90 protein-coding genes, 1 tRNA gene, 1 riboswitch and 1 other annotated feature are annotated in these 94,595 nt (G+C 38.3%); of the genes, 27 read left to right on the top strand and 64 right to left on the bottom strand.

Annotated elements, in window-relative coordinates:
• Positions 1–20: 20 nt before the first annotated feature.
• A complete protein-coding gene (gene acsA, locus BKO01S_RS17950) occupies positions 21–1,739 on the bottom strand; it encodes an acetate--CoA ligase (protein ID WP_066057371.1) in 1,719 nt (572 codons plus the stop codon).
• A gap of 207 nt (positions 1,740–1,946) precedes the next feature.
• Here acsA and BKO01S_RS17955 point away from each other — a divergent pair, with 207 nt between their 5' ends.
• The 3 genes from BKO01S_RS17955 to BKO01S_RS17965 are packed head-to-tail and all read left to right on the top strand — an operon-like array spanning position 1,947 to position 4,437.
• Positions 1,947–2,579 carry a GNAT family N-acetyltransferase gene (locus tag BKO01S_RS17955; RefSeq protein ID WP_066057378.1) on the top strand — a complete coding sequence of 211 codons (633 nt, stop codon included), beginning with the start codon at positions 1,947–1,949 and terminating at the stop codon, positions 2,577–2,579.
• Between the two features lie 35 nt (positions 2,580–2,614).
• Positions 2,615–3,262 (top strand): acetoin utilization AcuB family protein, encoded by a 648-nt coding sequence (locus BKO01S_RS17960; RefSeq protein ID WP_066057383.1) that lies wholly within the window; start codon positions 2,615–2,617, stop codon positions 3,260–3,262.
• The gene (locus BKO01S_RS17965) at positions 3,259–4,437 is read left to right on the top strand and encodes an acetoin utilization protein AcuC (protein ID WP_066057391.1); all 1,179 of its coding nucleotides are present in this window, start codon (positions 3,259–3,261) and stop codon (positions 4,435–4,437) included. Before BKO01S_RS17960 ends, BKO01S_RS17965 begins: the two co-directional genes overlap by 4 nt.
• A gap of 23 nt (positions 4,438–4,460) precedes the next feature.
• Here BKO01S_RS17965 and motS read toward each other — a convergent pair whose 3' ends face one another.
• The 4 genes from motS to BKO01S_RS17985 form a co-directional block, all read right to left on the bottom strand.
• On the bottom strand, positions 4,461–5,183 hold the full coding sequence (motS, locus tag BKO01S_RS17970) for a flagellar motor protein MotS (protein ID WP_066057396.1): 723 nt from the start codon (positions 5,181–5,183) through the stop codon (positions 4,461–4,463).
• Entirely contained in the window at positions 5,170–5,988 is an 819-nt protein-coding gene (motP, locus tag BKO01S_RS17975) for a flagellar motor protein MotP (protein ID WP_066057403.1), read from the bottom strand. Before motP ends, motS begins: the two co-directional genes overlap by 14 nt.
• A 60-nt stretch (positions 5,989–6,048) precedes the next feature.
• Positions 6,049–7,047 (bottom strand): catabolite control protein A, encoded by a 999-nt coding sequence (gene ccpA / locus BKO01S_RS17980; protein ID WP_066057406.1) that lies wholly within the window; start codon positions 7,045–7,047, stop codon positions 6,049–6,051.
• A gap of 237 nt (positions 7,048–7,284) precedes the next feature.
• Positions 7,285–8,361 (bottom strand): bifunctional 3-deoxy-7-phosphoheptulonate synthase/chorismate mutase, encoded by a 1,077-nt coding sequence (locus tag BKO01S_RS17985; RefSeq protein WP_066057639.1) that lies wholly within the window; start codon positions 8,359–8,361, stop codon positions 7,285–7,287.
• 243 nt (positions 8,362–8,604) lie between these two features.
• On the opposite strand from BKO01S_RS17985, the gene pilM reads away from it, so the two are divergent.
• Entirely contained in the window at positions 8,605–10,770 is a 2,166-nt protein-coding gene (gene pilM / locus BKO01S_RS17990) for a pilus assembly protein PilM (protein ID WP_066057642.1), read from the top strand.
• An 18-nt stretch (positions 10,771–10,788) separates the two neighbouring features.
• Here the strand turns inward: pilM and ytxJ are convergent, their stop codons facing one another.
• The 3 genes from ytxJ to BKO01S_RS18005 form a co-directional block, all read right to left on the bottom strand.
• The gene (ytxJ, locus tag BKO01S_RS17995) at positions 10,789–11,115 is read right to left on the bottom strand and encodes a bacillithiol system redox-active protein YtxJ (RefSeq protein ID WP_066057408.1); all 327 of its coding nucleotides are present in this window, start codon (positions 11,113–11,115) and stop codon (positions 10,789–10,791) included.
• Between the two features lie 108 nt (positions 11,116–11,223).
• Positions 11,224–11,694, bottom strand: coding sequence for a YtxH domain-containing protein (locus tag BKO01S_RS18000; protein ID WP_066057412.1), 471 nt, complete (start codon positions 11,692–11,694; stop codon positions 11,224–11,226).
• 14 nt (positions 11,695–11,708) lie between these two features.
• A complete protein-coding gene (locus BKO01S_RS18005; protein WP_066057415.1) occupies positions 11,709–12,179 on the bottom strand; it encodes a DUF948 domain-containing protein in 471 nt (156 codons plus the stop codon).
• A 194-nt stretch (positions 12,180–12,373) separates the two neighbouring features.
• Between BKO01S_RS18005 and BKO01S_RS18010 the strand changes: the two genes are divergently transcribed.
• Positions 12,374–13,489: an aminopeptidase gene (locus tag BKO01S_RS18010; protein ID WP_066057645.1), complete on the top strand. Its 1,116-nt coding sequence runs from the start codon at positions 12,374–12,376 to the stop codon at positions 13,487–13,489.
• A gap of 34 nt (positions 13,490–13,523) precedes the next feature.
• Here the strand turns inward: BKO01S_RS18010 and murC are convergent, their stop codons facing one another.
• From murC to BKO01S_RS18045, 7 genes are all read right to left on the bottom strand, one after another.
• Positions 13,524–14,819 (bottom strand): UDP-N-acetylmuramate--L-alanine ligase, encoded by a 1,296-nt coding sequence (gene murC / locus BKO01S_RS18015; RefSeq protein ID WP_066057421.1) that lies wholly within the window; start codon positions 14,817–14,819, stop codon positions 13,524–13,526.
• A 237-nt stretch (positions 14,820–15,056) separates the two neighbouring features.
• A complete protein-coding gene (locus tag BKO01S_RS18020) occupies positions 15,057–17,516 on the bottom strand; it encodes a DNA translocase FtsK (protein WP_084362142.1) in 2,460 nt (819 codons plus the stop codon).
• 237 nt (positions 17,517–17,753) lie between these two features.
• Positions 17,754–18,563 carry a DUF1444 domain-containing protein gene (locus BKO01S_RS18025; protein WP_066057430.1) on the bottom strand — a complete coding sequence of 270 codons (810 nt, stop codon included), beginning with the start codon at positions 18,561–18,563 and terminating at the stop codon, positions 17,754–17,756.
• 87 nt (positions 18,564–18,650) lie between these two features.
• Positions 18,651–18,962 (bottom strand): thioredoxin family protein, encoded by a 312-nt coding sequence (locus BKO01S_RS18030; protein ID WP_066057433.1) that lies wholly within the window; start codon positions 18,960–18,962, stop codon positions 18,651–18,653.
• Positions 18,963–19,081: 119 nt separating this feature from the next.
• Positions 19,082–19,600 (bottom strand): hypothetical protein, encoded by a 519-nt coding sequence (locus BKO01S_RS18035; protein WP_066057436.1) that lies wholly within the window; start codon positions 19,598–19,600, stop codon positions 19,082–19,084.
• Between the two features lie 82 nt (positions 19,601–19,682).
• Positions 19,683–20,207 (bottom strand): DUF84 family protein, encoded by a 525-nt coding sequence (locus BKO01S_RS18040; RefSeq protein WP_066057439.1) that lies wholly within the window; start codon positions 20,205–20,207, stop codon positions 19,683–19,685.
• Between the two features lie 59 nt (positions 20,208–20,266).
• Positions 20,267–21,340, bottom strand: a complete 1,074-nt coding sequence (locus tag BKO01S_RS18045) for a M42 family metallopeptidase (RefSeq protein ID WP_066057442.1) — start codon at positions 21,338–21,340, stop codon at positions 20,267–20,269.
• A gap of 163 nt (positions 21,341–21,503) precedes the next feature.
• Between BKO01S_RS18045 and BKO01S_RS18050 the strand changes: the two genes are divergently transcribed.
• A complete protein-coding gene (locus BKO01S_RS18050; RefSeq protein WP_066057445.1) occupies positions 21,504–21,815 on the top strand; it encodes a PepSY domain-containing protein in 312 nt (103 codons plus the stop codon).
• Between the two features lie 29 nt (positions 21,816–21,844).
• On the opposite strand, the gene BKO01S_RS18055 is transcribed toward BKO01S_RS18050, so the two are convergent.
• The 3 genes from BKO01S_RS18055 to trmB all read right to left on the bottom strand — a co-directional run bounded on the left by BKO01S_RS18055 (position 21,845) and on the right by trmB (position 24,326).
• On the bottom strand, positions 21,845–22,687 hold the full coding sequence (locus BKO01S_RS18055; RefSeq protein ID WP_066057447.1) for a YtnP family quorum-quenching lactonase: 843 nt from the start codon (positions 22,685–22,687) through the stop codon (positions 21,845–21,847).
• A 94-nt stretch (positions 22,688–22,781) separates the two neighbouring features.
• Positions 22,782–23,591, bottom strand: a complete 810-nt coding sequence (gene speD, locus BKO01S_RS18060; RefSeq protein WP_066057450.1) for an adenosylmethionine decarboxylase — start codon at positions 23,589–23,591, stop codon at positions 22,782–22,784.
• 90 nt (positions 23,592–23,681) lie between these two features.
• Complete coding sequence (trmB, locus tag BKO01S_RS18065; RefSeq protein WP_066057453.1) at positions 23,682–24,326, bottom strand: tRNA (guanosine(46)-N7)-methyltransferase TrmB; 645 nt, start codon at positions 24,324–24,326, stop codon at positions 23,682–23,684.
• Positions 24,327–24,503: 177 nt separating this feature from the next.
• Between trmB and BKO01S_RS18070 the strand changes: the two genes are divergently transcribed.
• A complete protein-coding gene (locus BKO01S_RS18070; RefSeq protein WP_066057648.1) occupies positions 24,504–24,782 on the top strand; it encodes a YtzH-like family protein in 279 nt (92 codons plus the stop codon).
• Here BKO01S_RS18070 and BKO01S_RS18075 read toward each other — a convergent pair.
• The 5 genes from BKO01S_RS18075 to thpR form a co-directional block, all read right to left on the bottom strand.
• Entirely contained in the window at positions 24,770–25,555 is a 786-nt protein-coding gene (locus BKO01S_RS18075) for a phosphotransferase family protein (protein ID WP_066057456.1), read from the bottom strand. The two genes, BKO01S_RS18070 and BKO01S_RS18075, sit on opposite strands and share 13 nt — an antisense overlap.
• Before the next feature lie 192 nt (positions 25,556–25,747).
• Positions 25,748–27,886 carry a type I pullulanase gene (gene pulA, locus BKO01S_RS18080; protein ID WP_066057458.1) on the bottom strand — a complete coding sequence of 713 codons (2,139 nt, stop codon included), beginning with the start codon at positions 27,884–27,886 and terminating at the stop codon, positions 25,748–25,750.
• Positions 27,883–28,851: a diacylglycerol/lipid kinase family protein gene (locus BKO01S_RS18085; RefSeq protein WP_066057461.1), complete on the bottom strand. Its 969-nt coding sequence runs from the start codon at positions 28,849–28,851 to the stop codon at positions 27,883–27,885. Before BKO01S_RS18085 ends, pulA begins: the two co-directional genes overlap by 4 nt.
• A gap of 20 nt (positions 28,852–28,871) precedes the next feature.
• Complete coding sequence (locus BKO01S_RS18090) at positions 28,872–29,852, bottom strand: NERD domain-containing protein (RefSeq protein ID WP_066057464.1); 981 nt, start codon at positions 29,850–29,852, stop codon at positions 28,872–28,874.
• Positions 29,853–29,882: 30 nt separating this feature from the next.
• Positions 29,883–30,446, bottom strand: coding sequence for an RNA 2',3'-cyclic phosphodiesterase (gene thpR, locus BKO01S_RS18095; protein ID WP_066057467.1), 564 nt, complete (start codon positions 30,444–30,446; stop codon positions 29,883–29,885).
• 196 nt (positions 30,447–30,642) lie between these two features.
• On the opposite strand from thpR, the gene cysK reads away from it, so the two are divergent.
• The gene (cysK, locus tag BKO01S_RS18100; RefSeq protein WP_066057470.1) at positions 30,643–31,569 is read left to right on the top strand and encodes a cysteine synthase A; all 927 of its coding nucleotides are present in this window, start codon (positions 30,643–30,645) and stop codon (positions 31,567–31,569) included.
• Positions 31,570–31,611: 42 nt separating this feature from the next.
• Here cysK and dat read toward each other — a convergent pair whose 3' ends face one another.
• From dat to BKO01S_RS18125, 5 genes are all read right to left on the bottom strand, one after another.
• The gene (gene dat / locus BKO01S_RS18105; RefSeq protein WP_066057473.1) at positions 31,612–32,466 is read right to left on the bottom strand and encodes a D-amino-acid transaminase; all 855 of its coding nucleotides are present in this window, start codon (positions 32,464–32,466) and stop codon (positions 31,612–31,614) included.
• Positions 32,467–32,490: 24 nt separating this feature from the next.
• Positions 32,491–33,903 (bottom strand): dipeptidase PepV, encoded by a 1,413-nt coding sequence (pepV, locus tag BKO01S_RS18110; protein WP_066057477.1) that lies wholly within the window; start codon positions 33,901–33,903, stop codon positions 32,491–32,493.
• An 11-nt stretch (positions 33,904–33,914) separates the two neighbouring features.
• Positions 33,915–35,087 carry an ABC transporter permease gene (locus BKO01S_RS18115; protein ID WP_066057480.1) on the bottom strand — a complete coding sequence of 391 codons (1,173 nt, stop codon included), beginning with the start codon at positions 35,085–35,087 and terminating at the stop codon, positions 33,915–33,917.
• Complete coding sequence (locus BKO01S_RS18120) at positions 35,084–35,794, bottom strand: ABC transporter ATP-binding protein (protein WP_066057483.1); 711 nt, start codon at positions 35,792–35,794, stop codon at positions 35,084–35,086. The genes BKO01S_RS18115 and BKO01S_RS18120 overlap by 4 nt, the downstream gene beginning before the upstream one ends.
• A gap of 116 nt (positions 35,795–35,910) precedes the next feature.
• Positions 35,911–37,179 carry a M48 family metallopeptidase gene (locus tag BKO01S_RS18125; RefSeq protein ID WP_066057486.1) on the bottom strand — a complete coding sequence of 423 codons (1,269 nt, stop codon included), beginning with the start codon at positions 37,177–37,179 and terminating at the stop codon, positions 35,911–35,913.
• A 351-nt stretch (positions 37,180–37,530) separates the two neighbouring features.
• Here BKO01S_RS18125 and BKO01S_RS18130 point away from each other — a divergent pair, with 351 nt between their 5' ends.
• A complete protein-coding gene (locus tag BKO01S_RS18130; RefSeq protein ID WP_066057490.1) occupies positions 37,531–37,752 on the top strand; it encodes a DeoR family transcriptional regulator in 222 nt (73 codons plus the stop codon).
• 40 nt (positions 37,753–37,792) lie between these two features.
• Here the strand turns inward: BKO01S_RS18130 and BKO01S_RS18135 are convergent, their stop codons facing one another.
• Positions 37,793–38,512 carry a pseudouridine synthase gene (locus BKO01S_RS18135; protein WP_066057494.1) on the bottom strand — a complete coding sequence of 240 codons (720 nt, stop codon included), beginning with the start codon at positions 38,510–38,512 and terminating at the stop codon, positions 37,793–37,795.
• Between the two features lie 22 nt (positions 38,513–38,534).
• Positions 38,535–40,151, bottom strand: a complete 1,617-nt coding sequence (locus BKO01S_RS18140) for a putative polysaccharide biosynthesis protein (RefSeq protein ID WP_066057497.1) — start codon at positions 40,149–40,151, stop codon at positions 38,535–38,537.
• A gap of 201 nt (positions 40,152–40,352) precedes the next feature.
• On the opposite strand from BKO01S_RS18140, the gene BKO01S_RS18145 reads away from it, so the two are divergent.
• Positions 40,353–41,624, top strand: coding sequence for a BaiN/RdsA family NAD(P)/FAD-dependent oxidoreductase (locus BKO01S_RS18145; protein ID WP_066057651.1), 1,272 nt, complete (start codon positions 40,353–40,355; stop codon positions 41,622–41,624).
• A 12-nt stretch (positions 41,625–41,636) separates the two neighbouring features.
• On the opposite strand, the gene BKO01S_RS18150 is transcribed toward BKO01S_RS18145, so the two are convergent.
• From BKO01S_RS18150 to BKO01S_RS18195, 10 genes are all read right to left on the bottom strand, one after another.
• Positions 41,637–41,819 carry a sporulation protein Cse60 gene (locus BKO01S_RS18150; protein ID WP_066057499.1) on the bottom strand — a complete coding sequence of 61 codons (183 nt, stop codon included), beginning with the start codon at positions 41,817–41,819 and terminating at the stop codon, positions 41,637–41,639.
• Positions 41,820–41,910: 91 nt separating this feature from the next.
• Complete coding sequence (locus tag BKO01S_RS18155) at positions 41,911–42,210, bottom strand: rhodanese-like domain-containing protein (protein WP_066057501.1); 300 nt, start codon at positions 42,208–42,210, stop codon at positions 41,911–41,913.
• 114 nt (positions 42,211–42,324) lie between these two features.
• Positions 42,325–44,739, bottom strand: coding sequence for a leucine--tRNA ligase (gene leuS, locus BKO01S_RS18160; RefSeq protein WP_066057504.1), 2,415 nt, complete (start codon positions 44,737–44,739; stop codon positions 42,325–42,327).
• Positions 44,740–44,791: 52 nt separating this feature from the next.
• Positions 44,792–45,010, bottom strand: a binding site (T-box leader).
• A 95-nt stretch (positions 45,011–45,105) separates the two neighbouring features.
• Positions 45,106–45,882 (bottom strand): 3-hydroxybutyrate dehydrogenase, encoded by a 777-nt coding sequence (locus tag BKO01S_RS18165; protein WP_066057505.1) that lies wholly within the window; start codon positions 45,880–45,882, stop codon positions 45,106–45,108.
• A 13-nt stretch (positions 45,883–45,895) separates the two neighbouring features.
• The gene (locus BKO01S_RS18170) at positions 45,896–47,215 is read right to left on the bottom strand and encodes a GntP family permease (RefSeq protein ID WP_066057508.1); all 1,320 of its coding nucleotides are present in this window, start codon (positions 47,213–47,215) and stop codon (positions 45,896–45,898) included.
• Positions 47,216–47,504: 289 nt separating this feature from the next.
• Positions 47,505–48,866 (bottom strand): sigma-54 interaction domain-containing protein, encoded by a 1,362-nt coding sequence (locus tag BKO01S_RS18175; RefSeq protein WP_066057511.1) that lies wholly within the window; start codon positions 48,864–48,866, stop codon positions 47,505–47,507.
• Positions 48,867–48,973: 107 nt separating this feature from the next.
• Entirely contained in the window at positions 48,974–49,693 is a 720-nt protein-coding gene (locus BKO01S_RS18180; protein WP_066057514.1) for a toast rack family protein, read from the bottom strand.
• A gap of 145 nt (positions 49,694–49,838) precedes the next feature.
• On the bottom strand, positions 49,839–51,026 hold the full coding sequence (locus BKO01S_RS18185) for an MDR family MFS transporter (protein WP_066057521.1): 1,188 nt from the start codon (positions 51,024–51,026) through the stop codon (positions 49,839–49,841).
• A gap of 171 nt (positions 51,027–51,197) precedes the next feature.
• Entirely contained in the window at positions 51,198–51,377 is a 180-nt protein-coding gene (locus tag BKO01S_RS18190) for a glycogen biosynthesis protein GlgD (protein ID WP_066057524.1), read from the bottom strand.
• Between the two features lie 10 nt (positions 51,378–51,387).
• Positions 51,388–51,651: a YtzC family protein gene (locus BKO01S_RS18195; protein WP_066057527.1), complete on the bottom strand. Its 264-nt coding sequence runs from the start codon at positions 51,649–51,651 to the stop codon at positions 51,388–51,390.
• A 179-nt stretch (positions 51,652–51,830) separates the two neighbouring features.
• On the opposite strand from BKO01S_RS18195, the gene mnmL reads away from it, so the two are divergent.
• Together mnmL and mnmM are read left to right on the top strand one after the other, a co-directional pair.
• Positions 51,831–52,793 (top strand): tRNA modification radical SAM protein MnmL/YtqA, encoded by a 963-nt coding sequence (gene mnmL / locus BKO01S_RS18200; RefSeq protein ID WP_066057530.1) that lies wholly within the window; start codon positions 51,831–51,833, stop codon positions 52,791–52,793.
• Positions 52,790–53,362, top strand: a complete 573-nt coding sequence (gene mnmM, locus BKO01S_RS18205) for a tRNA 5-(aminomethyl)-2-thiouridylate-methyltransferase MnmM (protein ID WP_066057533.1) — start codon at positions 52,790–52,792, stop codon at positions 53,360–53,362. Before mnmL ends, mnmM begins: the two co-directional genes overlap by 4 nt.
• Positions 53,363–53,385: 23 nt before the next feature.
• Here mnmM and tbcS read toward each other — a convergent pair whose 3' ends face one another.
• Positions 53,386–54,477, bottom strand: a complete 1,092-nt coding sequence (gene tbcS, locus BKO01S_RS18210; RefSeq protein ID WP_066057536.1) for a tetraprenyl-beta-curcumene synthase — start codon at positions 54,475–54,477, stop codon at positions 53,386–53,388.
• Positions 54,478–54,491: 14 nt separating this feature from the next.
• Positions 54,492–55,295 (bottom strand): alpha/beta hydrolase, encoded by an 804-nt coding sequence (locus BKO01S_RS18215; protein WP_066057538.1) that lies wholly within the window; start codon positions 55,293–55,295, stop codon positions 54,492–54,494.
• An 85-nt stretch (positions 55,296–55,380) separates the two neighbouring features.
• Between BKO01S_RS18215 and BKO01S_RS18220 the strand changes: the two genes are divergently transcribed.
• Complete coding sequence (locus BKO01S_RS18220) at positions 55,381–55,893, top strand: gamma carbonic anhydrase (protein WP_066057541.1); 513 nt, start codon at positions 55,381–55,383, stop codon at positions 55,891–55,893.
• Positions 55,894–55,983: 90 nt separating this feature from the next.
• Positions 55,984–56,850, top strand: a complete 867-nt coding sequence (locus tag BKO01S_RS18225; RefSeq protein WP_066057544.1) for a C39 family peptidase — start codon at positions 55,984–55,986, stop codon at positions 56,848–56,850.
• Here the strand turns inward: BKO01S_RS18225 and asnB are convergent, their stop codons facing one another.
• Entirely contained in the window at positions 56,851–58,746 is a 1,896-nt protein-coding gene (asnB, locus tag BKO01S_RS18230) for an asparagine synthase (glutamine-hydrolyzing) (RefSeq protein ID WP_066057547.1), read from the bottom strand.
• Between the two features lie 238 nt (positions 58,747–58,984).
• On the bottom strand, positions 58,985–60,187 hold the full coding sequence (gene metK, locus BKO01S_RS18235; protein ID WP_066057550.1) for a methionine adenosyltransferase: 1,203 nt from the start codon (positions 60,185–60,187) through the stop codon (positions 58,985–58,987).
• A 227-nt stretch (positions 60,188–60,414) separates the two neighbouring features.
• Positions 60,415–60,553: riboswitch (SAM riboswitch) on the bottom strand.
• Between the two features lie 311 nt (positions 60,554–60,864).
• On the opposite strand from metK, the gene pckA reads away from it, so the two are divergent.
• On the top strand, positions 60,865–62,451 hold the full coding sequence (gene pckA / locus BKO01S_RS18240) for a phosphoenolpyruvate carboxykinase (ATP) (RefSeq protein WP_066057553.1): 1,587 nt from the start codon (positions 60,865–60,867) through the stop codon (positions 62,449–62,451).
• Positions 62,452–62,488: 37 nt separating this feature from the next.
• Here the strand turns inward: pckA and BKO01S_RS18245 are convergent, their stop codons facing one another.
• Complete coding sequence (locus tag BKO01S_RS18245) at positions 62,489–62,731, bottom strand: DUF2584 domain-containing protein (protein WP_066057556.1); 243 nt, start codon at positions 62,729–62,731, stop codon at positions 62,489–62,491.
• 36 nt (positions 62,732–62,767) lie between these two features.
• Positions 62,768–63,544 carry an alpha/beta hydrolase family protein gene (locus BKO01S_RS18250; RefSeq protein ID WP_066057560.1) on the bottom strand — a complete coding sequence of 259 codons (777 nt, stop codon included), beginning with the start codon at positions 63,542–63,544 and terminating at the stop codon, positions 62,768–62,770.
• Positions 63,545–63,676: 132 nt separating this feature from the next.
• Between BKO01S_RS18250 and BKO01S_RS18255 the strand changes: the two genes are divergently transcribed.
• From BKO01S_RS18255 to BKO01S_RS18265, 3 genes are read left to right on the top strand one after another with little or no spacing between them, the layout of a single operon-like run.
• Positions 63,677–64,672, top strand: coding sequence for an ABC transporter substrate-binding protein (locus BKO01S_RS18255; RefSeq protein ID WP_066057564.1), 996 nt, complete (start codon positions 63,677–63,679; stop codon positions 64,670–64,672).
• 26 nt (positions 64,673–64,698) lie between these two features.
• Positions 64,699–65,463 carry an ABC transporter ATP-binding protein gene (locus BKO01S_RS18260; RefSeq protein ID WP_066057567.1) on the top strand — a complete coding sequence of 255 codons (765 nt, stop codon included), beginning with the start codon at positions 64,699–64,701 and terminating at the stop codon, positions 65,461–65,463.
• On the top strand, positions 65,456–66,262 hold the full coding sequence (locus BKO01S_RS18265; protein WP_066057569.1) for an ABC transporter permease: 807 nt from the start codon (positions 65,456–65,458) through the stop codon (positions 66,260–66,262). Before BKO01S_RS18260 ends, BKO01S_RS18265 begins: the two co-directional genes overlap by 8 nt.
• A gap of 29 nt (positions 66,263–66,291) precedes the next feature.
• Here the strand turns inward: BKO01S_RS18265 and ytkD are convergent, their stop codons facing one another.
• Complete coding sequence (gene ytkD, locus BKO01S_RS18270) at positions 66,292–66,762, bottom strand: RNA deprotection pyrophosphohydrolase (protein ID WP_066057572.1); 471 nt, start codon at positions 66,760–66,762, stop codon at positions 66,292–66,294.
• Between the two features lie 98 nt (positions 66,763–66,860).
• Between ytkD and BKO01S_RS18275 the strand changes: the two genes are divergently transcribed.
• Positions 66,861–67,715, top strand: coding sequence for a DUF6612 family protein (locus tag BKO01S_RS18275; protein ID WP_066057574.1), 855 nt, complete (start codon positions 66,861–66,863; stop codon positions 67,713–67,715).
• Between the two features lie 22 nt (positions 67,716–67,737).
• Here BKO01S_RS18275 and BKO01S_RS18280 read toward each other — a convergent pair whose 3' ends face one another.
• The gene (locus BKO01S_RS18280) at positions 67,738–68,067 is read right to left on the bottom strand and encodes a hydrolase (RefSeq protein ID WP_066057575.1); all 330 of its coding nucleotides are present in this window, start codon (positions 68,065–68,067) and stop codon (positions 67,738–67,740) included.
• A 165-nt stretch (positions 68,068–68,232) separates the two neighbouring features.
• Between BKO01S_RS18280 and BKO01S_RS18285 the strand changes: the two genes are divergently transcribed.
• On the top strand, positions 68,233–68,490 hold the full coding sequence (locus BKO01S_RS18285) for a DUF6154 family protein (RefSeq protein WP_066057578.1): 258 nt from the start codon (positions 68,233–68,235) through the stop codon (positions 68,488–68,490).
• A gap of 68 nt (positions 68,491–68,558) precedes the next feature.
• Here BKO01S_RS18285 and BKO01S_RS18290 read toward each other — a convergent pair whose 3' ends face one another.
• Entirely contained in the window at positions 68,559–69,560 is a 1,002-nt protein-coding gene (locus BKO01S_RS18290; RefSeq protein ID WP_232311276.1) for a methyl-accepting chemotaxis protein, read from the bottom strand.
• 173 nt (positions 69,561–69,733) lie between these two features.
• Complete coding sequence (locus BKO01S_RS18295; protein WP_066057581.1) at positions 69,734–70,180, bottom strand: Dps family protein; 447 nt, start codon at positions 70,178–70,180, stop codon at positions 69,734–69,736.
• A 147-nt stretch (positions 70,181–70,327) separates the two neighbouring features.
• Between BKO01S_RS18295 and ytzI the strand changes: the two genes are divergently transcribed.
• Together ytzI and cls are read left to right on the top strand one after the other, a co-directional pair.
• A complete protein-coding gene (gene ytzI, locus BKO01S_RS24030) occupies positions 70,328–70,486 on the top strand; it encodes a YtzI protein (protein ID WP_084362141.1) in 159 nt (52 codons plus the stop codon).
• Positions 70,487–70,496: 10 nt separating this feature from the next.
• Positions 70,497–71,945: a cardiolipin synthase gene (gene cls / locus BKO01S_RS18300; protein ID WP_066057658.1), complete on the top strand. Its 1,449-nt coding sequence runs from the start codon at positions 70,497–70,499 to the stop codon at positions 71,943–71,945.
• 31 nt (positions 71,946–71,976) lie between these two features.
• Here cls and BKO01S_RS18305 read toward each other — a convergent pair whose 3' ends face one another.
• Positions 71,977–72,450, bottom strand: a complete 474-nt coding sequence (locus BKO01S_RS18305) for an S-ribosylhomocysteine lyase (protein WP_066057584.1) — start codon at positions 72,448–72,450, stop codon at positions 71,977–71,979.
• 148 nt (positions 72,451–72,598) lie between these two features.
• Here BKO01S_RS18305 and yidD point away from each other — a divergent pair, with 148 nt between their 5' ends.
• Positions 72,599–72,832: a membrane protein insertion efficiency factor YidD gene (gene yidD / locus BKO01S_RS18310; RefSeq protein WP_066057587.1), complete on the top strand. Its 234-nt coding sequence runs from the start codon at positions 72,599–72,601 to the stop codon at positions 72,830–72,832.
• Here yidD and BKO01S_RS18315 read toward each other — a convergent pair.
• Positions 72,829–73,395, bottom strand: a complete 567-nt coding sequence (locus BKO01S_RS18315; RefSeq protein WP_066057590.1) for a beta-class carbonic anhydrase — start codon at positions 73,393–73,395, stop codon at positions 72,829–72,831. The genes yidD and BKO01S_RS18315 overlap by 4 nt on opposite strands.
• 218 nt (positions 73,396–73,613) lie before the next feature.
• Here BKO01S_RS18315 and BKO01S_RS18320 point away from each other — a divergent pair, with 218 nt between their 5' ends.
• The 3 genes from BKO01S_RS18320 (at position 73,614) to BKO01S_RS18330 (ending at position 77,240) form a co-directional block, all read left to right on the top strand.
• Positions 73,614–74,627 carry a metal ABC transporter solute-binding protein, Zn/Mn family gene (locus BKO01S_RS18320; RefSeq protein ID WP_066057593.1) on the top strand — a complete coding sequence of 338 codons (1,014 nt, stop codon included), beginning with the start codon at positions 73,614–73,616 and terminating at the stop codon, positions 74,625–74,627.
• 168 nt (positions 74,628–74,795) lie between these two features.
• Positions 74,796–76,157, top strand: coding sequence for a cytochrome ubiquinol oxidase subunit I (locus tag BKO01S_RS18325; protein ID WP_066057595.1), 1,362 nt, complete (start codon positions 74,796–74,798; stop codon positions 76,155–76,157).
• Positions 76,158–76,190: 33 nt separating this feature from the next.
• A complete protein-coding gene (locus tag BKO01S_RS18330) occupies positions 76,191–77,240 on the top strand; it encodes a cytochrome d ubiquinol oxidase subunit II (protein WP_066057598.1) in 1,050 nt (349 codons plus the stop codon).
• Between the two features lie 58 nt (positions 77,241–77,298).
• On the opposite strand, the gene menC is transcribed toward BKO01S_RS18330, so the two are convergent.
• The 6 genes from menC to BKO01S_RS18360 form a co-directional block, all read right to left on the bottom strand.
• A complete protein-coding gene (menC, locus tag BKO01S_RS18335) occupies positions 77,299–78,408 on the bottom strand; it encodes an o-succinylbenzoate synthase (protein ID WP_066057601.1) in 1,110 nt (369 codons plus the stop codon).
• Positions 78,398–79,867, bottom strand: coding sequence for an o-succinylbenzoate--CoA ligase (locus tag BKO01S_RS18340; RefSeq protein ID WP_066057604.1), 1,470 nt, complete (start codon positions 79,865–79,867; stop codon positions 78,398–78,400). The genes menC and BKO01S_RS18340 overlap by 11 nt, the downstream gene beginning before the upstream one ends.
• 108 nt (positions 79,868–79,975) lie before the next feature.
• Positions 79,976–80,794: a 1,4-dihydroxy-2-naphthoyl-CoA synthase gene (gene menB / locus BKO01S_RS18345; RefSeq protein WP_066057607.1), complete on the bottom strand. Its 819-nt coding sequence runs from the start codon at positions 80,792–80,794 to the stop codon at positions 79,976–79,978.
• A complete protein-coding gene (gene menH, locus BKO01S_RS18350) occupies positions 80,791–81,630 on the bottom strand; it encodes a 2-succinyl-6-hydroxy-2,4-cyclohexadiene-1-carboxylate synthase (protein ID WP_066057610.1) in 840 nt (279 codons plus the stop codon). The genes menB and menH overlap by 4 nt, the downstream gene beginning before the upstream one ends.
• Entirely contained in the window at positions 81,630–83,381 is a 1,752-nt protein-coding gene (menD, locus tag BKO01S_RS18355) for a 2-succinyl-5-enolpyruvyl-6-hydroxy-3-cyclohexene-1-carboxylic-acid synthase (RefSeq protein ID WP_066057613.1), read from the bottom strand. The genes menH and menD overlap by 1 nt, the downstream gene beginning before the upstream one ends.
• A 2-nt stretch (positions 83,382–83,383) precedes the next feature.
• Positions 83,384–84,784, bottom strand: a complete 1,401-nt coding sequence (locus BKO01S_RS18360) for an isochorismate synthase (RefSeq protein WP_066057616.1) — start codon at positions 84,782–84,784, stop codon at positions 83,384–83,386.
• Positions 84,785–85,104: 320 nt separating this feature from the next.
• Here BKO01S_RS18360 and BKO01S_RS18365 point away from each other — a divergent pair, with 320 nt between their 5' ends.
• A complete protein-coding gene (locus BKO01S_RS18365; protein WP_066057619.1) occupies positions 85,105–86,043 on the top strand; it encodes a 1,4-dihydroxy-2-naphthoate polyprenyltransferase in 939 nt (312 codons plus the stop codon).
• A 40-nt stretch (positions 86,044–86,083) separates the two neighbouring features.
• Here the strand turns inward: BKO01S_RS18365 and BKO01S_RS18370 are convergent, their stop codons facing one another.
• The 6 genes from BKO01S_RS18370 to BKO01S_RS18395 form a co-directional block, all read right to left on the bottom strand.
• Entirely contained in the window at positions 86,084–88,495 is a 2,412-nt protein-coding gene (locus tag BKO01S_RS18370) for a glycogen/starch/alpha-glucan phosphorylase (RefSeq protein WP_066057623.1), read from the bottom strand.
• Positions 88,485–89,936 carry a glycogen synthase GlgA gene (glgA, locus tag BKO01S_RS18375; RefSeq protein ID WP_066057626.1) on the bottom strand — a complete coding sequence of 484 codons (1,452 nt, stop codon included), beginning with the start codon at positions 89,934–89,936 and terminating at the stop codon, positions 88,485–88,487. Before glgA ends, BKO01S_RS18370 begins: the two co-directional genes overlap by 11 nt.
• Positions 89,933–90,952 (bottom strand): GlgC family sugar phosphate nucleotidyltransferase, encoded by a 1,020-nt coding sequence (locus BKO01S_RS18380; RefSeq protein WP_066057629.1) that lies wholly within the window; start codon positions 90,950–90,952, stop codon positions 89,933–89,935. The genes glgA and BKO01S_RS18380 overlap by 4 nt, the downstream gene beginning before the upstream one ends.
• 39 nt (positions 90,953–90,991) lie before the next feature.
• Positions 90,992–92,134, bottom strand: a complete 1,143-nt coding sequence (locus BKO01S_RS18385) for a glucose-1-phosphate adenylyltransferase (protein WP_066057632.1) — start codon at positions 92,132–92,134, stop codon at positions 90,992–90,994.
• Positions 92,082–94,019: a 1,4-alpha-glucan branching protein GlgB gene (gene glgB / locus BKO01S_RS18390; RefSeq protein ID WP_066057635.1), complete on the bottom strand. Its 1,938-nt coding sequence runs from the start codon at positions 94,017–94,019 to the stop codon at positions 92,082–92,084. The genes BKO01S_RS18385 and glgB overlap by 53 nt, the downstream gene beginning before the upstream one ends.
• A gap of 499 nt (positions 94,020–94,518) precedes the next feature.
• Positions 94,519–94,590: transfer RNA gene (locus BKO01S_RS18395), tRNA-Glu, on the bottom strand.
• Positions 94,591–94,595 lie beyond the last annotated feature (5 nt).

The raw sequence follows: 94,595 nt of genomic DNA on the forward strand, positions 1-94,595 counted from the left end.
TAGAGGATTGCTTTTTTCATTTAATCTTCCATTGTGGAAAGATCACCTGTTGGTAAATCTAATTCCCACGCTTTTAAGACACGGCGCATAATTTTCCCACTTCTAGTTTTCGGAAGCTTATCTCGGAATTCAATTTCTCTAGGTGCAGCATGAGCTGCTAACCCTTTTTTCACAAATTGACGGATATCCTCTTTTAACTCTTCCGTCACTTCGTATCCATCTCTTAAAGCGACGAATGCCTTAATGATTTCCCCTCTTACTGGGTCTGGTTTACCAATAACCCCAGCTTCAGCCACAGCTGGATGTTCGACCAGTTTGCTCTCTACTTCAAAAGGTCCCACTCGTTCACCGGAAGTCATGATCACATCGTCGATTCTACCTTGGAACCAGAAATAACCATCCTCATCCATATAAGCAGAGTCTCCAGAAACATACCAACCACCAGGCATAAAATAAGACTCGTATTTCTGCTCATTTTTCCAAATGGTGTGCATCATGGATGGCCAGCCTTTTTGAATGGCTAGGTTCCCCATTCTGTATGGAGGAAGCTCATTTCCTTGATCATCCACAATAGCCGCCTTTACCCCTGGGATTGGTTTTCCCATAGAGCCTGGCTTAATCTCCATACATGGGTAATTACAAATTAATTGTGCACCCGTCTCTGTCATCCACCACGTATCATGGATTCTCAGCTGGAATACCTTCATTCCCCAACGAACGACCTCTGGGTTTAATGGCTCACCCACACTTAAAATATGCCTTAGGCTATTTAAGTCAAAGCGCTTCACAGCCTCATCCCCAGCACCCATTAGCATTCTGAAGGCTGTTGGAGCACTATACCAAACACTAACCCCATATTCTTCAATCATCTTGTACCATGTTTCTGGATTGAAGCGGCCACCTACAACGACATTTGATGTCCCAGTTAGCCACGGTCCAAAAATACCATAGGAAGTTCCGGTTACCCAGCCTGGGTCAGCAGTACACCAGTACACATCATCATCCTTTAGGTCTAATACCCACTTTGCCGTTTGATAATGTTGAATCATTGCATTATGTACATGCAAGACACCCTTTGGTTTCCCTGTCGAACCAGAAGTATAGTGGAGAATTAGACCGTCCCTGCGGTCTACCCATTCAATGTCTAGCTTTCTGCTTGACTCTTCAAATCTCTTTTGAAAGTCAATATACTTTCCTTCTTCTTTAATATTTTCCCCCACTAAGAAAATCGTTTGTAGAGCAGGAAGTTCATCTACTGGGACTCTCTCGAGAAGCTCTGGAGTCGTTACGAGCACCTTTGCCCCGCTGTCTTCCAACCGATCTCTAACGGCACCTTCCATAAATGCTTCAAATAATGGTCCAACAATGGCCCCTAGTTTGATCGCACCTAACAGAGCAAAATACAATTCTGGTGATCTTGGCATAAAGATGAAGACGCGATCCCCTTTTTCCACATCTCCAAATGTTTTTAATGCATTACCAGCTTTGTTTGAGAATTCCTTCATTTCTTTAAATGTGTACTTTTCATTACGATCCGCATCTCGATAGTATAAAGCAATCTTGTTTTTACGGTAGGATTCTGCATGTCGGTCAATTGCTTCATACGCTAGGTTCACTCGACCTGTTTCAGCCCATGAAAAACTTTTTTCCACTTCACTCCAGTCGAATGACTCGTACATTTGATCATAGTTTCCTAGATTAAATTCCCCTTTAACTACTGATAGCGCTTCCACTTTCATCAAACCGTATCCCCCTTTGTTCATGCTATTGTTATTATATAACAGAAATATCCTTTTCTCAATTTTTAAAATATTTGTTCAGTAAAATATTTATGTCACATAATCTATCTAAATTAAACAGAAAATTTAGTGAAAGCGCTTAAAACGACTCATTTTCATGTATAATATGGATTACAAACGGTACGATTTTCATTGGGTGGTGTATGGATGGAACATATTAAAATATATAATGCAAAAAAATTAAAAACTCCCTATGGGGATTTGCTTATAGAGGGTCCCATATCTCCTGAAGCTTTAGCAGGTTATGAGTTTCATAGTGACTTAGTTGCCTTTCGTCCCCCAGTGCAACAGCATAAAGCTCTAATTGAAATTGCGGCCCTTCCTGAAGGAAGAATTATTGTAGCGAGGGACCGAAATACCATTGTCGGTTATGTTACATATTTATATCCTGATCCTTTGGAGCGCTGGTCTGAGGGAAAAATGGAGGACTTGATAGAATTAGGAGCCATTGAAGTGATTCCTAAATACAGAGGTTGTAGTGTAGGGAAGAATTTGCTTATCGTCTCCATGATGGATGATGCTATGGAGGATTTTATCACTATTACAACGGAATATTACTGGCATTGGGACCTGAAAGGAACTGGATTAAATGTTTGGGAATATCGCAAAATCATGGAGAAAATGATGAATGCCGGTGGCTTAGAATATTTTGCAACGGATGACCCAGAAATTAGCTCCCATCCAGCCAATTGTCTTATGGCTAAGATCGGAAAACGTGTTTCTAATGAATCTATCGAAAAATTTGATCGACTAAGATTCATGAATCGTTTCATGTACTAACTCTTTTTTATTCTAAGAAAAGGGGAGAAAATAGTATGATAGTCGAAGAGATTATGAAATCTGACGTCTCAACCTTAACCTCTGACAACACGATAGAAGACGCCATTCAATTAATGAAAACAAAACGGATCAGACATCTTCCAGTAATAGATAAAAGCCATCATATCATCGGATTAGTGACGGATCGCGATATTAAGGATGCAACACCTTCCATTTTTTATGCTACTGGTCAAAGGGATATTCTCCAGAAATCTGTAAAAGAAATTATGAGAACCAATATAATCACGGGACACCCTTTAGATTTTGTTGAAGAAATTTCAGCTGTTTTTTATGAACACCATATAAGCTGTCTTCCAATCGTTAACGATCAAAAGCTTGTTGGAATCGTAACAGAAACAGACCTATTGCATACGCTAGTTCAATTAACCGGAGCCCATCAACCTGGTTCTCAAATAGAGGTAAAGGTTCCAAATCGAGCCGGAATGCTTTGTGAAGTTACTGCGGTTATAAGTAAGCGAAAAGCAAATCTATTGAGTGTATTAGTCTATCCAGACAAAAAGGATGAAAACTACAAAATTTTAGTTTTGAGAGTTCAAACGATGAATCCGGTTACTCTCATTGATGAATTAAAAAAAGCAGGATATACGGTCCTATGGCCAAATCTCCCGGGGATTACGACATGATCCATGATTCTGTTTTTATCTTTTCTGAAGAACAACTAAAATATAAATTTAACTCCCATCATCCTTTTAATCAACTTCGCTTAAAAATCACCCTAGATCTATTAAAACAACTGAATGCGATTGATAATCATCAAATGGTTCATCCTAGGAAAGCTACCGATGAAGAATTACAGCTCATCCATGACCCTAGTTATATTAATGCAGTAAAGCTTGCTGGTCTAGGCCAATTATCAGCTGAGAAAGCAGAGAGTTATGGTCTTGGGACAGATGATACCCCGATCTTTCCCAATATGCACGATGCAAGCGCCTGGCTGGTTGGGGGAACATTAACCGCCGTTGACTATGTCATGACCGGTAAAGCCAAACACGCGCTGAACCTTGGAGGAGGTTTACATCACGGTTTTAAAGGGAAGGCTTCTGGATTTTGTATTTATAATGATAGTTCAGTAGCAATAAAGTATCTTCAGGAAAAATACCATGCAAGAGTTCTTTATGTGGACACAGATGCTCACCATGGTGATGGAGTACAATGGTCCTTTTATGATGATCCTGATGTTTGTACATTGTCTATACATGAAACAGGGAGGTATTTATTCCCTGGTACAGGTAATGTGAATGAAAGGGGGCAAGGGAAAGGCTATGGGTATTCCTTCAATATCCCTGTTGATGCCTTTACGGAGGATGAATCGTGGCTAGAGGCATATACAACCTCCATAAGTGAAGTTGCCGCTTTTTTCAAACCAGATGTGATTGTAACCCAGAATGGTGCTGATTCTCATTATTTGGATCCATTAACTCATTTATCAGCTACTATGAACATCTATCGAGAGATTCCTAAAGTTGCCCACCGTATCGCCCATCAATATTGTGAGGGGAGATGGATTGCCGTTGGAGGTGGTGGCTATGATATTTGGAGGGTTGTTCCACGAGCTTGGTCATTACTTTGGCTTGAAATGACAAATAACTTAGCTCCTTTGAAGCACCCCTTGCCTACGGAATGGATTCAAGCTTGGCAGCCAAAAGCCTCTGTCCTACTACCAGATCAATGGGTTGATCCAAGCGATTTATATCCACCCATTCCTCGAAAAGCTGAAATTACTGAAAAAAATGCACAGACAGTTGAAAAAGCATTATATCCAATCCGTAACAATAGAAAGAGAATAGAAAAAGGCTGAAACCATTCAGCTTCAGCCTTTTCTCACTTGTCCATCATTTCATTTGCATTGTATTTAGGATCAGAGATGACAATCTCAACCCGCCTATTTTTTTGCCAATTTGCCTCACTATTGTTAGGAACAATGGGTCTCGTCTCACCATAACCAACAGCAATAAATCTAGTTGAATCAAGAGAAAAGTTCTCAATTAAATATCTGATGACTGATCCAGCTCTAGCTGCAGAAAGCTCCCAGTTTGATGGATATCGTTCGGTTGTAATTGGTCGATTATCTGTATGCCCTTCAACCTTAACAAGATTCGGCATCCCTCCTAGCAACACACCCACTTTATCCAAAAAGGCATTTGATTCATTTAGAATCTCTGCTTCTCCTGATTGAAACAGTGCTTGTTCTTGAAGAACTAATACGACACCTCTCTCTGTTCGGTTTGCAACGATAATATTGTTTAATCCATTATCATCCAAGTACGCTTGAACTTCTTCTAAAAGCTTATCGAGACTTTGATCGTTATTCTCTTCTTGTTCCGATTCACCCTGTCCTTCAAGCGGTACAATAGAAGGATAAAAATCTAAGAATTGCTTATCCCTCATTGAGTCTGCTAGTGCTTGGAATTTAATGAGGTCAATTTGTGACATTGAAAATAAAAGAATAAAAAAGACGAGCACAAGGGTCACTAAATCAGAAAAGGTTACCATCCAACGTGGTGCCCCTTTAGGAGCCTGTCGATGTTTTCTAGTAAACTTCATCGTTTAAAGCCTCTCTAGTTACCTCTTTTTCCTTAGCCTCACGTTCTTCCTCAGAAAGAAATGCACTTAACTTCTCTTCAAGAAGCTTCGGATTTTGACCTGATTGTACGCCGATAACCCCTTCAACAATGATCTGTTTAAGAAAAGTCTCTTTTTCTGTCTTTAATTCTAATTTTGCTGCTATAGGGATAAAAACTAAATTGGCAAGCAACGAACCATACAAGGTCGTTAATAAAGCGATTGCCATATTAGGTCCTAGCGTCGATGGGTCATTTAAATTTTTGAGCATGAGCACAAGACCAATCAGTGTTCCAATCATCCCCCAAGCTGGTGCATAATCACCGGCTTTTTCAAGGATTGCTCTTCCCTTCCTATGTCTTTCTTCCATTGCTGCAATTTCAGCTAATAAAATATCTTGAATGACATCAGGATCCGTTCCATCAATGGCCAATAACATCCCTTTTCGTAAAAAACGATCTTCTACTTGATCAATCTCCATCTCGAGTGAAAGTAGCCCTTCTCTTCTTGCCTTGCCCGATAAATGAACAAAGGTATCAATCAAATCTTGAAGCTTCCTTTCGTCGGAAGAAAAAGACTGTCTCATGACTTTTACCATTTGCTTTATATCCTTTAAAGAAAAGCTGACAAGTAAGCCTGAAAGAAGTCCACCTATAACGATAAGCAATGATGCAGGGTCAACAAAAGATAATAATCCAGTCATTCCCCCGTTGTATACAATTCCAAAAAACAGCATAATTACACCTATCGTTAAACCGATAGGTGTTAGAACATCAAGCTTTTTCATAGATTCTCTCCCAACTATCATAAACAAATTTGTCCACTACCTTACTTATCGACAAACTGTTTACTTTGTTGAGCTTCTTAGCTCAATTCGGTGCGGAAGTACTACTGTATGTTCTGAGACTTTTTCCTTATTCATGAATTTTGTTAATAAACGCATCGCAACAGCTCCAATATCATAAAGAGGCTGGATAACCGTTGTTAGTTGTGGTCTTACCATAAGAGATATTCTCGTATTGTCAGAGCTAATCACTTCAAAATCCTCTGGAACATGATAGCCCTTGTCTTGTGCTCCATGAACAACTCCAACTGCCATTTCATCAGATCCTACATAGATTGCTGTTGGTTTTTCAGGAAGTTCAAGTAACTTTTCGAAAGCTTCAATACCAGAATCATACGTATAATCGCCCTCAACAATAAGGTCTTCCTCAACTGAAATTCCAGCTGCCTCTAACGCCTTCTTGTAACCTACCAACTTCTTCTCTTTATTAATTGGTTCATGGAAAGGCCCAATAACCATCGCAATTCTTGTATGTCCTTTTTCAATAAAGGTATTTACAGCATCAAAGGTTGCCTGCTCGTAGTCAATATTAACAGACGGTACTTGTTCAGAATCTTCAAGAGATCCAGCAAGAACAATAGGAGCTGGAGATCGTTTAAATTCTGCCACATGTTCCTCAGAGATATTACCACCCATGAAAACAATTCCATCTACTTGCTTACCAAGCATCGTATTTAATAAGTGTAACTCCTTGTCCTTGTTTTGGTCTGAGTTACTTAAAATGATGTTGTACTTGTACATCGTCGCAATATCTTCAATTCCACGTGCAAGCTCTGCAAAAAATGGACTTGAAATATCAGGTATAATCACTCCAACTGTTGTTGTTTTTTTACTAGCTAATCCTCTAGCTACAGCATTTGGACGGTAACCTAATCTTTCAATTACCTCTAAAACCTTTTTTCTTGTTGCCGGTTTAACATTTGGATTACCATTCACAACACGTGACACGGTAGCCATTGAAACATTTGCTTCACGTGCTACATCATAAATTGTTATGTTCACAATATCGACTCCTTCTTTAAACGCGCTTCGTTTAAGTTTATTTTACTGCAAGTCTGTCATTTTTAACCATTATATAAAAATCGAAACTTGTCTATTTATGTATAAATATCATACTTCACATAGTGGAATGTCGCAATGTAAAGGCTATCTTTTTAACAAAAAAAACAATTTTACGGTGGAAAACGCAAAAAAACCGACTATGATAAGCTCTCATAAGTCGGTTTCTGTGTTTTTTTATTAGACACGCACTAAATTAGAAGCTTGAATTTCTTTGTAGAAAGCATTAAATTGATCAATGTTCATTTGTTGAGCAGAGTCAGACAATGCCACTGCTGGATCTGGATGAACTTCAGCCATTACTCCATCAGCACCTACTGCAAGGGCTGCCTTTGCCATTGGAAGAAGTAGATCTCTACGACCAGTTGAATGTGTAACATCAACAAGAACCGGAAGATGTGTTTCTTGCTTTAAAATTGGAACAGCTGATATGTCTAGTGTATTTCTTGTTGCTCTTTCATACGTACGGATACCGCGCTCACAAAGGATAATTTGTCCATTGCCTTGAGACATAATGTATTCAGCTGCATTGATGAATTCTTCGATGGTTGCAGAAAGTCCACGCTTTAATAGAACCGGCTTATTCACAGCACCTGCTGCTTTTAAAAGCTCAAAATTCTGCATGTTACGAGCACCAATTTGGATCACATCAATATAGTCAACAGCTTTCTCAATGTCAGCTGGGCTTACGATTTCACTAATGACAGCTAGATCGTACTCGTCAGCTACTCGCTTTAAAATCTTAAGTCCTTCCACACCAAGTCCTTGGAAATCATAAGGAGAAGTTCTAGGCTTGTATGCTCCTCCACGCATAAATTTCAAACCTTTTTCTTTAATAGAGGCAGCAACAGCGGCAACCTGCTCATATGACTCAACCGCACATGGACCGAAAATTAATTGAGGGATCCCATGTCCAACCTTTTCGCCTTTGACTTCAACAACTGTATCTTCAGCCTTTTTCTTACGAGAAACAAGCAATGCTTTGCTATGATCATCTTTTTGAAGCTCTAATCCCGCTTTAAAGATTTCTTTAAAGATATGTTCAATCGTAGAGTTTTCGAAAGGTCCATCGTTGTTTTCTTTAATGATATCAAGCATACTTCTCTCACGAACTGGATCGTAACGGAAGACACCTTGTGTTTCCTTCACACGCCCGATTTCTTGAACAAGTCTAGCTCTTTCATTAATTAACTTTAAAAGCTCAACGTTTAACTCGTCAACACGGTCTCTAAGCTGATCTAACTCAACATTACTCATCATTTCTCGCCCCTTTGAATAGTAAATTTCATTAACATGGCTTTATTACTTGCGAAAAGAAAGCCTAATAAGGATTGTTCTTTATCCGCTTCATAAAGTATGTTACATTTCTATATAAGTTAGAGTTATTATATATGAAATTTTTCCATATGTCACGCAATTTTCTTTAATAATTAAACGCTTTTAAGTATTAAAGTGATTTTTTATTATATGAACCTATGGTAGAAGGTGTGATTCTTGTCAATGAATAATAAATTGTTTGCTCTAGATATAGGTACTCGCTCGTGTGTGGGCATTATCCTTGAAGAAACAAATGATCAATATCATGTTGTTGATATGTTGTCTATCGAACACTCTGAGCGAGCTATGCTAGATGGCCAAATCCATGATGTGATGGCTGTATCAAAGCTTATTACCCAAATAAAAGAAGAACTTGAGATCAACCATGGTCCTCTTCATAAGGTATGTGTTGCTGCTGCGGGAAGGGCTTTACGAACGGAGCGGTCGAAGGTATCACTTCCCATAAACGGGAAACCAATTATGCAGAAACAGGACATTTTACATCTTGAGCTTTTAGCTGTGCAACATGCCCAAGCAGCTGTTGCAGAAAAATACAAGGAAGAGAAAAGTCATTACTATTATTGCGTAGGATATTCTGTCCTTTATTATCGTTTAGATGGTGAAGAAATCGGAAGCCTGATTGATCAACAAGGAGACGAGGCATCAGTAGAAATTATCGCCACCTTTTTACCAAAGGTTGTGGTTGAGTCCTTATTAGCTGCCTTGACGCGCTCAGGTTTAGAAATGGAGGCATTAACACTTGAACCAATAGCAGCTATTAATGTTCTCATTCCCCCCTCCATGAGACGATTAAATGTAGCCTTAGTAGATATTGGTGCAGGGACGTCGGATATTGCCTTAACTGATTTAGGAACAGTCATTGCCTACGGAATGGTTCCTATCGCAGGAGATGAAATTACGGAAGCAATAAGTGATCAATTTTTACTAGATTTCCCTTTAGCTGAAATAGCTAAAAGACAATTAAATACCCAAGATTCAATAACTGTTACTGACATTCTTGGATTTGAGACTGAGGTTTCAAAGGCTGAGGCAATTGAACAAATTTCATATGCCATTGATCGGCTAGCTTTATCCATTTGTGAAGAGGTACTTCAACTTAACAACAATAAACCTCCAAAAGCAGTTATGCTGGTTGGTGGTGGTAGCTTAACACCTGAGTTATCAAAGAAAATTGCTGAGAAACTTCAGCTTCCTGCAAACAGAGTAGCTATTAGAGGAATTGATGCCATCTCTTCCTTAACTGTCTCTGACAAAATCACAAAGGGACCAGAGCTTGTCACTCCAATTGGCATTGCCTTAGCTGCCAAACAATCCCCGGTCCAATATAGAACGGTCTATGTAAACGAACAACCTGTTAGGTTATTCGAGGTAAAAACGTTAACCGTTGGAGATTGCTTGTTAGCTGCTGGAATTAAAATGAATAAATTATACGGTCGACCGGGACTAGCCATGATCGTTTCTCTAAACGAAAAGAATATAACTATTCCTGGTCAATATGGTGCCCCTCCAACATTACTGAAAAACGGAGAATGCTGTTCTCTAGATGATCCCATTGAAAATGGAGATACCCTTTTTGTTGAAAAAGGGCAGGATGGAGATCCTACCATACTATCAATTGGACAATTACTTGATGATATTCCAATGAAGGAAGTAGAGATTAATAGGAACACCTATCAAATTGAACCCTCATTTATCTGTAATGGCGAAACTGTCAATACAAATTATATTCTTAAAGACCGGGATGCCATCGTGTTTCATTTTCCAAAGACAATTGAAGATCTCTTCTATAATCTAAATCTGACAAATCTTCTAGAAGATCTTCATCCATTTCATTTAATCCTTAATGGAAAGGATACGTTTTATCCATCCTTCTCAGGGAAGCTATACCGAAACGGTGTGGAATCAAAACTTCAAAGCAGCTTTGAAAATCGCGATAAAATTACCGTACAAAAAAGGGGTACGATTACTGTACAAGATCTAGCTGATCTAAATCAATATATCCTTAATCAGACAATACCTGTTACATTCAACGATAAAGAAATACTCTTAAAAAAAGACATTACGATCATAACCCGAGGAGATACAATATTAAGTGAGGATTGTACCATTCATGATGGTGATTCCTTAAGCATCACTCATCAAAGGTTACAGCCATTTATTTTTCAAGATATTTTTAAAGAGGTTGATATCCACCTTCCAAAAGATACGAATGGATCATTCATCCTTTTGAAGAACAACGAAGAAACAACCTTCTATGATCCTCTTGAACCCTTTGACTCAATAAAGATCATTTTTCCAACTCAAAAAGGAAGTCAGGAAATCAAATGATTCCTGGCTTCCTTTTTTTTATAATTCGTTTTCTTGGGAAACAGTGGCTAACGCTTTACTTGTAATCTTCCAGTGAGATGCATGCCAAGCAACGTCCCCTCTTACAAAAAGAATGGCTTGTGGTGACTCATGTTTAATGTGAAAGCGTTCTGCAATATAATTAGAAAGCTCTCTTGATGTTTGAACAATCAAATAATAGCTCTTAACACTTGACTTACTAGTAAATTCTTCGTATTCCTCATAAGCAGCTTGACTGATCGGACAAGTATTCGAATGCTTTAAGAGATAAAAGTTTTCCTTATCCACAAGAGCATCAAATTGCTCCTTCGTCTGAATTTGTTCCATTTTTTCCCCTCCTAAGATATGTATAAGGTTATTTTACACAAATTGTAATAAAAAACGCAGTGTAGATATAATATCATTACCCTGCGTTTTTGAACATTTATCTGCTTGTTATTGATTGAATTGTGATTCCGTTTCATCAAAAGCTCTTTTTGTTTCCTCGAGCTTTCTTTGAAGATCCTTATCATCACTTAAAACTGGAGAAAACTCGTCCTCATACACTAGATTTGCTGTCGACTCATCTTCCGTCTTAACAGGTTTAATTGCTTTCACCTTACTCATGACTTCATTGGATTGTTTGAAGACAACTTGTCCAATTGAAGAAGTCTTCCCTTTAGCAACCTCTGCTAATTCTGCGCTCTTCCCTTTTGCTACATCATACAGCTGACTAGTTTTCCCTTTTAAATGGTCAGCCTGTGTGTTTAATTCCGTTCTCATTTCTCTACCAGACTTTGGCGCGAGGAATAGTGCAGTTGCTGCTCCAACTAGCCCACCGATGATAGCACCAAATAAAAATTCCTTCGACCCAGATGTTTCATTTTCTATTTGTCGATTGTCCTTTTCAGTATCGTGATTCACCATATCATATTCCTCCTCTAATAATAACTTCTTTCTCTTCCCTTCTCACTAAGACCTTTTTCAACAATCACCTTTTCTTTTTTCCTATGTGCCCATCGATCCTTCATTTCAAGAAAGACATTTCCCCATTGGATCACTTGACTAACCTTGTCTTTATTCTGATCAACAGCGTCGTTTACAGAATTTGTGATTGTTTGAAGAGAAGCATTAAACTTTTGAATGGTCCCTCCTACATCTTTAACGGAATCCACTACACTTCCTAAGCTTTCTGATTTCTTTTGAATATCTTCTGCTAGGGCATTCGTTTTCTTCAATAAGTCTGTCGTTTCCCTAGTTACCCCATCAAGCTGACGTTCTAAACCATTTAATGTTTTTGAAATACTATCCAATGTTCCTTGAAGAGACTGTAACGCTTTGGATAGAAAGATGACTAAAATAAGAAAGGCAACTGCCGCAATCCCTGCACTTACATAAAGTATCCACTCCACAATATCTTACACCTCCATTGACGCTTACATTTCATTACTTACCCTACTAAGAATGCGTTAAACGTCAATCTTAATAAATCAATACTAAAATTTTACCATAAATAAAACAAAATTGTTATAAGTGCGCCAACTTTCACCCTTTAGGTTACAATAATAAAGGTGTAAAAAGTTTGTTAAAAGGAAGGGAAAAAAAGATGAAAGATTCACGTATTGAGCTTTTAGCCAAAAATCTTATTAATTACTCAGTTAAGCTGCAACCAGGCGAAAGGGTACTAATTGAAAATTTCGGTTTACAAAGAGAATTAGTAACCGCATTAGTTAAGGAAGCCTATGCAGCAGGAGGGCATCCTTTCGTACTCCTTAAAGATCAGCAAGTGGACCGTGCCTTGCTACTAGGTGCACAGGAAGATCAATTTAACTTAATCGCAGATTTTGAAGCGAACGTTATGAGTCAAATGGATGCATACATAGGATTACGTTCCGGCGACAATATCAATGAGCATGCAGATGTACCTGATGAGAAAATGAAAATTCACGGATCAACAATCGGGAAGAAAGTACACCGTGATATTCGTGTGCCTAAAACAAAGTGGGTTGTCCTGCGTTATCCAAATTCTTCAATGGCTCAACTTGCAAAAATGAGCACAGAAGGCTTTGAAGATTTCTATTTTAATGTTTGTAATTTAGATTACGGAAAAATGGATCAGGCCATGGATGCTCTTGTAGAGTTAATGAATAAAACTGACAAGGTAAGAATCACTGGACCTGGAACGGATTTAACGTTCTCTATTAAAGATATACCGGCTATTAAGTGTTCGGGACAAATGAATATTCCTGATGGAGAGGTATATACTGCACCAGTTCGTGATTCTGTCAATGGAGTGATTACTTACAACACTCCTTCTCCATATCAAGGATTTACATTTGAAAATGTAAAACTTACTTTTAAAGATGGGAAGATTATTGAGGCCACAGCTAATGATACAGAGCGAATTAATAAAATATTTGATACAGATGAAGGTGCTCGCTTTGTTGGGGAATTTGCCATTGGTGTAAATCCCTATATACTACACCCGATGCAGGATATTTTATTTGATGAAAAAATTGATGGCAGCTTCCACTTTACACCTGGTCAGTGTTATGATGATGCATTTAATGGAAACCATTCGAACATTCACTGGGATATGGTTAATATTCAACGTAGTGACTACGGTGGAGGAGAAATGTACTTCGATGATGTATTAGTGAGAAAGGATGGGCGCTTCGTAATCAAAGACCTTGAAGTATTAAATCCTGAGAATTTAAAGTAAGCAAAAAGATGCAGCTAAAATAGCTGCATCTTTTTTATAATTGACGTTCGTAAGCTTCTTGAAACTTTTGAATATCTCCAGCACCCATAAATAAAATGACACTGTTTTTATGTTGTTTTAAAGTTTCTGTAGTTTCTTCATTGATAATTTCTGCGGAATCGATTTTACTACGTAAGTCCTCTATGGACAACTTTCCGTAGTTTTCTCGAGCCGAACCAAAAATATCACATAAATATACTTTATCTGCCAATTGAAGACTATCAGCAAATTCCTCTAAAAAGGTTTGTGTTCTTGTAAATGTATGTGGCTGAAACACAGCAACGATTTCTCGATCTGGATATTTCTGTCTTGCTGCATCCACTGTTGCCTTAATCTCAGTTGGATGATGGGCATAATCATCTATCAACACCTGAGAGCCAACATGCTTTTCTGTAAATCTTCTCTTAACGCCTGTAAAGCTTAGAAGCTGTTCCTTTACCTTGTCAGCTGATAGCTCTTCATAGTGACAAATGGCAATAACTGCAAGTGCATTTAACACATTATGATCACCAAAGGTTGGCACTTGGAATGTATCATAGAAGGTGTTTCTAACAAATACATCGAAGGTCGTTCCTTCAGTAGTTTTTACCACATTCCTAGCCTGGAAATCATTTTCTTCGTCAAAGCCATAAAAAACAACAGGTACTTTTGCTTGGATTTTTTGAAGCTGTTCATCATCGCCACAAGCAAATATCCCTTTTTTTACCTGCCATGCCATCTCTTGAAAAGCTGAAAATACATCATCAATATTGGCAAAATAGTCAGGGTGATCAAAATCAATATTCGTCATAATTGCATAATCTGGAAAATAAGAAAGGAAATGTCTTCTGTATTCACAGGCTTCAAATACAAAATACTCCGCATCTCTTTCTCCCTTACCAGTACCGTCCCCGATTAAAAAGGCAGTCGGTTTTGCGCCTCTCATGACATGCGAAAGGAGCCCGGTTGTAGATGTCTTCCCGTGGGCACCAGTCACAGCAACGCTAGTGAAGTTCTGCATAAAATCACCTAAGAAACGGTGATATCGAACGACAGGTAAGCCTAGTTTTATCGCTTCTTGAATTTCTTCATGTTCATCTGTATAGGCATTTCCAGCTATAACTGTTAATCCAGGTACAATATTTTCTTTTTGGAAAGGCAGGATCTTTATTCCTAATTGTTCAAGAGCTGTCTGAGTAAAGAAACGCTTCTCTACATCGGAACCCTGAACCTCAAAATTCATATCATGAAGAATTTGTGCCAGTGCACTCATTCCAGATCCTTTTATACCTACAAAATGGTAAATTGTCATATAAAGAACCTCCAACCATCTTCTAACTGTATCACAGTATATGACATTTTATTTTATTTGCTCATTTATGCAGTTGGTACTGCTTTTTTTTGCAAACAGTGAACTCAATTTTATCATATTGTGACATTATATCATTTTTTATTTATAAAAACTATGGAACGTTTGGTCATAATACCTTTTCTATCTATGCCTATTTTACTACATAGTTTATGAGAAAAAGCCTAAAAATAACCATCATTACATTTCTTGAATACTTTGGAGATCATTCTCACCAATTAATACATCCCGCGGTTTACTTCCACGATTTTCAGAAATATACCCGTTTTTCTCCATCATATCAATTAATCTAGCTGCTCGATTATATCCAATCTTAAATCTTCTTTGAAGGCTCGAGGTCGAAGCGGACCCTTGGTCAACGACAAATTCACAAGCTTCAAAAAACAGTTCATCCTCTTCTTCACTAACAGAAGCCCTTTTTAAAAGCTCTTCTTGATGAAACAGGTAGTTTGGACTTTGTTCTCTCCGTACATGAGCAACCACCGAGTCAATTTCTTCGTCCGAAACAAATGTACCTTGTAGACGGACAGGCTTTGAGGATCCATTTTCTAAAAATAGCATGTCTCCACGGCCTAGTAGACGCTCTGCTCCTGCTATATCTATAATGGTACGAGAATCAATTTGACTTGAAACAGAAAACGCAATGCGGGTAGGAACATTTGCTTTAATTAAACCAGTAATGACATCAACAGACGGCCGTTGTGTGGCAATAATTAAATGTATTCCACATGCTCTTGCCTTTTGAGCAATACGACATATTGCCTCCTCTACATCTGCTGGGGCCATCATCATTAAATCTGCTAATTCATCTATAATAATTACAACAAAAGGTAACTTATCCGCATGTTGATTATGCTGTTCACACTGCTCGTTAAAACGATTGATTTCCCGAACACCCGTATGCGCAAATAATTCGTATCGTCTTTCCATTTCTTCCACAGCCCACTTTAGGGCAGCTGTTGCTGCTTTCACATCAGTAATTACAGGGCTTACAAGATGTGGTATTTGATTATAAGGAGCTAGTTCCACCATCTTCGGATCAATTAATAGCAGCTTCAATTCATCGGGCCTTGCTTTATAGAGAAGGCTGACTAGTATGGTATTGATGCACACACTTTTCCCCGATCCAGTAGCTCCTGCAATCAAGCCATGCGGCATTTTACGCAAATCTGTTACGATTGGCTTTCCGGAAATATCTAGTCCGAGTACAGCAGTTAACGGTGACTTCGATTGAAGAAACTCTGAACTGTTAATTATCTCTGATAGTAAGACTGGTCTGCTTAATTCATTAGGTACCTCAATCCCGATCGTGTGCTTCCCAGGAATCGGTGCTTCAATCCGAATATCTTTTGCGGCTAGACTTAATTTTATATCATCTGCTAGATTTGTGATTTTGTTTACCTTTACACCTGGCTCTGGTTGCACTTCAAATCTCGTCACAGATGGACCTTGCGTGACATTCACCACACTTGCTCGAACATTAAAACTTTCTAACGTGTCATTAAGAAGTCTTTCTCGTTCTTCAAGCCACTCTCCGCTTGTATCATAGATAACTGGAGGGGAAAGGAGATTCAGTTCTGGGAATACGTAATACGGATTTTCCTCATCCACAACTGTATCTACTTCAAAGTCGTTAGAAAGTAGCACATCTTCTTCCGTTTCTTCTTTAGCAGGCAGTTGTATGGGTGGCACAACAGGGTTATCAGTCATTACCTGCTTCTTCTGATTCTCTAATTTGCGCCGATCTTCCTGTAACATTAATACATTAAAAGGCAAATGCTTTCGTTTGGGTGCAGGTTCAACAGGGGTTTCTTCCTCTTCATTACTATCTAACTCTTCCTGCTCAATCTTCTGTTGTGGATTTGCTTCAATGGTATGCCCCTCTACCTGAACAAGCTCCTGTTCATTTACGTCCGTCTCTTCTGTTTGAATAATCTGTTCCGCTACTGGTTTCTCTACTTCCTCTATAACGCTCTCTACCGCTGCTGCTACCTCTAATTCCGCAGTAAGTTCCATCGGAATATGCTCTTTCAAGTCTATCTCTTGTAATGACTCCAACTGATCGGTAGGAGCCTGTGTAGGTTCTGCTACTGTATCTGTAAAGAATGTTTCATTTTCAGCATTCATACTAGTTAATTCAATCGGATCCGTCTCTATGACCACTTTCTCTGGAACTATCGTGACTTGTTCCTGTGTCTCCCTAGTTTCCGGTTGAATAGGAATGTCCGAAGTACGTTCTATGTAATCTTTCTTTATAAACGAATTAAGCTCGTATTCTACCGGCCTCTCTTCCTGATGACTCCCCCTTTTCGTAAATCCATAAACAGGAGAAGGAATTTCTGTTGGTCGAAATGGTCTTTTGGATACTTCTCTAGTCTTTGTTTCACTTTTTGGAGTCGGACTCACCGTGCTTTTAGTGATTGGGCTTACTCTTGGTTTTGAATAAACCGTTTCACTTTTTCTTTTTGTTTCTGTGCGTTGGCGGGAAGAGATTCTTTCTTCTCTGCTTTTTCTAGGTGTTTGCTGTCTCTCTGTTTCGTCTGGTATTAAAGGAAACTTAAATTTGCCTGTCGGATACTGGTACACGATTCTAACATCAATATCCTTCTGTTCTTTTTTTGTTTCTTTATAAGGCTCCATCTTTTGTTCAAATATTTCTTCTTGTTCATTGTCATTTATCTTACTAAACAATTTCTTAAACCAATTCAAACCTAATCACTCTTTCTTCATTCTCATCATGTCTTCTTATTTTATCACTGAATACAATAATTTCGACAAGAAATAAAAGATTACTAGTAATATTATAATTTTGAATCTTTTGACCTAACATGTTAAATAACAGTCATTAGGAAAAATAAAAGGACCATCATTGGCCCTTTAGTTTGGTTTTTTGCTTTTGTTCTTGCCTAAAATAAAAATAGGTTCTAATTCTCCATTTTCATACAAAAAGGACAAAGCCGTTATTGGAACTCGCCCACTTGCAAAGAAACTCATGGTCATTTGTGCCAAAATATCATAACCCGTCTCGTTTTGAATATCTGCAATAATTAACACATCCTGATGCGGAACCGCCACAGCCATATCACCAGTTATTTTTGAATGCATTTCCTTTAAAAATGATTCGTTTAAAACACGGCTAGCATCGTAACCATCGTTTGTATTTAGAAAATAAAAAACATTTCCTGCAACAGTATCACTTTTCATTGTAGTTTTTAGGCTTCTTACATTGAAAAGGGCAACTTCACGAATATATTCTCTCGTCCAATTTTCCTTTGTCATTAATGCGTCATCTATTATTCGGTACGCATTTCCTAAGTCTAACGCATAATAAACTCTAGTTTCAGCAGTATGATCATCATACACTAAAGGAATTTCTTCACGCGATACAACAGGAGTGGATGTAGAACGGATGACAGGGAAAATTTTCGTCTTTTCTCCTTCTTGAGTCGTTTTCTCATCCATTGCCTTAAGACCTTCCTCGACATAGTAGACGACTTCATCGATCGCTTTTTCCTTGTCTACTTCCCATTTTGCTATAATTCTAGGCAATTCAACGGAAATCCCTCTTCCACTATCCTTGCTTTCTATACGGAGTTGATCCGTTTTCCGATCATAGGTTATCGTACGGCTATCATTTTGAAGGCGTTTTTCCAGCTCATTCTTCATTTTTTTACTGTCCATTTTCATCTATACTTACCTCCTCATTGGAGCATTCTGCTTTTATTTTACATGAAATAACCCCCAATCTAAGGAGAATTGGGAGCTATGTGGTTATTATAGTTCTTTGATAAATTGTTCGATTTCTTCTTGTGTTTTTCGATCTTTGCTAACAAAACGGCCAAGCTCTTTTCCTTCCGCAAACGCAATAAAGCTTGGAATACCAAACACATCTAAGCTAATACACAGGTCAATAAACTGATCACGATCTACGTATATGAAGTTGTATTCGTTGTACTTCTCTTCAATTTCCGGCAAGATTGGTTCAATTATACGACAGTCAGGACACCAATTTGCTGAAAACATAAATATATGTTTCCCATTATTTTTCATTGAATCAAACTGTTCTACACTCTCAAGCATTTTCATATGATTACCTCCTATTACAGTTTATACATTCCTTAATTAGTTATACAGACTACCATATTCTAAAACATTACAGCCTCACTGAAAAGAAATTAGACCTCAAATAAAAAAAGCGAAGGAAATTATCCTGCGCTTTCTATCAACTTTATGGAGTTAACAATATCAATCATCATATCTGCTTCACTGCTTAGTGACCTTGTTTTTGTTTCTGTTGTTATCTTCATCCCACCGACACCAATTGTTAGCTCATTCATGTTGTCTTCGAGCTCTCTTACTAGTAAAAAGCCGTATTTCCCATCATGTTTTATCACTTTATCGGTATCAAACTTCTCTTGATCCACTGTGGATTGGTAAACAACTTTGCTATCTTGACCTTCTATTGGGTTATAAAATAAAATGTATGTTTTTGAACCATTCTTCAAAATAATATTATTGGGAGATTCTTCTTCTACTTCAAAACCAAAAGGTAAATAATACTCAATTTCTTCCGTTTTATTATTTGGTTTTTTAGCCTTTTCTTTAAAAGCGTTCTCCACAACCTCTACTGTTTCTGTTTCCTCTTCGTCAAAGGATGCAGAACATCCACTAAGGTAAAATAGAGCAGCTATACAGAGGAAAGTTGCCTGTATATACTTTCTCATACTTTCTTCCTCCCTACATAGGAACTATTGTCTTCTTTTCTATCATACCCGTCTCCCTATCCGATGACAAGCCTTCCAATTGTTACAATTGTGTTTCTAAACGGTTTATGTACTCATATTGGCCAACTAGTAATGTGCTAACGTGTAGAAACATCTCTTGCCTTGGAATGAGTCCATTTGTAAAAATACCTATTGCTCCTTCTTTGCTTCGAATATTTGTTTTGTTCATGAAATCATCCATAATTGGCCCTAATTCTCCCCCTACTAAAAGCCTATGTTCAACTTCTTTAGGTAATAAGATTCTAGCTCCTCCACTGATGATCGGAGGTTTACCGGTTTGAATTAATGCTCCCCAATTACATAGCATGATTCCAAATTTCGTTTGCTGTACTCCTCCTTCAAGTCCAATCCCTACCTCGGCCCCACATTTTTCAAGGGCTGCTTGTGCACGATTGATCGCGCCTTGTATGGTCTCTTCATCTGAAAATGGCTGTTCACTTACTCCAGATGGAACATCAACTGCCTCAATTCTGGCCTCATACCTCTTAAAAGCCTCTTCAACCGCTCTTACTTTTGTTTGGTTTTTTGAACCTACTGCCACACGCATATAACTACACCTCTATTTCAAAATAAAAGGAGGTTACCAGTGGTTACCTCCTCATGTTTTTAACTATTTTGTCTAATCGTATCTACTGTAGTCTTGTCACAAGCTTTAACGAGGTTGATGATAAGCTCTTTTGCAGCAGCATAATCGTCAATGTGAACAATGGAAGCAGCAGTATGAATGTATCGAGAGCAAATACCTACAACAGCACTTGGGACCCCTTCATTTGAAGTATGCACTCGCCCAGCATCTGTCCCTCCAGGGGAGACAAAGTATTGATATGATATATTATGCGTTTCAGCTGTATCTAGAACAAACTCTCTCATTCCTCGATGCGTGACCATTGATCCATCTAGAATTCTAAGTAACGCTCCTTTTCCTAGTTGCCCAAATTCATTTTTATCACCAGCGGCATCATTTGCAGGACTTGCATCAAGCGCAAAGAAGATATCTGGTTTAATTAAAGTTGCTGCTGTTTGCGCTCCTCTTAATCCAACCTCTTCCTGAACTGTTGCCCCAGAATATAAGGTATTTGGTAACTTCTCACCTTGAACTTCTTCTAACAATTCAATAGCTAGACCACATCCGTAACGGTTATCCCAAGCTTTAGCCAATATTTTTTTCGCATTTGCCATTGGTGTAAACGGACAGATTGGCACAATTTGCTGCCCAGGCTTAATTCCTAATTCCTTTGCATGGTCCCTGCTGTCAGCCCCAATATCAATTAACATATTACTAATTTCCATCGGCTTACTTCGCATACTTTCATCTAACAGATGCGGAGGAATAGAGGCAATCACCCCAATAATGGGTCCATTATTTGTCATAACCTGAACACGCTGAGCTAGTAGGACCTGGCTCCACCAGCCACCTAATGGTTGAAAACGAATCATTCCGTTATCTGTTATTGCTGTTACCATAAATCCTACCTCATCCATATGTCCCGCAACCATGACACGTGGTCCGTTCGTATCACCATGCTTAACTCCAAAGATACCTCCCAAATTATCTTGAATGATCTCATCCGAATACTGAGTTAATTGTTCACGCATAAACTTTCTAACTAGGTGCTCATTTCCAGATGCCCCTTGAAGTTCCGTTAATGTTTTGAATAGTTGTAATGTCTTCGAATTCATGTATAATGGCCTCCTATTATTCACATGACTCTGTTTATGTACATTCTTTATTTTACTTAACTTTCCGACGTGTTACCACTTTATTGATTGCCACTCTTAATTATGTATGTAAAATTTGATATGATGGAAAGAGGATTTGTTCGTATGAAAAAGGAGGGGCTATATGAACTGGAAATCATTTTTTACTGGCATATCTGTTGGATTAATTTCAGGCTATCTTGCAAGCGAGTGGGTCTCCCAAAAGGGAAAAGTATCCCCAGAAAAAGCCCTTACACACGCAAAAGTAAAATTTAAAGAACGAGGTCCCATTAGTGGCTCTTGGATTCAAATGACAACTGAGCCATATGAAAAGAACAACATAACCTATGAAGTGTATAAAGGTGGAGTATCAAGAACTGTAGATGATACGTTAGAGCAGTTTGAATTTATTTCTGATGCAAAAACGGGAAGTATTCTAGAAGTATATCCACTCTAAAAAAAGCTGCCTAACTTAGGCAGCTCTCTTTATTTATTATCCCTCTTTACTGATTCCACAATCTCATAATTTTGATTCCATTTTACTGCCCGATAAAAAGCATCATGATAAAAGGAAAACCAAGCATTTTTATCCATACCAAATCGGAGCCATTTTTGTTTCGCTTCTATTGAATTCATAGGATAGTCATCATAAGCCATGACCCAGAGTGGGTTTTGATGTGCATGTGTCGGCATAATATCTGCCATATGAATGATCGCTTCATTGTCATCCTCAATGATCAGAATGGAATGTCCATCACTATGTCCACCCGTATGAACCATTTTTATTTTCCCATTGACCCACTCGTGATCAAATGGCACAACCTGTGCTTCAATGGCTTTCCAATTTTCCTTCCAGTATGTATTTTGTGATCGAATATTAGGTTCTCTCATTTCATTCCATTCTATTTTTGAAACAATAATCTTTGCATTAGGAAATGTAGATACATATTGGTTATTCTTTAATTCTGTTAACCCACAAGCATGATCAAAATGCATATGAGTCATTAAAACGTAATCAATATCTTTTTTTGTTAATCCTAGTACGTCTAAGGATTCGGTAAGGGCTGATTCCTCTGTTACGCCAAAATTCTTTTTCTGTTTTTCAGTCAGCTTGCCTTTCCCAATACCTGTCTCAACCAAAAAGTTTTTCCCATCCTGCTGGATTAAAATAGGGTCCGTTCTAAGCTCTATTTGATTTTTGTCATTATGAGGGTATTTCCTTGACCAAAGTGCTTTTGGAACGACACCAAACATCGCCCCACCATCTAAGTGAGTAACTCCACCTTGTAACCAAGTAAGCTTTACATGTTTTAACTGTAACGTTTCCACTTTATCCCTCCTTCGTCTTATACTATGTATTGTACCATTCCTTCCTTTTTTAGGAATTAAAAAGGAGTCTATTAAGAGAATAGACTCACTTGGCTTACTGGAAGAAATTTTTCCCATAAAATATTTCATCCATTTCACTTGTTAAGCTTTCTGTAATTTCTTTCTGCTCTAACTCAGTTAAAGTATCCTTTGTGTACCCAAACAAATAATTATTTAAATCAAAATTTTTCAGTTTGCACTTCGTATGAAAGATATTTTCTTGATACACATTCACATCAATCATATGATATTGATCGTTTATTTCATCCGGAATAAAATTTTGAATCGATGTAATATCATGATCGATAAACAATTTGTGACCATATTTATCCCTCGTAAACCCACGAACCTTGTAGTCAATGGTCATAATATCTGTATCAAATGAATGGATTAAGTAATGTAATGCCTTTAGTGGTGAAATCTCCCCACAGGTAGAGACATCAATGTCAGCACGAAACGTACTAATCCCTTCATAAGGGTGGAACTCTGGGTACGTATGAACCGTAATATGACTCTTATCCAATTGCATAACCACTGAATCTGGAAGAGGGCCTGGGGACTCGTCATATGTAGATTCAGTTGGCACCTCAACAACTGGTCCTTCAGAAACGAGAATTGTCACACTAGCTCCTTGCGGGACATAATCCTGCTGAGCAATATTTAACACATGAGCACCAATAATATCTGAAACATTTTTTAAAATTTTTGTTAACCGATCGGCATTATATTGTTCATCAATATAGTCTAAATAAGCTTCCCGCTCTTCCCTTGTTTTGGTGTAACAAATATCATACATATTAAAGCTCAGTGATTTGGTTAAGTTATTGAAGCCATGCAACTCAATTCGCTGTTCTGGAGTGAGCATTCCTTCTTCCCCCTTCACAATAATATCCGTAAATATTATTAACTTACCCAACTCCTTACAAAAAAAACAGCCCTACGTTAGTAAGACTGCTCATTTTTTCTGAAATTGAACTTCACAACGATAGATACGGAAGCCTTTGGAAGAAAATTTCTCTTCGTATTCTGTCATTATGTTGCCCTCGTATGAACTATTATGAAGGTCTAAGCTCAAATACTTTAAAAGCATTCCATATTCCGAAAAGCTCCTAAGAGAGAACTCAAACAATGCTTGATTATCCGTTTTAAAGTGAATCTCTCCATTATCCACAAGAATATTTTCATAAATGGAAAGGAAAGTTTTGTACGTTAGTCTTCTTTTCTCATGGCGAGATTTTGGCCAAGGATCAGAGAAATTCAAATATACCTGATTCACATCGCCCTTTGCAAAATAATTCTGAAGTTCAACAGCATTTACATTCATTAAACGTAAATTAGGAAGATCTTCTTCAATTAGTCGGTCTAGAGCAATGACAATAACACTCTTGTATACCTCAATACCAATATAATTAATATGTGGATTTGCTTTAGCCATTTCAGTAATAAAACGACCTTTACCCGTTCCAATTTCGATATGAATAGGCTGGTCATTTCCGAACACTTCGTTCCATTTTCCTCTGTAGCTTTCTGGATCCGCTACAACATATTGCGGATAGGATTCTAGCCTATCCTTTGCCCAAGGCTTATTTCTTAAACGCATGTTGACACCCCTAAAATAATCTATCGTTCAAACCATATCATGAGAGGAAAAGAGTTGCAACCAAAACTAATCCTTTGTCTACTTATTAATTTACGTATAAATAAAAAAAGGAATTCACAACCTAAGTGTGAAATTCCTTTTTCCGTATTTAAAGCAACCTTGAAAGGGTGTGTTCAAATGCCTTTAGAACAAAAGGATCAAATGAACTTAATAAAAGATATATTAACGAATCACAGTACTGATTGTTGTGGTTCCGTATCTGAATGCGAACAATTGGAACGATTAGTAAAATCACTGATGGTTAACACTGAACTCGATCATAATGTAAAAAATGTACTGGAAGAAGTTTATAGCTATTCTCAGCACGGTGCAAATTCAAGTGAGCTAGATGAGCATATCGAGTCCCACCAAGAGCAACTTGGACAGTGGGTATCGGAAATCGATCAGTTTTCTTGAGCCACCAGAGTGGATAAGTACTTTATCCAATGGTTCATCTCTTCAAATCTATCCTTATTTTTATGCCATTGAATGGAGGAAATGGTTTGGGCAATCGTATACCATTTCATTCGTAGCATTAGTTCGTCAGTGAGTTCGATTTCATACATGTCTAACCAGTCCACCCATTTATCATGTGGGAGATACCAGTACAGCATCATACCTAAGTCTATAGCAGGGTCGGCAATCATTGCACCATCCCAATCAATGAGATACAACTGGTTGCTTTCCGTAAGCAACCAGTTGTTGTGATTGACATCGCAATGACAAACAACCTTCTCCTCATATTGAATATTATCGAGCTCCTGATGTAAAAACAAAAGAGCCTCGCCAATAGCAGCATGAGATTTCACATCATCATCTAACTCCTGCGCTAAAATGGACAAAAGATGAACAGGCTCTAATGGAGTTTTCCCCATCCTTTTTAGCATACCGAGCAATGCCTCTGACTTGTGGATCTTTTTTAGAAGCTTTGCCACTCGATTCGTATTCATATCTTGTGGCTTTAGCTCTCTTCCCTTTAACCATTGCTGAGCGGTAATGACATCCCCGTTTTCGAGCCTTTTCGTCCAAATAAGCTTTGGAACAATTCCTTCTGCTGATAATACGGCAAGAAATGGAGAGGAATTTCGTTTAAGAAAGAGCCTCTGATCATCATGCTGTGCAATAAACGCTTCTCCCGTCGCTCCTCCTGCAGGAACGATTTCCCACTCTTGTCCAAATAAGTGTTCCAAAATTGTTCACCTTCATTTTAACTGCGTCATTAGTTTCTATTATAAGTAGCTTTACCATATTAAGTAATCCATGTTCATACACGAGTCTCTTACAAGTAAAAAAGACAGCTATTGTAAATTAAATCGCCAATAGCCATCTTTATAGATTTTATCTCCTACAGTATTCTTCGTCAAGAGAGACATCATACTTTTCTACTTCACTAGTACATAAACACTAAGAGGAGAAAGACATATTTCATTTTCGGATATTCGATACATCCCATTCATATCTACCCTATTTTGATCGGTGATTACTTGCCAATCAACATTTGGCAACGCGACGGTACGTTCTGTCTTAAGAGGATTGAATAGAACGATGATATCATTCCACATTCCATAATTCCTAACATCTTTGAGTGTGTACCCAACAACAGGCTTTTCCAATGGTAAGAAAGACATATGCTTATTAATCAAGTCTGAGGAAGGAAAACGAAAGGCTTGATGTGATTTCCTTAGTTTGATTAATCCCTTGATAAACTCTATATGGTCTTTATTTTCATACACTCGATCCCAATCCACTTGATTAATATCATCGGGTGAACGGTAACTATTTCCATTCCCCTTTTTTGTGCGAAAAAATTCTTGCCCACAATGTAAGAAAGGAATTCCTTGAGATAAGAGGACTAATGCTGTTGCTAGTCTCTGTTGCTTCTTCCTAGTCTCTTCGGACTCCTCTTTTTCACATATAAGCAGTTTATCCCAAAAGGTATGGTTATCATGTGATTCAATGTAGTTTACCGATTGAATGGGCTCTTGAAATAAACCCTTTTCCTTCAACCCTACACTGCCTGCTAAAATCTTCTTCGTTGCCTCGAAGTATCTTTCATTTCCTAGTGCGTAGCCTTTATCGTGTATATTGAACGTGTTACCCTTTACGGTGTCTCTAAAGAAATCATTGAATTGGCCGATTCTTGGAAGTTTTTTCTGATTGCGAATGCTTGCCTTTGTTTCGATGGCGATGGGAGTATTTAAATCCCACCCCTCACCAATCATAATGGTGGAAGGGTCCAATAAATCTAGAGATTTTCGTATCTCGTTCATTGTTTCTATATCCAATATCCCCATCAAATCAAAGCGAAATCCGTCTATTCCATATTCTTTCTTCCAAAAAAGGACAGATTCTATAATAAACTTCCTCACCATTTTACGTTCAGAGGCAATATCATTTCCTACTCCCGTTCCATTGGAGGGCATTCCATTTTGATCATGTCGAAAAAAGTATCCTGGTACTATTTTTTCAAAGGAAGATTCTTCTCTAATGTATACATGATTGTATACAACATCTAAAATGACTCGAAGTCCTTCACTATGAACAGCACCTATTAACTCCTTTAATTCATTGATTCTGGAATAAGGGTTCGAGCAATTAGATGAATAACTTCCCTCCGGAGCATTAAAGTGAATGGGGTTGTATCCCCAATTATAATCCTTCTTATCTCCAAGCTCATCTACACCAGCAAAATCATTGAGTGGAAGCAGTTCGATGTGAGTTACTCCTAAATCCTTTATATAGCTTAAGCCTGTTAACTGTCCATGACTACTGTACGTATCCCTTTCAGTCACACCTAGATACAATCCCTTACCTGAAACTCCACTATTTGGGTGGATGGTTAAGTCTCTTATATGTGCTTCATAAATAATCGCGTCAGTAGGAGCATTAAATCCTGTTAGCGGTTTACCTACCACAGGGGTACGATTTAGGTCTACGATGACTCCTTTTTCCCCATTGGCTGTCACAGCAACTACGTAAGGGTCTACGGCCTCCCTCCATTGTAGATTTACGCAAACAAGATAAGTATAGTGGTATCCTTCTAAGTCTCCCTCTACGGTTGTTGTCCATACCCCTTTTTCCATGCGATTCATTTCATAATGAAGATCTTCCTCGCCAGACGTGCGATCAAGTTTCAGCTGACCTTGTGTTGCTGTAGGTGCCCAAAGAGTGAAGATGGTCCGTTCTGGTGAGTATTGGACTCCTAGAGACCCATCAAAGTAAAATTCATCATCAAACTGAGGCGTTCGAATAACTGCTCCGATTTGGAGATCTGTTTCCCCTCCATATTCATCAACTACATGATAAGTTAATCCGATTTCTGGTTCCTTATCGATATGACAAATATATTTTACCGACTCATGTAATTGCATTTTCTCCATAATAGCTAACTTCTCAGTTTTATCTCCTTGCTTGAGTGAAAACTCCTTTGATTCACCATTATGATAAGCCATAGGTAACAAAATAGTAATTATGTTGACATCATCTAAATAGGCATAAAAAAGTCTCTCAATAATAATCATGCATTTTTCAGCTCCTTCTGCCCCCTATCCTTCTTTATTCCCCTTGTGATCATTGGCAACACCTGCTGACAAGCCTGAATTTGCAAGGGTGTCTCAGCAAAATAATCACCATCAGCATGCGCCATCATCGGGGTAGAAGAATATATTAGAATTTCTCGGCCAGTTAACATTCTTACTTCTTTGAAGGCGACATGACCACCCCAAAAAACGCTCACAAACACAGAAAGCATTTTTAGCCTTGATAAACGATGTACAATAATAATATTTAACAAGCCATCATCGGTTTTGGCATTCGGAGCAATTTTCATTCCTCCACCATAGAACGGTTGATTGGCCACTGTCACAAACCAGGTGTCAGGGAATTCATGTGTAATCCCATCCACAGTAAGTTGAACATCTGTCGTCTGATAAAAAAGGATTTCCTTAATAAGCAAGTACACGTATACTAGGCCGCCAAGGGAGAGTTGATTAAGCCATTTTTTCAAAGCGGATTGATTGGCGAGCTTAGAAATTAAGCCATCAAGACCTGCTCCCATGTTATTAATGAAGTACAGATCATTCTTACTGTCGACGGCTATTCTACCAAGGTCGGTAAACTTAGGTTCGTGCTTTCTCTGCCTTAACAATACAGATAATGCATGAAGAGGATTTCTAGGTATTTGAAACCCTCTTGCAAAATCATTCCCAGAACCAGCAGGGATAAATCCAACTTTGATATTTGTCATTGAAATGACCCCATTAACTACCTCATTTAAGGTACCATCTCCTCCAACAACTGTAATCAATACCTCTCCTTCTTGCTTAGCTAAATGCCGAGCTATTTCAGCTCCGTTTCCTTTGTAAGCGGTCAAAAAACCTTCATAGGGGATTTTTTGTCTTTGTAATTCTTTTTCTACCTTGGCCCACACTTTTAGACTATATCCATTTTTAGCATTTGGATTAATAATAAAGTATAATTTCCCCATTTTTCTCATCCCATACGTGTCTAGTATTCTTTTTCTTCTTGATCACCTTTATTTAAAACATCCCATTCTAGTCGGCGCATACTTGTTGTTTGACTAAACTGAAGAAGCATTTGAGCTGCTTTAAGCTGTGCATGCTTTAGTGGAGATTTATTATTACGCATCGAGTAAAACCACTCTTCGTAGTTTCTTTTTTCAATTAGCTGCAAACCATATGGTGGAAAGGAATAATCAATATAGCCATTTCTACTTAATACTACTTTATGAATCGGTAACTCTATTTCATACAACTCAAAAATTTTCTTTACAACTTTTTCTGTTCGATTAAGCCCAATAAGGGGATTTAACACCTTTTGTTCTTGATCCTGATGACGCTTTACCCAAAACCTATCTTTCGTCCCTTGGAATACCGCGTGGTCTTCTTCCTCTAAGAAGCTTATACACCACACCTCAGTTGGTGTGATTAAAATAGTCTCTACTTCTACTGGAGCTTTTTTCAAAAGAAAGATTGGCTCGTACATCACCAGGGTTGTATCGGGAAAGCGTTGCAAAAAATATTTTAGTCTTTCATCATATACATATTTCTTACTAATATTTGATTGTTCTAACAAGGTTGTACTCGCCCATTTCATTTGAAAACGAAATAGTTGATCGAGAAATTGATGCTTAAGCTCAATCTCAGTAGCTGGATTTAATGTAAAGGAAGGGGAAAAGGAAAGACCAGAAGACTCTGGAACCTCTAGTTGATTCTCCTTCTCCTCCACTTCCTCCTTGTTTCTATCTCTTTTAAAAAGTCCCTTCATCCGATCAACCAGGGGCGGTTTATCTTCTTCTAGCCAATTATTTGATGGTGGTTGAATGCTCTCAATGACAGAATCTGACTCCCAAAGCATATAGATTTTTTCCCATTGCTGCTTTTTCAACCTTACATACCTAGTTGGATATTCGTAAATATTTTGTTCATAACGTGAAACATAATCTTGCAATTTAATTAATTGTCCCATACGGAAACTACCTTCCTATAAACAGTTGATCTATAACTTAAAAGAATGAACAACCTCGTATTTTGGCTCTTTATCAAGATGTGTCTGATACAACACGATTTCTTCCCCTTCAAACGAGATTGCATTACCATCAAAAGGATTCTTTTGATGTAACAATTGATGCGCAAACGGAGCTTCCCCCTTCCATTTTCTGGCTACTGTTACATGTGGATGAAACGGTCTCTTTTCAAGAGTAAAACCAGCTTGCTCACAAGCTTGAAACACCTTATTCCTTATTTCATAAAGACGGGTTTGTTCCACTAAACGCAGCCAAAATATCCTTGGGGATTCCTTTTTTCCAAATGTATCTAATCCTTCAAGACTTAGAGGAAAGGAGACTTCCTCCTTGAGAGCATCGGAAACATAATGTACCGACTTTTCTAACATCCCTGTTTCTGCATTTCCTAAAAAGGCTAGGGTAATATGATAATCCTCAGGATGAACCCATTTCTGAAAGCGAAAGTCCTTTTGAAGTGGGAGTAGTTTTCTATGTACATGGCTCTTTGTATCACTTGGTAATTTTACTGCATAAAAAAAATGTGTTTTTTTATCCATTATTATTTTTCAAACCTTTCAAGCTTTCTTTTATTTTAACAGACATTGGTACTTAACCGTATTTATGAACCGGATATGTTTGAATAGAATATACCTCTTAAGGTAAGATAGGATTATTCTTTATATGTTACATTTCCCACTTTTAAGTAAAAATTTCGAAACAAAAGGAAAAAATTGTAGTTAGGAGAATATTTTGATGAAGGTTGTCCAGAATATCGCTGAATTAATCGGGGAAACCCCTTTACTTAAATTAAACCGTTTGGCACCTAAAACGGGTGCTTCCGTCTATTTAAAACTTGAATTTTTTAATCCTAGTAAAAGCGTCAAGGATCGCGCTGCGTTTAACATGATTGATTCCGCTGAAAAGAACGGATTATTAAAGAAGGGTGCTACTATTATTGAGCCGACAAGTGGCAACACAGGAATTGGACTAGCAATGAATGCCGCAGCAAGAGGGTACCGTTCGATTTTAGTCATGCCAGATACTATGACAAAGGAACGAATCAATCTATTAAAGGCATACGGGGCTGAGGTTGTTTTAACACCTGGTGATGAAAAAATGCCTGGATCCATAAAAAAGGCACAGGAGCTGGCAAAAGAAATACCTAATAGTTATTTACCTATGCAATTTGAAAATGAAGCAAACCCAGATGCGCACAGACACTCTACTGCTCTAGAAATTGTTGCTGCTATGAATGAATTAGGAAAACCACTTTCGGCTTTTGTAGCTACAGCTGGAACAGGAGGAACGATAACGGGAACAGGTGAAGTGTTAAAAGAGCATTATTCACATTTACAAGTTCATGTTGTAGAACCTGCAGGCTCACCGGTACTTTCTGGGGGCGAACCTGGTAAGCATAAACTCGTAGGAACGAGTCCAGGATTTATTCCTGACATACTTAACCAAGATGTATACGACCATATTCATAAGATCACTGATGAGGATGCATACACAATCACCCGGAGATTGGCTAGTGAAGAAGGAATATTAGTTGGACCATCCTCTGGTGCCGCCTGTTTTGCTGCCATTGAAGTTGCTAAAACCCTAGGACCTGATGACATTGTCGTGTGTATTGCATGTGACACAGGGGAAAGATATCTTTCTAGTGACTTGTTCTCATAAAAATTTATTAAGAAGGCTGCCCTAGAGGACAGCCTTTTTTCGTTACAAAAGTGTTCCGCATTCCTTTTCTATTTCGTCCTTGATCAACTGCTGAAGCTTTTTCGTTACAGCCCCAGGAATTCCTGCAGAGATTTTTTTCTCCTCTACTTCTACAATTGGTGTTACCTCAACCGTAGTTCCTGACAAAAATACTTCATCTGCAAGTAAAAGTTCTTCAAGGGTGAATTCTTTTTCTTCAAAAGGGATCTGATTTTGTTCACATACTTGCTTCACTTTTTGCCTTGTGATTCCATTTAAAATCAAGTTGTTTGCTGGATGAGTGATTACTGTACCATTTTTCACAATTGATACATTGGATGAACTGCCTTCTGTTACAATCTCCCCTCGATGTTGAATGGCCTCAAAGCAACCAGCTTCGACTGCTTTTTGCTTTGCAAGAAGATTCCCTAGTAAGTTCAGACTCTTTATATCACATCGTAGCCAACGAATATCTTCAATAAATATTGTCTTTACCCCTTCTTCCATACTTCCCACTGGACGATCAACGTTTCTCGTATAAGCAACGAAAGTCGGGGTTACATTGGAAGGAAAGGCATGATTACGTGGAGATGCACCCCTAGTAAATTGCATATAAACAATTCCATTCGTCAGTTCATTTTTCTCAATAAGACGGTTTAGCTTTTCTTCCAATTCAGACGTACCGTAGGGTATTTGGATGCTTATCTTTTCCGCACTTTCCTTCAATCGATGTAAGTGCTCCTTTGCCGTAAACATTTTTCCATTATATACACGTATTACTTCATAGACACCATCGCCAAACTGGTAGCCACGATCCTCTATATCGACACTTGCAAGGGCACGCTCTACTATCTCTCCATCAACAATAACGTAATCCATTCCAACACTCCCTTTGACCTTTATTTATTTAGCTAGTTCATAAATCGCCTGAGCATATATCGCTGTAGCCTTGAATAAATCCTCTACAACCATATACTCATCCTTCTGGTGAGCCACATCCGGTCGACCAGGAAATAACGGGCCAAAGGCAACCCCTGATTTCAATGAACGTGCATAGGTTCCCCCACCAATAGCCATCAGCTCCGCCTTCTCACCCGTTTGTTCCTCATATACCTTTTTCAACGTTTGAATGAGAAAATCCTTTTCATCAACGTGATGGGGTTTCGAGTCTGATAAATTTTGAACCTCGAATCCATTTTCATGTAAAACAGGGGCCAGTTTTTTCTGAATTTGGTCAAGAGTAGCTGTGACTGGGTAACGAAGATTGATTCCTAACATTCCACCAGTTCCTTTTGTAAAGGAAAGTTTTCCAACGTTCAACGTAATATCCCCTGAAATATCGTCTGTATAAGCAATTCCCAACTGTTTTCCACGACTATCATTGTAAAAATATGTTTGAATAAAGGAGAAATACTGTTTCGCCTCACCACTTAGCTGTAATTTATTTAGAAAAGCTGCAAGTAGTATACCGGCATTTTTTCCAAGATCAGGTTCCATTCCATGCACGGATACTCCTTCTAGCTCTAAAACGAGTTCTCCTTTATCAACAAAGTATTTTCCTTTTAGCTGTTGCTCATCAAGAAAGGTTTGAAACTCTTGGATAATATGTGTTTCTTCTTGATTCGTATGTAAGGCAACCTTGGCGAAGTCAGGAACCATATTATAGCGCCTGCCTGCTTGAAACGATAGAATGGTGGTTCCACTATGATCCTCAGTTTGGCTACTCTTTTGAACAATATCAAAATCTGAGATTCCTTTTTCAGCAAATATAATCGGGAAATCTGCATCTGGTGCAAACCCAAAAGTTGGCATTTCTTCATGTTCAAAATAATGATCCACACAACGCCAGTTACTTTCTTCATCCGTTCCGATAATCATTCGCACTCTTTTGGAAAGAGGTAATTGAAGTTCTTTTACAATTTTCATCGCGTAATAAGCTGCCATGGTTGGCCCCTTATCATCAATAGCACCACGAGCATATATGTTCCCGTCACGAATTTCTGCTGCATACGGGTCACTTGCCCATCCATCACCTTCAGGAACAACGTCAACATGACAAAGAATTCCAACGCTCTCCGTTCCTTCTCCGAATTCTACATGCCCAGCAAGATTGCCAACGTTCTTGGTAGAAAATCCGTCTACCTTTCCAAGCTGAAGCATGTGGTCCAGTGCATCCTTTACCCCTTGTCCTAATGGTGCATCATCAGTAGCATTTTCTTCATCTAGCACGCTTTTGATTTGTAATAGCTTTCTGGTATCCTCTATTAATGATTCCTTTCTTTTCTCCACTTCCAAAACCCAATTTATATTAGTCACGAATAATCCTCCTAAAAATCCCAATCTACTTGACTTAAATAATATATCCCAGTGCTTGAAAAAACAACCGTAATGACAACTGCTATAAGGAACAAACTATTTACTGCTTTCCGTTTCCCTTCGTAATACCCTGGATGTTCTTTATACTTCCCAACGAGTGGATGAGAAGCAGTAATTTTTTCCCAACAGGCATCAAGATACCAACGAATGATAAATAGAAAAGCAACAAAAAATAGGCCGACTAGCCAGATCGTTGGTGATACAATCATCGCTGATATGGTTACTCCGATAAATTGAAAATACGAAAGAACATACGAGAAATTTCGTAGAAACACCTTCAAGAACAACTCGATAAATGCATGGCTCGCCGTCCTCTTTTTAAATAGTCTTTTAGAATGGCGAAACAATAACGGGTTCTTCCGAATAACAGGAGTTGTTTTTTCAATTGAAAAAGAAAATTGATAAATAAGGCCAATGTATCTTAGCCTCTCTTCTCTTTCAGTTATGAGTTCTTCATCAAAACGATTTATTCTACGAAGCTTATTAATCGATAAATACATCCCCAAAAAACCAGGAACCCAAACGATAAACCATAGAAATGTCGCATAGTTTGTAACAGCCCAAATAACTAATTGTGTGATCCAACTACCTATCACAAACACAAAAAATAAGAATAGAAGTCCTATGTATTTTTGCTTAATCCTACTCAACTGCTGTTTTCCATACATCAGTAATATCTTAAAGTGTAATAGGTAGAAAAAATACACTAAGATATTCTCTAGCTTCAGTTCAAAATGGACAATTAAAAAAGGGAGTAACACACAGAGTAACAGAAGCAAAGAGACCGTTTGAGTGATAACGGTTAAAAAATAGCTCCATATCTTCATTCGTAAAAAGAGGTGCTTATTTTTTATTAAAAATACTTTATCAGCCTCTTCTATAAATGTTCGATAATTTCCGAACCAAGTGAAAACATAACCAACCAAAAAAACGAGTTCAACAGGAATAGGTACAATCCAATTTGGAACTTCCATCCACCAGGAACGATACATACCAACACCAATCGCTATCGATGGAAGGATTATATAAAGAAGGATGGTCCAATCGGCTACACTTTTTATAACCCCATATTGAAACTTCCATTCCCTTAAGATTCTTGTAGAAAATAGCGAAAACCCATTCATTCCAATTGCCCCTCAGCGATAAAATGAAAGCAATCAAATAATGAACCAGTAGGAAGCTTACAAATCTGCCTTATTTCCTCAAGTGTACCGTATGCTGCTATTCGACCCTTGTTCACCAATAAAAAGCGGTCACAAACCTTTTCAGCTGTATCAAGTACATGCGTCGACATGAGAATTCCTGCTCCCTTAGAGCGTTCTTCCTCGATTGATGTGAGAAATAATTTCATAGCCATCGGATCTAATCCTATAAAAGGCTCATCTATAATATAGATTTGAGGATTGGTAACTAAAGCCAAAATTAACATTGCTTTTTGCTGCATCCCTTTTGAGAATGTTGCGGGTAAGGTATGTGCCACTTCAACTAGTTTATATTGTTCAAGCAACCGTTCAGCTTGTTGTTGATAGCGTGTTTGATCTAACCCCTCGACCGCTGCAATAAAATCCATATGTTCCCACAAAGTTAATTCATCATAAAAAATCGGTCTTTCTGGTAAATAGGAGTAGCGGCTGCCTTCTGGAAACTCAATCGTTCCATCCATATTTTTCATTAAACCCAAAATCGATTTAATCGTGGTGCTTTTTCCTGCACCATTTGGGCCAATAAGACCAATCAATTCTCCACTATTCAAGGAAAAGTGAATATCCTCAATAATTGAAGACCTTATTTCGTATTGTGCTTGATTTATATTAACTCTAAGTAATTCCATCATCCACCTCCTATACTTGAGTACGGTAGATTATTGGAAAAAGTTTCAAAATAATAAGAATGTATTTATTTAAAGAAAAATGCTGTCCCTTTGAACTGGACAGCATTTTTTTAAGATTACGGATTAAGGAGCTCCTGTAGTTCATCATATTCATATTCCAATGCATAATCATAGGCCGTATAGCCAGAGGCATCCTCGTAATTTGGATCTGCCCCGTATTGTAATAAGAGCTTCACCATTTCAACATTCTCATTATAGGTAGCATCTATAAGCGGAGTCGAATCGTACGTATCTACTGTATTAGGGTCCGCTCCGCTTTCTAGTAATAGAGCAGCTGCATCAAGCTGACCCGAATATACTGCCCAATGGAGAGCAGATGATCCCTCACTATCTACCTCATTCACGTCGGCACCATCATCTAAAAGAGTAGATATCGCTTCCGTATCATTTTCACTTGCGGCCTCCATTAAGGGTGTCGTGCCCTCGATTTCAAAAGCTTCCGAGAAGACATTGAACTTCTCTAATGCCTTGTAAGTCATATACACGCCGCCAGCAAATACAAGAGATAGCAATAGGGCTACGATTACTCCAATTACGATTCCTCTTTTCGGCTCTCTTAACGTCTCCACTTCTGTTTCAGAAAAGAATTTTTCCACTTCATAGATTCTTTTTGGCAAATGGGGATGTGTAGACAGCTTTTCATTTAACCAAACAAAGAAGCCTGCTTCAGATTCAATTTGTCTCATATATGACTCTTTGTTGACCTTTTTATAAAGCTCTTTCCCGATTGCTAAAATGGTCAGAGCATTTTTGGATGCTGCGAGTGAACCTGAGTAATAGGTTGCGTAACGGTCACATGTGTATTCACAAGCTCGTAAATACGCATCACCTAAAAAAGGTACCCACATGGCTGGTAATAGAAGAAAATTCACCGTTACATGCTTCCTTTTTAAATGGGCAAATTCATGTGCAAGAACAAATAGTACTTCCTCTTCTGCATCTCTTTCGATTAGTTCAAATATCTCTGAATAAAGAACCACCATATTTCTTCCGAAAAATCTTGTGGCAAATGCATTTAATGTTCCTTGAGACTCAATCACATACATTTGAGGAATCTTTTCTAGCCCCATTTGTGCGCCCATTTCTTGCGCCTTTTGAAAGAGCATGGGAAACTGTTCTTCACTTATTCGAACTCCATTTCTCCTAATACCTCCGATCATCAAACCATGGAAAAATATTGATAAAAGAACCATAATTATAATAATTCCAATACCTAGTATTGAGAAAACTAAAAATAGATAGGTTAAAATACTAAAAATTAAAACAAGTGCAAAATAGATATTCTCTTTGCGATGGACAAGCTGAGAGGGCAAATAAGTATTCATCATGTGTCATTCCTTTCAAATTATTATTGTCCTATTTTTGCAAAAATCAAATTTTATTATCATAACTGGTATGACTTTAGCCATAGAATGTAACAGCAGCAAGAAAAAGGAGGGGTATCTTAAAGAAAAGATTACCATTTTATTAAATTATTGTGTAAAAGTAGAAATTATCTGTAAATAAGAGTACAATAATCTACAAGAAAAGACATGATCATTTAGTCAGCTTTTCATCACTATGTAAAGGGGTTGTCTAGGGAAAAGAAGCTTACATACATTTGGAGAGTCATCTTCAAGAAGTCGTCCGTTGTAGCTATTTGCCAAAGGTTTGAAAAAAGGATAGGGAGTGGTTTTTTGAAACCTTCGACTAACCGGATGTTAAACCGTATCAAATCCATCTACATGTTTATTAATAACCATGGAATTGTCACGACGCAAGAGCTTGTGGAGGAATTTGGTATCACTCCTCGAACGATCCAGAGAGATCTAAATGTTTTAGCTTACAATGACCTAGTCGAAAGTCCAAGTCGTGGAAAATGGACAACAACCGAAAAAAAGGTAAAAATATCATCTTAAATGACGGTTCGCCCTTTCCTAATCGAAAGGGCGAATTCTTTTATTTCACTTCATAATTAATTAACTCTTCTAATTCTTCATCCGTTAACTCTCGATATTCCCCTAACTCTAAAGTCTCATCAAGCTTTAGAGGACCCATTGACAATCTTTTTAAGTAGACTACTCTTTTTCCTACTGCTTCAAACATTCGTTTTACTTGATGAAATTTCCCTTCCGTAATCGTTAACTCAATGTCCGATGTCATTCCCGATTTTAAAATCGTTAAATGTGCTGGCTTCGTCAGATACCCATCATCAAGTGTGACTCCCTTTTGAAAAGCTTCCCCATCGTCACTAGTGACCATTCCTTCAATAACAGCAAAGTAGGTTTTCGGCACGTGTTTCTTTGGGGATAACAAACGATGCGATAACTGTCCATCGTTTGTTATCAACAAGAGTCCTTCTGTATCCTTATCTAGTCGCCCTACTGGAAACGGCTCAAACACTTGATCTTCGTATTCAAGTAAATCGATTACAGTCTCATCGTGGTTATCCTCCGTTGCTGATATAACCCCAGGAGGTTTGTTCATCATTAAATAAACAAACTCCTTGTATTCGACCACTTCCCCATTTAACGTAACAACATCCTTGTCTGGGTCAATATGTTGCTTTGAATCTTTTATTACTTTTTCGTTCACGATGACTGCGCCGTCTTTTAATAATTTTTTTACATCTTTTCTACTTCCATAGCCTAAATTGGCTAGCATTTTATCAATACGCAATTGTTTCCCTCCCAATGGAGTCTTACCCTCTTAGTTTGACCTTCTTCATCATTCTTTCCACACGTTCGCCAAATAAAAAGTAAATAAGGCGAGTTTTGAAGCTTAAATATACATAGATTCCTGCACCAGCTGCCGCTGATAAGAGAATAATAATAATGGACTCTATTTCTGTTTTAGGTGATAAAAACATTGTTGACAAATAATATACCAAAGCTGCAACGATTAACATGAGAACATTAAATATGACAATTAGCAATCCTCTTCGAAGAACGAGTCGGAAACGATATCCTGAGAATATTTTAATAACGACAAAATTAATCCCAATCGCTACACCGTAACCTAGTGCTGTTGCATAAATGGCCCCATCTGTTTCAAACCATTTGATAAATGGAATATTTAAAGATAGCTTAACCAAAATACCAACAAGAAGACTTAAAATGGTGAACTTTTGCTGGTCAATTCCTTGTAATATCGCTGCTGTTACTGAGTAAAGAGCAAATAAGACTGCAACAGGTGCATATAACCGCAGGATTTCTGTTCCTGAAGCATTAGGTCCATAGAAAACCGTATAAGCCGGCTCAGCCAGTAATGATAATCCAAGTGCAGCCGGTAAGGTGATAAACATCAATACCTGGAAAGTTTGGTTTAGCTGCTTATTAACCGCTTTTTGGTCTTTTGCAATAAAGGCTTGAGTTATGCTAGGAACTAACGTTAACGAAAAAGCGGTTGCCAACGAGACAGGAATGATGACTAGCTTATGTGTATAAAAACTTAATTTAGCTAGTTCATGTTCAGATATACTTGCAAGCCCTATAGAATCCATTGCTCGGTTGAAGGTTAATGTATCAACCCATTGGAATAAGGGATTGGCAATACCTACGAGAACAAAAGGGATAGAGTAAACAAGGATCTCCTTGTACATATCCTTTAGTGAAACTTGAATGGTCCCCTTATCTTGTTGTAACAACTCATCAAGGTGAGGCTTTCTCTTATACCAATACCAAAAGAGGACAAATAAACTCCCCAAACCTCCAACGAAGGCCGAAAACGTAGCGATACTTATTGCTGTAACGATGTCACCGTTCATAACGTTAAGGACGATAAAAGCACCCGCTAATAGAAATACGATTCGAACAATTTGTTCTACCACTTGTGAAACAGCCGACGGTCCCATTGATTGATGCCCTTGAAAAAACCCACGAATTAAACTCATAAATGGAATAATAATAAGAGCAAAACTCACTGCTCGAATGACAGTAACAATTTCGCTTGGATTCGTTTGTTTCTCATTATCAGCGATGATAATATCTGCAACGAAAGGAGCTGTTAGATAAAGAATAAGGAATGCTGTAAATCCCGTTCCTAGCATCACTAGAATCCCTGATTTAAATAGCCTTCTACCTACCGCATATTCTTCCATAGCATTATATTTAGAAATAAACTTAGCTACAGCTAGAGGTACTCCAGCCGTTGCTAAACTAATAAATATCGTATAAGGAACATAGGAATATTGGTAAAGTACAGCTCCTGCAGGTCCTACAATTCTTGTAAATGGAATAACATAAAAAAGCCCTAATATTTTCGAAATAAAAGTACCTAAAGTTAAAATAAATGTTCCTCGAAGTAACTTAGATTGCATGTGATCCCTTCCTATGTAGAAATGCCAAAATGGTTTCAAACGCCAAATACATATTTTATCATAAAGTTTGAAAAAAACTGTGATTTTTGTGTGAACCTAATTTGAGTGTACACAACTCCTTGCTTTGATGCTACTTTTTGTGGAAAAGTTTTCTTTCTATACAAGCTGCCTTATAATGGTGAATGAAAGTTGGTGATAGATATGAATTATGACGTAATTGTCATCGGTGGAGGGCCTTCTGGGTTAATGGCTTCCATTGCTGCAGGTGAAAAAGGGGCAAAGGTGCTTTTAATTGATAAAGGAGACAAGCTTGGGCGTAAGCTTGCCATATCTGGTGGTGGTCGTTGCAATGTAACGAATCGACTTCCAGTAGATGAGATTATTAAGCATATCCCTGGTAATGGTCGATTTTTATATAGTGCTTTTTCTATATTTAGTAACGAGGATATTATTTCCTTTTTTGAAAAGCTTGGGATTCAATTAAAAGAGGAAGACCACGGGCGGATGTTTCCAGTTTCAGATAAGGCACAGTCTGTCGTTGATGCATTGATCAGAAGGATGAAAGAGCTAAAGGTTGATATGCTAACAAATTCTCCAGTAGAAACAGTCGATTATGAAAATGGTAAAGCTGTTGCTGTACGATTAAAAAACAAAGAGAAATACTCTGCCTCTGCAGTCATTTTAGCAGTCGGTGGAAAGTCTGTTCCTCATACAGGTTCAACTGGAGACGGGTATGCTTGGGCTGAAAAGGCAGGACACACAATCACTGACCTATTTCCAACGGAAGTGCCTATTACCTCGAATGAAGCTTTTATTCAATCAAAGGAGCTGCAAGGATTATCACTGCGTGGAATTGGCTTAAGTGTGTTAAATCCAAAGGGCAAACCACTCATTACTCATGAGATGGATATGATTTTTACCCACTTTGGTATTAGTGGCCCGGCAGTGCTTCGTTGCAGTCAGTATGTGGTGAAGGCAATGAAAAAGTGGGATCTAAAAGAAGTAACTATGAGTATTGATGCCCTCCCAGATAAAAAAGAGGAACCATTATTCCAAGAAATTGTTGCGATAGTGAAAGCAGATCCAAAGAAAAGTGTAAAAAACATCCTTAAAGGCTATTTACCCGAACGTTATTTATTGTTTTTATTAGAGGTTTCTGACATTGATGCAAATGAGCAGGGCGGAGTCATCTCGCATGAAAAGCTTCGTAACTTTGTAAAAGCGTGTAAACAATTCCAATTCAAGGTAAATGGAACGCTTTCCCTAGAAAAGGCCTTTGTAACAGGCGGTGGAGTGTCTGTGAAGGAGGTAGAACCGCAAACTATGGCATCCAAGTTTGTTGAAGGACTGTATTTTTGTGGAGAAATTCTAGATATCCATGGATATACAGGTGGATATAATATTACTTCTGCCCTTGTGACCGGACGTTTAGCTGGGGTGAATAGTGCTGAATATGCTTTAAGTCAAGCCTGAGGATTTTCTTCCTCAGGCTTTATATATAATCATAGCTGTAAAACAATAGATTTGCTCGTCTACGTCTTCCGGTAAAGCAGCAATATTATATTTAATATCAACCAGCTTTTGCTCATCCACTTTTTCTAGAAAACGATTCATCTTCTTTTCAAGGTCTTTTTCATGCTCCTCATCAAAAAGCTTTACTTGAATCATTGAACCTCACTCCTTTTTATTAAGGAGTATTAACAAAATTCAGACATTTTAAAAGCATGAAAAAAGCCTAGTTTCCTAGGCCTCAACTACCTTATTCTACTTTTCCATTCCACGCGAGCATGCCACCGACCATGTTCACTACATTGTAGCCGTGATCATGCAGGAAATAACATACATTTTCACTTCTGCCCCCTGAGCGACAAATGAATATGTATTCTGTATCTTGATCCAATTCGTCTAAACGCATAGGAACTTCGCCCATTTTAATATGCTTCGCACCCGGAATCATTCCAGCAGCTACCTCTTCATCTTCACGAACATCGATCAGATTTAATTTTTCCCCTTGCTCTATCTTTTCCTGTAACTCTGCAGTTGTAATTTCCTTTACCATCCATCATTACCCCTTTTATTTTTTCTTCTATCGTACACGACTTGCATAGTATATTTCAATCTTTCCAGCTTAGAAAAAGAGCTCCCTACCAACACTGGGAGCTCTTCTACCAACTTAATTCGCAACAATATTAACTAATTTTCCAGGAACAGCAATCACTTTACGTACTGTTTTTCCATCAATTTGCTCTTTAACAGTTGAATCATCCATCGCGATTTGCTCAAGTGCTTCCTTGTTTGCATCAGAAGGCACCATAAGCTTAGCTTTCACCTTACCGTTAATTTGAACAACAATTTCCACTTCATCGTCAACTAGCTTCGCTTCATCAAATGCTGGCCATGCTTCGTAAGAAACTCCTTCACTGTGACCTAATTTTGACCAAAGCTCTTCTGCGATATGTGGACAAATAGGAGCAAGCAATTTCACAAAGCCCTCCACATAATCTTTCGGAATCACTGGTGTTTTATAAGCTTCGTTAATGAATACCATTAATTGTGAAATAGCTGTATTAAAGCGCAGACCTTCAAAGTCCTCTGTCACCTTTTTCACTGTTTGGTGATAGATCTTTTCAAGACTTGAGGAATCAACAGATTGTACCTTCTCTGCTAATTCACCATTTTCATCTACCAACAAGCGCCAAATACGATCTAAGAAACGGCGCGAACCGTCTAATCCTTGTGTCGACCATGCGATAGAAGCTTCTAGAGGTCCCATGAACATTTCGTATAGACGAAGAGTGTCAGCCCCATGTGTACCAACGATTTCGTCAGGGTTTACAACATTCCCCTTTGATTTACTCATCTTTTCATTGTTTTCACCAAGAATCATTCCTTGGTTAAATAACTTCTGGAAAGGCTCCTTCGTGCTAACCACTCCGATATCATACAAGAACTTGTGCCAGAAACGTGCGTATAGTAAGTGAAGAACCGCATGCTCTGCCCCACCAATATAAATATCCACCGGAAGCCACTCTTTTAATTTTTCTGGGTCCGCTAACGCTTGATCATTCTTCGGATCAATGTAACGTAAGTAATACCAGCAGCTACCTGCCCATTGAGGCATTGTATTTGTTTCACGACGTCCCTTTTTCCCTGTTACAGGGTCGACAACATTCACCCAGTCTTCGATGTTCGCAAGTGGTGATTCACCTGTTCCAGAAGGTCGAATTTCGGTTGTCTTTGGCAACACCAATGGAAGCTCTGAATCCGGAACAGCTGTCATTGTGCCATCTTCCCAATGAATCACTGGAATTGGCTCTCCCCAATAGCGTTGACGGCTAAATAACCAATCACGTAAACGATACGTAACCTTTTTCGTGCCGATTTCTTTTTCTTCTAACCACGCAATCATACGAGAGATAGCTTCTTCCTTGTTCATTCCATTTAAGAAATCAGAATTTACGTGTTCTCCATCACCTGTGTATGCTTCCTTCGAAACATCCCCACCAGCCACTACTTCAATGATTGGTAAGTCAAATTGTTTTGCAAATTCATAATCTCTTTCATCATGACCAGGTACCGCCATAATTGCTCCCGTACCATAGCTCACTAGCACATAATCAGCGATCCAAATTGGCATTTTTGAGCCATTGACCGGATTAATCGCATAAGCACCCGTAAAGACACCGGTTTTATCTTTCGCTAAGTCCGTTCGCTCTAAATCACTTTTGCTCTTGACTTTGTCGATATACGATTGAACCGCATCACGCTGTTCAGCAGTCGTAATTTTATCAACCAATGCATGTTCAGGTGCTAAAACCGCATACGTAGCTCCGAATAATGTATCAGGTCTAGTTGTGAAAACAGTAAACTGACCGTCGTTACCTTCAATGTTAAAAGTAATCTCGGCTCCTTCAGAACGACCAATCCAGTTACGTTGCATATCTTTTAAGCTCTCTGGCCAGTCAAGCTCTTCTAAATCCTCTAATAAACGATCGGCATACGCTGTAATTTTTAGTACCCACTGCTTCATCGGACGACGTTCAACCGGATGGCCTCCACGCTCACTTTTTCCATCAATAACTTCCTCGTTTGATAAAACTGTTCCCAGTGCCGGGCACCAGTTTACCGCTACTTCGTCAATATAGGCTAGGCCTTTTTCAAACAATTTCAAGAAAATCCACTGTGTCCATTTATAATAACCAGGGTCCGTTGTGTTAACCTCACGATCCCAATCGTACGAGAATCCTAGCGCCTTAATTTGTCTTTTAAATGTGGCAATATTAAGTGCAGTAAATTCTGCGGGGTCATTTCCTGTATCCAACGCATATTGCTCAGCTGGAAGACCAAACGCGTCCCATCCCATAGGGTGTAACACATTATAGCCTTGCGCACGCTTCATACGTGATAAAATATCTGTTGCTGTATAACCTTCTGGATGGCCAACATGCAATCCCGCTCCTGAAGGATACGGAAACATATCTAACGCATAAAATTTGCGTTTACCCTTTTCTTCACTCGTTTGGAATGTCTTATTAGTATCCCAGTAGCTCTGCCACTTTTTTTCAATTTCTTGATGATTAAAACTCACCTTTAATTCCTCCTAGATATACTTGTTAAACGCAAAAAATCCCGTCCCTATAAAAAGGGACGAGAGGATATGTAGAATCTCCCGCGGTACCACCCACATTAGTGCACAAGTCACTCGCTTCATTATCCTTAACGCGGAATACGGCAAGCATTACTTTTCTTTCACACTTGCGACTCAAAGGCGAGTTCATGGACACCTGGTTGACTTTCACCATCCGTCAACTCTCTACTTTCAGGTATTTCTCACTACTACTCCTTATCATGGTCACCACATATTTAAGTATGATGCTATTGTAGTGTATTTTTTAGCTCGATGCAAGTTGTGTTTTGTAGCATATGAAGATAAGGAGTAGAGTGTGTTTATTTTTTATTGAACCGTATAGCCTGCGTCAATAACAACCGATTGACCAGTAACCCCTTTTGCCGATTCACTTGCCAGAAAAATAGCATAACTCGCAATCTCGTCAACAGCTAACAAGCGTTTCTGTGGGACGAGTGGGTAGACAACATCCTCGAGTACTCTTTCTAACTCCACCCCTCGCGTTTTGGCAAGATCTGCTAGCTGGTTACGTACCAGTGGCGTGTCTACATAACCAGGGCAGAGAGCGTTCACTGTAATCCCATAGGTCGCTGCTTCGAGGGCTGTCACTTTCGTTAGCCCAATCACCCCATGCTTCGCACTATTATAAGCGGCTTTACCAGCAAAACCAACTAACCCATTGATAGATGCCATATTAATGATTCTCCCGAAGCCTTGCCTTTTCATATGTGGCAACACATGCTTTGTTAACATAAATGGTGCCGTTAACATGACTTTTATCAAAAGCTCAAACCTTTCTGTTGGAAAATCCTCAATATATGATACATGTTGAAGTCCTGCATTATTGATTAACACATCAATTGATCCTAAATGAGAAATCACATGGTTAATGGCTGCAATAATATCTTCTTCCTTCGTTACATCGCATTTGATTCCTATTGCCTCATACCCTAGTCCTCTAATCTCCTTGGCTGAAGCGACAACCGCCTCTTCATTGACATCCGTTAATACAATCTTTGCCCCTTGCTCAGCAAACTTTCTACTAATCTCATACCCTATCCCCTGTGCTGCCCCCGTCACAAAAACAATCGATTGGTCCTTCATAAGAAACTCCTTTCTAGATTCCTACACCTAAAGAGAACAAAATAATCGCCAGAATAACACCTAGAGTAGGTACTATGACGGTTACTGCACCAACTGGATTGTATGCATCTTTATGACTTTCCCCACAAATGGCCCGAACCGTTGTGACCACATATCCGTTATGAGGAAGAGAGTCCAATGCTCCAGATGAAATGGCTACGACACGGTGGAGCGCTTCTGGATTGACTCCCATATCCATGTAATGAGGGGCTAGTAATGGCAAAGCAATCGCTTGACCACCCGAGGCAGAACCTGTCATACCAGCAATTACACTAACCGCAATCGCACCGCCAATTAGAGGGCTTCCTGGAATGCTCGTCATAAAGTCAACAGCCACTCCAAATGCTGGAACTGCCTTCGCTACCCCACCAAATCCAACAACAGCAGCTGTATTTCCTATCGCAATTAACGCTCCAAGAGTCCCTTCTGAAACAGCACTCCAGAAGTTTTTAAAATAGTTACGGTTAAGTGCATAAGTCGCGATAACACCGCCCAAAAGAGCAATAATAAGGGCCGATTGCTTTAAGGAATCATGAAAAATAAAAGAAATCACAAGAACCACGATTAATGGCAAAATACCCATCACAGGATTCGGTAGCTCTCTTTCCTCATTAACTGGGTCTCCATCCCTATCTACAAAGCGCTCCCCTTTTTCTACCGCTTTTGTAATCATGCGCTTTAGCCACCAATAACCAAAAATCATCATAAATACTGCAACTATTAAGCTAACTTCCCAGCCAGCATAAGGAGAAGTATTTAAATAATCGATCGGAATCCAGTTTTGAATTTCAGGTGAGCCAGCAGAGGTCATCGTAAAGGTAACCGAACCGAAGGCTAATGCTGCCGGTATAAAACGTCTTGGCAAGTTGGCTTGTTTAAACAGACTAAGTGCCATCGGATAGACAGAAAAAGCCACCACGAACAAACTTACTCCACCATACGTTAACACCGCACAAGCAGCAACAATGGCCAGAATAGCGTATTTCATCCCAAGTTTTTCAACAATTAATCTAGAAACCGAATCAGCTGCACCACTATCCTCCATTACTTTTCCAAAGATAGCACCTAAAAGGAACATTAAGTACCAAGATGTAACAAAGCTTGAAAAACCGGACATATAGTTACCAACAAGGTTCGCTTCCCCTTCGGCTACAAGTTGTGGAAACAAAGGCATTCCATTTAGAACAGCAACAAATAGTGCTGATAATGGCCCTGCGACAAGTAAATTCATACCTCGCATCGTTAAGAAAATTAATAAGACCAAACCCCCAATTAAACCAATCATACTTAGCATCTTATTTCCCCCTTTGTTGTTGTAAAATGCAAACGGTTACATTTTCCTTTTCCTACCTCCCTTCACTATTATTTATGCAAGGATCGTGCCAAACTGTTAATCCTAATGTGATGTGAGTTTTGTGACTATTTATTGAACATTTATTCCGAATTTCCGGACTAATATTCTATTAAAACTCAACGATCATAGAATAGATTTTAAAAAAACCAGGTCTTTTAACTGAATTCCTTTTATAAAACCATAGACAGAAAGAAGTCCAGAAATCTGGAACACATTCCGGATATCTGGACTATTCAATCCCATATTTTTTTAATTTATCATACATAGTTGATTTACTAATCCCTAGTGCCTTAGCCGCCAAAAGCTTATCATGATTATACTTCACTAAGCTTTGCTGTAGAACCCTTCGTTCGGTTTCGTCCATTATTTCCTTTAGCTTCCTTTTTCCAAGTGGATAAACAGATGCGTCATGAATATAATCCGGTAAAGACTCCAATGTAATAGTTTCACCATTCGATAAGTGAATGGCGGCCTCGATTACATTTTCTAACTCACGGATATTTCCTGGCCAGCTGTAGGTTTGAAGCAATTCAGAGACATCTTCACTCACCCCGTGTATTCTTTTTCCACTTTTTCTTGTAATCTTATTAATAAAGTAATCTAGTAAGATAGGAATATCTTCCATTCGCTCACGTAATGAGGGGACTTGAAAGGGAACAACATTAATTCGATAAAAAAGATCCTCCCGAAATCGTTTTTCCTCCATCATCTTTTCTAACGGACGGTTAGTCGCTGCAATAATTCGAACATCTACGTTCATTGGCTTTAGAGCCCCAACACTTTCAACCTCTCCTTCCTGGAGTACACGTAGCAATTTCACCTGCATGTTTAATGGCATATCCCCCACTTCATCTAAAAAGAGAGTTCCCCCATCCGCTAGTTGAAACTTTCCTTTTTTACCTCCTTTTTTCGCCCCAGTAAATGCACCCTCCTCATAGCCAAAAAGTTCAGATTCTAAAAGATGCTCTGGAATGGCAGCACAGTTGATCTTAACAAATGGCTGATGGCTACGATTGCTTAGCTGATGGATACTGTGTGCAAAAAGCTCCTTTCCGGTACCGCTTTCTCCTCGAATCAGTATAGATATATCACTCGCAGCAATCATCTTGACCTTTTCTTTTAAGCTGACAATTTGCTTGGAAGTCCCTAGAATATCCTCTAATGAGTATTTCACACCTCGATCAAGGTCTTGTATGTAACTTTGCATCTTTGATAGCAAGCTCTTTACATGAGAGTTCATTTTCATCCATTCTTGTGTATCTCGAAAGAAAACGGTTCCAAAAGCCCCGATGACTTCCCCATTAGAAAATATAGGGATACGATTAGCAATCATATAATTGCCCTTAATATACTGGAGATCCGCAATTTCTTCCTTTCCAGTGCTCGCTACAATATGCATTCTCGAATTTTCAATTACCTTTGATACGTGAACCCCAATTACTTCATCTCTGTTCACCTCAAGAAACTCACAATAATTTTTATTTATATAAGTGATTAAGCCTTCCCTATCAACAACAACTAGCCACTCAAATGCATTTTCAACAATTGTTTCAATCGTATCCACCGAAAGCTTTGACAAGGCATGAATCATTAGATGGCTCCTTTGCTTTTTCTTTCATTATCATATTTTTCAGACAATGGTGTAAAGCAGAAAAAAACTGATCAATTCTCTCGATCAGTTCCCCCACCTAAGATTGACTACTCCTCTTTAATCTCAAACTCGCCAATTCCAAGATCCGCATTCACCGTTATGGTGACATCACTTTTGCCAAACTTGTCATTCACGTAGACTCCATCTCCCTCTGACGATAAACCTTCCACCGATCTTACTCCTAAACCTTTTTCCGAAATAACCTTTACCCCAACATTTTTTGGTAATATCAATGTTGTTACTCCTACTCCCATGTCCATATTTACATCAAAACTTTTCTTCCAGTCTCCACTTAAATCAACAGTAAGGTCCCCAACACCGGCGTTAATTTGAAGGTCTTCAAGCTTCAAACCTGTTAAATTCAAAGTACTAGTGGAAGCACCAGAGTTTACAATTAATCCAATGGGAACATCATTCGTTACCTGAAGATTCCATTCATTTTTGAGTCCACCTTTATTTACATTGATATCTTCACTCTTTGACTGGTCAATAGCTATTTTCCCTGTATCTCCGGTTAATTTGTAGGATACCTCAGGCTCTAAATCTTTATTGTTGTACTTCGCCTCTCCAATTACCCAATCCTTCGAGCCTTGTTCCAATGTTAATTCTCCCGCTCCCATATTTACCTCGAGCTCTAACTCTTCGGCTTTATCCTTTTCAACCAATAGAGTTTTTTCATAAGCATCTTTCCCAACTGTAAAAATATTACACCCTGCAAGCATAAGCGCTCCCGTAGCTACCACAACTCCATATATTAATTTCTTCATTTTTCTTCCTCCTTGTGTTCTATACCTTGATTATAGAAGGACTTGAAAAAAATGTAGCGAGGCGCAAGCTTTAACTTCTCCTCGGACTTAAGGCTTAGAGTCATCTGAGCTAATAAAAAACTAGCTCCGTTTATGAGCTAGTTCCTTACGCTTGTTTATATTGTAGCTTCGTAGTTCGAAGATTTCGGTCATAGATGGATGTGGTTACAATAGAGATAACAAAAAGAATAATTAAAATTAACAACATCAGCTGATGGCCATAAACATCTACAAGGACTCCTCCGAGAAGAGGACCAATCATTCTGCCACCCGTTGCGGTGCTATTGACGATACCCTGATAAAACCCTTCTTTCCCCTTCGGTGCTAATCTGTCGGCAATGGTCGGCACCGCTGGCCAAACAAGCATTTCACCTACTGTTAAAATAACCATTGCTGTAAGAAAACCAGAAAATTCACCTGCTACAGAAGCAACCGCAAATGACACGATAAAGATAAAGATGCCAGTGATAATTTGCCCTTTGATTCGATGAACAAATGGTTTAAGCATTTTATTTATTATAGGCTGAGCAACAACAATCAAAGCTCCATTAATGGTCCATAATAAACTGTATTGCTTAAGTGAGATCCCTAGCTCCTGTGTATGCGAAGCAATCGTAGACTGCCACTGCACATAACCAACCCAGCACAACAAATATCCGATACATAAAATCAATAACGCATATAGCTTTGTATGACTTTTCACTGTAGTAGATTGTTCCAAAATATTGGTTTGCTTCCCACTGCTACTTAATTGGATTCCACGGTATCCAAACAGCGCTATACATAAAAAGAGGATATACATAAGCGTATTGGCAACAAAAATCAGCTGAAATGAATATGAGGCAACAAGACCACCTAGTGCTGCACCAATAGCAACCCCTAAATTTTGGGCAACATAAATAGCATTAAATGCACTTCTTCCGCCTTCTTTCCATACCGTTCCTGCCATTGCATACATAGAAGGAAAAACAATTCCCGAACCAAAACCAATGATCGTTAAAAAAACAACGTACATAGGCCACCCGTGCCAAAATGTAAGACCGAGTAGTGCAGCAACAGTAATTCCGATTCCAAGCAAAATGGCTTTATAACCACCAATTTTATCAAATAAAGCTCCGCCAAATAAATTTCCCGCCACACTTGCACCAGCGTTCAACATAAGAACAAAGCCAGCCACAGTTAGTGATTTTCCTAAATGCTCATGGATATAAATCGTGTTTAAAGGCCATAAAAAAGAAGAGCCAGTTACATTCACCGCCATCCCTATAATTAGTAACCATAGAGCTCTAGGCACGAAAAACGCCCCTTTTCTTTGTTAGATATATTTACAATTTCGGGTCTCAAAATAAATTGTAGTTGGTCACTTTCGAAACATCAACTATTTTCTACCGTCATAATGAGAGTAAAAATATTCAATCAATTTAACATAAAAAGAGCCCCACATTTGTGGGACTCTTTCTTATTATTAGGAGCTTTGTTCAGGTTCTGGATGGAACTTAGATTTCACAGGCTGTCCGCCTCTGTTTTCATACTTCTTTTTGGATGCTTTGACCTGATCGAAATCAGATCCAAGCTCCACGTCTTGATTATTAATTCCATTTCTTGTTTTTTGCTCAGGGTTGTTTTGTTTTGAACGCTTTTTCATCCTTCTCCCCCTATCGATCAAGTAGCGTCATTTGGTTTTGGAGTTGTTGAATTTGTAGTCTCATTCGGTGTAAATCTTCTCGTTGTACCTCATTTGCACTTAATGCCATTTTGGCGACATCATTGTATGCATCTTCTAGCTCTCTCATAGCAATATCTAGGTTCTCATCATTAAAATGATCCTGCCTACTGCTTATGTTAAACTGTGTCTCGGCATTTCGTAATACCGCATTACATCTCTCAAAGAGGTTAATCATGGATTGATGAGTTGCCATTTCTTAAAGCCCCCCTATTCTTGCTTACAAGAAGCAATATGCTTCATAAGTAGTTTGTACAAGTACCCTTCATCTTACAACTTGTCTATAGTGGCATAACTCACCAATATTTATGCGGTTGGTTGTGTATCCTTTTTCTGATAAAATGAGGATACTTTGATTGTAAGGAGATTACGAAGTTGAGTAAGTTAAACCCTTTTTTGTATGCATCAGATAATAAGCGTTATCATACATGGAATTACCACTTAAGACATATATTTGGTCATAAAGTGTTTAAAGTAGCGCTTGATGGCGGCTTTGATTGTCCGAACCGAGACGGTACCGTTGCTTATGGTGGGTGTACCTTTTGTAGTGCCGCAGGCTCAGGAGATTTCGCGGGAAATAGAGTAGATGATTTAACGACTCAGTTTGAAGAAATAAAAGAAAAAATGCACTCGAAGTGGAAGGATGGAAAGTATATGGCTTATTTTCAAGCCTATACGAACACACATGGGCCCATTGAAGAGTTAAAAGAAAAATTCGAAAGCGTACTCTCACAAGAAGGGGTTGTAGGGATTTCTATCGCTACAAGACCAGATTGTCTTCCAGATGATGTGGTTGAATACCTAGCGGAACTGAATAAGAGAACCTATTTATGGGTGGAGCTTGGTCTTCAAACGGTTCATGAACGAACAGCCTTGCTTATTAACAGAGCTCATGATTTTCAATGTTATGTAGAAGGAGTAAACAAGCTCCGTAAGCATAATATTCGAATTTGCTCACATATTATTAATGGATTGCCACTTGAGTCCCATGACATGATGATGACAACCGCAAAAGAAGTGGCAAAGCTAGACGTTCAGGGAATTAAGATTCATCTATTACACCTATTAAAGGGAACACCTATGGTGAAGCAATATGAGAAGGGCAAATTAGAGTTTCTTTCTTTTGAAAACTACGTAAGCTTAGTATGTGACCAATTAGAAATTCTACCACCCGAAATGATTGTCCACCGAATTACGGGTGATGGGCCGATTGATTTAATGATTGGACCGATGTGGAGCGTCAATAAATGGGAAGTGTTAAATGCAATAGACGCTGAATTAAAAAGAAGGGATAGCTGGCAAGGAAAGTTCTACCGTGTGGAGGCAAACAGTTTATGAAGTTAGATCGAATTTTGCCTTTTGCAAGAACTTTGCTTGAGAAGGCCTTTATCCCAGGTACAATAGCAGTTGATGCGACTCTAGGCAATGGGCATGATACGTATTTTTTAGCAAAACTCGCAAGCGTCGATGGTCATGTGTACGGTTTTGATATTCAAAAAGAGGCCATTCAAACGACAAAAGAGCGATTGGATGCAGATAATCTTTCAGACCGCGTGACCCTTATCCATGACGGACATGAGAAGGTAAAAGAGCATATTCCTGAATCAGTAAAAGGAAAGATAACAGCTGCTATTTTTAACCTTGGGTATCTTCCGGGTGGAGACAAGAGCATTGTCACAAAAGCTGAAACGACTATTTCCGCGATTGAGCAGCTTTTAGACCTATTAGCAGTGGAAGGAATAATTGTCCTTGTTATTTATCACGGTCACGACGAAGGAGCTATTGAACGTGATGAACTTTTACAATATGTAAAAGAATTAGACCAACAAAAGGCACATGTCCTTCGCTATCAGTTTGAAAATCAGAAAAATAATGCTCCATTCATCATTGCTATCGAAAAACGATAGAAAAAACAGTCTGAAATTTCTTTTCAGACTGTTTTACTGCGAGTTCGAAATATATTCCATTTTTGAACAGAGCGGTATAGACGACCATTAATATAGAAAAATAAACCAATTGGACCTGAATTCCATATCATCGTTCGTGAGAGTTTTCTTACTCCTCTTTGATTACGTACTTTATCGTCGGATAAATAAATACCTAATAAGCCTCGATTAATCAACTGATGAAATCTTTTATACGGTAGTTTTTCTATATGGCGATCCGCTTCATTTACAAAATGATTTAGTCGTTCAAATAGCGCTTTTTCGTCTTTATAGTAAAAACAAAAATTTAGATCTCCACCATGAAGATCCTCTTCCTGATCAATAAAATAATCCAGAAGGATGTGTAAGCCTTGCACATAAGGAAAATAACCTTCCCGAATGCTTTGAGCATGATGATGAGTAAATCCCTCGCTCATCGCAAATGAAACCAGGCAGAAGATTCCTAATGTGGAACCCGAGCAGGCTGAGAATTCAAACCACTCCATATCAGGTATAGTGCTTCTATGCTTACCAAACCAATTTTTGAGTCGGGGGATTCGCTCTTCCTTTTGAACATGCTTATGTATTTGTAAATCGCAATAATAGCGGCATAACTCAAGCAAATGTTCTCGGATCATTTCGTAATTATCTATCCTGCCAAGAACATCCTGACAGGTTGCTACAAGATCATATAAATACCCGCCATCATCCTGGTCTTCTCGGTGCTGATAATAATTCTTTTGCTCTTTACCAACGGTGAGAGCATGATCCATTGATTCATGTAACATGGCAAAATCAGCGGGATCAAGAGAGGTACTTCGATCACACAAATTATCTAAATAATCACTAATTGTCTGATAGGCAACGATAAATCGAATCGCTTCCTCATAGTGGTCCATACCCATTAAAGCAAGAATTCCTCCGCCTTCACAATGAAACGTTTTGTGTTCAATACTCGCTAATGCTTGTTTGCGAAGCTCTAGATTCGGTATTTCTTCCGCTCGTGCCTTCCAACCCCGCAGTTCTCTATGAACCGCTGGTAGAACCTTTCTATACACTTCTGCCATTAAGCTGATCGGCATCGTTGGAACACTCATTCATTTCACCTCACTCACACGATATATCCAAGTCCTCTTAACTGACCTTCAACAAAATCCTGTACATATAAAAATACTTCTTCTCTTTCTGGTTCATTAAACACTTCATGGTAACATTTTGGCCATTCTTTAAAGCGTTTTTCGGATAAAGGAACAGAGTTGAACCAATTTCTCACCTTCTCCTTATCTACGACCCTGTCATCTCCACCTTGAACGACCAATAACGGTGTGTCTTGGGTTCTTTTAATCATCGCAAATGCATTCTTCATGGCTTCTTCTAGCTCACGATACCAGCGTACAGATACCTTCTTTACATATAAAGTGTCTTTACGATCCAACTCTCTTACATCTTCATTTCTTGTCACCATGTCCAAAGAAATTCCTGAGGATACGCGTAAGGCTGGAAACACTTTATTTAAAATAATTGTCGCGGCATGTAAGATTGGAGAAGGCTTGTTAACAAGACCTAAGCAAGGTGACGAAAGAATCACACCTGCCACATTTAATCGTTCCTTTTGAAGAAGCCTTATTGTAATTAGCCCACCCATGCTATGACCAATTAAAAATACAGGCAAGTCAAATTGATAGGATGCATCGATCCACTTTTTCACTTCATTCACATACTCTTCAAATGAATCGATATGCCCTCTACTTGACCTTGTCGTTAATCCATGGCCGGGCAAATCACCCATGACGACATGAAATCCAGCATTCCTCCACTGCTCAATGAGCCAACCGTATCTTCGATGGTGCTCCATTGCCCCATGTACGATAACAATAACTGCCCTAGCATTCCCTTCTGCTTCCCATTTCCACATATGTATTGCCCCTTCGAAAAAAGTATAAGAAAAATTTCTGTAAATTCGTTATAGTAAATATATGATTACATAAAGGAGGATGTCTATGATTTATCCTTACCATGATAAAACCCCAAAAATTGCAGAGAGTGCGTACCTTGCTGAATATACAACAGTTACTGGGGATGTTGTAATTGGTGACCAAACTAGTATATGGTTCGGCACGGTTATCCGCGGCGATGTTGCCCCAACGATTATTGGGGATCGCGTGAACATTCAGGATAACTCTATTTTACACCAAAGTCCAAATAATCCGCTCATAATTGAAGATGAGGTAACCATTGGCCACCAAGTTATTTTGCATAGTTGTACCATAAGAAAGAAAGCGTTAGTTGGAATGGGTTCTATTATACTAGATCAGGCAGAAATTGGCGAAGGTGCTTTCATTGGAGCTGGAAGTTTAGTGCCTCAAGGAAAGAAAATTCCACCGAACACACTTGCATTTGGTCGCCCTGCCAAAGTAATTCGTGAGTTAACTGAGGAAGACATAAAGGATCGTGACAGAATCATGAACCAATACGTAGAAAAAGGACAATACTACAAATCGATACAAAAATAAGAATTTTTAAAACTAGTATCTTGAAGCTAGAGGAAAAATGCCGATATAACTAAAAAGAATGCATAACGAATTGTTTATCGGTGGTGTCATATGACTACATTATTCATATTAATAGGGGTATTAATCATCCTTCTATTTGTTTTTACAAGTCTAATAAAAAAGACCGTTTCTCTCAAAACATCTTTTTCTATTATTGCAATAGTACTGTTAGGTTTATTAATTATTTTTATGACACAAACAACTCATATCGCTGAGGCTGTTGGTCGAATGAAGACCTGGGCGCAAGCCCCTTTAAGGTCGACAAACACTTTCATTGAGGATAGTTTTGACCTAACGATTATTCCGCTAGAACAAACAGTCCTCTTAGATGCACCAGTGATTAATCAACTCCCTGAGCTTCCTCGAGGGTGTGAAGTAACGAGCTTGGCAATGCTATTACAATACGCAAATGTTTCAGTAGATAAAATGACACTTGCAACAGATATTAGAAAAGACACTACACCATACAAGGTCACTGATGGTAAAATTCACTTTGGTCACCCTAATAACGGATTTGTTGGGAGCATGTATACAAAAGAACAACCTGGTTTAGGTGTCTACCATAAACCCATTAAAGAACTGGCTGAAAAATATTTACCTGGACAAATAAAAGACTTAACTGGAACACCATTTAATGAATTAAAAATCCACCTTTCTGACAAACGCCCTGTCTGGGTGATTACCAACACATCATTTAAAGAGCTGCCTTCCAATCAATTTGTGACATGGCACACTCCCAGTGGTGTCATTGAGATTACCTACAAAGAACACTCTGTTTTATTAACGGGCTTTGATAAGGATTATGTGTACTTTAATGACCCATTAACAGGTGAAAAAAATAAAAAAGCACCCATTATGGATTTTGAACAATCCTGGGTGCAAATGGGAAGTCAGGCAATCACCTACCTTCCTCGTTAATTAGCTTTGTAACACTTTTTCCGCTAAGTATTCCTTCTCGAAGGAATACTTTTTTTCTACATATATTTGATGCCATACCATAAACATAAGCACGGTCCAAATTTTCCTGCTATTATCAGCTTTTCCTTGGCAGTGATCCTCTAGCAACTGAAGCACATACGTCTTATTTAATAAATAGTCTGTATCGCTCTCTCTAATAATTGTCTTTGCCCATTCATTCATCTCTGCCTTTAACCAGTGACGAATTGGCACAGGGAAGCCTAGTTTTTTACGGTTAAGAACATGTTCTGGTACAATTCCCTCTGCTGCTTTTCTAAGAACGTACTTTGTCGTACCATCGGCTGTCTTTAAACTTGTTGGGATTTTAGAAGCAACATCAAATACCGCTTTATCTAAGAAAGGGACACGCAGCTCTAAAGAATGAGCCATTGTCATTTTGTCAGCCTTTAATAAAATATCTCCACGCATCCACGTATGAATATCGATATACTGCATACGGTCAACTGGGTCGTAGCCTTCACTTTCTTTATATAAAGGTTTCGTGATATTTGTAAAATCTAACCCTTTATTATACGTATTTAGAAGATCTCTTTTTTCAAGCTCACTAAACATTTTTGCGTTTCCGATATAGCGTTCTTCTAAAGGAGTCAGACCACGTTCAATAAAGCTCTTCCCACGCATACCTTCTGGCATGATTTTTGCTAGTAAACGTAAAAATGCTTTTCCTACCTGAGGAATTTTATTAAATATCTCAAGATCCTGAGGCTCTCTATAAATATTGTAGCCTCCAAATAGCTCATCTGCACCTTCTCCAGATAGAACAACTGTCACATGCTTTCGTGCTTCACGTGCCACAAAATATAAAGGTACACATGCTGGATCTGCAAGCGGATCGTCCATATGCCACATAATCTTTGGCACTTCATTCATATACTCTTCAGGAGTAATGACATAGCTTATATTTTCTACCCCTAGCTTGTCAGCTGTTTCCTTAGCAACATCAATCTCACTAAATCCATTATGATCAAAACCAACAGAAAATGTCTTAATTGACGGGTGAAATTCTTTTGCAATCGATGCAATAATGGAAGAGTCAATTCCACCAGAAAGGAACGAACCTACTGGTACATCACTTCTCATATGAATTTTAACAGAATCAAAAAGAACATCTCTTATTTCTTTAACAAAATCATTCTCTGATTTTCTTACAGGATGGAAACTTGCCTTCCAGTAACGCTTAATTTCCATTTCAGATCCGATTTTCTTTGTAAAGTAATGTCCTGGTTCTAATTTTGAAATACCTTCTGACATTGTATTAGGCTCAGGAACAAACTGATACGTTAAGTAATGTTGCAAAGAATCATAGTTTAATACATCATTCTGAAGCGCTAGCAAAATACTCTTCTTCTCTGAAGCAAAGAAAGTCTTTTCCCCGTCATCAAAATAAAAGAAAGGCTTGATTCCAAATGGGTCACGTGCTCCATATAGCGTCTTTTCAAGCTTATCCCAAATAACGAAGGCAAACATTCCGCGAAGCTTCTCAACAGCCTTCTCCTTCAAATGGCTGTATAGGGCAATAATTACTTCTGTATCGGAGCTCGTTGCAAAAGTCAATCCTTCAGCTAACAGCTCTTCTCGAAGCTCAACATAATTATAAATTTCCCCGTTAAAGATAATCCAGTATCTTTCATTTTCAAATTGAAGGGGTTGATGCCCACTCTCTATATCAATGATACTTAATCGTCGGAACCCAAATTGAACATGAGAATCATAGAAATATCCATCATCATCTGGGCCGCGATGCGTAATCAAAGTATTCATATTCTCAAATTGTTGTTTTTGTCCATCACTAAACACTTGCGATTTGTCATGAACACATCCAATAAAACCACACATGTATGTAACTCACCTACTCCGTTCTTACGAGTTTAATCTTCCATTTTAGAAAGAATACCTATTAATACTACCACTATTGGTTTAGAATCGCACTGTCAAATTAACCATTTCCTAAAAATTCAAGCTTACTACCCATTGTTTACATCCCTTTATGCATCTAAACCACCATACCCATATAGACGTAAAGAAAAACCGGGAGTTACAAAATTTCTGTAACTCCCGGCTGTTCCTTGTTAATTTATCTTTCAAGAGCTTCCTTACGAAGCATTTCAGCTTTATCTGTACGCTCCCACGGAAGATCTACATCTGTACGACCAAAATGACCATAAGCAGCAGTTTGCTTATAAATAGGACGTCTTAAATCAAGCATTTTAATGATACCAGCTGGACGAAGGTCGAAGTTGTTACGTACCACTTCGATAAGAACCTCTTCACTAACATCACTAGTTCCAAATGTATCAATAGAAATAGATACTGGATGTGCAACACCGATTGCATAAGCAAGCTGTACTTCCACTTTATCTGCTAAACCTGCAGCAACAAGATTCTTTGCTACATAACGAGCAGCGTAAGCAGCTGAACGGTCAACCTTTGTAGGATCCTTACCAGAGAATGCACCGCCACCGTGACGAGCATAACCACCGTAAGTATCTACAATAATCTTACGTCCTGTTAACCCAGCGTCACCTTGTGGTCCACCGATAACGAAACGACCAGTTGGGTTAATGAAATACTTTGTATTTTCATCAATTAACTCTTCTGGTACTACAGGGTTAATAACATACTCTTTAAGGTTACGTTGAATTTGCTCCAACGTCACTTCAGGATGGTGCTGTGTAGAGATAACAATTGTATCAATACGAACTGGTTTGTTATTTTCATCGTATTCAACGGTAACCTGAGTTTTCCCGTCAGGACGAAGGTACGGAAGAATATCATCTTTACGAACTTCAGTTAATCTACGTGCTAATTTATGTGCTAAAGAAATCGGAAGAGGCATAAGCTCCTTTGTCTCGTTACAAGCAAAACCAAACATTAACCCTTGGTCACCTGCTCCAATCGCATCGATTTCTTCATCAGACATAGATCCTTCACGTGCTTCAAGTGCTTGGTCAACCCCCATTGCAATATCAGCTGATTGCTCATCAATCGAAGTTAAAACCGCACATGTTTCAGAATCGAAACCATATTTTGCACGTGTGTACCCAATTTCCTTAATTGTTTCACGAACAATCTTAGGAATATCTACGTATGTAGAGGTAGTAATTTCCCCAGCAACTAATACTAAACCAGTTGTTACTGACGTTTCCGCAGCAACACGAGCATTTGCGTCTTTTGCTAAAATAGCATCTAGAATTGAGTCTGAAATTTGGTCACTGATCTTGTCCGGATGACCTTCAGTAACTGACTCGGATGTAAATAAACGACGTTTTTTTGACATCTCCTGACCTCCTATTTATTTATCTTTGAGAAAAAGGTATGCTTATTATATCAACATAAACAAAACCTTCCATTTGATACGGAACTCATTCCCTAAGTAGTATGAAATAAACATGCCATTTTTATTATGAAGGTTTGAAAAATACCCACCGAATAAAAACTTTATGCAAAATAAAAAACCTTCCCTGCTTGAGGAAAGGGTGATAGCAAAATAATTTGCGCCTTTCGCTCTTATCGTTCAAGGACTAAAATCCTTGCCTCAGGTTAGCACCTTCTCTTTTATATTAATTACAGTTATTGTAATTAATTATTAAAGCAGGTTGCTGGGTTTCATAGGGCCTGTCCCTCCACCAGCTCGGGATAAGAGAGTATCCGTTCAATGTAGAATAATACCGTATCACGTCAAATACTGTCAACATCTTTATGAAAAATATTTGATTCATTCTTCAAATAACAAGTGACTGTTATCCCACACTTCCTTCTATATAATTCGCTCCTTTCTTTTATAGTATAGACTATTAACTCGAATTCGGATTTTTATGACTCTAAAAGCGTTGAAATAGGTAGATTATGATGTTTTTTCCTGCACAAACTAATATTTTTATAAATAGTATAGACTAATAAAGTTAATGTGTTATACTAATTAAAAAATAACCAATAAAGGTAGGTAGTCATCAGATGAACTCTGTCCGTATTTCTAACCAATTAAGCGAATTGTTAGCCTCTGGTCATGTGCATGTGCAACTATCTGTACCACAATTAGTCGAAAAGGTTCTCACTAGAAACGAGGGAGTCTTAACATCGACTGGTGCTGTTCGAGCAACAACAGGGAAATATACTGGTCGCTCTCCAAAAGACAAATACATTGTTGAAGAATCTTCAACTAAGGACAAGATTGATTGGGGAGCTGTTAACCAACCAATCTCTCAAGAAGTTTTTGATCGTTTATATAATAAAGTACTAAGGTACTTGAAAGATAGAAATGAACTATTTGTTTTCAAAGGCTTTGCTGGCGCAGATAAAAAACATCGTTTACCTATCCAGGTGATCAACGAGTTTGCTTGGCATAATCTTTTTGCTCACCAGTTATTCATTCGACCAACAGCAGAAGAGCTTTTGGCACATGAAGAACAGTTCACGGTTATATCTGCTCCAAACTTTAAGGCAGACCCTATTATTGATGGTACTAAGTCTGAGACATTTATCATTGTCTCTTTTGAAAAAAAGACCGTGTTAATAGGCGGCACCGAGTATGCAGGTGAAATGAAGAAATCCATTTTCTCCATCATGAACTATTTACTACCTGAAAACAATATTCTATCTATGCACTGTTCAGCAAATGTTGGCGTTGAAGGCGATGTTGCCTTGTTTTTCGGCTTATCCGGAACAGGGAAAACTACTTTATCTGCAGATCCTAATCGACGATTAATTGGGGATGATGAACACGGCTGGTCAGCAAACGGTGTTTTTAATATTGAAGGAGGTTGCTACGCTAAGTGTATTAACCTCTCCAGAGAAAAGGAGCCTCAAATTTTTGACGCTATTCACTTCGGATCTGTGTTAGAAAATGTAGTCCTGAATACAGAAACACGTGTGGCTGATTATGATGATGGAACACTAACAGAGAATACACGTGCCGCTTATCCTATTCAATCGATTAGCAATATCGTGGATCCTAGTGTAGCAGGTCATCCTAATACAATTATTTTCCTTACTGCTGATGCTTTTGGGGTACTCCCTCCTATTGCTAAGCTCTCAAAGGAGCAAGCGATGTATCACTTCTTAAGCGGGTACACATCAAAACTTGCTGGTACAGAACAAGGAATCACTTCACCACAAGCAACATTTTCAACTTGCTTTGGATCTCCTTTCCTACCGTTAGAAGCAACTCGTTATGCAGAAATGCTTGGTTCTAAGATTGATGAGCATAATGCCAAGGTGTATCTAGTGAATACCGGTTGGACTGGTGGTGAGTATGGAGTCGGAAGCAGAATGAAGCTAGCCTTTACCCGCTCCATGGTACAGGCAGCGCTCGAAGGAGAGCTTAACCATGTAGAGACATGTAAGGATCCTATTTTTGGATTAGAGATCCCACTTCATGTCCCTGGTGTTCCAGATGACGTTCTTCAGCCAAATCGAACATGGGCAGACCAAGATTCTTACCAAATCAAAGCCAAAGAATTAGCTACAAAATTCAAGGATAACTTTAAAAAATTCGCTAATGTTGCCGAACATATTATCGAAAAAGGCGGTCCAACTTTATAATAGCAAAAAAAGAGCGTAATCAACTGATTACGCTCTTTTAATTGGATGAATGCAAGGAGATCAATTGATATTCAATTGTGGTCCTTTCCCCTTCAAGAATTACTTTTTTTATCTTTGCCATACCACTAACTTCCCCATCAATGGTTCTTCTCACCTCAAGGGGAATGTCTATTGGATATAGACGATATCCTTCTTTGGTTAATGTAAACAAATTCTCCTCAAGTCTACTTTCTCTACCCTTTGTCACAATCATTGTATTAAGCTCTAATGGCATACCCATTGTTCTCCACTCCTTTTCTTTATTTTATCATTACTATCACTGTTTTTTCATCCATTGAGTTAAGTCTGCAACGACTTTCCGATTGATGCTAGGGGGAAAATAATGAGTTAACTCTTCGAAATACCAACTCTCGACTGGTTTTTGCAGATCCTTTAATCTTTCTTCCAATCTTCTTGCATGGTCTACACTTACATTCCGATCCTTCGATCCATGTATGATTAAAGTTGGACAACCTAATTGGTCAATCTGATACAAGGGGGTGCGGAATTTATATCTCTCTGGATATTTAGTTGGAGTACCACCAATTACTCTTTTCATCATCCTTCTTAGGTCTTCTCTTTCCATATATGTAAGAATCATATCACTTACTCCACCCCAAGTAACAACAGAGGCCGTTTCTGGAAACTCAAGGGCAGTTAATAATGCCATTACCCCACCACGGGAAAATCCAAATACATGTACCCTTTTTACTCGTGAATGCTGCTGTAAAATGCGAAACCCAGCAAATGCATCTTCTCGGTCATATCCAGCGAAATCTTCATTCCCTTCCCCACCTTGATTTCCTCGGTAGAATGGAGCAAAGACAATAAACCCTTCACAAGCAAATTGCACCAACCTTGATGGCCTCACCTTTCCTACGCTTTTTATTCCTCCTCTTAAATAGAGAAATCCATCAAGTGGCACTATCCCTTTAGGCTCCGCTAACATTCCTTTTACCTTAAATTCACCCGAGGTATACGTTACTAGCGATAACTCCACATCGGGATGAGGAGAAGGAAACCTCTCTATATCAATAATATCTATAGGATACATACCTTCTGTCACACTCCCTTACACATGTTTTTCATCTAGGCATTCACACATTTTTTTTGACTTCATACGATATGTTAGGTGCCCAAACCGTTGACATAAAAAAGTTTATCTATAAAGGAGGTTCTCCATAAAATGAAAAAGTCATTTAGGATTTTCTTTTCCATGTTGCTAGTTGTCATTCTTATTATACCGATTGCGGCATGCAGTAGGGAAGAAGTCCAAAAAGTACGAATTGGTGAAGTAACCCGTTCCATTTTTTATGCACCTGAATATGTTGCCATAGAAAAGGGTTTTTTTGAAGAAGAAGGATTAGATGTTGAACTAACCACTACATCAGGCGGAGACAAGACAATGACTGCACTTTTGACCAACAGTATTGACGTTGCCCTCGTTGGTTCTGAAACATCCATTTACGTGTATGCACAAGAAGCAAATGATCCAGTCATCAACTTTGCCCAACTCACTCAAACAGATGGCACGTTCCTTGTATCTCGTGAAAAGATTGATAACTTTTCATGGGAAATGTTGAAAGGATCTACCTTTTTAGGTCAAAGAAAGGGTGGTATGCCACAAATGGTTGGGGAGTTCGTCCTAAAACAGCATGGTATTGACCCACAGAATGACCTGAATCTCATTCAAAATATTGATTTCGCCAATATTTCAAGTGCTTTTGCCTCTGGAACAGGCGACTTTGTACAGCTATTTGAACCAACTGCAAGTGTGTTTGAAAAGGAAGGAAGAGGACATATTGTCGCTTCGTTCGGTACAGAGTCAGGAATGGTGCCATATACCACATTTATGTCAAAAGAAAGCTATATGACGGAAAACAAAGAAACCGTTGAAAAATTCACAAGAGCTATCTACAAAGCACAAAAATGGGTAGAGGAAAATTCTGCAAAGGATATTGCTGAAGCCATTTCCCCTTACTTCGAGGATACAGACTTATCCCTAATTGAGACAGTGGTTGACCGATACAAGAGCCAGGGCTCTTATGCAACAAACCCAGTTCTTGATGAAGAAGAGTGGGAAAACCTTCAAAATATTATGGATGAAGCCGGAGAGTTACCTGAGAGAGTTGATCACGGTGTTCTTGTAAATACCGAAATTGCTGAAGGAATTATGAAATAAAACATTAACATTCGAGGAGGCCGACTATGAGCTTTTTAAAGCTAGAGCATATTCATCACACCTATTTCACTAAAACCTCTGCTACAACGGCCCTCTCCGACATTTCACTCGAAGTCGAGGAAGGGGAATTCATCTCCTTCCTTGGTCCGAGTGGATGCGGAAAAACTACCCTTCTTTCAATCATCGCCGGATTATTTCCAGCAACAGAAGGTACCATTCTGCTAGAGAATCGTTCTGTTAACAAATCAGAAAAAAAGATCGGTTATATGCTACAGCAAGATTATTTATTTCCTTGGAAAACCATTGAGGAAAATATATTGCTTGGCTTAAAGGTTTCTGGGATTGAAGAAGCTGCTAAGAAGAAATACGCCTTTACTCTTCTTGAGAAAATGGGATTAAAAGGCTACGACAAGCAATATCCTAAGCAACTTTCTGGTGGAATGAGACAAAGGGTTGCACTAGTAAGAACATTAGTAACGGAACCCAAATTACTTATGCTGGATGAACCATTTTCAGCGCTAGATTATCAAACAAAACTGCGACTCGAGGATCTAGTGTCCGAGACATTAAAAACCTTCGGAAAAACAGCTATTCTCGTTACCCATGATATTGGAGAAGCAATCGCAATGAGCGATCGAATCTTTTTATTTTCTGCTCGTCCCGGGCAAATTCACAAAACCTTTAACGTTCCAAAGGAATTAAGAGACCTATCTCCATTTCAGTCTAGAAATCACGAAAATTATACACAGCTATTCCAGGAAATATGGAAGGAGTTGGAATCCCTTGAATAAAAGGCAAACGGTGGAACTCCTTCATAAGGATTATATTAAACAGCTCACCAACCAAAAAAGATGGGTCCGTTTTTACCAATTGATCATCTTTCTTGTTTTCTTTTCTGGCTGGGAGATAGCCAGCAAAAAACAATGGATTGATCCTTTAATCTTTAGTGCACCATCAAAAGTATGGGTTTTATTTATAAAAAAAGTCCAGGATGGTTCGCTAATGGTGGACCTTGGTTACACACTATCAGAAACTGTTCTTGGATTTATTTTAGGAACACTTCTTGGAACCATTCTCGCGGCCATTCTCTGGTGGTCACCTTTCCTATCAAAGGTACTTGACCCTTATTTAGTAATTTTAAATGCTATGCCAAAGGTTGCATTAGGGCCAATTCTAATCGTTGCACTTGGACCAAGTATGACGTCTATTATTGCCATGGGTGCAATCATCTCGATTATCATCACGACCATTGTTGTTTATACCGCTTTTAAAGAAGTCGATCCTAACTATTTGAAGGTACTGCAAACCTTCGGGGCAACGAGATCTCAATGCTTCAAAGAAGCTATCCTTCCAGCAAGCTTCCCTACAATCATTTCAACTCTAAAGGTGAATGTTGGTCTTTCTTGGGTAGGCGTTATTGTTGGTGAATTTCTCGTTTCGTCTAAAGGACTCGGATATATGATTATCTATGGTTTTCAGGTATTTAATTTCACACTTGTATTACTTTCTTTACTTGTCATCGCGGTATTTGCGACAATTATGTACCAATTGGTTGAACTTTTAGAAAGAAAACTAATTAAAAGTAACTAAAAGAGGCGAAGGACCATCCTTGCCTCTTTTTACAAAAAATGTGTTTGTATGTACCGTAAACTTTTCTCTACTACAGAATCCTTCATAATAAAACTATACCCATTGCTAAATCGGTCACTTAGTTGAGGGTCATCAATAAATACCGGTCCATCCGTTTCAAGGAAGTTTTCCTTCCAAACGAGCTCTTCTACCTCTCCATAAAAAATTGCTTTAACAAAAGTCTCATGATCGTTGCGAACTTCATAATGACCAATTTTAATTAATTTTTTTAGTACTCCACCCGTTTCTTCAAAAACTTCCCGGTTTGCTGCTTCCTCTACGGTTTCTCCACGCTCTACTTTTCCTCCAGGAAATTCAAGTCCTCTTTCTTTATGCTTAGTGAGTACCCACCCATTTTTATATTTACTTAGAATAAGAACATGTTGTACAGCCATACCAAACTTATTTTCTCCAAAGGAAAGCAACACCTGTGCTCCCAAATGATCCCTAAATATCTCCATGAACCCTTCACCCTTAAACTTTCTATTTATTTACATAATAGCTGAAACTAATTGTTTTTCCAATCGTATATATGTCAATGAGATTTAGGGGGGATGAAATGAAAAAGTTTATGAAACCATTGGTTACCTTATTTCTAGTATTCTTACTTGCTGCATGCTCACAAACTGCCACACCAACAGGGAATAACGAAGAAGACAGTAGTAGCAAGGAAAAAAAATCTGAATTAACTCTTGAGCAAGTATTTGAGAAATCATTGCAAGCATCTGAGGAACTACAAAGCTTCTCCATTGACATGGAATTGAACCAAGAGATAGCAGCAGCCCCAGAAGAAACGATGAAGATTCAATCCACCATTACGATGGACGTTGTTACAGAACCAATGGCGTTTTATCAAAAAATGAACATGACAATAGGGAGCACTCCTGAAAGCTTTGCAACAGAAGCTTACTTTTCAAAGGATGGAATGTTTATTTCTGACCCAACCACAAATACTTGGATGAAGTTTCCAAGTGATATGTCTGACCAATTACTACAACTATCTAATCAACAGACGAATCCAGCAGAAGAACTAAAAAACTTAAAGGAATACGTAAATGATTTTTCTTTTGAACAAGATAATGAGTTGTACATCTTAACGCTTCAGGCTTCCGGGGAAAATCTTAGTGAATTTATTAAAGAGGCCGCTCTGGAAGGAATGCCCGCTGAGCTTACTGCTGATCCTGCCATTTTCGACTCAATGAAAATCAATGAAGCAAAATTTGTCTACCATATTGATAAAGAAACGTTTTATCCCGTTAAAACGGATGTGTATATGGACATGGAAATCTCTGCAGAGGGTGAAACCGTACACATGATCCAAGACATGAAAGGAACATACAAAAACTTTAACAAAGCAACCACCATTACCATTCCAAAAGAGGTTCTGGAAACTGCAACAGAAATGGAGATGTAAAATAAACAAACCGCTTTTGAATTTACCTAAGCGGTTTGTTGTTTAATATCCCCATAGACTCAATATGCTTTTTAGCTTCTTCGTCACCGAGATTATAAATCATATTATACACTTGCACAGTAACCGAATCATAAGCATCATTTTCTCTATCATGATGATACTGAACATACGGAACATGGGCACGGAAAAAGTTTTCCCAGTCATTTGAATGATTTTGATCAAAGTATTCACGAAGCTGAATAATCTCATCGTCAGTGGCTTCTATTTTAAAATTCCATGGAGAACTCGTTCTACTTTGTGTGATTTCTCCGGTACTAATCGAAACATAGTAAGTCTTTTTTCCATTATCCATGACCACACACTCCTTTTTTATTATAATTTGCACAAGCGAATGAATTATTCTCTTTTTCCTAAGGCTTAAATTGATAAATTTAAAGAATAGTTTACATATTTACGGCTATTGCTGAAGTATAATGATAACAATACCTATATAATAAGAATAGGGGAGGTGGAAGTCGTGAAGCTAGTAGATGAAATTTATGAGTTTTACAAGCATAAGCTAACAGGCGATGAAGAGGATATCGATATGCTAGCATTTGCCTTTTTAGAGGAAATGACCTATGAAGACCTTCTTAGTATTGTTAAGGATCTTAATAAGCAGGAATTGTACGATCTAGTTGGTGTCTATCTCATTGAAGGGTTAAAGGGAAAATTCGCACAAGAAGAATTTGACCAGCGAAATATCCCTAACTTCCAACACCGAAATTTACACTGACCGTACATAGTAGAGGAAACCAGAACACATAGAAGAAGCTGACTAGTTTTAGTCAGCTTCCTTTATTTTTAAATTGATTCAGCAACAATTACTGACCAACCCTTTCCTTTATAGGCATTATAGCCTTCAGTCAAGGAATAGGCGAAGATTTGATTCTCCTCTATCGTGTACCCTCGGGTTTCTCTTCCTGATAAAATATTCTGGACAGCGGTTAAATGAGTCAGTTTTGTTTTTAGAATTTCAGTACGGTCCTTAGAAGCTATGACATAACCTTCTGAATTAATAGCGTAGAGCTTACTTTTTTCATCAGTTTGGACACGATCAATAATGTCATAAATGTATTCCCAGTTAAATCGAGTGGTGAATACACCTATTACTTCCCCAGTCTCATTACGAACAGGACTAGAATATCCCATCGTATATCCCTCAACTACCGAGGAATAGTACATGTCAGTGACGTAAACATCGTTAGTTTTTACCGTTTCTTGAAACCACTCCCGGTCACTCATATTCCTTCCGACTTGACTCTGGTTTTGTGCTGCAACAATAATTTCTCCTGATAAATCAACAACAAATAAATCAAAATACACCTCGTAAATGGTATAGATGTTCTTCATGAACGCTTCTGCTGTTTTTTTCGAAGCAGTAGTAGGCTGAAGTAAACATTCTTTAATGGCATCAAAGGTTGCCCATGCTTGAACATCACAGTTTCTTTCAAATAAATTCCGATCTATTTTATCAATGGTATCAAAAGCAATATCGACCGTACGTAAAGCAATAATATTATTGGCCTTCGTTTGTATATTTTTAATAATATTTTCGCTTGCCTTGCTCGAATCCAGGCAATCTTGGGCAAACTTTTTAATCTCCTTAGCAACGACTGAAAATGCTCGTCCAGCTTCACCCGCTCTTGCTGCTTCAATTCCTGAATTTAATGCTAATATATTCGATTTCATGGAAATGTCTTTTATATTTTGCATGACACCTTCCATCTTACTATTTTCCTGCTTTAACTCATTCATCAGAACAGATACATTTAAATTTTTCTCTTGAGCAGTGACCATATCCATCCATTCTCCTCTCAAACCAACCCTTAGTGTTATGTTTTGTGACATGATATGATAAATAATATCACATTTTTGAAAATATTGTCGATTTAGAGAATAGTAATTATTAATAAATTGTGAATATTTCAAACAAAAAAAAACAACCCTCCTCAGAGGGTTGTCCATTAATTAATCAGTTAAACTGATTCACCTAGGTAAGCCTTTAACATCCATACATGTTTTTCCAATGATGAATGAATAGCCAGGAACATGTCACCTGTTGCCTCGTCGTCCATCTCTTCAGCCAGTGACATTCCGCTTTTTAACTCTTCAATTAACACAGTGAAATCATTTGATATGCTTTGAACCATTTCATTTGCGGTTTCACTACCTGTAGACTCTTTGATGCTCGATTGTTCTAAGTACTCCTTCATTGTAGCGATTGGCTCTCCACCGATCGATAAGAGTCTTTCTGCTAATTCATCAATATGAATAGCTGCTTCGTTGTAAAACTCTTCAAATTTAGTATGGAGGGTAAAAAAATCTTTCCCTTTAATATACCAATGAAAATTATGTAGCTTTACAAATAATACGCTCCAGTTAGAGATTTGGCTGTTCAATACATCATGCAACTTATTTTCCATTAGATCTCCTCCTAAAAATTCACTTATGCCGATACTCCCATAGTTATATTACCCAGAATGGACAAGATAAAACGTTTGTCCAAGTGACAAATAATTAAAGTTCTTAAACACTCATGCTAAAATAGAATGGGAGAAAGGAGGAATAATATGATAACGGTTTTAATTATTTGTCTCATTATCGTTGGTATTGTCTTATTATTATCGGTTGTCACTACTTCAAAAGCCTATTCATATAAACACACCGTTGATTCTCTTGAGGATAACCCAAATATACATACAGATAGCGACCAAAAAAGAGAAGAGTGAGGGTATCTTGGTGAATATACTTTCTATTTTTGTTGGGGTTATTTTCTTCCTTAACATTTTACTTGCTATCATCGTCATTTTTTTAGAAAGAAGAGATCCTAGTGCCACTTGGGCCTGGATTTTAGTACTGTTCTTTATCCCTGTTCTCGGCTTTATCATGTATTTATTATTCGGACAAAATTTGAGCAGAAAAAAAATGTTTTATTGGGAAGATCGTGACAAAGTAGGAATAGAGCCATTAATCAAAGAGCAGATGACACAATTAAATCAAAAAAGCTTTCCTTTCGAAAATTCTACCGAAGAAAAGAGTCAGGACCTCATTCATATGCATTTAATCAATAATGCAGCTATGTTTTCTCAACATAATGAAATTCGAATTTTTACAGATGGCAAAGAAAAATTCACGTCTCTCTTTCATGATATAGAGAATGCAAGAGACCATATCCATCTGCAATACTATATAATCAAAAACGACGAACTTGGCAGAAGGTTAATGACTGTATTAGCACAAAAAGCACGATCTGGAGTAAAGGTTCGAGTCCTTTATGATGAACTAGGTTCTCGGTCATTAAGAAAGTCCTTTTTCAAGGAATTACGTCAAGCTGGCGGAGAGGTAGAGGCCTTTTTTCCTTCAAAACTTCCCTTAATTAATTTACGATTAAATTATCGGAATCATCGTAAGCTCGCTATTATTGATGGGGACATCGGATATGTTGGTGGATTTAATGTGGGAGATGAGTATTTAGGATTAAATAAAAGGTTTGGATATTGGCGTGATACCCATATCCGGATTGTTGGCCAAGCAGTCCACCCTATTCAAACTAGGTTTATTCTTGACTGGAACCAAGCTTCTTACCGTCACGATATTAACTATTCCCCTCGCTACTTTCAACAACCAAGAAATAGTGGGAGCGTGGGTCTTCAAATTGTAACTAGCGGACCTGATTCTGAGTGGGAACAAATAAAAAACGGTTATATAAAAATGATTTCTTTAGCAAAAGAAACCATCGTCATTCAGACACCTTACTTTATCCCTGATTCTAGTCTTTTAGATGCACTAAAAATTGCTTCCTTATGCGGAGTGGATGTAAAAATTATGATCCCAAATAAGCCCGATCATATGTTTGTTTATTGGGCTACCTATTTTTATATTGGAGAAATGCTAAAGGCTGGTGCAAAAATCTATATCTATGAAAAAGGGTTTATTCATTCGAAATCCATTGTCGTGGATAATGAAATAGCTTCTGTTGGGACAGCTAATATTGATGTTCGAAGCTTCCGTCTTAATTTTGAAGTAAATGCATTTATTTATAATAAAGAGTTTTCCAAAGAATTAACGGACCAATTTTCCCATGATATGAAGTCCTCAACTGAGTTAACTCTTGAAAGTTATATGACAAGATCTGTAAAAATTCGTCTGAAGGAATCTGTCTCAAGGCTCTTGTCTCCCATATTATAAGAAAGGCCGAGCAAAATGGCTCGGCTTTCGATTACGCAAATACTTGTTTTAAATCTTCCTTCGATTGTTCAAGCCAAAAACGCATTAATCGTTTGGCTCCCTCAAGATCGTGAAGCTTCGCTTGACCACATTGTGTTTCATTGGCTGCTGGAATCTCAACGATCTCCACTGCTGATTTCATTGTATCCTCTAATAGATCAATAATCTCTTCTACAGAAGGCTCACCACTGACGACTAGGTAATAACCTGTTTGACATCCCATTGGAGAAATATCAATAATATCAAAATGGCTGTATTTTTCAGCATGCTCACGAAGATTAAAGGCTAATAAGTGCTCCAGTGTATGAATCACATCTGGCTTCATCGCTTGCTTATTGGGCTGACAGAATCGAATATCAAATTTATTAACAACCCCATCACTTCCCACTTTATGTACTCCACAATGTCTTACATAAGGGGCTTTGACTGCATTATGATCTAATTCAAAGCTTTCTACAGAAGGCATATTTTCCACTCCTATACATTCAAGTTCTTTTATCAGTATACAACAATTATTACGCATTATCTCACATAATCGCATTCCATTTTTTAGACTATTTTTTCTATCTATGGTATGTTGGTCGTATCTTGGATACGAAAGAGAGAGATTTTTCATGTTGAAAAAGGTGATGATTGCCTTTATCCGGTTCTATCAAGTTGCACTATCTCCCCTTAAACCACCAAGCTGTCGCTTCTATCCAACCTGCTCTCATTATGGTCTGGAAGCAATCGAAAAGTTTGGACCGATAAAAGGTGGCTACTTAACGATTAAGCGATTATTAAAATGTCATCCTTTTCATCCAGGCGGATTTGATTATGTTCCCGAGAAAAAGGAAAAAGGAAACTAGATGTTTTCATATCCATTTTCAACGGCATCCAGTCTACCCGTTTCAGGGTCAATAACAAGACCATGTACAGGAACTCCTTTTGGAAGTAAAGGATGTTTCTTAATCATGTCAACACTGTGCTTTACGCTATCAGACACATTATCAAAACCATGCATCCATTCAGAGACGTTAATACCAGAATAATTCAGCATATCAAGTGTCTCTTGGGTAATTCCCCGATCTTTCATGCTTTCAATTACGACATCAGCCTTCATGCCACTCATTCCACAGTCATAATGACCAACAACTAGAATCTCATCTGCCTGTAATTGATATACAGCTACAAGTAAACTTCTCATAATACTTCCAAATGGATGCATGACAAGTGCACCAGCATTTTTTACAATCTTTACATCCCCATTTGACACGTTCATTGATTTTGGTAACAGCTCTAGTAATCTTGTGTCCATACAGGTTAAGATTACCAGCCTTTTGTTCGGAAATTTTGTAGTTGTAAATTCCTCATACCGTTTTTCTGCCACAAACTTCTGATTATAACGTAAAATTTCATCTAACAGCCTCATTCTGTTACCCCCTTTATTTTTATACATATGACTATCATACAAGATAATTGCAAAACTAGACAATTTTTATGGTTGCATAAATCTCTACTATTAGGTAAGATAACTAATGTAAATCGTAACCGTTTCGTATTATCTATTAAAATACAAAATCATATATATTCTCATACGCTTTAAATCGAAATAATTACGTTTTATCTACATTTGAGAGGAGACTAAGTATGTTTCGTAAATACACAGCATTAATTGTTATACTACTCATTGCTACATTTCTTGGAGGTTGTCAGGGGAAATCAGCGGAAACCAGTCAAGAAAATGATAAACTATCAATCTACACAACTGTTTATCCATTACAGTACTTCACCGAACGTATTGGTGGAGATTTAGTAGAGGTAAAATCAATCTATCCCAATGGGGCAGATGAGCACTCTTATGAGCCATCTCAAAAAGATATGATTGACCTTGCAGATTCTGACCTTTTCTTTTATGTTGGTCTAGGATTAGAGGGGTTTGTTTCAAAGGCCGAAAAAGCATTAAAGAATGAAAATGTAACATTAGTCGGAACTGCTGAACATATCACATTTGAAGAGCATGCGGGAGAGACTGGTGAAGAACATGCCCATGAAGAAGAAACTAGCGAAGATCATGCTCATGAAGAAGAATCTAGTGAAGATCATGCTCACGAAGAAGAAGATGGACATAACCATGGTGATGTAGACCCTCATGTATGGCTTGACCCTATTTATTCTATTAACTTAGCAGAAGAAATTAAAGAACACCTTGTTGAAAAACTACCAGATCATAAAGAGCAAATCGAAGAAAACTTCGTAGCATTAGAGCAAGAATTACAACAATTAAATAAAGAGTTCACAGAAGTGACTACCGCAGCTAAACACAAGGAATTCCTAGTATCCCATGCCGCATTTGGTTACTGGGCGGAGCGTTATGGTCTTGAGCAAATCAGCGTGGCTGGATTAACTTCTACCAATGAGCCTACTCAAAAGGAGCTCGAAACAATCATCGCTGAAGCAGAAGAACATGATCTGCATTATATTTTCTTCGAGCAAAACGTAAGCTCAAAACTAACTGAGATTGTCCAAAAGGAAATTGGAGCCGACCCATTAACCCTCCATAATCTTTCGACCCTAACAGACGAAGATGTAAATGAAGAGCGTACTTATTTTACCATCATGAAAGATAATCTAAAAGCATTGCAAACAGCTTTAAATGAATAAAAACAAAACTTAGCTCTCTCAAATTCTTGAGGGGGCTTTTTTGATTTCTACAAACGATCCCCTTGTCGCTATATTTTAAAAAGGAAATTGTAAAAATAGGTAAAGATTACATATTTATTTTTAATTAGAAAAGAATAACTTGGTGAGTATATTGAAAGGGAGATCTGAATGGATGATTTGCTAATTGCACGCTCGTTATTTGGAACAACAATGGGTTTTCATATTATTTTTGCAACAATCGGTGTTGGCTTGCCTTTTATGATGCTCACCGCTGAGCTCATCTACCAAAAAACTAAAGACCAAGAATATGTAGTGATGGCCAAGCGGTGGACAAAAGCCTTTGCCGTACTTCTAGGTGTGGGAATACCTACTGGTACCATCGCTGGAGTCCAGCTATCTCTGTTATGGCCTGGCTTTATGGAAGTAATTGGTGTAGTAATGGCCCTTCCCTTCCAAATTGAAATATATGCCTTCTTTATTGAAGCGCTATTTATGTCCATATACGTATATGCGGCTGAGCGCATTCCTCCTTGGGCTAGAATCACAAGCCTAGTACTTGTAGCGATTGGTGCATTAGCGTCTGCAGTACTCATAACAAATGTTCATGCCTGGGAAGGAACACCAACTGGATTTAGAATCGAAAACGGCATCATAACCGATGTTGATCCATGGGCAGCATTTTTTAACCCTAGCTTTATTGTCACAGCCACACATGTAGCCTTATCAGCTTATACAACAGGTGCATTTGTTATTGCATCCGTATCAGCCTATAAACTATGGCGCACGGAATTTAATACACGCATCTACCATTTTCACAAAAAGGCATTAACACTTAGTCTGATTGTTGGAGGAATATTTTCTTTATTAACTGCCATAAACGGACATGAATCTGCTCAATACTTGCATGAATATCAGCCTGAAAAGCTTGCGGCAGCAGAAGGATTATTTGAAACTCAGTCGCATGCCCCACTCGTGATTGGAGGATTCACTGATCGTGAAACGGAGGAAGTTAAGTATGCGATTCATATTCCTTGGGCTCTTAGCTTTTTAGCAGGAAATAGCTTTGATACGGTCGTTAAGGGACTAAAAGAATGGCCCGAAGAAGAATGGCCTCCCCTGTTTGTTCACACCCTATTTAACGGAATGGTGGGTATCGGATCTTTATTAATATTGTTGCCACTACTTGCTTTACTTTGGATTAAATTTTTAAAAAGAGACAGATATCCTCGTTGGATTCTCTCGACTTTTATCGCATCAGGCCCTTTAGCAGTACTTGCGATTGAGTTTGGATGGATTTTTGCTTGTACAGGTAGACAACCCTGGACAATCTACCGTGTCCTGTCAACAGCAGACTCGGCGACAACTGCAACAAATTTAGGCGTCTTGTTCCTAGCTTTTACGGCGGTATACGTAATCCTAGGAGTATCAGTAGTATTCGTGCTTCTCTATTATTTTAGAAAGAACACGGTTGCTGATGATTTACATCGAGCAGAACAAAAAGGTGTCCCACTTTATGGATCCAATACGTAACAAGGCAATATTTGAACGGAGGAGTGAAAATAGATGACTGATGCATTACTAGCCATTACTGTGTTATGGGGATTTGTATTCATCTATGCTGTTATGGCAACCATGGACTTTGGAGCCGGGTTTTGGTCTATGATTTACTTTAATAGAACGCAGACAAAGGCGACTAATATAGCTAACAGATACCTATCCCCCACATGGGAAGTAACCAACACATTTATTGTTGCTCTAGTCGTTGCCGTGTACAGTTTATTTCCATCTGCTGCCTATACACTAGGAACGGTATTGCTAATTCCAGGCAGTATGATTTTGCTTCTGCTTGCCTTACGAAGTGCTTTTCTTGTTTTCTCAAATATTGCATCTGAATATCGAAAACCACTAACATATATATCGGGAATTACTGGCATTCTCATTCCTGGACTATTAATCAGCGTACTGCCCATTACCCATGGGAACTATATAGACTTTACAGATGGCCGCCAAACCCTTGATCTTGTAAAACTTTTTACAAGTCTAAATGAATACGCGTTTATTGGGTTCGCCATAAGCTCCACCTTATTCTTATCATCTTTACTGCTTGCAGACTATTCAAAAACTGCTGAAGAATATGAGGCCTATGCTGTCTATCGAAGAGATGCCATTATCCTAGGACCCATCTCCCTAATAATGGCTGTACTCATTATGTTTACGCTTCGAACAGAAGCACCTTGGCTCTTTGAAAAAATGATGGACAATCTGGCATTCTTAATAGCATCGGTTGTGTTTTTTATCATTGGAGGGCTTGGTTTATTTTTGCCTTCTGTTACTGGCGGACCTAAGGGAATGCCTCGTCTCACAGTTATTGCAATTACGATTCAATACCTACTAGCTAGTCTCGTGTACGGTCAAGCGCACCTTCCTTACATTGTGTACCCAGAGGTTACCATTCAGAATGCTTTTACAGATCCAAACTCGTTCCGTGCTATATTCGCCACCTACATAGCAGGATTTGCGATTCTTTTCCCAGGCTTCTTTTACTTCTGGACATTATTTATGAATGACAAAAGATATTTGCAACAAAAGCCACCAGAAGAGACAAAATCGTAAAAAAAACCGTGCCCGATATTTGGTGTGAGGCCAAATGAATGGGCACGATTTTTTCTAATCATTGTTTCGTAAAATCTTCTTCAAATATCGTTACCTCTTCCAACCTCTTACGATTAATCTCAAACCCAATTCCAGGTCTACTAGGAACATCAATCATTCCATTACGGACAATTACTTCAGGAGTTGTAATGTCCTCTTCCCAGTATCGGCTGCTTGCCGAAATATCCCCAGCGATCGTGAAATTCGGTAGAGAAGCAATCGCAATGTTGTGTGCTCTAGAGATCCCAAATTCCAGCATTCCCCCACACCAGACAGGAACACCTTTTCCCAAACAGTAATCATGAATATCCTTTACCGTTTGAATACCGCCCACTCTACCAGCTTTAATATTAATGATTCGGCAGCTCCCAAGCTCAATTGCCTTTTTAGCATCATCAAACGTGACAATACTTTCATCCAAACATATCGGTGTTTGGATGGAAGTTTGTAGCTTCGCATGCTCAACGATATCTTCGTAACCTAATGGCTGTTCAATCATTAGCAATCCAAACTCATCAAGCGCCTTTAACCGATTGATATCCTTTAAAGTATAGGCAGAATTTGCATCTGCCATCAATTGAACATCAGGAAAATGATTTCGGATAGAATGGATATACTCGTAATCATTTTCAGGAGAGATTTTTACCTTTACACGCTTGTAGCCATTCTCAAGATTCCTTTCAATTTGCAAAAGGGTCTCTTTCGTCGACTTAGCTCCCACGACAACTCCTGAAGGAATGGTATCTTGAGTTCCTCCAAGCAGACTTGATAATGACTGATTTCTTTCTTTTGCATATAAATCCCACATTGCCATCTCAAGGCCTGCTTTGGCCATGAAATTTCTCCGTAATCGGTTAAAAATGGGAGTGATCTCACTTGGATGCTCTACGCGACTAGTAAAGAGCATTGGGATAAAAAATTCTTTTAACATATGTAAGGAGGTTTGAACGGTCTCTTCTGTATACCAAGGAGAGGAAAAGGCAACTACTTCCCCAAACCCAGAAACTCCCTCTCGGTTAATGACTTCAATGACAATCCCTTCCCGTTCATGTACCATTTCTAAATGAGTGGTAAACGGAGTCTTTAATTTCATTGAGATAACCGATATCTTAACCTTCTCAATTTTCATATGTCCCCTCCGCTTTTATCCATTCTTTTAACTTTCTTCTTAGAAGTTTATTAGTCGCATTTCTCGGTAGCTCATTAACGAACATGATCCTTTTGGGAACCTTGTATTTTGCTAATTTTGAAGAACAATACTTAATGATTTCGTCTTCTGTTGTTAATGCATTCCTTACAACAAAGGCTACAGGTACTTGTCCCCACTCCTGATCTTCCACACCTATGACCCCTGCCTCTTGAACGGCGTGATGGCCCTGTAAAGCACCCTCGATTTCTGCTGGATAAACATTTTCCCCGCCTGAGATAATCAAATCAGAACGGCGATCTTGCACATATAAGAAGCCCTCCTCATCCACAAATCCTATGTCGCCTGTTGCAAACCATCCATTCTTTAGATGCGAGTCTTCTTTATTCAAATAGCCTTTCGTAACATTCGGACCTTTCACATAGATCTCTCCGGATTGCATCGGTTGCTGCTCCAATCCACCAGAATTAACAATTTTTAACTGTGATGGAAAAAGTGCTTTCCCTGCCGAACCTAATTTACTCAAACTAAATTCAGGAGATAATGTAACAAATTGCGAGGTCGTTTCTGTCATTCCATACGTCTGAAAAACAGGAACTTTTCGATCCCTACATTTTTCTAATAAAGGAAGGGATGCTGGTCCACCGCCTAATAACATACAGCGAAAATGACTCGGCAGCTGGCTATCCAACTGGTCAAGAAATCGTGAGAGCATCGTGCTCACAACAGACATCGTTGTCACTTTCTCAGCCTTTATATCCTCTAACGTTTTTCCCACGTCAAAGCTCTCATGCAACACCATTTTTATCCCGTAAATCACACTTCTCATTAAAATTGAATACCCACTAATATGAAAAAGGGGGACTGCACATAGCCACCCATCACTATCTTGTAGACCAAGATTTAAGCTTGAGCCAACTGCACTCCACCAATGGTTTCCATACGTCTGCATCACCCCTTTAGGGGAACCAGTCGTACCTGAAGTATACATAAGTGAGCAAACCTCCTCTAAAGCTACTTCATTGACAAGAGGTGGCTCGATAAAGGAAGATTGAAACAATTTATTTTTGAAAAGAACGTTTATATCTAATTGCTCAGCTTTTTCCTCGAACAATGATTCCGTAATTAAACATGCTGAGTTTGAATCCTTTAGCTGATAGTTTAGTTCTTCTGGAGTTAATCTTGTGTTAAGCAAGACCGCTTTAATACCAAGTAGCTGTAATGAAAACAATATAACAACACTTTCAGAATGATTCGTTAGCAACAGTGCAACGTATTGCCCCTTCTTTATTCCAAGTGCATGAATTTTCCCTGCGACTTCGACACATTCAGCATATAGCTGTTGAAATGTGTAGCGTTTACCTTCAAAAACCAACGCCGTTCGACTAGGTGTCAAAAATGCTCTTTTTTTAAGGAAATTCGGTATAACTTCATTTGACAATTTTTTCACCCTCTTCCTTAATAAAATTAACAAATTGACCTTTCATTTTCAATGGTATAAAAAAAGAGCCTGGCTATAGTTAAGCCAAGCATCTTTATTTCTAACCCATCAAGGAAAACGTGGGAATTGCCCGAAGTCTGGCTTGCGCTTTTCTTTAAACGCATCGCGCCCTTCCTTTGCTTCATCCGTTGTGTAATACAGAAGGGTTGCATCTCCAGCAAACTGTTGAATTCCAGCTAAGCCATCTGTATCCGCATTAAATGCTGCTTTCAAGAAACGTAGGGCAGTAGGACTCTTATCAAGCATTTCCTCACACCATTTAATTGTTTCTTCTTCGACTTGATCAAGTGGAACAACTGTATTTACTAGCCCCATATCAAGTGCTTCTTGTGCATTGTATTGACGGCATAAATACCAAATTTCACGTGCTTTTTTATGTCCAACGATTCTTGCTAAATAACCTGAGCCATATCCAGCATCAAAGCTACCTACCTTAGGACCAGTTTGTCCAAAAATGGCATTATCAGCAGCAATCGTTAAATCACAAACGATATGTAAAACATGTCCTCCACCGATTGCAAAGCCTTTAACCATCGCAACAACTGGTTTAGGAATGACACGAATTAAGCGTTGAAGATCTAGGACGTTTAAACGTGGTATTTCATCTTCTCCTACGTATCCACCGTGCCCACGTACTTTCTGGTCTCCTCCAGAACAGAATGCTTGATCTCCAGCTCCTGTTAATACGATAACACCTACATTACGGTCGTCACGAGCATAAGCAAATGCATCAATTAGTTCCACAACAGTCTTTGGACGAAATGCATTTCGCACTTCAGGACGGTTGATGGTAATTTTCGCAATACCATTATATGTTTCATACAGAATATCTTCATACTTTTTTTGAGATACCCACTCAACTGTCAATGCTTTTTCCTCCTTGAATCGATATTGGTTTTATTCGACAAAAACCCACCTACTATTGTACCAAATTTTTCAGGTTGTTCCACATGTATTGCATGGCCACACCCATCAATATTTACCCACTGACTGTTTTTAAGTTTTTCCGACATCTTTTCAGCAATCCTTACAAATTTCTCGTCAGTAGATCCTGTGAGCAATAATACCTCACCTGAGTAATGCGTTAGTTCTTCCCAATAGCTAGGTTGTGACCCTGTTCCCATTCCTATTAGGCTATTTGCCAATCCTTTAATAGAGTTTTGCTTTCTTTGCTCTTTTATGCGTTTTCGACTAGATGCTGGTAATTTTTTTTGACTATCAAATAGAGGGATGTTTTCCCAGTATTCTACAAACCATTCCATTCCATTTTCTATAATTTTACTTGCTAACTCTTGATCCTGCTCTCTCCGATTACTTCTCTCTTCATAACTTAAGAGACCTGGAGACGCACTTTCTAGTACAAGTTTACGTACATAACTAGAGTGTGCCATCGCAAATGCAAGGGCCACTCGACCTCCCATCGAGTACCCCACGACATCAGCTTGAGTTATATTTAAATATTGAAAAATATAAAGTAAATCCGCCATAATTGACTGCATCTCATATCGTTCAATTGCTTCCGGAGATGAGGATCTTCCATGTCCAACGAGATCTATTTTAATAACCTGGGAGTTTTTACTTATCAACTCTTCACAGTTTGACCAGGTAGAACTGTCACCCGTAAACCCATGTAATAAAACAACTGGAAAACCTTCTCCGGATATTTCGACATAATACTGTATTCCCTTAACATGAATATTCATCAGCATTCGCCAGGCAAATTCCGACTAATTTCCCGGGAAACATAATCCCACAAATTTCGATGTTCTTGTAGGTTCTCCGCTCTTTTTGTCGGAATTTCGATGACCGACAAGCCATTTATCGCTAAATTTTGCTCAAAAGAGGAAGTAAACTCCAGCCAAGAGGAAACTCGGCTAAATGTCCCACCGTACATAGAAACAGCTGGTTCAAAATCAAGGTCTAAAGGCGTACCAAAGAGTCGTTCGAAATGTTTCGGGTGACTAGCTTGAGGAAGGAAGCTAAAAATGCCGCCTCCATTGTTATTAATTACGATGACCCGCAAATCAATATTATATAGCTTAGAAGCAATTAGTCCGTTTAAATCATGGAAAAAAGTCAAATCTCCAAGGACTAAATACATTGGCTTGTGAACGGTCCCCGCACCGAGAGCCGATGAAATGATTCCGTCAATACCGTTTGCACCGCGATTTGCCATGATTCTTATGGACTTTGCATTATTATAGAAAAAAGTATCCACATCACGTATCGGCATGGAGTTACCAACAAACAGAGTAGCTCCATCAGGTAGCAATTCTACTAATTCGTTAAATAAACGACCCTCACTAAGGGATTCATTTTCCTTTATACGGAACAAAGCTGCTTTTGTTATCTCGTTTATTTGTTGCCACTTTTCAACAAACAATGTATCCTGGTTCTCATTTAAAAGAGGGAGAAGTGAGTCACAAAATTGTACTTCATCACAATAGATCATATTAAATGTTAATAAGGAAGGGTCTCTCCAGCCTTCCCCACCATCAATCACATATTGAGTAGCTTGTTCATTCTTTTTCATAAATAATGAAAATGCCTTAGAAATAGGCATTGCACCGAATCGAATGATTACATCTGGTGTTAAATGATTAACAGCATCCTCGTTTCTTAAAAACGTATCATAGCTATCTATAATATGTACAAACTTGTGTTTACCACTTCGGAGTTGGGATAAAGGATCAGCAATAATCGGATATTGCAGCTTTTCCGCTAGCTTAGTGACTGCTTCCGCAAATGCTGGACTTTCCATCTCGCCACAAACAATTAAACCATTTGTACATTTATTCAATTCATCTGCAATCAAATGTAGTTGATGCGCATTCAATGATAGATGCCCCTGTTCAATGTGAACATAACCATTTTCCCTCTCTGCCATCACAAATAAAGTTTCGCTTGTTAAATCAGGAACAAGAGGTTCACGAAGTGGAAAGTTTAAATGTACAGGACCAGCTGGAGAAGATAAAGCGGTTGCAACAGCCCGACTAGCAACGGTACGGGTATAACGAAGCATCTCTATTGAGCCTTCCGGGTGAGACATTTCAACAAACCATTTAACATGCTTGCCATATAAATTCACTTGATCCATCGCTTGTGGTGCACCAACATCACGAAGCTCATGTGGTCGATCAGCTGTGACGACAATAAGTGGTACTCTTGATAAATTTGCTTCGGCTATTGCAGGAAAATAGTTCGCTGCTGCCGTTCCGGAGGTACATAACAAGACTGTCGGGTTTCGAGAAGCCTTGGCCATCCCTAACGCAAAAAAGGCTGCTGATCTTTCATCTACATGAATATGAAGACGAAGATCAGGATGCTCAGCCATAATCATTGCAATAGGAGTGGACCTTGACCCAGGACTAACTACAACATCTTTTACTCCCGCATGTATGAGTTCTGCTACAAAAGAAGCAATGTATTTCGTTAATGCTTGCTGGTGATTCATTACTAGTTCCCCCTTAAAGCAGAAAGCATAGGACGAAACTTGATATTCGTCTCATGATACTCACTTTCTACGTCCGAATCTTTAACGATTCCACACCCGGCGAACAAAGAGGCTTCGTCTCCTTGCAACAAGCCAGACCGTATGGCAACTGCAAATTCCCCATTACCGTCAAAATCTATCCAACCAATCGGTGCTGCGTACATTCCTCTATCTAGGTCTTCCATTGTCCGAATGCTTTGTACTGCTTCTTTCCTTGGCAATCCACCTAAAGCAGGTGTTGGGTGAAGCAAGTTCACAAGCTGAAGTAACGAGCTTTCTTCATTAGCTACACCAACCACCGGCGTGTATAAATGCTGTATATGCTTCATTTTCATCAACTGTGGACGGGCAGGTATTCTCACTTCGTGACATACTTTGTCCATCGCTTCTTTTATCATATCCACAACAAATTGGTGTTCATTTAAATTTTTTTCATCAGATAGAAGCTCATTTCCTAATTCCTCGTCTTCTTTTAATGACTTCCCTCTAGCTATGGAACCAGCCAAACAGGTAGAGTACACATCTTTTTTGACCTTTTTCACTAATCTTTCTGGTGAGGCTCCAATAAAACAATCACCTTTTGATTCAAAAGCAAAAACAAAACTCTCTCGCTGTTCCTCCAAAAGATTCATAATCACAGGCTCTACTGGAATTTGCTCTTCAAATTGAAGTCTAAGCTCTCTAGCAAGAACAACCTTTTTCATGGTCCCAGCCTTTAATAGCTCAACTACCTCACTCACCCGTTTCTTCCAACCTTCAGGATTGACTTCAGTGACAGTTGATAGGTTTGCCAAACCTGGTAGTGATTCCTCTTCCATTCCACCTAATATTGCTTTTCTCTCTTGGTCAATTACCTCATACAATGCTTCATCATCTTCCGCCGTACAAATGATGTTAGTCGTTAAAAAGTATTCTCCCTTTATGACACTTACTAAATATTTTGGTATATGAAAAAGAGAGTGAGAAAACTGTGCCCAACGATTGGTTTTCTCTTTTAATGGATCGAAGGAAAAGCCTCCGAACATCACTGGTCCTGTAGCAGATTGTTTCTCATCCATCAGCATGATACTATTATTCATAAGCTTTTGCCATTGTTTCTCCACATGAAAAAAGCGGCCAGAAGCCTGATCCGATTGTATTTCTTTACATATTCCAATGCCAATCATAACTACTTCATCAGAGGGATCTTTCCAAAAAAAGCGTTCGCCAACAAATTGGTCTCTTCCAGCTGCAAACACGGATAGAGGCTGTATCGGATGAATCCTTTGGACTTCGCTAACTAATACGGGCATTGAAAGCTTTCGTGCTCTCTCAATTGCTTCAATGATCCCTTCTTTAAGCTCCGTATTCTGAATGGTAACCAAATTCGTACAACTCCTGTTAAATAACGTTATAAACTTATTTTAAGATACACCTCAATCTAATTACATGTCAACAAAAGGAACCTTGAAAACCCTATATCTTTCCTTATTATAAGCTATTTCGACCTATTTTGAGATATTATGCCCAATTATGCCTTCCACGCACAAAATATTATCGTAGAAAATTTGGAAATGCTCTCCTCTATTAGGGAGGAAAATTTAATTGACACACTCCTTCGTTTTTCCTACACTTGAATTTGGATAAGAATTATTTTAAACTTATATAGTTTTGACAAATAAATATAGAAATGGGGAGAGGTACGATGCAACCACAAATGCACACGGGTCCTTCGCCTACGTTTAAGGGGAAAAATTGGAGAGTCTGGTGGCAGCTTACACGTCCACATACTTTAACTGCTGCTTTTGTTCCAGTACTGTTAGGAACCGCATTAGCCTTACCATTAACATCTATTGATTTCGGTTTATTTATCACCATGCTCATTGCTTGCTTGCTTATACAGGCGGCCACTAATATGTTTAATGAATATTATGATTTTAAGCGAGGTCTTGATAACGAGCATTCTGTCGGTATAGGTGGAGCCATCGTTCGTGAAGGAATCCGACCAGGTACCGTCATGAAGATTGCCCTGAGCCTTTATGGTATTTCCATGCTACTAGGAGTTTATATATGTATGAATTCCAGCTGGTGGTTAGCTGTCATAGGTCTTGTTTCAATGACTGTTGGTTATCTATATACAGGTGGACCGATTCCAATTGCCTACACACCATTTGGAGAAATTTTTGCAGGCTTCTTTATGGGAATGCTTATTATCCTCATAGCCTTCTATATTCAAACCGGTTTCATTACACTTATTAGCGTTCTAATTTCTGTTCCCATTGTGATTACTGTAGGTGCTATACTGTTGGCAAATAATATACGCGATCACGATGGTGACAAAGAAAATGGAAGGAAAACATTAGCCATTCTCCTTGGTCAAAAGAGAGCGATTATTCTTTTAGCAGGAATGTTTGTTGTCTCTTATGCATGGGTGTTTACTCTTATTGGTTTAGACTATGCTTCTGCTTGGTTAGCAATCGTATTGCTAAGTTCACCGAAGGCATTAAAAGCGATTAAAGGATTTATAGGTAAAACAAAGCCTGTGCAAATGGTGCCAGCCATGATTGCCACAGCACAAACAAATACGATTTTCGGATTTTTGTTATCAATTGGACTATTTTTAGGACATTTCTTAAACAATTAGTAGACAAAGGAGACCATTTTTTTAAAATGGCCTCCTCTTTTTATTTCCCTATTTTATTTTTCACAGAAGATATGCTCCAAATATCATCTGCATACTGCTGAATGGTTCGATCACTTGAGAAAAACCCTGAATTTGCTATATTAGCTAAGCTCATCTTTAGCCATTTATTTTGATCTTTATAGGCCTTACCTACGTCCCTTTGTGCTTGAACATAGGAGGAGAAATCTCGTAATACAAAATATTGATCATTTTCCATTAATAACGAATCATGAATTGGCTCGAACTCATTTTCAAGATTTCCAAAATAACCATTTGTTAATTGATCTACAACCTGACGAATACGTTTATCGTGGTGATAATAATCGACAGATGTATAACCACCATACTGATAATAATTCATTACTTCTTCAGCTGTTAATCCAAAAATAAAAATATTCTCGTCGCCCACATGATCCTTAATTTCAATATTTGCTCCGTCAAGCGTTCCTAAAGTTAATGCCCCATTCATCATAAACTTCATATTTCCCGTTCCCGATGCTTCTTTACTGGCAGTTGAAATTTGTTCACTCACATCAGCAGCAGGGAAAATTCCTTCCGCTAATGACACTCGGTAGTTTTCTAGAAACACTACTTTTAATTTATCAGATACTGATTTATCATTATTTATTTTGTCTGCAATTGAATTAATGAGTTTAATAATTTTTTTTGCATAATAATAACCTGGTGATGCTTTCGCTCCAAATAAAAAGGTTCTTGGGTACATATCAAAACTTGAATCCTCTTTTAAGCGATTATATAAGTACATGATGTGCAGAACATTTAAGAGTTGTCTTTTGTAAGCATGAAGTCTCTTCACTTGAACATCAAAAATAGAAAGTGGATCAACAACAATACCTGTCTTTGCCTTTATTTTTTCAGCAAGTGCTTTCTTATTATCCTGCTTAATCTCATACAACTGCTCTAAAAAGGCAGAATCTTGCTGAAAAAACTGAAGCTCTTTTAAATGCTCCGGTTGATTTACCCACTTTGTACCAATCCCCTCATTAATCAAATTTGTCAATTTAGGATTGGATTTAATCAGCCAACGTCTATGGGTGATCCCGTTTGTTTTATTATTAAACTTTTCAGGGAATACTTGATAAAATTGATTCATTTCCCTTTGTTTTAATATTTCAGTGTGAATGGCTGCAACTCCATTGACGCTATAAGAACCAACAATGGCCAAATGAGCCATCTTTACTTGGTCATGAGCAATGATAGCCATATCCTCAATTTTCCGCCAATCTCCAGGATATTGCTTCCATAAATCTTGACAAAATCTTTCATTAATCTCATTTACAATCATAAAAATTCTTGGAAGCAATGGTTGAAAAATACGAACCGGCCATTTTTCTAATGCTTCTGCTAAGGTTGTATGATTGGTATAAGAAATCGTGTTCGTGGTAATATGCCATGCCTCTTCCCAGCCCATACCTTCTTCATCAATAAGTACCCGCATTAATTCTGGGATGGCCAACACGGGATGAGTATCGTTTATATGAAGACCCACATACTTGTGAAAATCTACTAGACTAGCATGTTGTTTTCGATAAGATCTTACAATAGAACGAATACTCGCGGAGACGAGGAAATACTGTTGCTTTAAACGTAATATCTTCCCCTCATCATGGGTATCGTCTGGATATAAAAACTCTGAGATAAGCTCTGTATCGCGCTTATACTTCATAATATCCCGATTAACCGGGTATGGTGTCGTTTCCGCACTCCATAGACGCAATGTATTGACTGTATCTGTTTGGTACCCTACCACTGGAAGGTCGTAGGGTACCGCCATGACCGTCTCCGCTTCCAGGTGACGAAATTTTAGCTTCCCATTAGTACTTATTGCTTCGACTCTTCCCCAGAAAGGGATTTCTACAGCTAAATCAGCTTTTCTTACTTCCCATACATGGCCATGACGGAGCCATTGCTCAGGTAATTCAACTTGATATCCATCTACAATTTTTTGCTCAAATAATCCATGTTTATAACGAATCCCACAACCATGCCCTGGTAAATCCAAAGTTGCTAGAGAATCCATGAAACAGGCTGCTAGACGCCCTAAGCCCCCATTACCAAGCGCAGCATCTGCTTCCATTTCCTCTAATTCACTAAGTTCAATTCCAATCTCCTTTAGTCCCTCATCGACCACTTGATCGATTCCTAAGTTAAGGAGGTTATGCCGTAATAGCTTTCCAAGTAAGAATTCAATGGATAAGTAGTAGATTTGTTTTTCTTTTTCAGCTCGATACGTTTCATTTGTTTTGATCCAGTTTGAGCTAACATATTCACGGATCATGATTCCTAAAGTATGATAGTGATCTCTCTTCGTACTTTCTTGAAAGCTTTTTCCACAAGTCATTTCGAGACGTTGTAAGAACGTTTCCGTGAACATTTCTTTATTAGAAAACATGAGTTTCACTCCTGGATATTAGTTGAGCATACAATTGATTGTATTTAAACGCAGACTGCGCCCAGCTGTTATCAATGCTCATTGCGTGCTTAACGAGATTATTCCAAACCCTATCATTTTCGTAAAAATGTATAGCCCGTTTAATGGTGTACAACATATCATGCGCATTAAAATTCCGGAAAGAGAATCCATTCCCTTTGCCTGAGAATTCATCATATGCTTTCACCGTGTCATTTAGACCCCCGGTTTCACGAACGATTGGAATTGTGCCATATCTCATCGCAATCATTTGTCCTAACCCACACGGTTCAAATTTAGATGGCATGAGGAAAAGGTCAGCACCTGCATAAATTTGGTGAGCTAAACCTTCATCAAAACCAATATATGCTTTAAATCGATCAGGATACTCTCGCTCCATGTCTCGAAAGAAATTTTCAAACTCATCATCACCCGTTCCAAGAATAAGGAATTGAATGGGTTCAGCCATAATTTCATTAAACACATGTTTAACAAGGTCTAAACCCTTTTGTTTAGTTAAACGTGTGACCATAACCATTAATGGAATTTGTGAAGCCTGTGCTAAGCCGAAGCGTTCTTGTATCGCCTTTTTATTGACTAGTTTATGATTCCGGTGATTAGCATCATACGTTTTTACAAGAAACGAATCCTTCTCTGGATTATAGAACTCATCATCAATTCCATTTAGAATTCCTTCTAGATCACTTACACGGCTTTTTAATAATCCATCAAGTTTTTCTCCATAGTACTCAGTTTGGATTTCATCCATATATGTCGGACTTACGGTAGTAATTCGATCAGATGCAATAAGTGCTGCCTTCATAAAATTAATATTTCCGTAAAACTCAAGCTGGTCGGTATTAAAATATGATTCATCTAAATTAAATAAATCCTTTAAAGCATCCTTAGGCATAATGCCCTGGAATCCAAGATTATGAATCGTAAATACGGTGCGCATAAAACCATAGCCATTTTTCTTTTGATATTCCGTTCTTAGCAAGAAAGGAATCATTCCCGTATGCCAATCATGGCAATGTATGACATCCGGATAGTAATCTAACATACGAATGGACTCAAGTACGGCGCGGTTAAAGAAAGCAAAGCGTTCACCATCGTCAAAATACCCATACAGTGAGTCTCTCTTAAAATAGTATTCATTATCTATGAAATAATAAGTTATTCCTTCGTGTGTATATTCCTCAATACTACAATATTGCTCTCTCCAACCAACATTGACAGTAAATTCATGTTTTTTTATCATCTTTTCACGTAAGGCTAGAGGAATTGTGCCGTATTTCGGCATCATTACTCGAACATCTGTCCCAAGTCTTTTTAACTCTTTTGGTAGAGATCCTGCTACATCTGCTAACCCTCCGGATTTTACGAAAGGTACACATTCGGATACTGCAAATAATACTTTCACGAATTCATCAACGCCCCTTGTACTGTTCCTTTACGAACCACATATGGTAATTCCTTTGTTCCATACATCATCGTTCCACTATTTACCTTAACATCTTTATCTAAAACAACTGAGTCTAATACGCAATTTTCACCAATTTGACATTTTTGCATGATGATACTGTTTTTCACAACAGAGCCCTTGCCAATTTTTACTGCACGAGAAATGATGCTATTTTCAACGGTTCCCTCGATCAAGCATCCATTTGCAATGACTGAATTTTTCACAGTAGCCCCGGTAAAATATCTAGTAGGTGGCTCATCCTTTACTTTAGTATATACTGGTTGATTTTTTAAGAATAATTCCTTCCAAATAAGAGGATCTAATAACTTCATACTTTCATTAAAGTACGTAGCAATGGAGTCAATCATTACTGCATAACCCTTGAATTCATAATGGCATTGACGGTATGGACTATTTATATCTGTTACAACATCTCTCATACAAGTGTATCCGGTTTGCTCTCTTGTCTCGAAAAGGTCTACTAAAAGCGATTTTTTAATAAGAAACATATGAAGAGTTCGTCCGTCTCTTCTTACTTCCGTAATATCACAGCCACTCTTAATATGCCAATCAAGAATAGGTTGGAAATTCATATTACAGACCGTAAAGCAATTTGAGATGAGGACATACTGTTGGTTACTACGATCAAAAAAATCTTTATTTGCCGCAAAAAGACTAAATGAATTGATTTCTTTCTCCTCTGCTGGAGCAGGGAAAAAGAACAACCCATCTCTCTTACGGTTTAAATCCCAATCCTTCCCTGAACCCAAATGATCCATTAAGGAACGGTATTGATTTTTTGGAAATATTGCCACACTGTTTATTCCGGAATTGACCATATTAGAAAGAATAAAATCTATTAATCGGTAGCGTCCCCCAAATGGTACCGCAGCTAATGAACGGTGTTGGATTAAATCTTCTAATCCTTTTTGATAGGTTGTTGCATCAATTACTCCTAGCAGCTTTTTATCCATCCTTACCCCTCATCTCCTCATATTTTCTTATCTCTACTGTTAAAGGGATTGAAGCATATCTTCAGTTACTAACACAATATCATCCTCGGAATCATCCATTGCACGTATAATTGTTCCATCAGGTATAACCATTTCTGAGGGTACAATCGCCTTTTCGATATATACATTTTTTCCAATTACGGCATCAGGCATAATGACGGACTCACGTATCAATGCTCCTTTTTCAACCTTAACTCCTTGAAAAAGAACCGACTTCTCAACTTCACCCTCAATGACACATCCCTCATTAATAAGAGAGTCCATCACAAGTGCTTCATTAGATATGAACTGTGGTGGCTGATTTGGATTAACCGAATAAATCCTCCAAGTGTAATCAAATAAATCTAATCCACACTTATCATCAAGGAGATCCATATTGGCTTCCCAAAGACTACGAACGGTTCCTACATCCTTCCAATATCCGCTAAATGGATAAGCAACTAATTTTTTCTGATCGGATAGCAAGGTTGGGAGAATATCCTTTCCGAAATCATGACTGGAATCCTGAAGGATCGCATCCTTTTCCAAATATTCTTTTAAAATAGACCACTTAAAAATGTAAATTCCCATTGATGCTAGGTTGTTTTTCGGATTAGCTGGTTTTTCATCAAACTCAACCACATTCATATTACGATCAGTATTTAAAATACCAAATCGACTCGCTTCATCCCAAGGTACTTCAATTACAGAAATCGTTGCATCAGCGTTTCTTTCAATATGGAAATCTAGCATTAACTCATAATTCATTTTGTAAATATGATCGCCGGAGAGAATGAGCACGTATTCCGGGTCATATTGGGTTAAGTAGTTTAAATTTTGATATATTGCACAAGCAGTCCCTGTATACCATTTCATCTCTTTGGATTCACTATAAGGTGGCAGAACAGTCACACCACCATTTTTACGATCCAGATCCCACGCACTTCCAATTCCGATATACGAATTTAATACGAGCGGTTGATACTGAGTAAGAACCCCAACTGTATCAATTCCAGAATTCGTACAATTGCTCAGTGTAAAATCAATGATCCGGTACTTTCCTCCAAATGGGACAGCCGGTTTTGCTAAATTAGCAGTTAAGGAATGTAGCCTACTTCCTTGCCCTCCTGCTAACAGCATAGCTACGCACTTCTTCTTTGCCATTTCCTTTCCTCTCCTTTCTATGTTTAACGGGACGCATTATAGAAACCCCAAATGGAGGTATCCTCATTGTTATGTGATGCTCTCTTCCATGAAAACTTTCATCAATCGATTCTAGGGGCTTTTTATTTAATACACCAGAGCCTCCAAATTCAACCGCATCTGTATTCAAGATTTCTCGGTACGTTCCCTCTTTGGGAACACCAACCTTATACTCTTCATAGGTCTTTTCTGTAAAGTTACACACTAGTACTAATGGTTCACCATCTTCCCCTTTTCTAACAAAAGAGAAAATGGACTGGTCACGATTGTTTACATCAATCCATTCAAATCCTTCGTGTAAATGATCCAGTTCATAGAAAGGTTTATTGCGCTTATACACTTTGATCAATTCTTTGACAAATTGATTCATTTTATCGTGCATATCATAATCTAATAAATGCCAGTCAAGTTCTTCTTCATCTTTCCACTCAGAGAATTGACCAAGCTCAAAGCCCATAAATAATAGTTTTTTTCCAGGGTGTCCAAACATATAGGCTAATAAAAGCCTTAATTGCGCAAACTTCTGCCAATAATCTCCTGGCATCTTATCAAGTAACGATTTCTTTCCATGTACTACTTCATCATGTGAAAATGGAAGAATATAATTCTCCGAAAAAGTATACAGAAGGGAAAAGGTGACCTTATCGTGAAATTGTGAGCGTTCATGTGAACCTTTCTCCATATAGGAAAGCATGTCGTTCATCCAGCCCATATTCCATTTGTAGTTAAAACCTAATCCACCGTAGTGAGTTGGGGAAGTTACCTGTGGCCAATCAGTAGAGTCCTCAGCAATCATTAAAAGCTGTGAATCATATTGGTATACAATTTGATTTAACTTCTTCAAGAAAGCAATCCCAAAATCATTTATACGTTGGCCATTTGAATTAGGCCAATAAATGATATTTGAAACCGCATCTACACGAAACCCATCCACATGAAAGTATTCCATCCAAAACAGTGCATTAGAAATTAAAAAACTTTGAACCTCTGTTTTACTTAAGTCAAAATTGGCAGTTCCCCACGTATAATTTTCCCGGTCACCTTCTGTTTCATATTCATAAACCCAAGATCCATCAAATCGGTGTAATCCATGTGCATCTTTACAGAAATGACCTGGTACCCAATCCATAATGACACCAATATTATTTTGGTGACATTGGTCTATAAAATACATAAGATCGTGAGGGGTCCCATAACGACTAGTAACTGAAAAGTAGCCTGTTCCTTGATAGCCCCAAGAAATATCAAGAGGATGTTCGACTAGCGGCAATAGTTCTATATGAGTAAAGCCATGATCGAGAACGTATGGAATAATCTCTTCTGCTAATTCCCGATACGAAAAAAAGCTGCCGTCCTCTTTCTTTTTCCATGACCCAACATGCATTTCATAGATAACGGTAGGACTTGAATATACTTTGTTCCTCTCTTTTTTCTGTAGCCATTTGTGATCATTCCACTGATAGCCATCTAAGGGGTAACATATCGAAGCAGTTTGAGGTCTTTCTTCAGAGAAGAAAGCGTATGGATCAGATTTCAATAACACTTCTCCAATAGATGTAAGAATCTCGTATTTATAAAGATAGCCAGTTAGATCCTGCTCAACAATGAGCATCCATACACCTTCATCATTTACCTTCTTAAATTCATAACCACTTCCATTCCAATTGTTTAAATTACTAACGAGTGATACTTCTTTAGCATTTGGTGCCCACACACAAAATCTTGTGCATTTCTTTTCATCAATAGTTAGAACATGGGCACCAAACAAACGATAGCACTCAAAGAAATTACCTTCATGAAACAAGTGCAGCTGGTATTCAGTCGGATGAATCAAATCCAAAATCATTCTACTCCCTACCTATTCATTAGTTTTGTGCATTGCTTTTACTGTATAATTCTCGTCAGTCTTCCAAATCCCTTTTTAATTTTTCTGACAATTAAACGCCCATTTCGACATAAACATTGAATAGGTTTTGGATTTCGACAGCATTCATCTCTTTTACGCAGCAAATTGCAAAAAATGATAGAAATTATTTTTTAGTAGATAATAAATTTTATGATGTAGATATAAGAAGATATGCTAATAATTTAGTGTTAATGAATAAAATGTTTATTTAGAATTATAAAAAAATATAAATTTGAATAATATATTCATGTGGTTTTTTTTATGTGATAGAGGAATTTCTCTCAAGAAAAATGTAAGGGTTTTCATTTTATTGTCGAATTTTAGACACATTTATAGATACTTGAAGTGATTAAGCCAGGGAGGAAACAACATAGGGTTTAGGTCTATTAGAAGAGTAAAAAAGCAAAAAAAAACATTGAACAAATGTTCAATGTTTTTATGACCCCTACGGGATTCGAACCCGTGTTACCGCCGTGAAAGGGCGGTGTCTTAACCGCTTGACCAAGGGGCCAAACA

It is taken from the genome of Robertmurraya korlensis NBRC 107688 (genome assembly GCF_001591645.1).
GTDB lineage: Bacteria > Bacillota > Bacilli > Bacillales > Cytobacillaceae > Robertmurraya_A.

What these genes read in the sequence shown, in the direction of transcription:
- BKO01S_RS18215 (WP_066057538.1), bottom strand. Translation starts at nt 55,295, where the DNA reads ATGTGGAAATGGGAAGCAGAAGGGAATGCTAGGGCAGTTATTGTTATC.
- yidD (WP_066057587.1), top strand. Translation starts at nt 72,599, where the DNA reads ATGTTGAAAAAGGTGATGATTGCCTTTATCCGGTTCTATCAAGTTGCA.
- BKO01S_RS18195 (WP_066057527.1), bottom strand. Translation starts at nt 51,651, where the DNA reads ATGGCAACTCATCAATCCATGATTAACCTCTTTGAGAGATGTAATGCG.
- BKO01S_RS18255 (WP_066057564.1), top strand. Translation starts at nt 63,677, where the DNA reads ATGAAAAAGTCATTTAGGATTTTCTTTTCCATGTTGCTAGTTGTCATT.
- thpR (WP_066057467.1), bottom strand. Translation starts at nt 30,446, where the DNA reads ATGGATAAAAAAACACATTTTTTTTATGCAGTAAAATTACCAAGTGAT.
- dat (WP_066057473.1), bottom strand. Translation starts at nt 32,466, where the DNA reads ATGGATTACGTTATTGTTGATGGAGAGATAGTAGAGCGTGCCCTTGCA.
- BKO01S_RS18170 (WP_066057508.1), bottom strand. Translation starts at nt 47,215, where the DNA reads ATGCTAAGTATGATTGGTTTAATTGGGGGTTTGGTCTTATTAATTTTC.
- BKO01S_RS18305 (WP_066057584.1), bottom strand. Translation starts at nt 72,450, where the DNA reads ATGCCTTCTGTAGAAAGCTTTGAATTAGATCATAATGCAGTCAAAGCC.
- menD (WP_066057613.1), bottom strand. Translation starts at nt 83,381, where the DNA reads ATGAATCACCAGCAAGCATTAACGAAATACATTGCTTCTTTTGTAGCA.
- ytzI (WP_084362141.1), top strand. Translation starts at nt 70,328, where the DNA reads ATGATAACGGTTTTAATTATTTGTCTCATTATCGTTGGTATTGTCTTA.
- BKO01S_RS18220 (WP_066057541.1), top strand. Translation starts at nt 55,381, where the DNA reads ATGATTTATCCTTACCATGATAAAACCCCAAAAATTGCAGAGAGTGCG.
- BKO01S_RS18245 (WP_066057556.1), bottom strand. Translation starts at nt 62,731, where the DNA reads ATGGGTATGCCATTAGAGCTTAATACAATGATTGTGACAAAGGGTAGA.
- BKO01S_RS18275 (WP_066057574.1), top strand. Translation starts at nt 66,861, where the DNA reads ATGAAAAAGTTTATGAAACCATTGGTTACCTTATTTCTAGTATTCTTA.
- BKO01S_RS18035 (WP_066057436.1), bottom strand. Translation starts at nt 19,600, where the DNA reads ATGAGAAAGTATATACAGGCAACTTTCCTCTGTATAGCTGCTCTATTT.
- BKO01S_RS17985 (WP_066057639.1), bottom strand. Translation starts at nt 8,361, where the DNA reads ATGAGTAATGTTGAGTTAGATCAGCTTAGAGACCGTGTTGACGAGTTA.
- BKO01S_RS18090 (WP_066057464.1), bottom strand. Translation starts at nt 29,852, where the DNA reads ATGGGACAATTAATTAAATTGCAAGATTATGTTTCACGTTATGAACAA.
- ytkD (WP_066057572.1), bottom strand. Translation starts at nt 66,762, where the DNA reads ATGGAGATATTTAGGGATCATTTGGGAGCACAGGTGTTGCTTTCCTTT.
- BKO01S_RS18070 (WP_066057648.1), top strand. Translation starts at nt 24,504, where the DNA reads ATGCCTTTAGAACAAAAGGATCAAATGAACTTAATAAAAGATATATTA.
- motS (WP_066057396.1), bottom strand. Translation starts at nt 5,183, where the DNA reads ATGAAGTTTACTAGAAAACATCGACAGGCTCCTAAAGGGGCACCACGT.
- BKO01S_RS17960 (WP_066057383.1), top strand. Translation starts at nt 2,615, where the DNA reads ATGATAGTCGAAGAGATTATGAAATCTGACGTCTCAACCTTAACCTCT.
- menC (WP_066057601.1), bottom strand. Translation starts at nt 78,408, where the DNA reads ATGAAAATTGAGAAGGTTAAGATATCGGTTATCTCAATGAAATTAAAG.
- BKO01S_RS18145 (WP_066057651.1), top strand. Translation starts at nt 40,353, where the DNA reads ATGAATTATGACGTAATTGTCATCGGTGGAGGGCCTTCTGGGTTAATG.
- pckA (WP_066057553.1), top strand. Translation starts at nt 60,865, where the DNA reads ATGAACTCTGTCCGTATTTCTAACCAATTAAGCGAATTGTTAGCCTCT.
- BKO01S_RS18370 (WP_066057623.1), bottom strand. Translation starts at nt 88,495, where the DNA reads ATGTTTTCTAATAAAGAAATGTTCACGGAAACGTTCTTACAACGTCTC.
- BKO01S_RS18030 (WP_066057433.1), bottom strand. Translation starts at nt 18,962, where the DNA reads ATGAAAATGCTTGAGAGTGTAGAACAGTTTGATTCAATGAAAAATAAT.
- BKO01S_RS18320 (WP_066057593.1), top strand. Translation starts at nt 73,614, where the DNA reads ATGTTTCGTAAATACACAGCATTAATTGTTATACTACTCATTGCTACA.
- speD (WP_066057450.1), bottom strand. Translation starts at nt 23,591, where the DNA reads ATGCTCACTCCAGAACAGCGAATTGAGTTGCATGGCTTCAATAACTTA.
- BKO01S_RS18040 (WP_066057439.1), bottom strand. Translation starts at nt 20,207, where the DNA reads ATGCGTGTGGCAGTAGGTTCAAAAAACCAAACAAAAGTAAGAGCGGTT.
- asnB (WP_066057547.1), bottom strand. Translation starts at nt 58,746, where the DNA reads ATGTGTGGTTTTATTGGATGTGTTCATGACAAATCGCAAGTGTTTAGT.
- BKO01S_RS17955 (WP_066057378.1), top strand. Translation starts at nt 1,947, where the DNA reads ATGGAACATATTAAAATATATAATGCAAAAAAATTAAAAACTCCCTAT.
- BKO01S_RS18295 (WP_066057581.1), bottom strand. Translation starts at nt 70,180, where the DNA reads ATGGAAAATAAGTTGCATGATGTATTGAACAGCCAAATCTCTAACTGG.
- ytxJ (WP_066057408.1), bottom strand. Translation starts at nt 11,115, where the DNA reads ATGGAACAAATTCAGACGAAGGAGCAATTTGATGCTCTTGTGGATAAG.
- BKO01S_RS18225 (WP_066057544.1), top strand. Translation starts at nt 55,984, where the DNA reads ATGACTACATTATTCATATTAATAGGGGTATTAATCATCCTTCTATTT.
- cysK (WP_066057470.1), top strand. Translation starts at nt 30,643, where the DNA reads ATGAAGGTTGTCCAGAATATCGCTGAATTAATCGGGGAAACCCCTTTA.
- BKO01S_RS18175 (WP_066057511.1), bottom strand. Translation starts at nt 48,866, where the DNA reads ATGATTCATGCCTTGTCAAAGCTTTCGGTGGATACGATTGAAACAATT.
- BKO01S_RS18150 (WP_066057499.1), bottom strand. Translation starts at nt 41,819, where the DNA reads ATGATTCAAGTAAAGCTTTTTGATGAGGAGCATGAAAAAGACCTTGAA.
- BKO01S_RS18025 (WP_066057430.1), bottom strand. Translation starts at nt 18,563, where the DNA reads ATGAAAATGGACAGTAAAAAAATGAAGAATGAGCTGGAAAAACGCCTT.
- BKO01S_RS18050 (WP_066057445.1), top strand. Translation starts at nt 21,504, where the DNA reads ATGAACTGGAAATCATTTTTTACTGGCATATCTGTTGGATTAATTTCA.
- BKO01S_RS18125 (WP_066057486.1), bottom strand. Translation starts at nt 37,179, where the DNA reads ATGAATACTTATTTGCCCTCTCAGCTTGTCCATCGCAAAGAGAATATC.
- BKO01S_RS18140 (WP_066057497.1), bottom strand. Translation starts at nt 40,151, where the DNA reads ATGCAATCTAAGTTACTTCGAGGAACATTTATTTTAACTTTAGGTACT.
- BKO01S_RS18290 (WP_232311276.1), bottom strand. Translation starts at nt 69,560, where the DNA reads ATGGATATGGTCACTGCTCAAGAGAAAAATTTAAATGTATCTGTTCTG.
- BKO01S_RS18330 (WP_066057598.1), top strand. Translation starts at nt 76,191, where the DNA reads ATGACTGATGCATTACTAGCCATTACTGTGTTATGGGGATTTGTATTC.
- pilM (WP_066057642.1), top strand. Translation starts at nt 8,605, where the DNA reads ATGAATAATAAATTGTTTGCTCTAGATATAGGTACTCGCTCGTGTGTG.
- glgB (WP_066057635.1), bottom strand. Translation starts at nt 94,019, where the DNA reads ATGATTTTGGATTTGATTCATCCGACTGAATACCAGCTGCACTTGTTT.
- BKO01S_RS18020 (WP_084362142.1), bottom strand. Translation starts at nt 17,516, where the DNA reads ATGGAGCCTTATAAAGAAACAAAAAAAGAACAGAAGGATATTGATGTT.
- BKO01S_RS18045 (WP_066057442.1), bottom strand. Translation starts at nt 21,340, where the DNA reads ATGAATTCGAAGACATTACAACTATTCAAAACATTAACGGAACTTCAA.
- BKO01S_RS18010 (WP_066057645.1), top strand. Translation starts at nt 12,374, where the DNA reads ATGAAAGATTCACGTATTGAGCTTTTAGCCAAAAATCTTATTAATTAC.
- BKO01S_RS18260 (WP_066057567.1), top strand. Translation starts at nt 64,699, where the DNA reads ATGAGCTTTTTAAAGCTAGAGCATATTCATCACACCTATTTCACTAAA.
- BKO01S_RS18000 (WP_066057412.1), bottom strand. Translation starts at nt 11,694, where the DNA reads ATGGTGAATCACGATACTGAAAAGGACAATCGACAAATAGAAAATGAA.
- BKO01S_RS18315 (WP_066057590.1), bottom strand. Translation starts at nt 73,395, where the DNA reads ATGAGGCTGTTAGATGAAATTTTACGTTATAATCAGAAGTTTGTGGCA.
- BKO01S_RS18325 (WP_066057595.1), top strand. Translation starts at nt 74,796, where the DNA reads ATGGATGATTTGCTAATTGCACGCTCGTTATTTGGAACAACAATGGGT.
- BKO01S_RS18380 (WP_066057629.1), bottom strand. Translation starts at nt 90,952, where the DNA reads ATGGATAAAAAGCTGCTAGGAGTAATTGATGCAACAACCTATCAAAAA.
- menH (WP_066057610.1), bottom strand. Translation starts at nt 81,630, where the DNA reads ATGAATATTCATGTTAAGGGAATACAGTATTATGTCGAAATATCCGGA.
- pulA (WP_066057458.1), bottom strand. Translation starts at nt 27,886, where the DNA reads ATGATTATTATTGAGAGACTTTTTTATGCCTATTTAGATGATGTCAAC.
- motP (WP_066057403.1), bottom strand. Translation starts at nt 5,988, where the DNA reads ATGAAAAAGCTTGATGTTCTAACACCTATCGGTTTAACGATAGGTGTA.
- BKO01S_RS18190 (WP_066057524.1), bottom strand. Translation starts at nt 51,377, where the DNA reads ATGAAAAAGCGTTCAAAACAAAACAACCCTGAGCAAAAAACAAGAAAT.
- BKO01S_RS17965 (WP_066057391.1), top strand. Translation starts at nt 3,259, where the DNA reads ATGATCCATGATTCTGTTTTTATCTTTTCTGAAGAACAACTAAAATAT.
- BKO01S_RS18280 (WP_066057575.1), bottom strand. Translation starts at nt 68,067, where the DNA reads ATGGATAATGGAAAAAAGACTTACTATGTTTCGATTAGTACCGGAGAA.
- BKO01S_RS18120 (WP_066057483.1), bottom strand. Translation starts at nt 35,794, where the DNA reads ATGGAATTACTTAGAGTTAATATAAATCAAGCACAATACGAAATAAGG.
- acsA (WP_066057371.1), bottom strand. Translation starts at nt 1,739, where the DNA reads ATGAAAGTGGAAGCGCTATCAGTAGTTAAAGGGGAATTTAATCTAGGA.
- BKO01S_RS18385 (WP_066057632.1), bottom strand. Translation starts at nt 92,134, where the DNA reads ATGGCAAAGAAGAAGTGCGTAGCTATGCTGTTAGCAGGAGGGCAAGGA.
- BKO01S_RS18180 (WP_066057514.1), bottom strand. Translation starts at nt 49,693, where the DNA reads ATGAAGAAATTAATATATGGAGTTGTGGTAGCTACGGGAGCGCTTATG.
- mnmM (WP_066057533.1), top strand. Translation starts at nt 52,790, where the DNA reads ATGAAGTTAGATCGAATTTTGCCTTTTGCAAGAACTTTGCTTGAGAAG.
- BKO01S_RS18115 (WP_066057480.1), bottom strand. Translation starts at nt 35,087, where the DNA reads ATGAATGGGTTTTCGCTATTTTCTACAAGAATCTTAAGGGAATGGAAG.
- BKO01S_RS18250 (WP_066057560.1), bottom strand. Translation starts at nt 63,544, where the DNA reads ATGTATCCTATAGATATTATTGATATAGAGAGGTTTCCTTCTCCTCAT.
- BKO01S_RS18165 (WP_066057505.1), bottom strand. Translation starts at nt 45,882, where the DNA reads ATGAAGGACCAATCGATTGTTTTTGTGACGGGGGCAGCACAGGGGATA.
- tbcS (WP_066057536.1), bottom strand. Translation starts at nt 54,477, where the DNA reads ATGAGTGTTCCAACGATGCCGATCAGCTTAATGGCAGAAGTGTATAGA.
- BKO01S_RS18365 (WP_066057619.1), top strand. Translation starts at nt 85,105, where the DNA reads ATGCAACCACAAATGCACACGGGTCCTTCGCCTACGTTTAAGGGGAAA.
- murC (WP_066057421.1), bottom strand. Translation starts at nt 14,819, where the DNA reads ATGACAATTTACCATTTTGTAGGTATAAAAGGATCTGGAATGAGTGCA.
- trmB (WP_066057453.1), bottom strand. Translation starts at nt 24,326, where the DNA reads ATGCGTTTAAGAAATAAGCCTTGGGCAAAGGATAGGCTAGAATCCTAT.
- BKO01S_RS18155 (WP_066057501.1), bottom strand. Translation starts at nt 42,210, where the DNA reads ATGGTAAAGGAAATTACAACTGCAGAGTTACAGGAAAAGATAGAGCAA.
- BKO01S_RS18085 (WP_066057461.1), bottom strand. Translation starts at nt 28,851, where the DNA reads ATGGGGAAATTATACTTTATTATTAATCCAAATGCTAAAAATGGATAT.
- metK (WP_066057550.1), bottom strand. Translation starts at nt 60,187, where the DNA reads ATGTCAAAAAAACGTCGTTTATTTACATCCGAGTCAGTTACTGAAGGT.